The following is a 115,343-nucleotide window of genomic DNA, read 5'->3' as shown; positions in this document are numbered from 1 at the left end:
CTCCTGCACGCGAGGCAGACCACCGGTGATGTCCTCACCGACGCCGCCCTGGTGGAACGTGCGCATGGTCAGCTGCGTACCGGGCTCGCCGATGGACTGCGCGGCGACGATACCGACGGCCTCGCCGATGTCGACGAGCTTGCCCGTCGCCATCGAACGGCCGTAGCACATCGCACACACGCCGGTGCCCGTGGCGCAGGTCAGCACGGAGCGGACCTTCACCTCGGTGATGCCGGCGGCCAGCAGCGCCTCGATCGCCGGGTCGCCCAGGTCGTGGCCGCGCTCGACGACGACGTTGCCGTCCTTGTCGACCGCGTCCTGCGCCAGCGTCCGCGCGTAGGCCGACGTCTCGATGTGCTGATCGCGCACCAAGGAGTCGCCCTGCAGTTCGGCCAGCGTGACGTTGATGCCGCGCTCGGTCTCGCAGTCGGTCTCGCGAACGATGACGTCCTGCGACACGTCGACCAGACGACGGGTCAGGTAACCCGAGTCGGCGGTACGAAGAGCGGTGTCCGCCAGACCCTTTCGGGCGCCGTGGGTGTTGATGAAGTATTCCAGCACCGTCAGGCCCTCGCGGAACGAAGACTTGATCGGACGCGGGATGAACTCACCCTTCGGGTTGGTCACCAGACCCTTCATGCCGGCCAGGGTCCTGGTCTGCGTGAAGTTACCCGTGGCACCCGAGTCGACGATCGTGATGATCGGGTTGTCCTTCGGGTAGTGCGCCCGCAGGGCCTCGCCGACCTCTTCGGTGGCGTCCTGCCAGATCTTGACCAGGGCGTCGTTGCGCTCGTCGTGGTTGAGAGCACCGCGCTGGTATTTCTTCTCGATCTGGTCCGCTTCCTTCTCGTAGCGGTCCAGGATCTCCTGCTTCTGCGGCGGCACCAGCACGTCGGCCATCGACACGGTGACACCCGAGCGGGTGGCCCAGTAGAAGCCGGCGTCCTTGAGCTTGTCCACGGTCTGCGCAACCACGATCATCGGGAAGCGCTCGGCGAGATCGTTGACGATCCGCGCCTGGACCTTTTTGTGCATCTGCTCGTTGACGAACGGATATCCGTGCGGCAGAAGCTCGTTGAACATGACCCGGCCCAGCGTGGTCTCCGCGGTCCAGGCGTCGCCCAGCTTCCAGCCGTCCGGGAACAGCTCGGCCTCGATGTCGGCCGGCGGGCGCAACTGCGTCAGCCGCACGCGGATCTTGGCGCGCACGCTCAGCGCACCGCGGTCCATCGCCATGATCGCCTCGGCGGGCGAGCTGTACACACCGCTCTCCGGCTGATCCTTGGCGGCAGGGGCGAATTCGCCCTTGTCGCCCTCGACCATCGTCGTCAGGTAGTACAGGCCGGTCACCATGTCCAGACGCGGCATGGCCAACGGACGACCCGACGCCGGCGACAGGATGTTGTTCGACGACAGCATCAGGATGCGAGCCTCGGCCTGCGCCTCCGCCGACAGCGGAAGGTGCACGGCCATCTGGTCACCGTCGAAGTCGGCGTTGAACGCCTCGCAGACCAGCGGGTGCAGCTGAATGGCCTTACCCTCCACCAGCTGCGGCTCGAAGGCCTGGATGCCGAGGCGGTGCAGCGTCGGTGCGCGGTTCAGCAGCACCGGGTGCTCGGCGATGACCTCTTCGAGGACGTCCCACACCTGCGGGCGCTGACGCTCGACCATCCGCTTGGCGCTCTTGATGTTCTGCGCATGGTTGAGATCCACCAGACGCTTCATCACGAACGGCTTGAACAGCTCGAGGGCCATCAGCTTCGGCAGACCGCACTGGTGCAGCTTGAGCTGCGGGCCGACCACAATGACCGAACGGCCGGAGTAGTCGACGCGCTTGCCGAGCAGGTTCTGGCGGAACCGACCCTGCTTGCCCTTCAACAGATCCGACAACGACTTGAGCGGGCGGTTGCCCGGTCCGGTGACCGGGCGGCCGCGGCGGCCGTTGTCGAACAGCGCGTCCACCGACTCCTGAAGCATGCGCTTCTCGTTGTTGACGATGATCTCGGGCGCGCCGAGGTCGATCAGCCTCTTGAGCCGGTTGTTGCGGTTGATGACGCGGCGGTACAGGTCGTTGAGGTCCGACGTGGCGAACCGGCCACCGTCGAGCTGCACCATCGGGCGCAGCTCCGGCGGGATCACCGGAACCGCGTCGAGCACCATGCCCATCGGGGAGTTGCTCGACTGCTGGAACGCGGCGACCACCTTGAGCCGCTTCAGCGCGCGGAGCTTCTTCTGCCCCTTGCCGTTTCGGATGACCTCACGCAGCTCTTCGGCCTCGGCCTCGATGTCGAAGTTCTCGATGAGCTTCTTGATGGCCTCGGCACCCATCGCACCGGTGAAGTACTCGCCGTAGCGGTCCTGCAGTTCCCGGTAGAGCACCTCGTCGACGATGAGCTGCTTGGGCGCCAGCTTGGTGAAGGTGTTCCAGATCTCCTCGAGCCGGTCCAGCTCGCGCTGGGCCCGGTCGCGGATCTGGCGCATCTCGCGCTCACCGCCGTCGCGCACCTTGCGGCGCACGTCGCTCTTGGCGCCTTCCTTCTCCAGCTCGGCCAGGTCAGCCTCGAGCTTCTGCGACCGCTCGGCCAGATCGAGATCGCGCTGATCCTCAACGGCCTTGCGCTCCACGGCCATCTCGGCCTCGAGCGTCGACAGCTCGTTGTGACGCATCTCGTCGTCGACTGCGGTGATGACGTAGGCGGCGAAGTAGATGATCTTCTCGAGATCCTTCGGCGCCAGATCTAGCAGATAGCCCAGACGCGAGGGCACACCCTTGAAGTACCAGATGTGCGTGACGGGCGCGGCCAGCTCGATGTGGCCCATCCGCTCACGGCGCACCTTGGCGCGGGTCACCTCGACGCCGCAGCGCTCACAGATGATGCCCTTGAAGCGGACGCGCTTGTACTTGCCGCAGTAGCACTCCCAGTCGCGAGTCGGTCCGAAGATCTTCTCGCAGAACAGGCCGTCCTTCTCCGGCTTCAGCGTGCGGTAGTTGATGGTCTCCGGCTTCTTGACCTCGCCGTAGGACCACTGACGGATGTCGTCGGCGGTGGCGAGACCGATTCGGAGCTCATCGAAGAAGTTGACGTCTAGCACGTAACTCCCTTTCCCCTTTCGGGATTAGACAATTCCCAATGTTTCTTCGCGCAAGCGCTCATCACAAAAGCCCTCTTTAGGCCAAATCCTCAACAGAAGCAGATTCGTTGCGCGACAAGTTGATTCCCAAGTTCGCCGCGGCGCGTTCCAGGTCTTCGTCGTCGCCGTCGCGCATCTCGATCGCGGCGCCGTCCGAAGACAGCACCTCGACGTTGAGGCACAGCGACTGGAGTTCCTTGAGCAACACCTTGAACGACTCCGGAATACCCGGCTCGGGGATGTTCTCGCCCTTGACGATCGCCTCGTACACCTTGACCCGGCCGACGGTGTCGTCGGACTTGATGGTCAACAGCTCCTGCAGCGTGTACGCCGCGCCGTAGGCCTGCATGGCCCAACATTCCATCTCGCCGAACCGCTGGCCACCGAACTGCGCCTTACCGCCCAGCGGCTGCTGGGTGATCATCGAGTACGGCCCGGTGGAGCGAGCGTGGATCTTGTCGTCCACCAGGTGGTGCAGCTTCAGGATGTACATGTAGCCCACCGTCACCGGATACGGGAACGGCTCACCACTGCGACCGTCGAACAGCATCGCCTTGCCGTCCTCGTCGACGAGCGTCTCGCCGTCGCGGTTGGGCAGCGTGGACGAGAGCAGACCCTGCAGCTCCGCTTCGCGGGCACCGTCGAACACCGGTGTCGAGACGATGCTTCCCGCCTCGGCCTCGAGCAGCTCCTTGGGCAACGCGCTCGCCCAGTCGGGCGACCCGTTGATCTTCCAGCCGCTCTTGGCCACCCACCCGAGGTGGGTCTCCAGGATCTGGCCGATGTTCATACGACGCGGCACACCGTGGGTGTTCAGGATGATGTCCACCGGGGTGCCGTCGGGCAGGAAGGGCATGTCCTCGACGGGCAGGATCTTGCCGATGACGCCCTTGTTGCCGTGGCGTCCGGCCAGCTTGTCGCCGTCGGAGATCTTGCGCTTCTGCGCGACGTAGACGCGGACCAACTCGTTGACGCCGGCGGGCAGCTCGTCGTCATCCTCGCGGCTGAACACGCGGATGCCGATGACCTTGCCGGACTCACCGTGCGGCACCTTGAGCGACGTGTCGCGGACCTCGCGCGCCTTCTCGCCGAAGATCGCGCGGAGCAGCCGCTCCTCCGGGGTCAGCTCGGTCTCGCCCTTCGGGGTGACCTTGCCGACCAGGATGTCGCCGTCGCGGACCTCGGCGCCGATGCGGACGATGCCGCGCTCGTCGAGGTCGGCCAGCACCTCATCGGAGACGTTCGGGATGTCCCGGGTGATCTCCTCGGCGCCCAGCTTGGTGTCGCGGGCGTCGATCTCGTGCTCCTCGATGTGAATCGAGGTGAGCACGTCCTCTTCCACCAGGCGGTTGGAGAGGATGATCGCGTCCTCGTAGTTGTGACCCTCCCACGGCATGATCGCCACGAGCAGGTTCTTGCCCAGCGCCATCTCACCGTTCTCGGTGCACGGCCCGTCGGCGATGACCTGGCCCGCCTCGACACGCTGGCCGGCGTCGACGATCGGACGCTGGTTGGCGCAGGTGCCGTGGTTGGAACGCGCGAACTTGCGCATCCGGTAGGTGTGCCGGGTGCCGTCGTCGGCCATCACGGTGATGTAGTCGGCGGAGACCTCCTCGACCACACCGGCCTTGTCGGAGACGACGACGTCGCCGGCGTCGATCGCGGCGCGCAGCTCCATGCCGGTACCGACCAACGGGGCCTCGCTGCGCACCAGCGGAACCGCCTGGCGCTGCATGTTGGCACCCATCAGGGCACGGTTGGCGTCGTCGTGCTCGAGGAACGGGATCATGGCCGTCGCCACCGACACCATCTGGCGCGGCGAGACGTCCATGTAGTCGACGTCATTCGACGACACGAACTCGACCTCGCCGCCCTTGCGTCGAACCAGCACGCGGTCCTCGACGAAGCGGCCGTTCTCGTCGATCGGCGAGTTGGCCTGCGCCACGACGTGGCGGTCCTCCTCGTCGGCGGTCAGGTACTCGATGTCGTCGGTGACAACACCGTCCTTGACCTTGCGGTACGGCGTCTCGATGAAGCCGAACGGGTTGACCCGCGCGTACACCGACAGCGAGCCGATGAGGCCGATGTTCGGGCCCTCCGGCGTCTCGATCGGGCACATGCGGCCGTAGTGGCTGGCGTGCACGTCACGGACCTCGAGGCCGGCGCGCTCACGGGACAGACCGCCGGGGCCCAGCGCCGACAGGCGGCGCTTGTGGGTCAGGCCCGACAACGGGTTGTTCTGGTCCATGAACTGCGACAGCTGGCTGGTGCCGAAGAACTCCTTGATCGCCGCCACGACGGGACGGATGTTGATCAGGGTCTGCGGCGTGATCGCCTCGACGTCCTGGGTGGTCATGCGCTCACGCACGACGCGCTCCATGCGGGACAGGCCGACCCGGATCTGGTTCTGGATCAGCTCGCCGACGGTGCGCAGGCGACGGTTGCCGAAGTGGTCGATGTCATCAACCTCGACCGGCACCTCGACGCCACCGGGGACCGTCATCGTCTTGTCGCCCTGATGCAGGCGCACCAGGTACTCGATGGTGGCGACGACGTCCTCTTCGGTCAGCGTGGTCGACGTGGTCTGAGCCGGGTTCTCGGTGATGCCCAGCTTCTTGTTGACCTTGTAGCGACCGACGCGGGCCAGGTCGTAGCGCTTCTCCTTGAAGAACAGGTTCTCCAGCAGGGTCTGCGCGGACTCCTTGGTCGGCGGCTCGCCCGGACGCAACTTGCGGTAGATGTCGAGCAGCGCCTCGTCGGTGCCTGCGGTGTTGTCCTTCTCCAGCGTCGACATCATGATCTCGGAGAAGCCGAAGCGCTCCGTGATCTGCTCGTTGGTCCAACCGAGCGCCTTGAGCAGCACGGTGACCGGCTGACGGCGCTTGCGGTCGATGCGCACACCGACGGTGTCACGCTTGTCGACGTCGAACTCCAGCCACGCACCGCGGCCCGGGATCACCTTGACGCTGTGCAGCGTCTTCTCGGTCGACTTGTCGATGTTCTCGTCGAAGTAGACACCCGGCGAGCGGACCAGCTGGCTCACCACGACACGCTCGGTGCCGTTGATGATGAACGTGCCCTTCTCGGTCATCATCGGGAAGTCGCCCATGAAGACCGTCTGGCTCTTGATCTCACCGGTGTTGTTGTTGATGAACTCGGCCGTGACGAACAGCGGGGCCGCGTACGTCATGTCCTTGTCTTTGCACTCGTCGACCGGGGCCTTGACCTCGTCGAAGCGCGGATCGGAGAAGGACAGCGACATCGAGCCGGAGAAGTCCTCGATCGGGCTCAGCTCGGAGAGCACCTCTTCGAGACCGCCGACGGGGTTCTCCTCGCCGCGCTCCTTGGCCTTGGCACGCCAGGCGTCGGAGCCGATCAGCCATTCAAAGGACTCGGTTTGAACATCTAGAAGCCCGGGAACCTCGAGGGGCTCACGGAGCTTTGCAAAAGAAATTCGGTTTGGTGCTCCTGGGACGGAGTTTTTAGTAGCTTCTGCTGTCTTGCTTGGGCGGGACCCTGCCAAGATGCATCCTTCCAGCACCTCATGCGACTATCGTGCCGGTGAACACCGGTCCGCTCGTCGCGATATCTGCGTCGGTTCGGCTGGCCACTCACGACCACAAACTTCCCGAACGCACGGCACGCGACTAGATCACTGAGCTGGGCTCAGGCTAGGACTTCGGTGTCAGGTGCGGGTTTAGGTGGGCAGGATGCAGCCAGCGCAACGTCCAACAGTACCGCAGGACGGCGTATTCCTCAACATCCACAACCCAACCGCATGTATGGAACGCATCGAGGCGCTGGCTGGCGACTCAACCCTTCTCACCCGTCCATACATTGCTGCCCAACAGATTGACCCCTCGGCGGCCGTCCGTCAAGAGATAACACGGGTTGTTGTGGACTTTTACGTTCACGCGGCGATCGTGTCGCTGCAGTGTCCGACCCCGGCCGATCCGACGGACTGGCGGACGCAGACCGGATCGAGGCTGAAGAGCCCGTTGGCGAGCGACATGAACGGGCGCAGGAAGTTCAACAGGTACGGCTTGGTCAAGGTGTTGGGCAGGGCGACGACGGTTGCCTTCCCTGCCGGGGTGTCGAAGCTGTACCGCTCACCACGCTCCAGGTAAAGCCCCTCGGAGCTCGTCGGGTCGAACATGTCGTTGACCCAGCCCACCATCAGCATCTGCGCGGCCGCGGCGTTCTCGGGCCGCGTGAACCCGGCGACCAGCTCCTGGGCGAACTGGATGAGGGGATTGCCGCCGCGCATGGAGTCGACATGCGAGCCGTTGACCAATGTCACGCCGATGAACCCGGTGGGGCGCGCCGCGGCCAGCGCGTCGAGGCCGGCGCCGAAGTTGTTCCACATGTAGACCGGGGCGGCGAGTTGGTAGATCGGGATGTCGAGCGGAACCTTCTTCAGCGACGCCGTCATCTGCGCAGGATCTCCGAGGGCGACGCCGTCGAGCAGCACAACCCCCGCAAGCCGGTCGACGCGGGCGTCGCCGGCCATGTGGCCCGCCATACCGGAGACCGCGCCACCGCCGAGCGAGTGGCCCATCAGCACGACACGATCGGGGATCGGCCCGTCGTAGCCCGCCGCGTGTGCGCTGTCGGCCAACGCCTCGTTCCCCTCGCTGAACAGGCCCGCCATCGCCTCGTGCATCGGCGCGCCTCCGAGCCAGCATCCGTCGAGGGCGAAGAAGTTCGAGGTGATCGTCGGGGCGACGACGATGCTGTTCGTGCGTTCGGCGAGCGCCGCCGCGGTGTGGCTGTACCAGGGGCCGCTGGCGAGGAAGCCGTGCTGGAGGTAGATCAGCCGGTCCGGCGGCGCGTCCTCGGCGGTCTTGGGGATGTACCAGTCGGCGGGCACCTCCTTCCCCGCCCCCTCGGCGCAAGCGCAGTCGATCCGCAGCGTCGAGGAGCGCACGGTGACCGTGCTGTTCGCCGGGAGGATCGGCGGGCCGCCGAGGATCCGGGTGGCCAACCCATAGAGGTCGAACACGATCGTTCCGATCACCCGGATGAGGGTGGGAATCTGAGGCGCGGTCGCCGTCGTCGCGGTCAGCGGAGCCGCGTAGGCCACCTGCTGGACGGCGAACTCCTGCTCGACGAGGTTCTCCTCCGGCTGCTCGAGGACGGCCGCCGTGCGCTCTTCGGTGGATTGGGCGCCGGTGCCGACCGTCGTGTCGACGACGGTCGTCGTAGCGGCCTTGCCGGCTTCGGTTCGGACGACGGTGTGCTCGTCCGCCGCGATGCGGGTGACGTTGCGCGAGAGCGCGGTGGTCGTCTGGTCGGCGCTGTGGTCACGGTCCGAGCGGGAGTCGGCGACGATCTCTTCGATGGTCTGCTCGGGGGCCTGCTCTTCGGCGATTGCGGCGCCGGTTTCCGTCTCCTGGCCGGTGTCGACGTCGGTTTCGGCGCCGTCGCTGGCGGGGCCTTCGTTGGCGGTGTTGTCGGCGGGGGTGCTGTCGTTTGCCTGCGCTGTAGTGGTGGCGGCATTCTTGCGGGTCGCACCGGGGCGCTTCCGGTCGGGCTTGCGGTCCGTCGCATCGGTGGCGTCGGACTTCTTCGCGGCGTCTGCCGCATCGTCCGCGCGTCGAGCGCCGACCCGGGTGCGCGGCGGGCCACCGGTCGTGCGGGTGGCGTTCGACCCGGGCGTTTGCGTACCGGCCGCGGCGGCGGCCGGGGAATCGGTCGAATCCTTCGGACTGTCAGCCGAATTCGATGACTCGGAACTGCTCGTCCCACCGGCGTTCGACGACGAGCCGTCGTCGGCGATCGCCACACCTGCACCGGCCACCATGGCCGCCGACATTCCCGCGGTGACGACACCCGCGCTCAACCACATCAGAAACCGGTCGACCATGACCTCTCCCGCTTGACGACGGGAGAAAGATAACGGGTTTGCTGGCCGCGAATCGGCCTTATGCGGAAGTTTGCGCGCGCTCGGGCTGCGCGGCCGCGCGCTCGACGCGCACCGGCACGCCGGTCAGCCGGGCCATCCCGGCCAGGCTCTCGATGTCGGCGGGATCGCTGGATATCAACCGGTTGACGTTGGCACCGCCGGCGCCGTTGGCCACACGCCATCCGGCGGTGCCCTTGTGGCCCCATCCGTGCGGCACCGCGACCACCCCGGCGACGATGTCCTTGGTCACGAGGACCGGCAGCTCGATCTCGCCGTGCGGCGACGAGATGCGCACGGTGTCGCCGTCGACGATGCCGAGGGTGGCCGCGTCGTCGACGTGCATGCGCGCCCGATGTGTGCGCTCGCCGCGCATCAGCAGCGGCGAGTTGTGCATCCACGAGTTCTCCGACGGCGCCTCCCGCATGCCGATCAGCCGCATCGGATAACCATCGGCCACGCTGCGGCGCGTCAGCTTGTCGACCTCGGCGGCGATCTCGTCGTGGCGCAGCCGCACCCGACGACCGCGGTAGACGACGGTGTCGCGGAGCACCCCGGCGCGCAGACGGTCGGCGAGGACGAGGCCGTGCGGATGATCGGCCGTGAGCTTGGAGAAGCTCAACCCGCGCCGTCGACCGAACCGATCGCCGCCCTCGGCCAGCCGGATCACCGCGTCGACGAGCATCCGGGGATTGAAGCGAACCCCGAACATGGACAACGCTTTTCGGACGACGGCGAGCATGGTCAGGCCCGGCGTGGACCGCCACATCCTGGCGGTCAGGTCGTCGATGATCTCCCACTCCGCGCGGGCCTGCCCCACCGGCGCGATGACGGCCTCGGTGGCCTGTCGGAACGGCGTGGGCTGCAGCGTCTGGAACGGCAGCGGAAAGTCGTCACGCTCATACATCGACGTCGCGGGCAGCACGTAATCGCAGTGCGCGAGCGTCTCGTTGACGTAGAGGTCGATCCCGACCATCAGCTCCAGAGACCGCAGAGCGGTCTCCAGTTCGTCGCCGTTGGGCACCGACAGCACCGGGTTGCCCGCGCCGACAAACAGCGCCCTGACCTGTCCGCGTCCCGGCGTCGTGATCTCCTTGGCCATCACTCCCGCGGGCTCGGACCCGAGGACGGAGGGAAAGTCGCCGATGCGCGAGCGCTTGCGCCGGTAGACGGTGCGCAGCAGGGCCCCGCCGGCCATGTTGAGCCACCGCTCCCCCGGCAGTCCGAGCCGGCCGAACATGCTGCCGCCGGGGACATCGAGATTGCCCGCGACCAGGTTGACCGCGTCCAAGAGATACGTCGTCAATGTTCCGTTCTCACCGATGCTGGTACCGACGCGGCCGTACACCGCCGCTCGCTGGGTGCGGACGAGGTCACGGGCCAGGCCGCGCACTGTCCAGGGATCGATGCCGGTGTGCACCTCGGTGACTTCGGGGCTGAACGGCGCGGCCAACCGCTCGAGCCACCGCGCACCGTCGGCCAGCCGCTCCAGTCGAGCCCGATCGACGAGCCCTTCACCGAACATCACGTGCAGCAGCGACAGCAGCAGGTAGGCGTCGCCGTCCGGGACGATGCCCAGCCATTCGAACTGGGCCGCGGTCTCGGTCCGTCGGGGGTCGATCACCAGCACCCGGCCGCCGCGTTTGACGATGTCGTGCATGTGATCGCGGATCCGCGGCACGGTCAGCACGCTGCCGTGCGAGATGACCGGGTTGGCGCCCATGACCACGAGAAGATCCGTGCGCAACACGTCGGGCACGGGCAGCGCGAGCGGCGACCCGTAGAGCAGTTGGCTGGCGACGAAGCGGTTGTTGACGTCCTGCGAACCGGCGGTGAAGACGTGCAGACCCCGACCGCGACCGAAGAGACCGAGCCCGAATCCGGCCATCAGCATGTTGAGCGCCAGGGTGTAGGAGTAGCTGAACGCTCCCGGGTTGCCGAAGTACCAACCGATCGCGCCGGCGCCGTGCCTGCGGTGGATGTCGCCGAGCCGGGCGGCGATGTCGGTCATCGCCTCGTCCCAGCTCACCGGGTCGAAGCCGCCGTCGGATGTGGGGGCACCTCCCGCTTGCGGGGGATCGTTCGCGCGAAGACCGTCAGCGCGAGCGCGTCTGCGCAGCGGGGTGGTGACGCGGTCGGGGTCGTTGACCACCTCCGCGAACGCGATGCCCTTCTGGCACGCGAATCCCGCCGAGAGCGGATGGTCCTTATCGGGACGCAGCTCGGTCAACCGGCCGTCTTCGACGGTCGCGATCATGCCGCAGAGCGGCTCGCAGATCCGGCAGAACGTCGCTTTTTGAAGGCCGGCCTTCTGAGTGCGGGCTTTCGGAACGCGAGCCGCGGGCTCGGCGTCCACGGTCGCGGCTTACTGCTGCGCGCGCGGGATGGCGCCCGTCGGCGCCTCGTCGTCGACCGTGCGGTGCCGGGTCGTCGGAGCGTCGCCGAACTGATTCGACGAAGACTGGCTACTGCCCTCGAGGTCTTCGCGAATGGCTTCCTGCGCGGCGGGCGGCAGGGTGTGCATGATCTCGCGCACCCGGGCCTGCCGGCGGTAGACGGCCTGGCGCTCGGGCATACCGGGCGTCGCCTGGATCTGCGGCGGCACACCCTCGATCTCCTCGACGCCACCGTCGTGGTGGCCGGCGTCGATCATGGCCTGCTCTTCGGCCATCGTCGACTCGTCCTTCTCCTCGGACATGCCGATCGGGCCGATACGACGACCGTTGAGGAACTGCCGGACGACGGGCTCGTCGCTGGTCAACAGCACTTCACGCGGCCCGAACATCACCAGGTGCTTGCGGAACAGCATGCCCATGTTGTCGGGCACGGTGCGGGCGATGTTGATGTTGTGGGTCACGATGAGGATCGTGCAGTCGATCTGCGCGTTGATGTCGATGAGCAGCTGGCTCAGGTAAGCGGTACGAACCGGGTCCAGGCCCGAGTCGGGCTCGTCGCAGAGGATGATCTGCGGGTCGAGCACCAGCGAGCGGGCCAGGCCGGCACGCTTGCGCATACCACCGGAGATCTCGCCGGGGAACTTGTTCTCGTCGCCGGCCAGACCGACCAGCTCGAGCTTCTCCATGACGATCTGGCGGATCTCGCTTTCCTTCTTCTTGGTGTGCTCACGCAAGGGGAAAGCGGTGTTGTCGTAGAGGCTCATCGAGCCGAAGAGCGCGCCGTCCTGGAACATCACGCCGAACAGCGTGCGGATCTCGTAGAGCTCCTTGGCGGTGCACTGGATCACGTCGGTGCCGTCGACGATGATCTTGCCGCGCTCGGGGCGCAGCAGCCCGATGAGGGACTTCAAGAACACGGATTTACCGGTACCCGAGGGGCCGAGCAGAACGCTGACCTCACCCGGCGGCAAGTCGAAGGTGACGTCCTCCCAGATTCGCTGGGGGCCGAAGGACTTGGTCAGTCCCTCAATCTGGATACCAATGCCCACGCGAGATCCTTCCGCCAATCATCGTCACGCCACAGGTCTTCCCGCTTGTGGCTTGAGTCACTGTAGCCTACCTCCGCAGGCCACCACACGTGTCTGGGGTCAGATTGTGACCCATCGGGAAAACGACTGTGGGGCCGACCCATTTGCTGGATCGACCCCACAGTTGTGGTATCGCCGGACTGGCCGGCGAGGTGTTACTTGACGGTGACCGTCGCGCCCGCGGCCTCGAGCTTGGCCTTGGCATCGTCGGCGGCAGCCTTGTCGACCTTCTCGAGAAGCGGCTTGGGAGCGCCGTCGACGAGGTCCTTGGCCTCCTTGAGGCCCAGCCCGGAAACGATCTCGCGGACGACCTTGATGACGCCGATCTTCTTGTCGCCGGCACCCTCGAGGATGACGTCGAACTCGGACTGCTCCTCGGCGGCCTCGGCGGGGGCACCACCGGCGGCGGGGCCGGCAGCCGCGACGGCGACCGGGGCAGCGGCGGTGACCTCGAAGGTCTCCTCGAACTTCTTGACGAACTCGGAGAGCTCCAGCAGCGTCAGTTCCTTGAACGCGTCGAGCAGCTCGTCGGTGGACAGCTTGGCCATTTTTGGTCCTTTCCTTACTACTTACATCTGGTTGCGATCTGTGCGCGACAAATCGCAGGTCGGGGCGGGTTAAGCGGCTTCTTCGCCGGCCTTCTTCTCTTGCAGAGCGGCGGCCAGCCGGGCGACCTGCGACGCCGGAGCGTTGAACAGACCGGCGGCCTTGGACAGGTTCGCCTTCATCGCGCCGGCCATCTTGGCCAGCAGCACCTCGCGCGACTCCAGGTCGGCGATGCGCTCGACCTCGGACACGCTCAGCGGGCGGCCGTCCATATAGCCGCCCTTGATGACGAGGGCCTTGTTGTCCTTGGCGAACTTCTTGATCGCCTTGGCGGCGTCGACGGCCTCGCCCTTGACGAACGCGATCGCGGTGGGACCGACGAACAACTCGTCGAGCCCCTCGATGCCCGCCTCCGCCGCGGCACGCTTGACCAGCGTGTTCTTGGCGACCGTGTAGGTGGCGGAATCACCGAGCGAACGGCGCAGGTCCTTGAGGTTGGCCACCGTCAGCCCGCGGTACTCGGTGACGAGCGTCGCCGAAGCCTCCTTGAACTGCTCGGCGATGTCGGCAACCGCGGTGGCCTTGTCAGCCTTGGCCATGCATGCCTCCTCGTGGATGGGTGACCATCGGCCGGAGTGCAGGGCTTTCGGGCCGGAAACGACGAACGCCCCGACGCAGACAGGTCGGGGCGCAGCAATGGCGTTGGCCTCGTCCTCCTGCGTGGGCCGCCGGGGTTATCTGATGAGCCGCTTGCGCGAAGAACAACAGATTCGTCCGGACCTTCAACCGATTGCTCGGTGACCGACGGTCTTCGGTGGAACGCCGTTCAGAATAGCCTGCCGCCCGCCCAACAGCCAAAACGCCGCGACACCTCCCGGCGAGGGCCCACACGCCAGTAGGGGACAGACGCATAACTGCCCAAAAACCCGCGAAAAGGGGCAGGTTTACGTCTGCTCGCGCAATAACGCCGCCGCACCGACCAGGCCCGCGTCACCCCCGAGCTCGGCCGGCACCACCTGCACCCCACGAATGAAGTCCAGCCCGGCATAGGACGCGAGAGCTTCCCGGACGGGGTCGAACAGCAGCGCCCCGGACTTGGCCACGCCGCCGCCGATCACGACGCGGTCGAAGTCGCAGACCGCGCCGACCGCCGCGATCATCGCGCCGACGGCCACCGCGCCGCGACGGAAGGCCCGAAGGGCGACGGCGTCTCCGGCGTTGGCGGCGTCGGCCAATTCCTTGGCGTCGGCTTCGGCGGGCGCATCCCACCCGTGCTCGCGCGCCCACTGCGCCATCCGCGGGCCCGCGGCGATGGTCTCCACGCAGCCGCGCCCGCCGCAGGTGCACGGCGCGCCATCCGGATCCACGACGACGTGTCCGACGTGCCCGGCGTTGCCGGTCCGACCGTCGTAGGGCGCGCCGTCGAGCACCAACCCACCGCCGACGCCGGTCGAGACCACCATTCCGAGCAGGAAGTCGGCGTCGCGGCCCGCGCCGCGCCAGTGCTCTCCCATCGCCATGCACAGGCCGTCACCGGCGAGGCGCACCGGGGCGCCGACGGCCGTCGACACCCGTTCGACGATCGGAAACCGTTGCCACGCGGTGATGTTGATCGGACTCACGGTGCCCGCCGTCAGGTCGATAGGCCCGGCCGAGGCGATCCCCGCGCCGCGGACCCGCCCACCCGCGGTGGCCAGTGCCTCGGTGATGAGCGAATCCGCCACCGCCCAAATCGTTTCCGCGTCACCACGCGGTGTCGACAACTTCGCCTGGTGCACCAGCGTGCCCGTGTCGTCGACGAGGCCGACGGCGATCTTTGTTCCGCCGACATCGAGCGCGAGGGTGAGATCGGCCATCAGTGCCGGTGGGTGTTGTCGGGTTGTCGAGGGTCACCGGGGTGTTCGTACCCGGGCGCCAGACGCACGTCCGCCGCGCACCGCGCATCCAGCCAGAGCCGGAAAGCTCGACGGCGCGCCGCGGCGCGCAGATGCTCGACGATCTCGCCTGTGGTATTGAAGCGCAACGGGTTTCGTTGCCGGTACGACGCCACCTGGTCATCACTGACGTCAACAGAGGCCGTCAACTCCGCGAACACCGCACGGGCCACCGGATCGGCAAGCACCGACGCCGCCACGCTGCCAATCTCCATCCGCACGGTCATATCCGGCAGTACCTCCGCCTCGGTGGGCGCGCCGTCGGCGTGCAATCCCCGCGCCGCGGCCTCGGCGGCCACGACGCGTTCGGCGACCAGGAGCTGAGTCAGCCAGCGCCGCAGCTGCCGGCCTTCGCTGGTGCCGGGCCGCGGCAGCGCGGAGGCGATCCGCGAACCACGCAGCGACGCTTCGCGCGCGTCGACCTCCTCCAGCGACACCGGCACTCCGTCCACCGTCGCCGCGATGCCGGCCCACGGCTGGCTCACCGGACCGTCATCTTCACTGCAGGCGAGTACACCAGCTGTCCGGCAGCGGCCAACCGGACCAGCGCCCACCATTCACCCGGCTCCGCCCAAACCGGCGGCGCGATGTCGAACTCGATCTCGGTGGTGCCGCGCGCGGCCAGTTCGACGCCGGATACCGCGGGGCCTAACCACTCCCACGTACCCCATGGGCTGATCAGATGCGCTTCGACGGCGATGTCGGCGTAGGCGTCGGTGGCGACGGTGACCGTCAGCCGTCCCGACTGACCGGCCACCACGTCGACGGGCTCGGGTCCGCTGACGAGCCGCAGCAGGCTGTCGTCCGGCGGTGCACCGACCGCGATGACGCAGACGTCCTCGACCACCTGTCGCCACGAAGGCGGGATCGAGACGTGCGCGCCCGTCAACGCGAGTTCGGCCCGTATCGGATACAACCCCGGTGACACCCCTTCCGGCGGTGTCACGCTCACGCCGGTGTCCAGGTGTTCGCCGGGCGGCAGCATGAACGGCAGCACCGCAGGCTCCCCTGTCCATCCGTCCGGACACAGCAACCGCACCCGCCCGTGCAGAACCTCGTCGCAGCAGTCGCTGACCACGGTGAGTCGAAGCGGCACAGGGGAATCCGACATCTCCACGTGTTGGGGATGAAGATGGGCCACCGCGGGCAGCCCGCCGAGCGGCGCCGGACCGCGGTTGTGCAGCCAGTACCGGGCGTAGAGCGGCTGGGCCTCCTCGGCATCCGGCGCCAGCACCGCATGGTCGGCCTGCAGCACCCGTGGCAGGTTGAACCGCGCGAGCACGGTGGCGATCTCGAAGCCGTGCAACGACAACCCGTCCGGGGTGACCTCCTGCACCCGCGGGCGCTCGAGCAGGTCCACCCGAACCGCGGCGGACACGCGGCGCAGCCCGGAGGTGACGGTGACTTCGGTTGTCGTTCCGTTGGTTTCGACCAGTCGCATCGCGACACCGTCCGACGGGTGAACGGGTCGTGCGCTTCCGCCGGCCAACGGATTGCCTGCGGCCTTGAGTGCTCCCAGGCGCACCGAGCCCGCCGGCTCGATCTCCAGCAGCGAACCCGACGAGGGAAGGGCGCCCGCCTCTCCCGTGTGGCCCGTCACCGCCAGCGGAGGGGCCGAGAACTCGGCGCTGCGAGCGGGTATTCCGGCGCGACGCCAGTCCCCGTCCCCGGAGACCACCGCATAGTCGAATACGTGTGTCCAGTGCTGCAATTGGAAGTTGGACCCGTCGGGTGCGGTGCGTCGCGGCGGATCGATCCAGGTGCCCGACGGCCATCCCGTACACGATCGCATCAGGGACAGGTTCAGCGTCCCATCCGCTTCGACCGCGAACCCCGGCAGCCCGCGATTGAGTACCGCGACCGTCCGGTTCTCGAACGGCTGCAGGTCGGCCGGCGCGGTCTGCTCGACGACGATCTCCCAGTCCGCCAGGTCGTCGACCACGCCTGCCACGACGTCGTCGAGCGCGAGCCCCGCCAGCACCAGCACCGGCAGCGCCCGCACATCGCGCAGATCCGCGCTCGGCACCCAGGTCGTCGTCAGCGATGCGGCGGCCGGGACCCAGACCCTGGCCGCGCCGGTAGCGTCGAGCTGCCGCTTCACCTCTTCGGCGTAGTCAGCGTCCACAGCTTCGAGAAGGTCTGCGGTGAAGCGGTTTTGGTCGGGACCGCCGAGTGCGATCCGCGCGTCGGGAAGGTTCGAGTCGACGGTGAGGTCGCCGTAGCGCGGCTTGTCGGCACCGCTGCACGTGGCGGTGACCCCGGCGCGCGCGAGCGCGACCATCAGCGGCCGCGCCGCCGCGGACGCGTCTTCGGTCGGCGTGACCACCTCGGCGACCGACATCGCGCGACATCCGGCGCCGATTCGCACCCTCACCGCCGACGACAATCCGAACCAGCCGTACGCCGGGTTGTCGAGCGTCCACGGATGCGTCGCGGCGTCCACCGCATCACCTCCGCGTTCGTGCAGCAGCGCGAAAACGCGTCCGATCACCGCATCGCCGACCTCGCTGACCGGCATCGCGCCGGGTATCGGGCACGGCCAGCGCAGCCGCAGCAGCTTGTCAGCGCCCGCGAACTCGTCGATCGTCGTCCGGCAATCGATGCGTGCGACGCCGTGCCACAGCGTGAGAACCTGTGTGTAGCGCAACATGTCGCCGATGGCGCCGCGGATCACCAGGCGCTCGCCTAGCGCTCCGCGATAGGCCTGCACGGTGGCCGCCGCCGCCGAGGAACACACCACCGGCCCCTTGGGCAGCAGGTGCCACGGCCCCTCCCCCGCCTGCGGGTGGGCCGGGTATTCGTCGTACACCGCGAGCTCGTTGCCGACGGCACCGTCAGCGATCAGCGATCGGCCGGAAGCGGATTCGATGAGCGACTCGACGGCACCGCCCCGCGCCGGGTCCACCCGCAGCCGGTAATGGTCGTTGCCGATTTCGTTACCGCTTACCGCTTCCCACGCGTTCGGCGTATCCGTGTCCTCGAGCCGATACGACCGCCAGCCCAGCGATGGCACATCACGGGCGATCCACGTGACCGTGCGACCGCCATGTTCGACGTGAGCCGGCACCTCGTCGCCCGCACAGTCGACCACCCGCACCGTCCCGATCGATTCCGGAATGCGGGCGGTGACGACGTCGGTGCGCTTGTGCGCGACCGGATTCCACACGACGACCGACTCCTCGACCGCCCCCGAGAGCACGGCCAGCGCGCTGTCTCGGGCCGCCCTGCCCAACTCCCACGCATCGCGCCAGCCGGTCAGCAGGTCGAGATACACCTGATCGGACTCCGAACCGGTGATCGCGTCGTGGTGCGCACCATAGGCCAGCTGCACCCAGGCCTTGGCCAACGCCGCCTGGGGGTACGTCGCGCCACCGAGCAGTCCGGCGAACACCGCGAACTTCTCGGCGTCAAGTACGACGTCCTCGGCCGCCCGGTTGGCCTGCTTGGTGTCGATGTAGGAGACGTCCTTGCCGGTGTAGATCGGGTTCATGTCCCGCGTCTGCGGCGACGCATCGACATCCCGCTCGTTGAGTTCGTCGCGCACCGCGGCGAAGAACTCCCTGGGCAGCGCGCACACGAACCGGGGCCAGGTGTAGCGGGCGTTCCAGTCGCGGTGAATCTCGGTGACCCACTTGTTCGGTGGCGTGTAATCCGTGCCGACCGGCAGCAGCACGTTGCGGGTCAGCGCCACCTTCTTCAGCGACGCGAACAGTCGATACGTCTCGTCTTCGGCGGCCTGCAGCGTCGGCGCCGAGTCCATCCACCAACCTGCGGCGTAATGGGCCGGCATGTAATGCGTCAGCAGCCCGCGTCCCGACGGGGCAAGCCATTCGAATTCGCTGCTGAACTGCATGCGCTCGGGGTCGCCGCCGTCGGCCATCGGACCCCACTGATGGTGCGGGCCGCGGGCCCACGAACTCGACGTCAGCCCGGCGTCTACGGCCATGCCCGGAAACTGCGGGTCATGGCCGAATGCGTCGAGCTGCCAGGCGGTCGCCGGGTCGGCTCCGAGCACGTCGCGCTGAAAGCCGATGCCGTGCACGAAGTTTCGGATGGTGGTTTCGGGACCGGTGAGGTTGGTGTTCGGTTCGTTGTAGGTTCCGCCCATGATTTCGACACGGTCCTCGGCGAGGAAGCGGCGCAGGTCGTCGCGGTCTTCGGGGTGGGTGTCCCAGAACGGCTTGAGGTAGTCGACCTCGGCCAGGACGAACTTGTATTCGGGCTCCCGGCGGGCCATTTCGAGATGGGCGCTGACCAGATCGAAACCGTTGGTCTGCCGGCACCTGCCCGGCGGGTCCTCGCTCCACAGGCTGGTATACGCGGCCTGGGTGTTCCACCACACCGGGTCGTAGTGGAAGTGGCTGATCATGTACATCGTCCAGCCGGGCTCGGCGACGGTGAACACGAACGGCGTTATGCCATCACCCGTCGCGACCCGCGCGGGTCGCTGCTCACCTGGCCGCGGATCGGTCACCGCGACCGCCACCTCGACGCTGCCGTCAGCGGCGGAGGTACGGGCGTGACCCGTCAGGCCGTTACCGTCGACGCGCACCTCGCCCGCGCCGTCGGCGTAGGTCACCCGCACAATCTGCAGCGGCGCGTCCGCGGGCCCGACGAACAGATCCGTCGACTCCGCCGAGATGACCCGCACAACCAAACCCTACGTGCGGTCGACGCGGCGGTGATCGAAACCGCGGTGTCGAAACAGGTCAGTCCCGGGCGATGTCGACGACGAGGGCGCGGTGATCGGAGATCGGCAGTTCCGGGGCGCAGCACCGCTCCACCCGCAGGCCGCGGTCGTCGGTGACGATGTGGTCGAGTTGGCGGTCGGGCTCGTCGGACGGGAACGTGATCGCCTCGGCGAGCGGGTGTAGACGCGTCCACCGCCGGACCGACCGCGGCACCATGTTCAGATCGCCCATCAGCACGCGCGGCGACGGAAAGCCGCGCATGTCACGCAGCAGCCGCCGCAACTGCATCCGGTTCCACCCCGGCACGAACGACAGATGCGTGTTGGCGACGGTCAACGGGCCCAGCGGCGTGTTCAGCTGGCCGACCACCGCCGCTCGCGGCTCCTCGTTGACGACCTTCACCCGATTCGGTCCGGGCAGATACATCGGAAACCGCACCGGGATTCGCGGCAGCCGCAACACCTGCCACGACTCCGCGGGAAATCGCGACAACAGCGCGATGCCGTAGGCCGCGGTTCCGGGCTGCTCGTCACCGGTGGCCGCCATCCAGGTGGCGCCCGGCGTGCCCGAGATCGCGGCGACGAAGCGGTGGCTCACCGCGCCCATCGCCTCGGCGGCGACCGCGGTCAGGTCGGCCATCCCCGATCGCGGCTGGTCGAGGTCGACTTCCTGCAAAGCCAGGACGTCGGCATCGAGCTCCCGGACGGCCCGAACGAGGCGATCCCGGTGAACCAGCCCGTCGTGCACACTGCGCCCGTGCAGGATGTTGAAGGTGGCCATCCGCATCTGCATGGGTACTAGCTACCCACAATGGCTGCCAGCCCATCAGTCGGCCCCAGGAGAGTAGTGCCACAGAGAAACGATGATCTTCGCGACGCGCTCAAGCGCGCGGCGTCGGCGTTGCGCGCCTCGGGCCCGGACTTCGCCCTGGGCGGTAGTTACGCGCTGTGGGTGTTCGGCGGTCCGGAACCCGTTCACGACGTCGATTTCGTGGTCGCCGAGCCCGATACCGAGAAAGCGGCGGCGACGTTGGAGGAAGCCGGTTTCCGCGTCGAGCGCACCCCGGAGGACTGGCTGTTCAAGGCCTGCGTCGAGGACGACTTCGTCATCGACGTGCTGCACCGGCTCAACGGTGTTCCGGTCGACAAGGAGAGCATCCTGGCCGCCGAGGAGTACGACGTGCTCGCGGTGCGGATGCGCGTGCTCGCCCCCACCGAGGTCATGCGCGAGAAACTGAACTCCCTCAACGAACACCACTGCGACTTCGCCGGACTGCTGCCCGCGGTGCGCGCGGTTCGCGAACAACTGGACTGGGAGCAATTACGCGTCGACACCGCCGACAACCCGTTCGCGTCGGCGTTCCTGATGCTCGCCGACCGTTTGGAGCTCACCGGCTGACGCTGCGCCCCAGCCGGTCCGAGACCACCTCGGCCGCCCGCACCACCTCCGGCGGCGAGAGCACCTCGAAATCACATCCCACCATTGCGAAGAAGAGCACCATGCGTTCGGGATCGTCGGCGCCGGCGGTGACGATGCACCTGTCGGGGCCGTCGGGCTCGATCGTCACCGATGCCGCCGAGAAGTGCTGTGCGACAACGCTTTGCGGCGCTTCGAAGCGGACACGCGCGACATATCGATACGGCGAGCTGCTGATCGACCACTGCACGTAGGCCGCCGCATCGGGCGCCTCGCGGGGCGCGAAGGTGCTGCCCTGCGCGCGCACGTCGTTCATCCGGTCCAGCCGCAGACTGCGCCAGTCCTGCTTGTCGCGGTCGTAGGCCAGCAGGTACCAGCGCCGCCCGGTCGTGACCAACTGATAGGGCTCGAGCCGCCGCTGGGTGGCATTGCCGCGGATGTCGACGTAGCCGGCCGAGACGTGCTCGTGGTCGCGGGATGCTCGCGCCAACGTCATCAACACGTCGGGTGCCACGGGTGCATCCGAGGACGGCGACATCAGGGTGACGGTCGAGTCGTGCACCGCGGCCACCTGCGAGCGCAGCTTCGACGGCATCACCTGATCGAGCTTGCTCAGCGCGCGCAACGCCGATTCGCCCACGCCCGCTACCGTCCCGCCCGCGGCCAGGCGCAGGCAGACCGCCATCGCGACGGCCTCGTCGGGGTCCAGCAGCAGCGGCGGCAGCGCCGCACCGGCGCCGAGCTGATAACCGCCGCCGTGGCCCTTGCTGGCGTGGACCGGATACCCGAGGTCGCGCAGCCGCTCGACGTCGCGGCGCACACTGCGCGTGGTCACGCCCAGGCGCCCGGCGAGCTCCTCGCTCGTCCACACCCGGCGCGACTGCAGCAAACCCAACAGCTGCAGCACCCGGCTCGTCGTCTCCGACATGAACCCAGCCTGCCTCACTCATAGGACCGAAACTGTCCTATAACCCTGTCAGAGTGATCGTATGCCCACGACGATCACCCACGAGCTGGCCGAACAGGCAGACTTCCACTGGACCAACTTCCTGCGCCCCCGGTTCCAGGGGCTCACCGACGACGAGTACTTCTGGCAGCCCGTCGCGGACTGCTGGACGGTCCACCCCGACGGCAGGATCGACTTCGCGTATCCCGAACCGACGCCACCGCCGTTCACGACGATCGCCTGGCGACTGGCCCACCTCATCGTCGGCGTCTTCGCGATGCGCAACCACAGCCATTTCGGCGCGCCGGCCGCCGACTACCAGTCGTGGCACTACGCCACCGACGCATCGACCGCGCTGCGACAACTCGACGAGCAGTACAGCACCTGGATCGAGGGTGTACGGGGGTTGTCCGAAGACGGCCTGAGCCAGCCGTGCGGACCCGCCGAAGGCCCCTACGCGGACTATCCGCTCATCACGCTCGTCCTGCACATCAACCGCGAGCTCATCCACCACGGCGCCGAAATCGCGTGCATCCGAGACCTTTACGCCCACACCAACCCGAAAGGAAACTGAGTATGCCCGCTATGCCCCCACCCGTCGCCGACGAGCGCGAGGGCCTGCGCGAATACCTGGCCGCGCAGCAGTACGCCTTCCACGCCGTGGCGTTCGGCTTGTCCGACGAACAGGCGCGGTCGACACCGTCGGTCAGCGCGCTGTCGATTGGCGGTTTGATCAAGCACGTCACCAACTGTCAACGCGGGTGGGTGGCGCGCGTGGCCGCAGCGCCCGAGATGACCGAGAGCGACCGCCGTCCGATGGCGGATCAGCAGGCCGACTATCAGAGCGAGTTCGTCATGGGCGAGGACGAGACCCTCGCCGACATCCTCGCCAGGTTCGACGAGCAGAACGCCGAGACCATCCGGTTGATCGAAACCGCCGACCTGGGTGCGGCCGTGCCGATCCCGCCGCACGTGCCGTGGTTTCCCAAGGATGTTCCGGCGTGGTCGGTGCGATGGGTGTTCCTACACATGATCGAGGAGCTGGCCCGGCACGCCGGACAGGCCGACATCATCCGCGAAACCATCGACGGCGCAACGCTGTACGAGCTGCTGGCGGGCCTCGAAGACTGGGAGCCGACACCGTGGTTGACGCCGTGGGGCAAGCAACCGGTCGGCGGTCAGGTGTAGAAAGCACAGCATGCAGGTTCGAAGCGGCACCGCGGTCTGCGGGGACGTCGGGATCTTCTACGAGGACCTCGGCGACCCCGCCGACCCGCCGGTGCTGCTGATCATGGGCGTCGGCGCCCAGTTGCCGATGTGGCCCGACGGGTTCTGCGCCCGGCTGATCGAACAGGGGTACCGGGTGATCCGGTTCGATCATCGCGACACCGGGTTGTCCACGAAGCTCGACGGGCAGCGCGCCGACGGTTCGGTGTATCCGCGGGTGCTGCGGTATCTGCTGGGCCGCGGCAGCCCGGTGCCGTACACGCTCGTCGACCTCGCCGAAGACGTGCGCGGCCTGCTCGACCATCTCGGCATCGAATGCGCGCACATCGTCGGCGCTTCGATGGGCGGAATGATCGCGCAGGTGCTGGCGGGCCGCCACCCCGGCCGGGTGGCATCGCTGGGGCTGGTGATGACGAGCGCGGGCACGCCGCTTTCGTCGTTGCCTGCGCTGCGGGTGATCCGTCTGGCATTCGGCGCGCCGCCACGTGACGCCCCGTTAGAGCAGCGGCTGGCCCACGAGGTCCGCAACGTCGCAATCATCAACGGGCCCAACTTCTTACCGCCGACCGAACAGTTGCAGCGCCGGGTGCGGGAATTGCGCGAGCGCAGCGACTACCCGCAGGGCATGCTGCGTCAGTTCGACGCCATCCTCGGCACCGGCAGCCTGCTGCGCTACACCCGGAGCATCACCGCGCCCACGGTCGTCGTCCACGGATCGAAGGACCCTATGGTGCGACCGCGCAACGGCCGCACGGTCGCGCGGGCCGTCGATGGCGCGCGCTACGTCGTCGTCGACGGTATGGGCCACGACCTTCCCGAGCCGGTGTGGGCCCCGGTGGTCGGTGCGTTGACGGAGAACTTCGCTACCGCAACACCTGGGTGACGGCGTGTTCGACCACCGCGTCCAGATCGGTCCCCAGCCGGCCCGCCAGCCATTGCTGCGCCAGCTCGGCCATCGCGCCCGTGTACATGGCGGCGCCGACCAGTGCGGCCACCGAGTCGGTGTCGGGCTGCAGCCGCCAGCCCTCGGTGAGCACGCCCTCACGCAACAGGTCCTGGGTCGCCGCGCGGCGCGCCGCCAGCACCGGGTTCGACCGCGCATCGGTGAACAGCACCCGACCGCGGCGGGGATCCTCGGAGCTGAACCCGAGCACGGCGGCGATGCCCGCCCGGGTCCTGGCCCGTAGCGAATCGCCGGCCTGCGACATGGCCGCCTCGACCGCTTCGGCCAGTTGGGCGCTCACCTGGTCGTAGACGGCGCCGAGGAGGTCGTCGGTGTCGGCGAAGCTCTCGTAGAAGTAGCGCGTGTTCAGCCCGCATTCACGACAGACGGAACGCACCGACACGGCGGACTCGCCACCGTCGCCGAACAACCGGAAGGCGGCGTCGATCAGCTGTGCACGGCGTTCGGCGCGGCGGTCCGTCAGCGGTACGCCGGCCCATCGCGTGGGACTGGTCACGGCCTCAGCGTAGGCCGACGCGCGCCAACTCTGGTCACGTACGTGACCAAACTGTATTCTGGCTACAGCCGTGACCAGAATCGGGAACTCGAGGAGCCGACGTGATCCTGCTGCCGCACCAGTTCATCGGTGAATTCCTCAACCAGCGCTTCGACAAGGACGTGCGCCGCAACTACTTCCGGGGGATGGAGTTCGCCGCGCCGGTCGGAGATCCAGGCTGGTTCGGGCCCGGCAGCGCGGTGTGGCACGTGCATTCGCACATGCAGGCCCTCATCTTCGGCCTACAGTGCGCGGCGTTCATGGAACGTCTTGACCCGTCGATCTACTGGATGGGCATGCACCACTCACGGCTGGTCAAACGTGACGAGAACGGTGTCGGCCGACCGGAGATCGACCCGAAGGGGGCCGCGGTACGTCTCGGCCATTCCATCGCGTTCTTCATCGGCACCGCCTACGGCTCGACCGAGACCGCCGAGCGCCTGGCGAAGGCGGTGCGCTCGATGCACCACACGATCAAGGGCACCCGCCCCGACGGCGCCCGCTACGACGCCGACGACCCGGACTGGCTGCGCTGGAACTACGCCACCGTGGTGTGGGGGCTGGCCACCGCACACGAGCTCTACCATCCAAACCCGTTGCGCGGCAGAAAGATCGATCGCTACTACCGCGAGTTCGTGCGGGTCGGCCACGCGTTGGGCGGCACCGACCTGCCCGAGACCAAGGCCGAGGTCGCCGAGTGCCTGGAGTCCTACCTGCCGCGGCTGGCCGTCACGCACGGCACGGCGGTCGCGACCGGACCGGGCCTGCCACTGGCGCAGAGCGCGATCAACTGGGCCATCCGCGACACCATGCCGCGCTGGGCCAAGCAGCTGATTCAGCACAAGGATCCCAACATCGTCGAGCAGACCACCAGGCGCGCGACAGTCTGGTCGGTCATCAACGGGCTGCACGTCGTGCAAGGCCCGATCCCGGAGTTCCGGCAGGCCCAGGCCAGGGTCGCCTCGGGCACCGATCTGTCGCACACGCTGCCGTCGTACCGATTGGGCGACGACGAGGTCCTCAGCCGCGAAGAGGTCGAACGCAGCTTCGCCGAGGCCTGACCACTGTGAGCCCGTCCACACATTTTTACGGGCCACCGCGGATTTTGAGACACTGGCCCCTATGAGTGCCACGCGAAAGCCGCAGCACCGCGACGGAGCCAAGCTGGACAAGGTCCCGCTGCCGATCGAGGCTGCCCGCATCGGCGCGACCGGTTGGCAGGTCACCCGCACCGGCGCCCGGGTGGTGTCGAAGATCGCCGGCCGCGGTTCGTTGCAACAGAAGATCATCAAGCAGATCCCGCAGACGTTCGCCGATCTGGGCCCCACCTACGTCAAGTTCGGTCAGATCATCGCGTCGAGTCCGGGCGCGTTCGGCGAGCCGCTGTCCAAGGAGTTCCGCAGCCTGCTGGACCGGGTCCCGCCCGCGGATGCCAAAGAGGTGCACAAGCTGTTCGTCGAGGACCTCGGCGACGAACCTTCGAACCTCTTCAAGAGCTTCGACGAGAAGCCGTTCGCGTCCGCGTCGATCGCGCAGGTGCACTACGCGACGCTGCACAGCGGTGAAGAGGTCGTCGTCAAGATCCAGCGACCGGGCATCCGCAGGCGGGTCGCAGCGGATCTGCAGATCCTCAAGCGGGGCGCGCGCCTGGTCGAGTTCGCCAAGCTGGGTCAGCGCCTGAGCGCACAGGACGTCGTCGCCGACTTCGCCGACAACCTAGCCGAGGAACTCGACTTCCGGCTCGAGGCGCAGTCGATGGACGCGTGGGTGTCGCACATGCACGCCTCACCGCTGGGCAAGAACATCCGTGTGCCGCAGGTATATTGGGACCTCACCAGCGAGCGGGTGCTGACGATGGAACGCATCCAGGGCACGCGCATCGACGACGTCAAGACCATCCGTCAGAAGGGTTTCGACGGCACCGAACTGGTGAAGGCGCTGCTGTTTTCCGTCTTCGAAGGCGGCCTGCGGCACGGCCTGTTCCACGGTGACCTGCACGCGGGCAACCTCTACGTCGACGACGACGGCAAGATCGTGTTCTTCGACTTCGGCATCATGGGCCGCATCGATCCGCGCACCCGATGGCTGCTGCGCGAGCTGGTGTACGCGCTGCTGGTGAAGAAGGACCACGCCGCCGCGGGCAAGATCGTCGTGCTGATGGGCGCCGTCGGCACCATGAAGCCCGAGGCGCAGGCGGCCAAGGACCTCGAGAAGTTCGCGACGCCCCTGACGATGTCGACGCTGGGCGACATGAGTTACGCCGAGATCGGCAAGCAACTGTCGACGCTCGCCGAGGCCTACGACGTCAAGCTGCCGCGCGAACTGGTGCTGATCGGCAAGCAGTTCCTCTACGTCGAGCGCTACATGAAACTGCTCGCGCCGAGTTGGCAGATGATGTCGGATCCGCAGCTGACCGGCTACTTCGCCAACTTCATGGTCGAGGTCAGCAGGGAGCATGACGAGGAACTCGACAGCGAGGTCCGGGGCTGAATGCAGGTCCGAACCGGGGTCGCCAAGTCGGGAGTTCTCGACATCCACTACGAGGACATGGGCGACGCGGGAGATCCGGCGGTGCTGCTCATCATGGGCCTCGGCGCGCAACTTCTGATGTGGCGCAAGGACTTCTGTGAGCGGCTGACCAACCAGGGGTTGCGGGTCATCCGGTACGACAACCGCGATGTCGGGCTGTCGTCGAAGCTGCACGGGGTGCGCACCGACACCCCGCTGGTGCCGCGGATGCTGCGCTCGTTCCTCGGAATGCGCAGCCCCGCCGGCTACACGCTGGAAGACATGGCCGATGACGCGGCCGCGCTGCTCGACCATCTCGGCATCGACCGCGCCCACATCGTCGGGGCGTCGATGGGCGGCATGATCGCCCAGGTGTTCGCCGCGCGACACAAGCCGCGCACCCAGACGCTCGCGATCATCTTCTCCAGCAACAACCAGGCGCTGCTGCCTCCGCCGGGTCCGCGCCAGCTGCTCGCGATCCTGCAGCGTCCGAAAAACTCCACCCGCGAGGCGATCATCGACAACGCGGTCAGGGTCAGCAAGATCATCGGCAGCCCCGGGTTCCCCGCGTCCGAGGAGCGGCTGCGTGCCGACGCGATCGAGGGCTACGACCGGTCCTACTACCCAGCGGGAATCGGCCGGCATTTCGCGGCGATCCTGGGCAGCGGCAGCCTCCTGCCCTACGACCGCGAGATCACCGCGCCCACCGTGGTTCTGCACGGCAAAGCGGACAAACTGATGCGGCCCTCCGGCGGGCAGGCGATCGCCAAGGCCATCGAGAACGCCAGGCTGGTTCTGTTCGACGGTATGGGGCACGAACTTCCCGAGCCGCTGTGGGATGACATCATCGGCGAGCTGAAAACCACTTTCGCGGCAACTATTTGACGCCTCCGCAAACATTCGCTCGACTGGTCAGCGGCAACGGCGGCGCGTACATTCGTTGCGAGTGCTTCGGGCTTGACACGTCACAGGCGACGCGAGCTTTGATTCCGCCCAGAAAGGCACACGATGGCCGCAACACGAAACCTGACGCCGCATTTCGCCGACGTCCAGGCGCACTACGACCTGTCGGACGAGTTCTTCCGGCTCTGGTTGGACCCGTCGCAGACCTACAGCTGCGCCTACTTCGAGCGTCACGGCATGACGCTCGAGGAGGCCCAGCGCGCCAAGGTCGACCTCGCGTTGGGCAAACTGCGTCTCGAGCCCGGCATGACGCTGCTCGACGTCGGCTGCGGCTGGGGCTCGACGATGCTGCGGGCAGTCGAGAAGTACGACGTCAACGTCGTCGGCCTCACCCTGAGCGAGAACCAGCACGCCCATGTCGAGAAGGTCTTCGCCGAATCGGACAGCCCCCGCTCCAAGCGGGTGCTTCTGCAGGGCTGGGAGCAGTTCGACGAGCCCGTCGACCGGATCGTGTCGATCGGCGCGTTCGAGCACTTCGGCCGGGACCGCTGGGACGACTACTTCGCCATGGCTCACCGCGTGCTGCCCGACGACGGGGTGATGCTGTTGCACACCATCACCGCGCTCACGCTGCCGCAGATGGCCGAACAGGGGATGCCGCTGACCTTCTCGGTCGCCCGGTTCGTCAAGTTCATCCTGACCGAGATCTTCCCCGGTGGTTACCTGCCGACGATCGAGCTGGTCGGCGAGCACGCCGGGAAGGCCGGCTTCGAGCTGACCCGCCGTCAGAGCCTGCAGCCGCACTACGCCCGCACCCTGGACTGCTGGGCAGCGGCGCTGGAGACCCACAAGGACGAGGCGATCGCCATCCAGTCCCAAGAGGTCTATGACCGCTACATGCACTACCTCACCGGCTGCGCGCACGGTTTCCGCGTCGGATACATCGACGTCAACCAGTTCACGCTGCAGAAGTAAATCGGCCGCGCGAATCGCCGCCGGAGTGGCGGCCTGCCGAATTAGGGTCTGGCTCGCACCGACCGATAGTGTGTATGACCAGATCATCACGTGACGACGTGCGAGTTCGCGTCACGCATTGGGAAAGGCCAAGCAGGGGAAATATGTCTGACAATTCAACCGGCACGAAGGATATGCGGCCTCATTTCGAGGACATCCAGGCGCATTACGACCTGTCGGACGACTTCTTTGGCGTCTTTCAGGATCCGACGCGCAAGTACAGCTGCGCATACTTCACCGGCCCGAATGCCACGCTGTCGGAGGCGCAGGTCGCCAACGTCGACCAGCACCTGGACAAGCTCGACCTCAAGCCAGGTATGACACTGCTGGAGGTCGGCTGCGGGTGGGGTCTGACCCTGCAGCGCGCGATGGAGAAGTACGACGTCAACGTGATCGGGCTGACCCTGTCGAAGAATCAGCAGGCCTATTGCAATCAGCTGCTGAGCAAGGTCGATACGCAGCGCACCTACGACGTCCGGCTGGAGGGCTGGGAGCAGTTCCACTCCCCCGTCGATCGCATCGTCTCGATCGAGGCGTTCGAGCACTTCGGTTTCGAGCGTTACGACGACTTCTTCAAGACGTGTTTCGACATCCTGCCCGACGACGGCCGGATGACGATCCAGAGCAGCGTCGGCTACCACCCATATGACCTGGCCGCCCGCGGTAAGAAGCTGACCTTCGAGATGGCCCGCTTCATCAAGTTCATGATCACCGAGATCTTCCCCGGTGGCCGCCTGCCGACCACGCAGATGATGATCGAGCACGGCGAGAAGGCCGGCTTCCAGGTGCCCGAGGCGATCTCGCTGCGCAACCACTACATCAAGACGCTGGGCATCTGGGCCGATCGCCTCGAACGGAACAAGGACGCCGCGATCGCGGCCGCCGGCGAGGAGAACTACGACCGCTACATGAAGTACCTCAAGGGCTGCCAGTGGTACTTCATCGACGAAGGCATCGACGTCAGCCTCGTGACGTACCTGAAGCCCGGCGTCGCCGCCTAAGGGACAAGACGTAGGGAAATCCCCGATTCGCTCGACGGGATGAGTCGCTACCGTTCGACAGATGAGCGGGAGTGGGGAGTCCGCGTGCTACCTGGCGGAATGGTATCTACCGGAGCTCAGTGAGCAGTCCGTCGAAGATCTGGTGTCGCGCCTCGACGCCGCGGCGGCCCTCGCCACTGACGAGGGCACACCCATCGAATTGCTGATCACGCTGGCCGTTCCCAGTGACGAGGTGCTCTACGGCGTCTTCGGCGCCGGCTCGCGCGAGCTCGTGTCCCGGACCTGCCTCGCCGCGGGCGTACCGCATCAGCGGTTGACCGCTCAGGTCGGCACTCGGATCCGGCATCGTCGCTCTGACGTTGCCGAACATCCATCCCCGGCCGGACCTGCCGGTTAAGCACTCCTCTTAGCTGCGTATCCCTGGGCCTGAGACTGCGGCGCCCGGTGCCGGCGGGCTATCCTCGGATTTGCTGTCGATGAGGGGTGTGGTCATTGGTGTCCGGCGTAATCGAGCGTCCGGCGGAATTTCGGGCGGTGAGCGATTTCCTGCAATCCGTCGACAGCGGACCCTCTGCCCTGGTCCTCGAGGGCGAGGCCGGAGCCGGGAAGACCACCCTGTGGTTGGCCGGGATATCGGCGGCACGTGATCGCGGCTTCCGGATTCTGACGGCGCGGGCCGGGCAGGCCGAGACGACCCTCGCGTATGCGGCGGTCGCCGACCTCTTCGGCGACCTCCCCTCCGAGGTCTTCGTCGGCCTGCCGGACGTGCAGCGCCTCGCGGTGGACCGTGTGCTGCTGCGGGCCGACGGCGACGGCCCACCGACGGACCAGGGCGCGGTGGCCGCGGCCTTCACCGCCGCCGTCGAGCGGCTCCGTGCCGACGGTCCTGTCCTGGTCGCTCTCGACGATGTGCAGTGGCTCGACCCGTCCAGTCAGGCCGTAGTGGCCTTCGCCGCGAGACGCTTCAGCGGTCACGTGGGCGTGCTGGTCACAGAACGCGCCGAACACGAGGGTCCGGGTGCGGCGGGCTGGCTGCAGGTGGGCGACTCGTCCGATGTGCGCCGGGTGAACGTCGGCCCGCTGAGCCTCGGCGGCCTGCACGCGTTGATCTCGACGCGGCTCGGCCGGTCGTTCCCCCGACCGACGATGGTCCGGATTGCCGAGATCTCGGGCGGCAACCCGTTCTACGCACTCGAGCTGGCCCGAGCGATCGACGCGGGTGGCTCGCAGTCGGTGTTGCCCGCCACGCTGGCGGAGTTGATGCGCAGACGGATCGGCCGCCTCGAGCCCGAGACGCAGGTCCTGCTGCTGGCCGCCGCATGCGAGGCCGCCCCCACCGTCGACCTGCTGGCGCGCGTCACGGACAGCACCGTCGAGCGCACCGCGGAACTGCTCACGGAGGCCGCGAACAAGGGCATCGTGACGATCAACGGCGACGCCGTCGCGTTCTCGCATCCGCTGCTGGCGCGCAGCGTCTACACCGACGCCAAACCCGGTGAACGACGCGCGATGCACCGGTCGATGGCGGAATCCGTGGTGCTCGCCGAGTCGCGGGCCAGGCATATGGCGCTGGCCGCGGCTCGTGCGGATCCGGTGACGTTGGCGGCGTTGGACACCGCGGCAGAGTCTGCCAGTGCGCGCGGTGCCCCCGCCGCGGCAGCCGAAATGCTCGAGCTGGCAATCGGTCTCGGCGGTGACACACCACCGCGGCGCATTCGCGCCGCCGACCACTATCTGCACGCGGGCGACTTGGAGCGTGCCCGTTCGCTGCTCGACGGTGTGACCGAGCGGGTACCAAGTGGCGTGCACCGGGCCATGGCGCTGAATCTGTTGGCCAGCATGCGGATTCAACACAACAGCTTCACCGATGCGGTCGGCCTTCTCGAGCAGGCGCTCGAACACGACGAGGGTGACCGCGAGGTGCGCGTGCGGACGCTGCTGTTGTTGGCTTATGCGCGTCTCAACGCCGGCGAGTTCGGCGCAGCGCTGCAGAGCGCGGAACGGGCAGCGGCGTACGCCGAAGATGTCGGGCTGGCGGATCTCACCAGCCAGGTTCTGGCGGTGCGCACCAATATCGCATGCATGTGCGGCCGAGGGGTCGACTGGGCGGGCATCCGGCGGGCGCTGGCGCTGCAGGACCACAGCAGCGAGGCGCCGATCGCGTTCCGCGCCAGGGCAAATTACGCTCTGCTGCTGGCGTTCGTCGGGCGGTTGGACGAGGCGATGCAACAAATGGCCTTCGTCCATCAGCGTTGCCTCGAACGGGGTGCCGAAACCGACCTGATTTTCGTCGCGGTGTTCAGCGCGCTGATCGAGATCTGGCGGGGACGCTATGACGACGCGACCCGTATCGCGGAGGAAACCGTCGAGCGGGCACAACAACTCGGCGGCGAGCACATGCGCGTGGTCGCCAAGACCATCCAGTCGGCGGTCGCGGCATACGCGGGCAGACAGGACGAGACCCGCGACGTCGCACGAAGGGCGATCGAACTCGCCGTGCGTTGCGGTTCTCCGCGTCTGGCGGACTGGGCGTCGATCAGCCTGGCGTTCCTGGAGGTCTCGCTACGCAACTATGAAGAGGCGCTACAGATCTTGCAGCCGATGGTCGACCGGTTCCCTTTTCTACCGGGCACCGAAATGATCACGGTGGGCTTCGTCCCGGACGCGGTGGAGGCGATGGTCGCGCTCGGCCGCGCCGCCGAAACCGAGCCGATGATCGATGCGCTGGAGGCCAATGGACGCCTGTTGGACAGGCCGTGGATGCTGGCGATGGGCGCGCGGTGCCGCAGTCTGTGGCTGGCCGCGCGGGGCGACGTCGACGAGGCGTCGGACATGGCGAGGGTGGCGTTGACGCACCACGAGCGCCTGCCGATGCCGTTCGAGCGGGCCCGAACGTTGTTGCTGCTCGGTCAGTTACAGCGTCGCCAGCGCCAGAAGGAGGCGTCGCGCACGACGATGACCGAGGCTTTGGGCGTGTTCGAAGAGTTGGGCACGCCGCTGTGGGCGCGGCGGGCGCGCGCCGAGATCGCGCGGGCCGGCGCGTCGAGCAACGGCAGCATGGGCCTGACCCCGTCGGAGCTCCGCGTCGCCGAGCTCGCCGCGTCGGGAATGACGACCAAGGACGTGGCCACCGCGCTGTTCATCAGCCCGAAGACGGTCGAGACCAACCTGGCTCGGATATACCGGAAGCTCGGGATCCGGTCGCGGGCCGAGCTCGGTCGCGTCTTCGGCGAGAACCGTTGAGCTCTAGCGAGTTCCGGTGAAGCGTTGGATGTAGTTGACAAGAGACTCGTCCGCGTCGGCCGGCTCGAAACCGATCGACTGGATCTTGGCGAGGTCGAGGACGCTGTTGGCCGGCCGGGGTGCCACGGGCTTCGAGGCGTCGGCGAAGTACTGCTCCGTGGTCACATCGGTGACTCGGCTCGGGTCATGACCGGCGAGTTCGAATGTCCGTCTGGCTACATCGGCCCACGACGTCACCGATCCCGAACCGGTGACGTTGTACGTACCGTAGGGTGCCCGACTGTCCAACAGGTGGCGGATCGCCCTGGCGATGTCGGATGTGAAGGTCAGCCTGCCCCGTTGGTCGCTGACGACGGATGGGTTCACCCCACGCTCGGCCAGCGACAGCATCGTGCGCACGAAGTTGTGGCCCTCTCCGATCACCCAGGAAGTGCGCACGATGTAGTGCCGATCCACCGTCGCCACGGCAAGGTCGCCGGCGGCCTTGGTCTGGCCGTATACCCCGAGCGGTGACACCGGATCGTCCTCCCGGTGAGGGTCGGGGGCGCTGCCGTCGAAGACGTAGTCGCTGGAGATGTGCACCAGGGTGATGTTGTTGTCGGACGCGGTACGCGCCAGCGCCGCCACGCCCGCGACGTTGGTTGCCCACGCCGCCGCACGGCCCTCGGGAGTCTCGGCAGCGTCGACCCCCGTATAGGCCGCGGCGTTGATGATGGTCTCGTATTCGCGCCAGCGGCGTGCGGATTCGATACCGGCGACGGTGAGGTCGATGTCGGCGCGTTCGGTGAATTCGACCTCGGACGCCCCGGTGAATTCGTCGCGCAGTGCCCTGCCCAGCTGGCCACCGGCGCCGAGCACCAGTGTTTTTCGCGGAGTAATCGGTTTGACGTCCGCCAGGCGCGGATGCTGGCGGTCCTTCTGCGACAGCTCCGCGTGTTCCAACGGAATCGGCCAGTCGATGGCGACGGTCTCATCTGCGAGGTTGAGCGATGTGTACTGCCCGTCGGGTGAGTAGTGATCGTTCACAAGGTAGACGTAGGCCGTGTTCGGCTCCAGGTTCTGGAACGCGTTGCCGACGCCGCGAGGAACGTAAACCGCTCTGGACGGGTCGATTTCGGTCGTGAACGTGGTGCCGAATGTGGGACCCTCCCGCAGGTCGACCCACGCTCCGAAGATCCGGCCGGTCGCGACCGAGATGAACTTGTCCCACGGTTCGGCGTGAATCCCGCGTGTGGTGCCCGCATTCTCGTTGAGCGACACGTTGTTCTGGACGGGCTTGAAGTCCGGCAGCCCGAGCGCGACCATTTTCTCGCGCTGCCAGTTCTCCTTGAACCACCCTCGGTTGTCGCCGTGCACCGCAAGCTCCCACACGACCAGACCCGGTATAGGAGTTGTGACGGCGCGCAGGGGTTTACCGAATTCAGTCACTCGCAAGCCTTCTTCACTGACCCAGCCGGGCGTAGAAGCTCTCGGTGGCATCCTTGGCCGGCGCCCACCAGTCTTCGTGGTCGCGGTACCACTGGATCGTTGCGGCAAGACCCTTTTCGAAGTCCTGGTATTGCGGTTGCCAGCCGAGTTCCTCGCGCAGCTTGGTGGAGTCGATGGCGTATCGCAGGTCGTGACCCGCTCGGTCGGTCACATGGTCATAGGCGTCGGTGGGCTGATCCATGTGCCTGAGGATCAACTCGATGACGGTCTTGTTGTCCTTTTCACCGTCGGCGCCGATCAGATACGTCTCGCCGATACGGCCCTTGTCGAGGACGGTCAAAACCGCAGAGGAGTGGTCGTCGGCGTGGATCCAGTCCCGCACGTTGCGGCCCTCGCCGTAGAGCTTGGGCCGAATCCCGCGCAGCACGTTGGTGATCTGTCGCGGAATGAACTTCTCGACGTGCTGATAGGGCCCGTAGTTGTTCGAGCAGTTCGAAATCGTTGCAGCGACACCGAACGATCGAACCCAGGCCCGTACCAGCAGATCGCTGCCGGCCTTTGTCGACGAATACGGAGACGACGGGTTGTACGGCGTTTGTTCGGTGAATCTGCGGGGGTCGTCGAGTTCGAGGTCACCGTAGACCTCGTCGGTCGAGATGTGGTGAAAACGAGTGCCGTGTCTGCGCGCCGCCTCCAGCAGGGTGAAGGTGCCGGCGAGGTTGGTGTGCAGGAACGGCTCGGGGTTGTCGAGCGAGTTGTCGTTGTGCGACTCGGCCGCGTAGTGCACAACGGCGTCGACGTCGGCGAACAACTCGTCCACGAGAGGCGCGTCCGCGATGTCACCGTGCACGAAAGTCATTCGGTCGTCCGGTAATCCGGCAAGCGAGGCGCGGTTACCCGCGTACGTGAGTTTGTCGAGCACCGTCACGTGATGGTCGGTGTGGTCGATGACGTACCGCACAAAGTTCGAGCCGATGAATCCCGCTCCACCGGTGACGAGGAGTCGCGACATCAGCGACCCCTATCCAGAATGTCCAGCAGATACCGGCCGTAGCCCGACTTCACCAGCGGCTCAGCGCGTTCCCGAAGTTCTTCGTCGGTGATCCATCCCTGCAACCACGCGATCTCCTCGGGCGCCCCGATCTTCAAGCCGGTGCGTCGCTCCATGGTGCGCACATACTCGGCGGCGTCTGTCATCTGGTCAAAAGTGCCGGTGTCCAGCCATGCGGTGCCGCGGGGCAGCACGTGCACCTGTAGCCGCTCCCGCTCGAGATAGCAGCGGTTGACGTCCGTGATCTCGTACTCGCCGCGCGCACTCGGCTTCAGGTCCTTGGCGATCTCGACGACGTCGTTGTCGTAGAAGTAAAGGCCGGGTACGACGTAGTTGCTCTTGGGCCTGTCGGGCTTCTCTTCGAGAGAGATGGCCAGGCCGTTGTCGTCGAACTCGATCACGCCGTAGGCGGCCGGATCCGCCACCCAGTAAGCGAAGATCGCGCCGCCGTCGATGGTTGTGAAGCGCTTGAGCTGGCTCCCCAGCCCGGGCCCGTACAGCAGGTTGTCGCCGAGTACGAGCGAGACGTTGTCGGTGCCGATGAAGGTCTCGCCGATCGTGAACGCCTGCGCCAGGCCGTCGGGAGACGGCTGCTTGGCATAGGTGATCGACACGCCGAAGCGCGAACCGTCACCGAGCAGGCGTTCGAAGCCGTCCGCGTCATGGGGTGTCGTGATCACCAGGATGTCGCGGATGCCCGCCAGCATCAGCGTCGAGAGCGGGTAGTAGACCATCGGCTTGTCGTAGACGGGCACCAACTGCTTCGACACACCCAGCGTTATCGGGTGCAGACGCGTGCCGCTCCCGCCGGCCAAGATAATGCCCCTCACGCGCCCAATCGTGACATACAGCGACTTTGCTCTCGCAGGGACGCTGGTCCGGAAGCTTGCCGGTGTCGCTCAGGCCGCGGCTGGTGCAGAGTCGTTCGCGTCCTGCGCGTCGTTTCCATCCGTCGGGTCCTTGGCGGGGCCGGTCGGATTCGGCTTCGTCGTGACGCCCTCTTCCGGACCCGCCGGAGCGATGCGCTGAACGTTGCCCGTACCGGCATCCTTCTGCGCTTCGCCCGGCTGGTTTGGCGAGGCATTCAACGACACGCTGCGCCCGTTCGCGTCGAGCCTGTTCTGCGCAACGTTCGACTTGAGGTCGGGGTCCTTCTTGACGTCCGGATCTTTCTTGACGTCCGGATCCTTCTTGACGTCCGGATCCTTCACTGCAACCACGACGTCGCCGTCGGCCGGGTCCGTAGTCTTCTCATCCACCACCCCGCTCGGGTTGGGGTCGATGACCGTCTCCTGCGGTTCCGGGGTTTCGATGATCTGGCCGTCGGTCGGATCCGTGATCACACCGCCTTCAGCTGGATCCGTGATCACATCGCCTTCCGCCGGATTCGCGATGACCGGACCCTCCGCGCCTTCAGTCAGCGTGAGTTCTCCCTCGCTGTTGACGGCAAGCACCATCGCGTCAGCGTCTCCCCGCGCGGCCATTTGGCGCAGATTGTCTCCCTGGATGTCGTTCGCGTCCAGGTTGTCGGTGCCATTCTCCAGCGGATCGTCCTGCTCGCCCCCCTGACCGGGAGGAGCAGTCGGGGTGACCGGTTCAGGAGTGATCTCAATCGGCTTCGGCGCCAGTGCCGGGATGAAATTGCCCAGGAAGTTGATCGCGCCCTGGAAGACAGCTGGAATCAGCTTGAGGACGAGCGTGATCGGGTTGAAGATCGGGATGAGACCGAACGGCGAGTATTGACCGAAGGGGATGTTGCGGTTGTAACCGGTCTCTTCGATGATGACTTCGAGTATGGGCTCCCAGAAGTCTGCTATCGGCTTGCCGATCAACGGGATGCTGTGCAGGGGACGGACCAACGGCAGTACCTTCGGCCTGATCGTGTAGTACGTCGTGTCCCCGTACGTCTCAATCTGAACGAGGTCCGGGTGTTTCTCGGGGTATGTGGTGAGCTCTTTCCACTCAGCAACGGTGTACCCGGCGGGCGTTTCGCCCGGATCACTGTCCTCGTTGATCGCGAGGTAGGTGCCGTGGTCGTAGTAGAAGCCCAAGATCGAGTTGGCGACAGACAGCGGATTGAGCAGATACTGCGAGAAGTCCGCGATGCCTTCCCAGCGGATAGCCCAGTCTTTCGTCTTGAACGGCGTGTTGGTCGGCGTGGGCTGGCCGGTCGTCACGTCGAGAATCGGGATGTGGCCCAGGATGCCCAAGCGCGACAGAAGACCGCCGTTCGGCCGATTCGGGTTACCGATGTAGACGAACTCGACCTTCCCTCCCGCCGCGGTTATCTGATCGACTAACCCCTTCCAGTCGCCATTGGCGAACTGCATTTTCGAAATGGTGGCGACGCGAGCGCCCTGCGAGTACCCGGCGATCACGAGATCGCCGTTGTATCCGAGATTCTTCAATGATGTAAGTGCGTCGTTCAGATGCGTGACGCCGTCGGCCACCGATACGTCGAACTTCTCGCACCGACCGGGGTCACACCACCCGGGCAGCGGTATCGGCCAGAACGACGCGAAGTAGTCGATACCGTCCAAGTCACAACTGTTGCCGGCGGTGCACTGCGTTGTCTTCATGTAGTAGTCGCGGAAGTTCGGCATGTACTTATCGACGTCGTTCGCGTTCGGGGTTCCCGTGCCCGGCACGATGAGAGCGGTGCTGGCGGCCAGGCTGATCGCCGCCACGAACGCGGTAGCGGCGCTCAGCACAGCTGCGCTCAGAAGCCCCAGCAAAGAGAGATAGACGACCCGAATGCACTTACGCATGGGTCAACTTTCACATACGTCTACCGCCAGCGACGATGAAACAGGCGAACTCGCCGATGAATTTTTCTTTGCCAGATGTCCACTGGCGCAACACCGCCGTCACAAACATCCAGAAGACGGCCCGCGCCCAACCTTCAGCGGCTCGACGATTTCTCGACGAGCCGTGAAACGAAAACGAAGTCGCACCGGAAGCTGTGGCGCAACCACGCCACAGCCCGGCTACTGACTCAGTTCTCGGTGAAGTTACGCGTCACCGCGGGATCGACGGGGATCCCCGGTCCGGTGGTCGTCGAGATGACGACCTTCTTCAGGTAGCGGCCCTTCGAGGACGACGGCTTGGCCCGGAGGATCTCGTCGATCGCGGCGCCGTAGTTCTCCGCCAGCGCCTTCTCGTCGAACGACGCCTTGCCGATCACGAAGTGCAGGTTGGCCTGCTTGTCGACGCGGAAGTTGATCTTGCCGCCCTTGATGTCGGACACGGCCTTGGCGACGTCCGGCGTCACGGTGCCGGTCTTCGGGTTCGGCATCAGGCCACGCGGGCCCAGGATGCGGGCGATGCGACCGACCTTCGCCATCTGGTCGGGCGTCGCGATCGCCGCGTCGAAGTCCAGCCAGCCGCCCTGAATCCGCTCGATCAGGTCGTCGCTACCGACGGCGTCGGCACCCGCGGCCTCGGCGGCCTCGGCCTTGTCCCCGACCGCGAACACCACAACGCGGGCGGTCTTGCCGGTGCCGTTCGGCAGGTTGACGGTGCCGCGCACCATCTGGTCGGCCTTACGCGGGTCGACGCCCAGCCGGATCGCCACCTCGACGGTCGCGTCCTGCTTCTTCGACCCGGTCTCCTTGGCCAGTTTCGCGGCCTCCAGCGGCGTGTACAGCCGACTGCGGTCCACCTTCTCGGCGGCTTCGCGGTATGCCTTGCTCGTCTTGCTCATTCGTATCTCCTAGTTGCTGAGTTGTGGTCTGTGATGAACGCTCTTCGCGCGAGCGCTCATCGCCGAGCCGATGCCAGCTCTCCCACGGGATCCGGTCGAACTATTCGACCGTGATGCCCATCGACCGGGCGGTGCCGGCGATGATCTTGGCGGCCTGATCGATGTCGTTCGCGTTCAGGTCTTCCTTCTTGGTCTCGGCGATCTCGCGCACCTGATCCCAGGACACCTTGGCGACCTTGGTCTTGTGCGGCTCGCCCGAGCCCTTCTGCACACCGGCGGCCTTCAGCAGCAGCTTGGCCGCGGGCGGCGTCTTGAGGTTGAAGGTGAAGCTGCGGTCCTCGTAGACGGTGATCTCCACGGGGATGACGTTGCCGCGCTGGTTCTCCGTCGCGGCGTTGTACGCCTTGCAGAACTCCATGATGTTGACGCCGTGCTGGCCGAGCGCCGGACCGACGGGCGGGGCGGGGTTGGCCTGCCCGGCCTGGATCTGCAGCTTGATCAGCCCGACGACTTTCTTCTTCGGGGCCATGGGTGTGGTGTTTCCTCTCTCGTTTCTCTGCGATTTGTGCACATCTCGTTGCGCTGGGCGCCCCTAGGCGTGCACGAATCGCCGGGCTTAGATCTTGGCGACCTGGTTGAAGGTCAGTTCGACAGGTGTTTCGCGGCCGAAGATGGACACCAGCACCTTGAGCTTCTGCTGTTCGGCGTTGACCTCGCTGATCGACGCCGGCAGCGTTGCGAACGGCCCGTCCATGACGGTGACCGACTCGCCGACCTCGAAGTCGACCTCGATCGGCGCGCGCTCGATGCCCCCGGTCTCAGCGGCGGCCGCACCGGCTGCAGCGGCGGCCTTGCCCGGCTTCTTCGCCGCGGCGGGCGGCAGCAGGAACTTCACGACGTCGTCGAGCGACAGCGGCGACGGCCGCGACGTCGCCCCAACGAAGCCCGTCACGCCCGGGGTGTTGCGGACCGCGCCCCACGACTCGTCGTTGAGCTCCATGCGGACCAGGATGTAGCCGGGCAGCACCTTGCGGTTGACCTGCTTGCGCTGACCGTTCTTGATCTCGGTGACCTCTTCGGTCGGCACCTCGACCTGGAAGATGTAGTCGCCGACGTCGAGGTTCTGCACGCGGGTCTCGAGGTTGGCCTTCACCTTGTTCTCGTAACCGGCGTAGGAGTGGATGACGTACCAGTCGCCGGGCTTGGTGCGCAGCTCCTTCTTCAGCGCGACCGCCGGATCCTCTTCCTCGGGCTCGGCCTCCGCCTCGTCGGCGGGCGCCTCACCGGCGGCGTCCTCGGTGGTGGCAGCCTCGTCGCTGACGGCGTCACCGGCGACGTCGGCATCCTCGGTCGCGGGATCGGTGGTCGCGTCGGTCGTCGCCCCAGTCGTCTCGTCGATCAGGTCAACGCTCTCGGCCGAAGGCGTATCGCCCTCGAAGCTAGTCACTTGTCAGTCCTCTCAGAATTCTCATCCGTCGCGCGTACTCGTCAGCCGAACACCAGGGAAACCAGCTTGGCCAAACCGAAGTCGACGCCGCCGATCATCGCCACCATGAAGGCCAGGAACAGCAGCACCACGCCGGTATAGCTGGCCATCTGCTTGCGGTTCGGCCAGATCACCTTGCGCAGCTCGGCGACGACCTGCTTCAGGAAGTTCCAGACGAACAGGAAGGGGTTCCGCGAGGGACCATCACCGCGCTTCTTGGCGGTCTTCTTGCGGCCGCCCGAGCCGTTCTTCGTGGGTGCAGCCGCGGTGCCGGTCGACAGGTCGACAGCCTCGCCGGCGTCCTCACCGACCGCTGCCCTCCGGGTTCGCTTCCCCGACGGGCGGGCGGGCCGAGTCACGACAGCGCCGCGGCCGTTGTCGGTGTCGGAGCCCGCACCGTCGCGCTCGTCGCTCACCGCATGCTCCCTCGTCTGGTCATCTGGTTTGTGGGTCACCTTCCAGTGTCCACACTTGTCGAGTATTCAGTTTGAGCAGGGGCGACAGGACTTGAACCTGCAACCTGCGGTTTTGGAGACCGCTGCTCTGCCAGTTGAGCTACGCCCCTTCAGGGTGGCACTGCGACAGTCCACCCGTTCGGGGCTCACACAATTCGCGCGCTCCCCGATCGGCAGATCTTCAAACCGATGGACAGCGCGCTGGACTGGGAAAACCCCGAGGTCCGAGTGTAGCGCGCCACGGTCCGAGTTACTAATCCACCGACGCTGCGACCGCTGACTAAGCGGACGCCTCGCCGTTCACCTCACCGCCGTCGGGATCCTCCGCGGGATCGTGGACGACGGGCTTGCGCACGACCTGCCCCGTCTCCGGGTCCCAGCCGGCCGAAATCGAGTTGTCGCCCTCGTGGCCCATCAGCGTGGTGAACGACTCCATCACCAGCTCGCCGTGCTGGTCGACCAGCGTGTTGCGGGTGGTCACGATGTCGGCGCCGAAGCGTTCGTCTACCGACTGGATGTACAGCGTGCCGGTTAGCGCATCGCCGGCCTTGATCGGCCTGTGAAACTTGAACTTCTGGTCGACCTGCACGATCTGCATCGTCTCGAAGCCCACATCGTTGTGCTGGAAAAAGTGGCGCTGGATCATCACCGCGAAAATCGACATGAAGGTCGGCGGCGCGATCAGCGCTTCGTGACCCGACGCCCTGGCCGCTTCCAGGCTGTGGCTCTGCGGGTCCTCGGCCTTCACTGCATTGGCGTACTGGCGGATTTGTTCGTGACCCACCACGAATGGCTCCGGATACTTCCAGACCATTCCCTTGATATCGATCTTGAGTGCCACAGTTACGCCAACTTCGCGACGGCCACCGCGCGGCCGAAGATCTTCTTGCCACCGGTGGTGGCCGATAGCGCAATGGTCACCGATTTCGTTTCGGGCTCAACGGATTTCACGCGCCCGTTGAAGACGATCTCCGCGCCGATACCGTCATTGGGCACCGGCACGACGGCGGTGAAACGCACGTTGTATTCGGTGACCGCGGCCGGGTCGCCGACCCATTCGGTGACATAGCCGCCACCCAGACCCATGGTCAGCATGCCGTGCGCGATGGCGGTGTCGAGGCCGACCTGCTTGGCGATGTCGTCGTCCCAGTGAATCGGGTTGAGGTCACCGGACACCCCGGCGTAGTTGACGAGATCCTGCCGGGTCAGCGGAATCACCTTCTCGGGAAGCTCGTCGCCCTTCTTCACTGAGGCGAACTCACGCAGTGGCATCTGAAAAACCCTCTTCTCCGTCACCCGACCGACCCGCCAGGGTCGTGAATGTCTCCTGTACGACGTCACCGGCTTCGTTGGTGACGATGTTCTTGAGCACGACGAGGTCGGTGCCGTGGGCTTGCCGCACGGCGTCGACATGCACGTCGCAGTAGAGCTTGTCGCCGGCGAAGATCGGTTTGGCGTACTTGACCACCTGGTCGACCTGCACGATCTTCGCGTCTTTGATCGCGACGCCTGCGTACTCGAAGAACGACACCTGCGCCATGTACCCGAGCACGCTGGTGAACGTCAGCGGCGCGGGCAGCCTCTCGTGACCGAGCTCGGCGGCGGCGTCCTCGTCGAAGAACGCGCGATCGTCGTTCTTCACCGCCACCGCGAACTCGCGGATCTTCTCGCGGCCAACGACGTAGTGGTCGGGGTAGCGATAACGCATCCCGACGATCCGCTCGGACAACGACACAGTTAGTGAACCTACCTAGTCAACCCGGGCGACGCCCACGGGGTGACTCGTCTTAGCGCGATTCCTTGTGGGGCTGGTGCTTGCCGCAGTTCGGGCAGAACTTCTTGATCTCGAGCCGGTCCGGGTCGTTGCGGCGGTTCTTCTTGGTGATGTAGTTGCGGTGCTTGCACACCTCGCAAGCCAAAGTGATCTTCGGCCGTACGTCGGTACTGGAGGCCACGTTCTTCGTCCTTCGTCTACGCGTTCGATGTTGCCTGTAGCGGTGGGGGGGCTCGATCCCCCGACCTCACGATTATGAGTCGTGCGCTCTAACCAGCTGAGCTACACCGCCCCGGGATCCGGGCGGATGTCCGCCCGCTCACCGAGCCCCCTAACGGAATCGAACCGTTGACCTTTTCCTTACCATGGAAACGCTCTGCCGACTGAGCTAAGGGGGCCTGCCTGCTTCGAGGTCCGCGCACCATGGCGCGAGCCTTAAAGAGGGTACAGTCTCGCCGATTCCCGCGCCAAACCGCTGATCACCTCAACCGCTACCGCCCGACTCTAGCCCCCGAGTGATAGGACGGAACAGTGACCGAACCCGGCGCGACCCGCGTGGCGGTGTACCTCGATTTCGACAACATCGTGATCTCGCGCTACGACCAGATCCACGGTCGCAACTCGTTTCAACGCGACAAGGCCGCCGGCTTCCACAAGCACCCGGGCAGGCTGACGCAGGCGGTCGTGGACGTCGGCGCGATCATCGACTTCGCGTCGTCGTTCGGCACGCTGGTGCTGACCAAGGCCTATGCCGACTGGTCGACCGACGTCAACGCCGACTACCGCGATCAGCTGGTCGGCCGCGCCGTCGACCTCGTGCAGCTCTTTCCGGCCGCCGCGTACAGCAAGAACGGCGCCGACATCCGGCTTGCGGTCGACGCCGTCGAGGACATGTTCCGGCTGCCCGACCTGACCCACGTCGTGATCGTGGCCGGCGACTCCGACTACATCCCGCTCGCGCAGCGGTGCAAGCGCCTCGGCCGCTACGTGGTCGGGATCGGCATCACCGGATCGATCAGCCGGTCACTCACCGCCGCGTGCGACGAGTACGTCTCCTACGACGCTCTGCCCGGCGTTCCCGCGGTGCAGTCGGACGCGCCGAAGCGACGCCGGACCAAGGCCGACGCCGAGCAGGAGCCCGAGGCTCCCGACCCCAAGGCCGCGGCCACCGCGCTGCTCGAGCGGGCGCTGCGCATCGCGCACGGCAAGGACGACTCCGACTGGTTGCACAACTCGGCGGTCAAGGCGCAGATGAAGCGGATGGACCCGTCGTTTTCGGAGAAGTCGCTCGGGTTCCGCTCGTTCAGCGACTTCCTCCGCTCGCACACCGATCTCGTCGAGCTCGACGAGAGCAGCACCATCCGCATGGTGCGGCTGCGCAGCCAGGACTGAGCCGCCGATACGCTGACGGCATGGCTTCGGATCGGCTCTACTTCCGTCAGTTGTTGTCGGGTCGCGACTTCGCAACCGGCGACATGATCGCCCAGCAGATGCGCAACTTCGCCTACCTGATCGGCGACCGCGAGACCGGCGACACCGTGATCGTCGACCCCGCCTACGCCGCAGGCGATCTCGTCGATGCGCTCGAGGCCGACGGCATGCGTCTGTCCGGCGTGCTCGTCACCCACCACCACCCCGACCACGTCGGCGGCTCGATGATGGGCTTCGAGCTCAAGGGGCTGGCGGAACTGCTGGAGCGCACGAGCGTGCCGGTACACGTCAACCAGCTTGAGGCGGACTGGGTTTCGAAGGTCACCGGAATCGCCCGCAGCGAGCTGACCGCGCATCAGCACGGCGACGTCGTCAAGGTCGGCGACATCGACATCGAACTACTGCACACGCCCGGCCACACCCCGGGCAGCCAATGCTTCCTGCTTGACGGGCGACTCGTCGCCGGCGACACCCTGTTCCTGGAGGGGTGTGGTCGCACTGACTTCCCCGGCGGCAACGCCGACGACATGTTCCGCAGCTTGCAGGCCCTGGCGAAGCTGTCCGGCGACCCCACGGTGTTCCCCGGCCACTGGTACTCCGCCGAACCCAGCGCGTCCCTGTCGGAGGTGCGCCAGACCAACTACGTCTACCGGGCGAGCAACCTCGACCAGTGGCGCATGCTGATGGGCGGCTGACCTTCACCCGCACCGGGTCCGGTTGACGAAAAGGCGCCGGTCCGAGCGTTGCTGCGCTATCCTCCCGACTGCTGGGCGCCCCGGCGGCGCGTACCGGGAGGACCGCTTGCGATGACGACGCCACCCACTCCCGCCGGCTGGTATCCCGACCCCAACGGCACTGGCGGCCAACGGTATTGGGACGGCTCGACATGGACCGAGCAGCGCTCGCCGGATCTGGGGTCGCAGCCCGCCCCGCCGCCGTCGGCCCCCGACAACCGCAGGCTGTTGACCGGCTACCTCGCCGCCTGCGGTGCGCTGCTGCTCGTCTTGATCGCCGCGGTGGTCTACGGGGTGTACCTCAACGACGCCGACGACACCGCCGACACTGCCGCGAGCACTTCATCAACAGAGACCACCACAGCAGCGACCACGACCGCCGCCGACCAGGCGGAAGCGGCCGAAGTCCCCACCCCCGACGTCCTGCCGCCGGCCGGAGCGGCGACCGTCGACGGAGCGCTGGCGTTCACGCTGGTCGATGTCGAGACCGGAACGACGGTGTCGTCGACCGAGGCTCCCGTCGAGAAGACCGCGACCGGCGAGTACGTCGTCGTGCGCCTGTCGGTGGTCAACAACAGCGACGCCACCGCGCAGTTCCTCGGCACCCTGCAGAAGCTGCACGCCGCCGACACCGTCTACAACATCGACGACGAGGCGACGTTCTACGTCGGCGGCGGTTTCGTCGAGATTCCGTCCGGCGCCGAGGCGCAGGTCGGTCTCGCGTACGACGTGCCACCGGGAACGGTGCCGGACTTCGTCGAGGTGCACGCCGACCCGCTCAGCGCGGGTGTTCAGGTCCCGCTGTCGTAGCTTTCCGACAGACTGGCGGGCGTGGCAGACACGCTCTATGCCGACGTGTCCGAATGGCAGGTCGGCGTCGACGACAGCTATCCGTATCCGGTGTTGTGCATCCGTTCCAACGACGGGACGTATCGAGATCACCGCTGGCACAACAACTATGACTGGTGTCGCCGCAACGCAGACACCGGGCGCCTGACGTTTTTCATCGTGTACTTCGTCTGGCGGCCGAACTGGCGCGAAACCGTTGACGCTTTCCGCGATCAGGTCGGCACCCCCCACCCGAAGATGGCGGTCATGCTCGACGTCGAGTCGTGGGGCGGTCAGATCCGCGGCGACCATTCGGCAGAGCTGAACGCGACCCACCGCGAGGTCGGGAAGTTCGTCGGCAGCGCCGCGAAGGTGATCGGTTACGGCAACGTCGGCGACCTGAACACCCTCTGGTCCCACAGACCGCCGGGTTTGCGCCTCGTCGTCGCGGCCTACGGCCACAACCCGCGCTACCGGGGCAAGGTGGCCCATCAGTACACCGACGGCGCCGGACACGGTGGCGGCCTACCGGAGGGCGCACCGCCCTTCGGCAACTGTGACATGAACTCGGCCGGCGGTCTGCGCCCGGATGTTTTCGCAGCTGCATGCGGCATATCGGATCGAGATCTGGATTTTCTGGACAAGAAGGCCACATGGGGGCAAACTTGTAGACCCTAGCGACAATTATTCGGGCCGGGGGGCCAAAATGAAGAAGCTAGTGCTGTCCTTCGACCGCAATCGTGGACATTCCAAACCCAAAATCGCCACGAACGCGCTTCGACTCTTCCAATCGCTCGACGACGGCCCCGATCAAGTCGCCTGGTATCACCCGGGACCCTCAACAGATCACGGCTCACCGCTGCACCCCTTCAAGGACGCGGCCGAGGACGCTCGCGGAGCCATCGCCGAGGCTTACCGCTTTCTGGTCGACCGCTGGGAGCCCGGGGACTCGATCTACCTCTTCGGCGTCGGTCGCGGCGGTTCCTGCGCCCAGTCGCTGACCCGGCTGCTCGCGACCGTCGGCATCCTGCCCGAGCTGGCCGACTTCGTGCTGGACGCGTACGCACTGCCGCGGACGGGTCGAACCGAACAGGACTGGACACGCGTCACCCAGATCGCTGCACAACTTGCCCCCGAACGCGAAATCCCCGTCGCGGTGCGCTTTTTGGGTCTCTGGGACGCGGTGCGCATACCCGGCTTCACACGCCGGGCGGCTCCCGCGCCGATGCCGAACGTCGAATCCGGCAGGCACGCCGTCGCGATCGACGGGCGGCCCGTCGAACCGTTGATGACCTCGGCATCGGAACGCGTCGAGGAAGTCTGGTTCCGCGGCGCCCACTGTGACGTCGCCGGCGGACCGGGAGCCTGCAGGCAGTTGGCCGAGATCAGTTTCGACTGGGTGCTCGACGGAGCGATCGGGGCGGGTCTGGCGATGTCCGACGAGCCCTTCGACGGGTTGCCCGCCCCCGGGCAGCACGACGCGCTCGCAGAGACCGCCCACACGATTTCCATCCGCAGACTGCCCGAGGACGCCGCCGTGCACGCCAGCGTCGAGCTGTACCTGCGTGAGCATCCCCAGTACTGGAAGCGCTTGCCGGCCCGCGTGACGTGGTCCGACCTCGACTGGGCGGCGCGCGGTGAGCGCCTGGTCCACGTCGCGCATACGCCGCCAATCGTCGCCGATGCGTCACTCGAGGCCTCGTTCGGCGAACTGGTCAGCAATATCGGAGAGTTGAGCCCGGCGACCCGGGTGTGACCTATGTCCGCCGGTCACGATCGTTCCCGGCCAGCCGTCTAATCGACGCCCACGGCAATTAGCAAATGGTGTGGGATCCCCTGCTGCGTGATATACAGCGGTGCGTGGATTCGGATGGGGTTCTCGGCCTGTCGGCCGGTATGTGGACGGCGCTGGCCGCCTGGCTCGCCGTCGCGGTGGGCATAGCCGCGCTGGCATACGCGTGGCGGCAGCATCAGCGGGTTCGGCGCCAAAGCGAAGAGCTGATGCAGCCCAACGTGGCGATGTTCATGGAACCGGCGGCCAACGACTGGCACCTCATCGAGCTCGTGGTCAAGAACTTCGGTCGCACACCGGCCTACAACATCCGGTTCGACTTCGCGCATCCTCCGACAGTGGCCAAGTACGAGAACGTCTACGACGACCGCTACGTCGACATCGCCCCGCTGAACCTGCCTGCCGAAATCCCTTATCTGGCACCGGGACAGGAATGGCGCATCGTCTGGGATTCGGCGCTGGACCGTCGCGAGCTCGGGGAGGCCATCGCGTCCCGGTTCGACGGCGCGATCACCTACTACGACCGGCACGGGCAGGCCAAGAAGAAGGATTCCCGCCACCGCTACCGCTCCACAGCGGTGCTGGACTGGTCGACGCTGCACCCGGTCGAGCGACTCGAGCTGTTGACCACCCACGACCTGGCCCGCCAGGAGAAGCAGAAGCTCGAATTGCTGCGCCACCTGCTGACCTACTACCAGTACGCGGCCGGCGAGAGCCGCGAAGACGTGCTGCGCCAGGAGATCAATCGCGTGCGGTCCGCGGTCGACGAACTGCGTGACCGGTACCGCACGGAATCCGAAGGTCCACAACGGAAGCCGCCCAACGGAGTCGCGCCCGGTCGACCGGTCGACGTCGACACGGAGTTCGAGGATGCGCATACGCAGATCCTCAAGACCAATACGGCGCGGCACCGCATCGCCTGACACGCTGTGCGGTGGAGCCCGGCAACCCCTCGCTGCCGGGCTTTCTCGACGGTAGAAAACTGGTGCCCAGACGTCGCGCGTAGAGAGCTACCCCAGTCTCTTCTTGGCATTCGTAGCAAGGTTTCGTAACATCGATACGATTAGCCGCCGCATTCAAAGGAGAAGCGATGAGCAACCTCGTTGGCTATCAACTCACCGACTCCGTCGCCACGATCACCCTGGACGACGGCAAGGTCAACGTCCTCGGCCCAGCCATGCAGACCGCGATCAACGAGGCGCTCGACCGCGCCGAGAAGGACGCCGCCAAGACGGTCGTGATCGCGGGTAACGGGCGTGTGTTCAGCGGCGGGTTCGACCTGACCGTGTTTCAGTCCGGCGATGCGCAGGCCGCCCACGGCATGCTCGCGGGAGGATTCGAGCTCGCGGTGCGGTGCCTGACGTTCCCGGTCCCGGTGGTCATGGCCGCGACGGGTCCGGCCATCGCGATGGGGTCGTTTCTGCTGCTGTCCGGCGACCACCGGGTGGGCCAGCCGAAGACCCGCTGCCAGGCGATCGAGGTGGCGATCGGCATGACGATTCCGATCGCCGCGCTGGAGATCATGCGGTTCCGATTGACGCCCGCGGTCTATCAGCGTGGCGCGGCGCTCGCGTCGACATTCGTCGGCGACGAGGCCGTCAACGGCGGCTGGCTCGACGAGATCGTCGAGGCCGATCGTGTGCTTCCGCGGGCGCAGGAGGTCGCAACGGAGCTCGCGAACACGGTGCACGCCGGCGCGCACGTCGGGACCAAGCTGAAGGCCCGGGAATCCGCGCTGCAGGCCATCCGCGCCGGAATCGACGGGTTGGCAACCGAATTCAGCCTCGGCTAGGTCGGTCCGATGCCGAGGGCGAAGCAACGCACGCCCGAACTGAGGGACCACCTGTTGGACGTGGCGGTCGCGACCCTGTCCGAGGAAGGGATCTCCGGCTTCACCACGCGACGGGTCGCCGAGCGGGCGGGCACGTCGGTCCCCGCGGTGTACGAGCTGTTCTCCGACAAGGCCGGGCTGCTGCGGGCGATGGTGTTCGAGGGGTTCCGGCTGCTGGGCGCCGAGCTGGAGACGGTGCCGCTGACCGACGATCCGCTCGCCGACCTGGAACGACTGGTGCCGGTGTTCCGGTCGTTCTGCCGGTCGTATCCGCGGCTCGCCCAGCTGATGTTCGCGCGGCCGTTCGCCGAACTCGAGCCAGGACCCCACGAAGCGGCGGCCGGTGCCTCGGTGCGTGAGGCTTTCACGGGCCGCATCCAGCGCTGCGTCGACGCGGGGCTGCTGGCCGGCGACGTCGCCGACATCGCCCATGTGCTGCTGGCGCTCGCGCAGGGCCTTGCGGTCCAGGAACTCGGGCGGTGGCTGGGGTCGTCGGCACCCTCGATCGAACAGCGGTGGCGCCTCGGCGTGCGCTCGCTGCTGGTGGGCCTGCGCCCCGTCCCCTAGCGATTTGTGCGTGATTTCGTTCGCTCAGCGATCGTTTTCACGCACAAATCGCCCAGGTTTTGGGGCGTTTGCCCCATGTGAGCGGTCGGCCGGGTGCCACACGATGACGACCATGACCAAAACACCCCAGGCCTTCGCGGCCGCCACCAAGACCATGCCTCTGCCCGACGGGGACGAGGAGCGCGTCGTCGGCTTCGGCGTCATGGGACTGCCCTTCGCCGACGGCCACTACCTCGCCTACCGCGACTTCCCCGAGACGTCATTCTCGCCTGCCTACAAATCGGTGTGGCACCGCACACCGGCCGGCGTGTGGACCTTCTACGCCACCACACCCGGCCCGCAGAGCTGCTCGCGGTACTTCAGCTCAGCGACACCGGTCGATCCGGTCGTATGCGCCATCGACGCCGAGTGGCTGACACCCTGGTCGCTCGCGATTTCCATTGCCGGAGTGCTCGATTGGCGTGTCGACATCGGCACGACCCCGGGCACGCGGCTGATGAGCGCCATCGGGTCACACATACCTGCCGCCGCCGCCCGCAACCGTCGGATCCTGCGGGTGATGAGCCACATCGTCGGACCGGTGCTCGGCATCGGCAGGATACGGCTGAACGGCAACCTGCCCAACGGTCAGGAGTTCCGCATCGCGCCACGGCGGGTATGGGCGGTCGTCGATTCGTCGGCCGTCGTGCAGGGCGTCGACCTCGGCCCGGTCGGTCCACATCCGGTGCAGGGCAACCTGGCCGACTTCCAACTCCCGCAGCGCGGCATCTGCGTGGTGGCCCAGGGCCGGTTCGAGGCGTTCGACGTCGCACGCCACCGCGATGCCGACCGTCTTGACCTAACGGGCTGATCCGGCCATGCCCACGGTGCAGAATCGGGCTGTGGCCGGCCCTCGCACCCCGCAGGAGCTTCCGACCCGGGCGGAAGTGCTCGCGGCGCTGTCGGTCGCCGTCGACCTCGGGCTGGGACAGCCGGCCGAACACATGCTGCGATCCGCGTTGATCGCGACACGGCTGGCTGACCGCCTGAGTCTGACTGCACAGCAGCGTGATTGCATCTACTACACGACGCTGATCATGTGGATCGGCTGTCACGCCGACTCACATGAGTACGCCCGGTGGTTCGGCGATGACATCGCGGTGCGACGTAGCTCGTACCTCGTCGACTGGTCCGGACTGCCTTACCACCGCTTCCTGCTGACCAACCTCGGCCGCGGTGAGTCGCTGCTCACCCGACTGAAGACGGCGGCGACGCTGTATGTCAATGCGCGTGGGCACATCTCGCAGCTGATCCACTCGCATTGCACGTCGGCCGGGCTGCTGGCCGAACGCATCGGCCTCGGTGCCGACGTACAGCACGCGCTGCGCCACACCTTCGAACGCTACGACGGCGGCGGGCTGCCGACCGGCGCCTCCGGCGACGGGATACCGATCGAGATGCGGGTGGCTCAGGTCGCCGACATGGTCGAGGTGCACCAACGCGAGTACGGCGTCGACGGTGCCGTGGCGATGGCACGCAGCAGGCGCGGCGGACAGTTCGACCCTGTGGTCGTCGACGCGTTCGTCGCCGATCCGTACGACATCCTTTCGGTGCCGTCCACCGGAGACGCGTGGGCGACCGCGCTGCGGTGTGCCCCCGATCGCGGGACACATCTCGACAGCGACGCGCTCGACACGCTGCTGATGGCGCTGGGTGAGTTCGTCGATCTCAAATGCCCGTTCACGCTCGGGCATTCACGTACGGTCGCCGATTTGGCCGCATCCGCCGCCGAGGTGCTCGGGCTCGATCCGGAAGCGGTCGCGACGACGCGGCGCGCGGGGTACGTGCACGACCTCGGCCGGATCGGTGTCTCGAACCAGGTCTGGTCCAAACCGGCCACGCTCAGCATGGCGGAGTTCGAGCGGATGCGGCTGCACCCGTATCTGACCGAGCGGATTCTCTCGCAGGTGCCGGCACTGAAGGAGATCGCGGCCGTCGCGGCCAACCACCACGAATGTCTCGACGGCTCAGGGTATCCGCGGGGCCTGGCCGCGCGACAGCTCGCGATGCCTGATCGGCTGCTGGCGTGCGCGGTGAGCTATCAGAGCGCGCTGGAACCGCGACCCTATCGGGAGGCGCTGGGTCCGGCCGGCGCGGCCCGACGACTGCGGGAGCGGGTGTCGAAAGGGCAGTTGGACTCCGCCGCCGCCGACGCGGTGCTGCAGGCATCCGGGCACGCGTCGGGCAGGCGTGCGCCGCGGCCCGACGGGCTGACCGCCCGCGAGGTCGAGGTGTTGCGTCTGGTCGCACAGGGGGCGAGCAACAAGGACATCGCGGCCAAGCTGGTGCTCAGCGAGAAGACCGTGCGCAACCACGTCGAGCATGTGTACGCCAAGATCGGCGTCTCGAACCGGATCGGCGCGAGCATGTACGCGCTCGAACACGGGCTCGCGTCAGCCTGAACCGGTGAGCAGTTCCCCCGCGCGGCGGTGATCGTCGTCGGCGTCGAGGGTGAGCACTCCAACGACGTCGCCGCCCGACTCGTACCAGACCGTGAATCCGGTGTGGTGATCGACGAACCGGGCACTGTCGTAGCCGACGCCCCACCCGCGGTACTTGAGCACGGAAGTGCCGATGGTGCAGGAGAACCCGGGCACGGTGTCCCACGCCGCGGGGAAGCCCGCGGCAGTCAGGCCGGCGACGTGGCCCTGATGCGCGGCGTCACGCCAGTGTTCGGCCGGGATCCGACGGCCGGCGGTCACGTTGTGCGCCAGGGCCACATCGCCCGCGGCGTACACGTTGCGCGCCGAGGTGTGCATGTGCTCGTCGACGACGATGCGCCCGTCGTGAGCCTGCAGGCCGGCGTTCTCGGCAAGGCGGATGTCGGGGCGGACCCCGGTCGCGCACACCACGAGGTCGGCGTCGACGGCCTCGCCGCTGCCCAGCACCACGCGGGTGTCCTCGATCGCGGCCACTGTCGTCTCGCCGGCGAACCGAACCCCGTTGTCCGACAGCAGCTTCGCGACGCGTTCCCCGGCCTCGAGGCCGAACCTGCGCTGCAGCGGGACGTGTTCGCCGGCGACGACCATCGTGGCCACCCCGCGCGCGGCGAGGCAGGACGCGGCCTCGCAGCCGATCAGTCCGGCGCCGATCACCACGGCGCAGTCGGAGTACCGGGCGGCCATCTTCAGCGCGACCGCGTCGGCGAACGAGCGCAGCGTCAACGTGGACTCCATACCGGGGATCGGCGGCCGCACCGGGACGGAGCCGGAGGCGAGCACGAGATGCCAGTAGGGGTAACGCTGACCGCCCGCCGTCACCACCTCCTGGCGGTCGACGTCGATCCGGTCGACGGTGATTCCCCGGATCAGGTCGACGGCGTTGCGTTCGAACCACCGCTCGCTGTGCAGCGAGAGGTTGGTGTCGCGACCGCAGAGAAAGTCCTTGCTCAGCGGCGGCTTCGCGTACGGCAGGGCCGGGTCGGTGGTCAGGATGCGCACCGGGATGTCGGGGTGTTTGCTCCGGAACGTTTCCGCAGCGCTCACCCCGGCCGGACCGCTGCCGACGGCTACAAACCCTGGAGCCACCACGGGTCTTGAGTACCAACTTCGGCGCTCCGATAACCTCGCGCCCGCGATTTGCCGCCGGGGCTAGTCGGTGATGCCCCAGACGAGGCAGAACGTGTGCCCCGCCGGATCGCGGAACACCCGGAACTTCGAATCCTCCTCGGCGTCGGCCACCCGCGTGGCGCCGAGGTCGAGCACCTCGTGTTCGGCCGCGTCCGGGTCGTCGACCTGGATGTCGAGGTGGAACTGCTGCGAACCGTGCGGATCGGGGAAGCGTGGCGGCTCGTGCTCCGGTGAGTATTGGAACGCCAGTCGTCGGCCCTGCGGATCGGTGAGCACCACCCAAGTGTCGTCTTCCTTAACGATTTCGCCGCCGAGGACGCCCGCGTAGAAGGTGGCGAGCCGCATCGGATCCTTGCAGTCGACGACGGTTGATCGCAGCTTTCCGAGCATGGGTGCCGGGTTGCCGGTATCCAGGCGGCGCAAACGACGTTATGGCACCATCTGCGCATGAACCCCGAGGACGACCCGGAGGCGCGTATCCGGCAGCTGGAGCAACCGCTGGCCGATCACGGCGCCGTCGAATTGGGCACATCGCAGCGGAGCGCCGACGACTACCAGGCGTCAGCGCTGCCCCCGCCGGTGTACGGACCGCCGCACCAGCCTTACCCCCCGCAGTCGCCGTACAGCGCGCCTCCGTTCGGCGTGTCCTTTCCGCCCGGGCCGACGAAGAGCGGCGCACCACTCGGGTTGATCTTCGGACTGGTCGCCGCGGTGGCGGTGTTCATCGTCGCCGGCATCGGCGCGCTGGTGTGGACGCTGAACTCGAAGACGGAGGAGATCACCGGTCGCCCCGGCATTTCCATCGCGACCGGGGACGATCCCCGCGGCGGCAGCGTGACGATCGGCCCCTCGCGCGGGGCGCCGACCGTCGTCCTGCCCACTCAATTGCCCAGCGACGAACCGAAGGTCGCCGTCGCGCCCGCCGGCGGGAACTACAGCGTCTCCGGGGTCCAGCGGAACGAAACCGTCGAATGCAATGGCAGCAACATCACCGTCAGCGGCGTCAACAACACGGTGACCCTGCTCGGTCACTGCCTGACTGTGACGGTGTCGGGCGTCGAGAATCAGGTGAGCATCGACAGCGCCGACGAGATCGGCGCGTCAGGGTTCGACAACCAGGTGATCTACCACTCCGGCGACCCCGAGGTGAACGTGTCGTCGAGGAACACCGTCACCCGAGGCTAGGTGCGCCACTGCAGGATTCGCTCGGCCAGCTCGGGGCCGCAGTCCTCCTGCACGAAGTGGCTGCCGTTGATGCGGGCATGGGGTTGGCCGGACGCGCCCGGGACGTGCTCGATCAGCGGCCGGTCGGCGCGGCCGAGAATGGGATCCTTCGCGCCGAAGATGCACAGGAAGGGTTTCTTCCAGCGCCCCAGCGCATCCCACGCCGCGCGGTTGGCCGGTAACGCGGGATCGTCTGGTTCCGTCGGCACCAAGGCGGGGAACGCGCGGGCCCCGGCCTGAAAGCGCTTGTGTGGGAACGGCGCATCGTATCCGGCGCGGATGCGTGCCGGGACGTCGGTCACCGTGCCCATCGCGACGATGCGTCCGGCAGGAAACACCGGCGTGTACCGCGCGAATGCGCGCCAGATCCGGAACGGAAGGTTCGCGCTGTTCTGTCCGGCGGGCAGGAAGCCGTTGGCGACGACGACGCGCGCGATGCGCTCGCCCTGCTCCGCGGCGATGCGCAGCCCGATCAACGATCCCCAGTCCTGCACGAAGATCGTGGTGTCGCGCAGTTCGAGCGCGGTGAACCAGGATGTCATCCACTCGACGTGGCGTAGATACGTGTAATCCTCTGCGCGAGAGGGCTTGTCGGAACGGCCGAATCCGATGAGGTCGGGCGCCAGCACCCGCAAGCCGCCGGCGGCCAGAGGCGGAATCATGGTGCGGTACAGATAACTCCACGTCGGTTCACCGTGCAGCAGGACAACGGGCGGGCCGTCGGCAGGGCCTTCGTCGACGTAATGCATCCGCAGCGGCTCGGTGTCGGACGCGGTGACGTCGACGTAGTGCGGCGCGAACGGGTAACCGGCGAGGTTCGCGAAGCGGTCGTCGGGTGTGCGCAGAACGTCCATATGTGCTCCTCTCCGCCTCCTGCAGCTTAGGACGTATCCCCCGATCGGTGGACACGCAATTCGTCCGGTTCACCCTCCGGTCGGTCGACATACACAAGCCCCGCGGTCCAGCACTCTTGAGTCATCGCCGGAACACCGGCAGAGAAAACGAAACGAGCTCAACGAGGAGATCGAAATGAACACCAACACCACCCGCCGCATCGCCCAGTTCTTCGCCCTGCCGGTCGTCGCAGCCGGAATCCTGGCCGGGGCCCTCGGCTTCGCCGGAGCCGCCAACGCCGGAACCTACACGCAGGACACCAGCCCGCGGCCCGGCCTCGTGGCCACCCCGAACGTCAAGGCCCACCCGGCCACCGGGGCCCGCCACAACCACGGCATCAACCACCTGCAGCGGGTCCAGCCGGACTACCGCCGCTGAACCAGGCACCACCTCACAGAGGCCCTCCCGCGCGGGGTATCCGGGAGGGCCTCGTCATCTGTGGGGTCATGGGCGGGGCTAGTCGGATCCGCGCGCCACCGGGCGCGAGGGGTCCGAACTCCATTCGGACCACGAACCGGGAAACAGCGCGGCGTCCATTCCCGCCGCGGCCAGGCCGGCGATCGTCACCGCCGCCGTCACCCCCGACCCGCAGTACACCGCGACGTCATCATCCGCATCCTCGAACACCCGGGCCAGGTCGGCGTCGGAAAGCAGCGTGCCGTCGTCGGTCAGCAGGCGGGTGCTCGGGACGTTGACCGCTCCGGGGATGTGCCCGGCGACCGGGTCGACCGGTTCGACCTCGCCGCGAAACCGTTCGGGCGCCCGCGCGTCGAGCACCACCTTGCCCGGTTCCAGCAGCGCGTCGGCTGCGACGGTGCGACGAGCACCGGCGTACAGGTCGTCGTGGGCGACGGTCACGTCGCCGGGTTCGGGTTGGATCGGTCCGGTCTGCAATGCACCGCCCGCGCTCGTCCACGCCGCCAGGCCGCCGTCGAGGATGCGGACGTCATCGATGCCGGCCGCGGTCAGCACCCACCAGGCGCGTGCGGATCCGGCGCGGTTCCAGTCGTCGTAGACCACGACCGGCACCCCGGTCCGCACGCCCCAACGACGGGCGGCCGCCTGGAGCGCGGTCCCGGACGGCAGCGGGTGCCGCCCGCGGCCTTCGACGGTGTGATCGCTCAGCTCGTCCTCGAGCGAGACGTACACCGCCTCGGGCAGATGTCCTCGCTCGTAAGCGGCGCGGCCGTCGGGCTCGGCAAGCTGCCAACGCACGTCCAACAGCGTCAGCGGTTCACCCGCATCGAGTCGCCGCGCCACCTCGGCGGCCGAGATCCACACCGTGTCGCGTGCGCTCATACCTCAGACGGTAGCGGCGATCGGGGGGCCGATCTCCTCGGCCAGCGTCTCGATGACGCGGGACAGTTCGTCGACCAGCCAACTGTCGCTGCGCCGCCGGTAGACCTCGAGCAGCGAGCGGTAGTACCACAGATGCTCGTGCGGGTCATCGGTGTTGAAGCGCTGCCACACCTTCGGGCCGAAGCGGCGCAGGTCGCGCAGGATCGCCCTAGCGTTGTCGAGCTTGTCGGCCATCGACACGCGAATCGTGCTGTCCGAGGCCGTGTTCAAGTGTTCGATGTAGTTCTGCTTGCGCTCGCGCCACGGCGGCTTCGGCGTCACGACCGTATCGCTGCACTCTTCGACGATGCCGGCAACCTCTGGGCCGAAGCGCTCCTCGATCGTCGCAAGCGTCGCGTCACCGCCCTGATCCTCGGCGGCGTCGTGCAGCAGAGCGGCGATCGCCTCGGTCTCGGTGCCGTCGGCCTCGATCACCAGCCCGGCGACCGACAGAAGATGGCCGACGTACGGAACCTCGGAGGCCTTGCGGGTCTGGGTGCGGTGCAGTTCGGCGGCGAACCCCAGCGCCTCATGGAATTTCGGGCCCAGGCGCGGTGACGTCGTTTCGCTCACCTCATGCTCCTTCCTCAAGCCGTCGGTGGCGGCGGGTCGAGCATCACGGCCCGGTCGCCGTTCCAGCGATACCGCGCGCTGTGAATCGCCGCGGGCGCACAGGCGTTGCACTCGCCGGGCACCTTGTAATTGAGCACGACCATGTCGTCGCTGCTGGCCGCGGAGTCCAGTGAGGTGAAGCCGTACGCCTTGGACGTCCCCGTTCCCACGTACTCGCCGCGATGGAACAGCAGGGCCTGCACGGGCGAGCTTCCGGTGCCGCCCTCGGTCGTCACGAGGATGGTGGAGAGTTCCGAACACGGGTCGTAGTTGCTGTCGACCGGTGTGCTGTCCCATGGGGCTCCGGTGAGTGGTTCGAACGGCAGTTGGGCGAACGCGAGGCGTATCGCGTCGTCCTGGTCGGGGCCACACGTCGGCTGGGCTGCCGCCACCGGTGTCGCGACCATCGGAATACAGGCGGCTGCGCTGGCGGCCAGCGTCATCATCGCGGCCATCGAACGATTCATCGAACCTTGGCTTTCCCTCGCTCGGTCGCTTGCAAACGTCCACCGCCACGGTAAACCCCCGTCCGCGTCGGACCCACGACCTATCGTGGGCGGCGATGGCGCTTCACATCCACCGGGCCGAACGCACCGATCTTCTCGCCGACGGGCTAGGCGCCCTGCTCTGTCATCCGCTGTCGGACCCGTTCGCCGAGGAACTGGTCATCGTGCCGGCCAAGGGGGTCGAGCGCTGGCTGAGCCAGCGGCTGAGCCATGTGCTGGGACGCGGCTCCGGCGCCGACGGCGTCTGCGCCGGTATCGCGTTCCGCAATCCGCGCTCGCTGATCGCCGAGTTGACCGGAACCGAGCGTGACGACCCGTGGTCCCCCGACGCGATGGTCTGGCCGCTGATGGAGGTCATCGACGCCGCCTGCCCCGAGGACTGGTGTAAACCGCTGGCCACGCACCTCGGCCACTTCGAGGCCGGCGAGGAACGGGAATTACGCCAGGGCCGGCGCTACGCCGTCGCTCGCAGGCTCGCGGGGCTGTTCGCCTCCTACGCCCGCCAACGTCCACAGCTGCTGATCGACTGGGAGAACGGCGCCGACGGCGACATCCCGGCCGACCTCGCCTGGCAGCCGCCGCTGTGGCGCGCGCTCATCGAACGCGTCGGCGCCGACACCCCACACGTACGGCACGCGAAAACCGTTGCGCGGCTGTGTGAATCACAGACCGACCTGCCCGAGCGACTGTCGCTGTTCGGGCACACCCGGCTACCCAGCACCGAGATCGAACTGCTCGACGCGCTTTCCACTCACCACGACCTGCACCTGTGGCTGCCGCACCCGAGCGACGATCTGTGGCGGCAACTCAAGGCGTCGCACGGCCAGATCCCCCGTCGCAAGGACGACAGCCACCGCCGGGTCGGCCATCCCCTGCTCGCCACGCTCGGCCGCGACCTTCGCGAACTGCAGCGCGCGCTGCCGGGTGATCCGCGGACCGACGAATACCTCGGCGGCGGGCAGCGTCCGGACACCCTCCTCGGGTGGCTGCAGTCCGACATCACGGCCAATGCGATCCGGCCGCAAGGCCGGGCGCACAACGCCACCGACCTCTCGGTACAGGTGCACAGCTGCCACGGACCGGCCCGCCAGATCGACGTGCTCCGCGAGGTGCTGCTCGGTCTGCTGGCCGACGACAAGACCCTCGAACCGCGCGACATCCTCGTCATGTGCCCGGACATCGAGACCTACGCGCCCCTGATCGTGGCGGGCTTCGGCCTCGGCGACATGATCACGGGGGTGCATCCGGCGCACCAGCTGCGCGTCCGCCTCGCCGATCGGTCGCTCGTGCAGACCAATCCACTGCTCGGCGTGGCCTCCCAGCTGCTCGCGTTGGCGGGTGGCCGCGCCACCTCGAGCGAGGTGCTCAACCTCGCGCAGGCCGCGCCGGTGCGGACCCGCTTCGGCTTCACCGACGACAACCTCGAAGACATCACCCGCTGGGTGCGGCAAGCCAACATCCGCTGGGGCTTCGACACCGAGCACCGCAGACCCTACGGTGTCGACTTCGTCCAGAACACATGGCGTTTCGGCATCGACCGGGTGCTGGCGGGGGTGGCCATGTCCGACGACTCGCACGCCTGGATCGACACCACGCTGCCCCTCGACGACGTGAGCAGCAACCGGGTCGACCTGGCGGGCCAGCTGGCCGAGTACATCGACCGGCTGCGGTGTGCCGTTCAATCCCTGACCGGCACACGGCCGCTCGCTCAGTGGCTGCAGGCGCTGACCGACAGCATCGGCCTGTTGACCCGCGTTGGTGACGACGACGTCTGGCAGACCGCCCAACTCGAACGCGAATTCGCCGACGTGCTCGCCACGGCGGGTACCCGCGCCCACACCGCGATGCGGCTCTCCGACGTGCGCGCACTGCTCGACCGCCACCTCGCCGGCCGGCCCACCCGCGCCAACTTCCGCACCGGCACCCTGACCGTCTGCACCATGGTCCCGATGCGATCCGTTCCGCACCGCGTTGTGTGCCTGGTCGGCCTCGACGACGGCGTGTTCCCGCGGCTGGGGATCGTCGACGGCGACGACGCGCTCGCCCGCGAACCGATGACCGGGGAACGCGACATCCGTTCCGAGGACAGGCAATTGCTACTCGACGCCATCGGCGCGGCCACCGAGACACTGGTGATCACCTACACCGGAGCGAACGAGTACTCCGGTCAGGAACGCCCGCCGGCTGTCCCGCTCGCAGAGCTCCTCGACACCCTCGACCGCACCACCGAGCACCCGGTCCGCGATGCGATCAGGGTGAAGCATCCGCTGCAACCGTTCGACACCCGCAATGTCATTCCCGGAGAATTGATTCCGGGTGTGCCGTTCACGTTCGACTCCACGGTCAAGCGCGCGGCGCTCACCCGAGCCGCCGAACGTGGCGAGCGGCCGAAGTTCGTCTCCGGCCCGCTGCCCGCTCCCCCGCCCGACGACGTCGTGCTCGCCGACCTGGTCGCGTTTTTCCGCGATCCCGTGAAGGGGTTCTTCCGCGCCCTGGACTACACCTTGCCGTGGGAGGTCGACGGCGTCGAGGACGCGATGCCCGTCGACATCGATGCGCTCGAGGAGTGGACGGTCGGCGACCGCATGCTGCGAGACATGTTGAGCGGCATGGAACCCGATCAGGCCCGCCAGGCCGAGTGGCGACGCGGCACCCTGCCGCCCGGCCACCTCGGCTGGCGCCGCGCGAACGAGATCTGCGACCAGGCGTCGCTGATCGCCGACGCCGCACGGCCCTACCGCGGCGCCGACCCGACCGCGGTCGACATCGACGTCGAGATCGGCGCCGGGCGTCGGGTCACCGGCACCGTCACACCCGTCTACGGTGAGCGGCTGGTCTCGGTCACCTATTCCAAGCTCGACGGGCGCCATCTGCTGCAGCCGTGGATTCCGCTGCTGGCGTTGTTCGCTCACGACCCCGGCCGCTCGTGGAAGGCGATCAGCATCGGCCGGGCCCGCCGCGGCACCACGCCGCGGATCGAGTCGATGGGCAGGCCATCGGAGCATCCGCGCGAGTTGCTCGCCGATCTGGTGGCGATGTACGACCAGGGCCGGCGCGAACCGCTTCCGCTGCCGGTGAAAACGTCCTACGCCTGGGCCGAAGCCGTGCACGGCCACGGCGATCCGGAACAGCGCGCAGGTTTCAAGTGGCGGTCCGGCATGTACCCCGGCGAGGAGGACGAACCCGCATACCAGCTGGCGTTCGGCAAAGGCACGTGGTTGAAGCACCTCGTGGAGCGAGGGCTGGATTCGCACTCGGCTCGGCTGTGGCTGCCGATGCTGCGGGCGATGGAGACGTGATGGAACCCTTCGATCTGCTGGGCGAGCTGCCCGCCGAACGTTCGACCACGGTGCTGGAGGCCAGCGCAGGGACCGGGAAGACGTTCGCGCTGGCCGGGCTCGTCACGCGTTACCTCGCTGAGGGCGTCGCCACGCTCGACCAGATGCTGTTGATCACGTTCAGCCGCGCGGCCAGTCAGGAACTGCGCGATCGGGTGAGGCGCCAGATCGTCGACGCGGTGCAGGCTTTCATCGATCCGTCGAGCGTCGAGGTCAACGAGATCGTCGAGCACCTGCTCGACGGCACCGCCGAGCAGGTCGCCGAGCGCGAACGCCGTCTGCGGGATGCGCTGGCCGCGTTCGACGCCGCCACGATCGCCACCACCCACCAGTTCTGCCAGCTGGTGCTCAAATCGCTGGGTGTGGCGGGTGACAGCGACTCGCGGGTCACGCTCGTCGAGAGCCTCGAGGAACTCGTCACCGAGATCGTCGACGATCTCTACCTGCACCACTTCGGCCGTGAGCGCGACAACCCGCTGCTGACCTATCCCGATGCGCTGCGCCTGGCCAAGCAGGTCGTCGAGCATCCCGCGGCCGAGCTGCGGCCGAAGGACCCCGCACCGGATACCCGGGCCGCCGTGTGCATACGGTTCGCGAAAGACGTTCTCGACGAACTGGACAAGCGCAAGCGGCAGCGAGGCATCCTCGGCTATGACGACCTGCTGAGCCGGTTGGCCGACGCGCTGGACGCCGACGACTCTGCGGCGCAGCTGCGCATGCACCAGCGCTGGCCGATCGTGATGGTCGACGAGTTCCAGGACACCGATCCCGTGCAGTGGCGGGTGATCGACCGCGCGTTCACCAAACGGTCGACGCTGATCCTCATCGGCGATCCAAAGCAGGCGATCTATGCGTTCCGCGGCGGTGACATCGTCACCTATCTGAGCGCGGCCTCCCAGGCCGACGTTCAGAAGACGTTGGCCACCAACTGGCGCAGCGACGAGGCGCTGGTGACGCGATTGCAGGCCGTGCTGCGTGGTGCCCAACTGGGCCACGAGAAGATCGTCGTACACGACGTCGCCGCCAGACACACGGGCTCGCGGCTGACCGGAGCGCCGTGCAACGATCCGTTCCGGCTGCGCGTCGTCTCCCGGAACACGCTGGGCCGCAGCGGAACCGGCGTCATTCCGATCGACCAGCTGCGCACCCACATCCCCAAGGACCTGGCGGCCGACATCGGCGCGCTGATCGATGCGGGTGCGACGTTCGACGGTCGCCGCCTCGGGGCGGGCGACATCGCGGTCATCGTGGAGAACCACCGCGACGCCCGGGTCTGCTACCGGGCGCTGTGCGACGCGGGCATTCCCGCGGTGTACACCGGCGACTCCGACATCTTCAACTCCGACGCCGCCGAGGACTGGCTGGCGCTGCTCGAGGCGTTCGACCAGCCGCACCGGCCCGGCGTCGTGCGTGCGGCGGCCGCGACCATGTTCTTCGGGGAGACCGCCGAATCGCTCGTCGCGGGCGGCGACCCGCTGACCGATCGCATCGCAGAGACGTTGCGGGAGTGGGCGGGTCACGCCCGCGAGCGCGGGGTGGCGGCGATCTTCGAGGCCGCGCAACTCGCCGGCATGGGCGATCGCGTGTTGTCCTGGCGCAACGGTGAGCGCCAGATGACCGACCTGGCCCACATGACGCAGCTGCTGCAGGAGGCCGCGCACCGCGAGCACTTCACGTTGCCGGCGCTGCGGGACTGGCTGCGGGGCCAGCGCGAGGAGCGCAGCGGCGCGGCGGAAAGGTTCCGCCGCCTCGACAACGACGCCGCGGCGGTTCAAGTGATGACGGTGTTCGTCGCGAAGGGCCTGCAGTTTCCGGTCGTCTATCTGCCGTTCGCGTTCAACCGCCATGTGTGGGAGCCCGACATCGTGCTCTACCACGAGGGTGACACCAGATGCCTGCACATCGGCGGCAACGACAGCCCCGACTTCCACGCGGTGTCGAAGGTCGGGCGCGAAGAGGATGCCAGCGACGACAGCCGCCTGATGTACGTGGCGATGACGCGTGCGCAGTCGCAGCTGGTCGCCTGGTGGGCGCCGTCGCGCGATGAACCCAACGGCGGGCTGTCGCGGCTGCTGCGCGGCCGGCGCCCGGGTGAGCCGATGGTGCCGGATGTCGTTGTGCCCGGCAAGGTTTCCGACGCTGACGCGATGGCGCGGTTCAAGGAGTGGGAGGCCGTCGGCGGTCCCGTGATCGAGGGTTCGGCGCCGCGCCCCCGGCGTGCACCCCAAGAGCCCGCCGCTCCCGCGGAGGTCGCTGCCCGGCACTTCCACCGCCCCATCGACACGGCGTGGCGCCGGACGTCCTACAGCGGGTTGATCCGCGCGGTCGAGGCCACACCGGTCAGCAGCGAGCCGGAGATGGTCGAACTCGACGACGAGGTCGCCGAGATTCCGCTGACCACCGAGGCGGTCGGGGAGGACGTGCCGTCGCCGATGGCCGGGCTGCCGACCGGCGCGAAGTTCGGCTCGCTGGTGCACGCCGTGCTCGAGACGGCCGACCCGTTCGCGGCCGACCTCGCCGCGGAACTGGAGGCCCGGGTCCGTGAGCATTCGGTGTGGTGGCCCATCGACGTCGAGGCCGCCGAGCTGGCGGCGGCAATGGTGCCGATGCACGACACGCCTCTGGGACCGCTGGCCGGGGATACGACGCTGCGTCAGATCGGATTGCACGACCGGATGCGGGAGATGGACTTCGAATTCCCGTTGGCGGGCGGGGATCTGCGCGCGTCGGGGCCCGACATCCGGCTGAGCCACGTGGGTGAGCTGCTGCGTGCGCACCTGCCCGCGGACGATCCGTTGGCGTCGTACGCGGAACGGTTGACGGGGGCGGGCCTGGGACCGCAGCCGCTGAAGGGATACCTGTCGGGCTCGGTGGACGCGGTGCTGCGGGTCGACGGTCGTTATCTCGTCGTCGACTACAAGACCAACTGGCTCGGCGATCCGAACCGGCCATTGACCGCGGCGGATTATTCGCGGCCGCGGCTGGCGGAGGCCATGCTGCACTCCGACTACCCGCTGCAGGCCCTGCTGTACAGCGTTGTGCTGCACCGCTTCCTGCGGTGGCGGCAGCCGGACTACGCGCCCGAACGACATCTCGGCGGCGTGTTGTATCTGTTCCTGCGCGGAATGTGCGGGCCGGACACGCCGACCGAGGACGGGCATCCCGCCGGTGTGTTCAGCTGGCAACCTCCCACGGCGTTGATCGCCGCGCTGTCGGATCTGCTCGACTCCGGGAGGGCGGCAGCGTGACCAGCGTGGAATGGCGGCGGGCCGTCAGCGCCACCGGACTGTTGCGCACCTTCACCGACGCGGAGGTCCTCGATGCGTCGGATGTGCATGTCGCGCAACGGCTCTGCGAGCTTGTCAAGGCGCCCGACGACCGGGTCGAGCTCGCGCTCGCGCTCGCGGTGCGCGCGCTGCGCAACGGGTCGGTGTGCCTGGACCTGCGGACCGTCGAACAGCAGGTCGGCCTCGATGGGCTGCCGTGGCCCGCGATCGGCGACTGGTTCGCCGCCATCGCCGGGCACGCGCTGACGGGGCAACCGCCGGTGCTGCACGTCGACGGTGACCTGTTGTACCTCGACCGGTACTGGCTCGAAGAACAGCAAGTGTGTGACGACATCTTGCGGATGACCGCCGCCCGGCCGGCCCAGCCGATGCCCGATCTCGACAGGTTGTTCCCGCCGGGCTTCGAGGAGCAGCGCGCCGCCGCGGAACTCGCGCTGTCGCAGGGGCTGACGGTGCTCACCGGCGGTCCGGGCACGGGTAAGACCACGACGGTCGCGCGCCTGCTGGCGTTGCTCGCAAGCGGTACGCGGCTGCGGATCGCGCTGGCGGCGCCGACGGGGAAAGCGGCGGCGCGACTGCAGGAGGCGGTGCAACTGGAGGTCGACAAGCTCGACGCGTCCGACCGCGAGGCGCTGTCCGGCCTGCACGCGACGACGTTGCACCGGCTGCTCGGCAGCCGCCCCGACACGTCGGCGCGGTTCCGCCACAACCGTGCCAACCGGTTGCCGCACGACGTGATCGTCGTCGACGAGACGTCGATGGTGTCCCTGACGATGATGGCGCGACTGCTCGAGGCGGTGCGGCCGGAAGCGCGGCTCATCCTGGTCGGCGACCCGGACCAGCTGGCCTCGGTCGAGGCGGGTGCGGTACTGGCGGACCTGGTCGACGGTCTCGGCACCGGTCGCATCGCGGAACTGAAGACGTCGCACCGGTTCGGCGAGTCGATCGGCCGGCTGGCCACGGCGATCCGCACGGGCGACGCCGACGCCGTCGTCGACGTGTTGCGCGCCGGCGATGAGCACATCGAGTGGGTCGACACCGAGGAGCCGTCCGAACACCTTCGTAAGGTGTTGGTGCCGAACGCGATCGCGCTGCGCACGGCGGCGATTCTCGGCGACGCCGACGCGGCGCTGGCCATCTTGACCGAACACCGGCTGCTGTGCGCGCATCGCCGTGGCCCGTTCGGGGTGCGGTACTGGAACCACCAGGTCGAGCGGTGGCTGTCGGAGTTGACCGGCGAACCAATCTGGTCGACGTGGTACGCCGGGCGGCCAGTCCTGGTGACGGCGAACGACTACGGGCTCAACCTCTACAACGGCGACACCGGCGTCACGGTGCTGCGCGACGGCGTGCTGCGCGCGGTCATCGCCGGCACCGAACGGCTGGAGTTCGCGACCAGCCGGCTCGCCGACGTCGAAACCATGCATGCCATGACAATCCACAAATCGCAGGGCAGCCAGGCCGACGAGATCACCGTGTTGTTGCCGCCGGAGGATTCGCGGCTGCTCAGTCGCGAGCTGTTCTACACCGCTGTCACCAGGGCCAAGAAGAAGATCCGCGTCGTCGGACCGGCGGCCTCGGTGCGCGCCGCCGTCGAGCGCAGAGCGGTACGCGCCTCGGGTCTGGCGCGCCGCCTCCGCAACTCCTAATTGGCCGCGAGCGCTCATCCTTGTACAAATTTCGAGCGCCAAACCGTACCTAGCTGTGCGCTCACCCCAGGGTGCGGCCGCCCCGGCCGCTTCGCTCGATGTTTAGCGTCGCCTGAGTCCAGGGCACTCCTCCCAGCGACTGTGGTGTAGCGCACACGCCACCCGGGTGGACGGAGCCTGTGATGACTGCGGAGAACCAGGTCACGCCGACCGACGTCGACAAGGCTCTACTCGGCAGCGCGACGTACCGAAGCCTGGGCGAACAGCGACTCTCGCCGCGAGAGGAACGCTTCGAGAAGGGCCGCCGCACGATCGGCCTGTTCCTCGCCCCGCTGCTGACCGTCGTCTTCCTCGTCCTGCCGCTCGACATCCCGCGGGAACAGCAGGTGCTCGGCGCCGTCCTGCTCGGCGTGATCGCGCTGTGGATCAGCGAGGCGGTGCCGATCCCGATCGGCGGCCTGCTCGGCGTCGCGGTGGCGGTGTTCCTCGGAGTCGCACCGGTCGACGACGTGCTCGGCCCGTTCGGGTCGTCGACGATCTTCACGTTCATCGGCGCCTTCATCCTCGCCCAGGCGATGCTCAAACACGGTGTGGCGCGGCGATTCGCGTTCCGCATCCTGGCCCTGCCACGGGCGGGCCGCTCGACCACCGGCGTCATCATCGCGTTCGGCGCGATCACATGCCTGCTGTCGGCGTTCGTCTCGAACACCGCGACGGTGGCCATGCTGCTGCCGACCGCGATCGGCATCCTGTCGGTCATCGCCAAACTGCTGCAGCAGCGCGGCGACGTCGACGCCGACTTCGATCCGCAACGGCTACGGGTCGGCGCCGCGCTCATGCTGATGCTCGCCTACGGCGCCAGCGTGGGCGGGTTGCTCACGCCGGTCGGCAGCCCGCCGAACCTGATCGGGCGCGGGCTCATCGAAGAGGCCACCGGCGAGCGGATCAGCTTCGGCCAGTGGATGGTGATGGCGATCCCCATCTGCCTGGTGATGTTCCTGCTGCTGGCACTGATCATGTTGCGGCTCAACAAACCCGAGATCAAACGCATCGACGGGGTGGCCGAGTATGTGGCCAGCGAACGCGAGAAGCTGGGCTCGCTGTCGCGGGCGGAGAAGAACACACTGATCGCGTTCGCCGTGACGGTGACGCTGTGGATCCTGCCCGGCGTGGTCGCGTTGATCACCGGCACCGAGTCCAACACGTACGAGTTCGTCAGCGACCGCCTCGACGAGGGTGTCGTCGCGGTGTTCGGCGCGTCGCTGCTGTTCCTGCTGCCGACCGACTGGCAGAGCCGCGAATTCACGCTGCGCTGGAAGGACGCCGCCGAAATCGACTGGGGCACAATCATCCTGTTCGGCACCGGCATCATCTTCGGCTCGCTGATCTCCTCGACCGGGCTGGCCGAGACCATCGGCACCTCCGTCAACGACGCGCTCGGCCTGACCAGCAGCGTCGCGATCACCATCTTCGCCGTCGTGCTGGCGATCATCGTCTCCGAAACCACCAGCAACACCGCATCCGCGGCGGTGGTCGTCCCGATCGTGATCCCCGTGGCGGTGGCCGCGGGCGTCAACCCGTTCGTGCCCGCACTGGCGGCGACGTTCGCGGCGTCGTTCGGCTTCATGCTGCCGGTGTCCACGCCGCAGAACGCGATCGTCTACGGCTCGGGCGTCGTGCCGATCACGAAGATGATCCGCTCCGGCGTCACCTTCGACATCGCGGGCGCTATCCTGATCATCATTCTGTTGCCGTTGATGATCAGCCTTCTGGGATTGGGTACATGACCGAGCCTGATGCTCTTCGCGCAAGCGGCTCATCGTCAATCGCCGTCATCCCCGGCGACGGGATCGGCACCGAGGTGATCGCGTCGGCGCGGGCGGTGCTCGACGCCGTGACGCGCAAGCACGCGATCTCGTTGTCCTACACCGAGTTCGACTGGTCGTGTCAGCGCTATGCCGAAGAGGGCGCGATGATGCCGGACGACGGCATCGACACGCTGAGCAAGTTCGACGCCATCTTCCTCGGCGCGGTCGGATGGCCGGGCGTGCCCGACCATGTCTCGCTGTGGGGCCTGCTCATCCCGATCCGCCGCGCGTTCCGCCAATACGTGAACATGCGGCCGATCCGCGTTTTCGACGGCGTCGCAAGCCCGCTGCGCACGGCGAACGACGTCGACTTTGTCGTGGTCCGCGAGAACGTCGAGGGCGAGTACAGCGAGATCGGCGGACGGCTGAACCGCGGCTTCCCCGACGAAATGGCGGTCCAGGAATCGGTTTTCACCCGCAACGGCGTCGGCCGCATCGCCGACTTCGCGTTCGAACTCGCCCGCACCCGCCGCAAGTACGTGACGTCGGCGACCAAATCCAACGGCATCGTGCACACCTTGCCGTTCTGGGACGAGGTGGTCGCAGAAAGGGCGTCGCACTACCCCGACGTCAAGCTCGACAGCGAGCACATCGACGCGCTGGCCGCGAAATTCGTCCTGCAGCCCCAGCGATTCGACGTCGTCGTCGGCTCCAACCTGTTCGGCGACATCCTCAGCGACCTCGCCGCCGCCGTGGCGGGCTCGATCGGCATCGCCCCGTCTGCCAACCTCGACCCCACCAAGCAGTACCCGTCGATGTTCGAACCCGTGCACGGGTCGGCGCCCGACATCGCCGGGCAGGGCATCGCCAACCCGATCGGCGCGGTGTGGTCGGCGGCGCTGATGCTCGAGCATCTGGGGCACACCCAAGCCGCCGATGACGTGATGGCCGCCGTCGAGGCGACGCTGGCCGACCCGCAGACCCGAACCGGAGACCTCGGCGGTCAGGCCTCGACGTCGGAGGTCACCGACGCGCTCGTCGCTCGGTTGAGCTAGCAAACTCGCTCAAAGGCCCGCGCACTGCCCCCGGGCCGCCGAAATTAGTGCATCAGGGGGTGTCGCAGCGATGGTAGGGTTGGCCAGCAAACACTTGGACCGCCGGCGAGCGTTTGGAAAGGTGTATGAGCGAAGAACTGCGGGTCGACCCGCTCGAGGTACGGATGGCCGCCGACCACGTCAACGCGGCCGCCGACGGCCTGAGGTCCGCGCACGGCACGGCCCACGAGCGCATGGGCGCCGCCCAGACCGGCTGGATCGGCACCAGCGCCGCGGGGCTCTCAGCAACCATCGCGAAGTGGGAACAGGAATCCGCCGCGCATTACAGCGGGCTGGTCAAACACGCCGAAGACCTCAGCTCGGCGGCGGCGAAATACGTCCGCACCGATGACAATGCCGCCACCGAAATCGACTCTGCGGGATCAAATCTGGGCACCATGGGGCTCTGACCCGTGGGGATGACGTTGGCCGACGTCCAGCGTTGGCAGCCCGAGCAGATCGACGAAGTCTCCAAGGCGGCGGCCCACCGCGCCCGCACCAGCGGGGAGACGGCCGAGGCGCTGCGCAACCTTTCGGTGTTCGGCACGTGGAAAGGCCAGGCGGCAGAGACCGCGCAGCAGGCCATCGCGCAGTCGGCCACCAAGCTCGACATCACGCAGAAAGAGGCCATCCTCGTGTCGCTGGGCGCTCAGCGCGCCGCCGCGGACGCCCGCTCGGTCAAGAACGACCTGAACGGCCTCATCGACTACGCGGCCGCGGCGCCGGCGGTGCAGCTCGACCTGAACACCGGCACAGTCACTCCACCCGACACGACCGGCTGGACGGATCAGGAGATCGCGCAGCTCGAGAAGAAGATGGCCGAGGTGGAGAACCGCGCGGTTGCGGTGCTGGCCGCCGCCGAGGAGGTCGACGGCGACCTCGCCCGGGTGTTGTCCGCGGCCACCGGCGGCGATCCCGACACCCCCGCCGAGCAGGGCAGCGCCGACGGGGAGTCGCTGCAGGACGGGGAGCTCAGCCCCGAGGAGCTCGCGCGCCTGGAGAAGAACACCACGCTGACCCCGCAGGAGCAGGAGGCGTTGGCACGTGGCGAGCTGGTGCTGCCGGCCAGCCAGATGGACTACCTGAACCAACTGTCGCGGTCGCTGGATGGCAAGAGCCCGGCCGAGATTCGCGCGATGATCGACAAGCTCGGCCCGAACGGCGGACGCGTCGCCGACGCGCTGCAGCTGGTGTCCAACGAGAACATCACCGTCGCCGGCGCCGATCCCGACGCCAAACCCGGCGACGCCGGATTCGTCCCCACCCGCGGCGGCATGCAGAACCTGCCGTCGGGCATTCGAGAAGCGTTCGAGGCGCCGTTGCGGGGGCCGACGGCGCCCACCGCCGGGACCAACGAGGAGGGCAACCCGACCCTCGAGTGGCCCGATTGGTACAAGCCGTTCCCGCATCTCGACGAATACCGCGATGTGGCCGCGATCGTGTCCGCCGGCGACGCCAAACTGCAGCAGGGCACCGCGCTGGACAATGCGCTGCTGGACAAGTCCGAGCAGATCCTGCAGAACATGCACGACGCCCCCGATATCGCCTGGAAGGAAAACATCGACCTGGGGCAACGTCTCATCGACCCGGCCGTGCAGGACATGCTCGGCTCGGCCGGACGCGACCCGATGGCCGTGCACGACGCGCTGGCGGGGGCGGACGGCAACACCGCCAACGACGGTTTCATCGAGGACCTGTTCACCCACCAGTGGGCCGACAACGGCGCGGCGGCAGGCAATCTGCTCCACGGCACCGGTGCGGTCCCGACCGACCTGACCGACCCCACCCAGCTGTTCCAGGCCGAGCAGAACGGGCAGACGATGCACGCGGTGGACCAGTGGGCGGGAGGAAACTCGCCACGGTTGCTCGACATCCCGGGCACCGACGGCCAGTCGCTCGGACAGGTCAACCCCGAGCTCACCCGTGCCCTCGCCGAGGCGAACAAGCCCTACATCGACGACATGCTGGGCAACCCGCTCGACAACAGCCGCGGATTCGAGCCGCTCGAGAGCCTCAAGAATCCCGAAATGCCGCTCACCCGTGACTTATTCGCGGTCATCGACACCGATCCCCAAGCCGCCGCGACCCTCAACAGCCAGGCCTACCTCAACGGCCTGCAGTACCAGGAGAACTTCCAGCAGTCCATCATCGACGGCGGCACGGTCGACACCGCGGATCTGCAATCGGCGGGCACCCTGCGCGGGCTCATCGACTCCGGAGCCAACGTCGCCGACAACGACGCGATCAAGTACGGCAACCTGCAAGACGTCAAAGCGTATGAGAGCCGCGGTCAGTGGTTCGACCTCGCCAAGTCGCTCGGCGGCGAAATCCCCGGTGTCAAAGCACTTCTCGACTTCAACGGCAAGATGCCGGTCGACCCCTTGCAGCAGATCTTCGTCGGAGACGCCCCGGTGCCCAACGATCCGACCTACATCGCGCAGGAGAGTTCCGAAGCGCTGCAGTACGCCGTCGCGCAGCGATTGCTCGAGAACAACCTCGGCGATCCGCGCTTCTTCACCGAGGCAGGCCTGATCGATCCGGACACCGGCCGGCTCAACCCGCTCGAAGACAACTTCACCGACTTCCGGACCGCCCTCAGCAACTACTTCGGCGGGCTCGATCCGTTGGTCAAGTCCGGCATCGAGGATTACGAGGATGCATACCGCGACGCGCTGCCGCGGCCCCCGGCGCATACGGGGTAGCCCCCCGGCGTCGAGCGTCGCAAAGATGATGCAATCAGCGCGATTTCCGTCATCTTCACGACTTTCGGCACTCCGGCACCGGGGTGACCAACCGGCCCGTCTTCAAGAAGCTGTCCAGGTTGCGCAACGTCAACGCCGCCATCGCCGCGCGGGTCTGCACCGTTGCGCTGCCGACGTGCGGTAGCACCACGACGTTGTCGAGCCCGAGCAGCGGCTCGGGGACGTGCGGCTCGTCGGCGTAGACGTCCAGACCCGCCCCGCCCAGCCGTCCGGACGTCAAGGCCTCGACCATCGCCTGCTCGTCGACCACGCTGCCGCGGGCGATGTTGATCAGGTACCCGTCGGGGCCCAACGCGTCGAGCACGGCCCGGTCGACCAGGTTCGCGGTATCGCCGCCGCCGGCGGTCGCCACGATCAGGACGTCGACGCCGCGCGCCAGCTCCTCGGCCGACGCGGCGTAACGGTGCGGCGAATCGGCGACCGGACGGCGGTTGTGATACGAGATTTCACAGCCAAACGCGTTGAGCCGTTTGGCGATCGCGCTCCCGATCCGGCCCAGCCCGAGGATGCCGACACGGGAGTTGCTCACCTCGCGGGTCAGCGGGTACATCCCGTGAGGCCAGCGGCCCGCCCGCACGAACCGGTCCGCGGCCGAGAACTGCCGCAGCGTGTCGATCATCAGACCGACGGCGGTGTCGGCGACGGCGTCGGTCAGCACGTCAGGGGTGTTGCTGACCACGATCCCGCGCCGGACGGCGGCGTCGATGTCGACGGAGTCGTACCCCACGCCGAAGTTCACGATCACCGCGAGGTTCGGCAGCGCGGCGATCAGGTCCGCGTCCGCCCCACCGACCACCGACGTCACCACGGCGGTGATCTCGTCGCCGTGCTTGTTCAGGAACGCCTCGCGCTCTCCCGGGTCGCTGGGCAGCACGACCGCGCCGTAGTCGTCGCGCAGGCTCTGCGCCAGCGTCGGCATCATCGGCCCGACCTGCAGGATGTTGCTCATGGCGTCCGACGGTAAGGACGTGCGACGGGCGCGTCTACAGGAAAGCGCGCTCTTTCCGGCTAGCGGGTACGACATTGTGCGACCAACGCGACCACGGTGGCTGAGAGTTCGGTTCCCGCACCGGAATCCGCGACGACGCGGGATTGCCTGACGGCGTCGCCAATTTCACGTACGGTGGGGGCCGTGGCCGAACTCGACCGCAGCCGCGTCATCGCGGCGAGCCCGACGCAGATCTGGGATGTGCTCGCCGATTTCGGCGCCATCGCCTCGTGGCTCGACGTCGACCACTCCTGCATCCTGGTGCACGGGCCCGACGGCGCGCTGATCGGCACGGCACGACGGGTGCAGATCGGGCGCAACACGTTGGTCGAGACCGTCACCGAATGCGATCCGCAGTACGTCCTCGCGTACGAGATCGAGGGTCTGCCCAACGTCCTTGGCACGATCAGCAACCGCTGGACCCTGGAGCCGACGAGCGGCGGCGAGACGATCGTGACGATCACCACCACCGTTCGCAAGGGCAGGGGCAAAACGCAGCAGCTCGTCGAACGCCTGACCTCTCAGGCGTTGGCCCGCGGATCCGACACCATGCTCGCCGCGTTGGCGAAGCGATTGGAGAACACCCGATGACGAACCGACCCGACATCATCATCGTGATGACCGACGAGGAGCGCGCGGTGCCGCCGTATGAGGCGCCCGAGATCCTCGCCTGGCGCCGGGACACGCTGACCGGCCGCAAGTGGTTCGAGGAGCACGGCGTGAGCTTTGCGCGGCACTACACGGGGTCGCTGGCCTGCGTGCCGAGCCGCCCCACGATCTTCACCGGCCAGTACCCCGACCTGCACGGTGTCACCCAGACCGACGGGATCGGCAAGACCGCCGACGACTCCCGCATGCGCTGGCTGCGACCCAACGAGGTGCCGACGCTGGGCAACTGGTTCCGCGCGGCCGGTTACGACACCCATTACGACGGCAAATGGCACATCTCGCACGCCGACCTGACCGACCCCGCCACCGGTGAGCCGCTGGCCACCAACGACGACGACGGCGTCGTCGACCCGAAGGCGGTACAGCGCTATCTCGACGCCGATCCACTTGCACCGTACGGCTTTTCGGGCTGGGTCGGCCCGGAGCCGCACGGCGCCCCGTTGGCGAACGCGGGGATTCGGCGCGACCCGCTGATCGCCGACCGGGTGGTGGCCTGGCTGCGGGACCGCTACGACCGGCGCCGCGCGGGCGACGTCGACGCGATGCGGCCGTTCCTGCTGGTGGCCAGCTTCGTCAACCCGCACGACATCGTGCTGTTCCCGGCGTGGCAGCGGCGCAGCCCGGTGCACCCGTCGCCGCTTGACCCGCCGAAGGTGCCGCCGGCGCCGACCGCCGACGAGGATCTGTCCACCAAACCCGCCGCCCAGATCGCGTTCCGCGAGGCCTATTACTCGGGCTACGGCCCCGCGCCGGCGATCGACCGCACCTACACGCGTCAGGCGCAGCGCTACCGGGACCTGTACTACCGACTGCACGCCGAGGTCGACAACCCGATCGACCGTGTGCGGCGCGCGGTCACCGAGGGCGGGTCGGAGAACGCGGTGCTGGTCCGCACGTCGGACCACGGCGATCTGCTCGGCGCGCACGGCGGCCTGCACCAGAAGTGGTTCAACCTGTACGACGAGGCGACGCGGGTGCCGTTCGTGGTGGCCCGGATCGGCGAGCAGGCGACCGAACCGCGGACGGTGACGGCGCCGACGTCGCACGTGGACATCGTGCCGACGCTGCTGGGCGCCGCGGGTGTCGACGTCGAAGCCGCGGCGGCAAAGCTGGCCGAGTCCTTCTCCGAGGTGCACGACCTGCCGGGCCGCAACCTGATGCCCGTCGTAGACGGTGCGCAGGCCGACGACGCGCGAGCGGTGTACCTGATGACCCGCGACAACGTGCTCGAAGGTGACACCGGCGCGTCGGGTCTGGCGCGCAAGATCAAGCGAGGGACGAATCCGCCTGCACCACTGCGTATTCGGATACCGGCACACGTCGCGTCGAACTTCGAGGGTCTCGTGGTTCGCGTCGACGAGGCCGGCGGTCAGGGCCATCTGTGGAAGCTGGTCCGGACGTTCGACGATCCGGCGACGTGGACTGAGCCCGGGGTCCGCCACCTCGCGGCCAACGGCATCGGCGGCGAGGCCTACCGGACGTCACCGCTCGACGACCAGTGGGAGTTGTACGACCTGACCGACGACCCGGCCGAGGCCCACAACCGGTGGACCGACCCGGAATTGCACGACCTGCGACAGCACCTGCGCAGACAGCTCAAGCAGGCGCGGGCAGAGTCGGTGCCCGAACGCAACAACCCATGGCCCTACTCGCCGCGCAGGCCGACGACCGCGCGGACCGGCCTACTCCGGCGGGTCCTCGGCCGAAGTTGACGTTTGCTGTGAGATCTTTGCTGTACACCCGGCGAAGGCTGTAGGGTTTCTCGGGTTGATATCCCAGCCTCGCGGAATCGTCACGGCGGCGATCTGATTTCCCCGCCGACAGTGGCCGAGCCACGACTTCGACCGTAATCGGCGCGCTGCCACCACCAGCGCTCTCGAGATGAGTACAGTCGGGATGCCTGACAAGCTCCGCACCTCGCTTCGACCGAAGCGACGGATCACCTAGGTAGACGAAATCGTCCGGGCAGCCGCTGCCGGGCTACCGCAACACCTATATACGGCGTCGTCACGCCGGGGGCTGAAGGAATTCCATTGAGTCAATTCACCGAGACGATGTACCGGAACGCCCGGTGGAGCACCAGGGGGATGGTCACCGGTGAGCCGGTCGCTCCCGTGCGGCACACCTGGGCAGAGGTCAATGAGCAAGCCGGTCGGATTTCGGGCGGGCTGGCCGCGGCGGGCATCGGGCACGGCGACGCGATCGCCGTGCTGGCCGGCGCCCCCGTCGATATCGCGCCGACCGCACAGGGCACCTGGATGCGCGGCGCCAGCCTGACCATGCTCCATCAGCCGACACCCCGCACCGATTTGCTGCGCTGGGCCGACGAAACCACCGCCGTGATCAAGATGATCTCCGCGAAGGCCGTCGTCATCAGCCAACCGTTCATGGCCGCCGCGCCAGTGCTCGAGAGCCTCGGCATGACGGTGCTGACCGTCGATTCGCTGTTGACAGGCCCTTTCATCGACCCGGTCGCGACGACCGACGACGACGTCGCGCTGATGCAGCTGACGTCGGGATCGACGGGCTCCCCCAAAGCCGTTCAAATCTCACACGCCAACATCGTCGCCAACGCAGACGCCATGACGGTCGGTTGCGATTTCGACATCGACAACGACGTTATCGTCAGTTGGCTGCCCTGTTTTCACGATATGGGGATGACGGGCTATCTGACCGTGCCGATGTACTTCGGCGCCGAGCTGGTCAAGGTCACTCCCGTCGACTTCTTGAACGATACCTTGTTGTGGGCCAAGCTGATTCATAAGTACAAGGGCACCATGACGGCCGCTCCGAACTTCGCGTACACACTCTTCGCCAAGCGGCTTCGACGGCAGGCCACGCCGGGTGAGTATGACTTGTCATCGCTGCGGTGGGCGTTGTCGGGCGCCGAACAGGTGGACCCGGAGGACGTCGAGGAACTCTGCGAGGCCGGCGCACCGTTCGGGCTGCGGCCGGAGGCGATCGTGCCGGCCTATGGGATGGCCGAGACGACGGTGGCCGTGTCGTTCTCCGAATGCGGGCGCGGGATGGCTGTCGACGAGGTCGACGCCGACCTGTTGTCGGTGTTGCACCGCGCGGTCCCGGCAAACAAGGGCCACACCCGGCGGCTGGTCAAGCTCGGCAGGCCGTTGGACGGTCTGGAGGTGCGCGTCATCGACGAGGACGGCGCGACCCTGCCGCCGCGCGGCGTCGGCGTCCTCGAGGTTCGCGGCGACCCGGTGAGCAGGGGTTACACGACAGCGGCGGGGTTCATTCCGGCGCAGGACGAGCGCGGTTGGTACGACACCGGCGACCTGGGTTACCTCACCGAAGAGGGCGAGATTGTGGTGTGTGGACGCCTCAAGGACGTCATCATCATGGCCGGCCGCAACATCTACCCGACCGACATCGAACGTGCGGCCGGTCGCGTCGGCGGGGTACGGCCCGGCTGCGCAGTGGCGGTGCGACTCGACGCCGGACTATCGCGAGAATCGTTCGCGGTGGCCGTCGAATGCAAGAACTTCGAGGATTCCGACGAGGTGCGCCGCGTCGAGCGGCAGGTCACGCACGAGGTGTTCGCCGAGGTGGACGTGCGGCCCCGCAATGTTGTCGTGCTCGCGCCGGGCTTGATCCCGAAGACACCGTCGGGCAAGTTGCGGCGTGCGCACGCTTTGTCGCTCGTGGACTGAAAATTGCCGCACGGCGGCGAGTAGATTCTGGACGCAGAATGGCTGACTACGACGCCCAGACGGGCAGGGAATCGGCCCGGGGAGCCGAACTGTCGGCCGCGCAACGCGACGCCGACGAGGCCGACCTCTACGCCGGCTGGCGGGGGTGGCCGGGCTCGTCGCGGATGCGCGCGCGATGACCGATCTACTCGCGGACGTGGCGGGGTTCGCCGCTCGGGCGATACCCGGCGTCGACGGTGCCGGCATCGCGCTCAAGCAACGGGGCGGTACCGCCGGTATCACGACGTGCGTCGCCACGGCCGACTTCGTCACCACAATCGACAGCGTCCAGTACGACCAGCTTCACGAGGGGCCGTGCCTGACGGCCATGGAGTCGGGGCGGCCCACCGTCAGTGGGTCACTGGGCTGCGATAGCAGGTGGCCCCATTTCGGTGGTCGGGTCGCGCGAATGGCGGTGCATTCGGCGCTGTCGCTACCGCTGATGGTGGATCATCGAGCGATCGGCGCGATCAACGCCTACGCCCGTGCACGCGATGCCTTCGGTGAGCATGCGGTGCAGTTGGGTACGCAATTCTCCGGTCCCGCAGCGGTTTCGGTGTACAACGGCCAACTGCTCGCCGATGCGCGGGAGCGGACGATGCGGCTGCAACGCGCGTTGGGCAGTCGTGCAGTCATCGATCAGGCGATCGGAATCATCCGCAGCCGAAGCGGTGCGAGTGCGGAGGAGGCCTTCGACCGGTTGACGCGGCTGAGCCAGGCGGAGAACGTCAAGTTGCACATATTGGCCGAGCGCCTGGTGGCGGAGGCGGTGCGCCGCGCACGAGCTCGGAACCGCTCCTAACCCGTTGAGCGCTGGGCAAATTCGGAGATCTCGGAAACGAGAACCGACCGGGTGTGCCGATCGCCCATCAGCCGACGGGCCACGTCGGTGAGATGCTTACCGTTGGCGCGCGCATAAGAGCGCATCAGGGTGAAGGCGTCTTCGACGGACACGTCGAGCAGCTCGCGCAGGAGCCCTTTGGCCTGCTCGACGACCACCCGGCTGGCGAGTGCGGCGCGCAGTTGCGGCAGCACCGTCGTCGGGGTGGGCGCATTCTCCTGCAGCAGCGCGACACACGCGATGTGGGCCAATGTCTGGGCGGCAAGGAGATCGGCGTCGTCGAGGGCTCCCGCGCGGTCGCCGAACAGACCGAGCGCACCCAACACGAGCCCGGCCGCGCGCATCGGAACGGCGTGGACGGAGGCGAATCCAGCATCCAGCGCGGCGGGGACGAATCGCGGCCAGCGATTGGTGGCGGAGCGAAGATCGGCGACCGAGACGGGCTGGGCGCTGGCGTAACAGTCGACGCATGGGCCCTCATCGGCCTGGAGTTGAAACAGTTCGAGTTCGCGGGCTTGCTCTGTCGTCGCCGCAAGCAGGCGCAGTTGATCGAACGGGTCGGCCAGCAGGAAACCCGCCGCAGCGACGTCGAGCAGATCGGCACATCGTTCGGTGAGCTCGGTCAGCAGGTCGACCACGTCGAAGTCCTCGAGAAGAGTGTCGACGAGGGAAACCACCGCTTCCAGCATGCGGGTTTCACGAGGGGTGTCGGTCACGTTGCCCTCCTTGTGGTGTCGTGGTCATCGGTCTGCTTCCAGCCGCAACCGGCGGTCGAGGATGTCGCGGGCGACGTCGGTGGCGCTGCGTCCGGCCGAGTAGGCGTGGGCGCGCAGCCGGACCAGGGCTTCGGCCGGTTCGACGCCGAGCTGGGCGACCAACATGCCCGTGGCCTGGCTGACCTCGGCGCGCGCCAGCGCGTGCAGTTCGGCCCATGCGTTGCTGCCGGGTTCGGTGACGGCGGCTCGGAGGTCGGTATCGAGTAGATCGAGCAGCGGGACGCCGGCCATCTCGGCGGCGATGACGGCGCCTGCGAGGTGGTTGCGGGCGAGGGGACCAGGCCGGACCCGGAAAAGGTCAAGGGCGCCAACGTACTCCCCAGCGATGACGACGGGCATCGCGAAGACGCCGCGGATCTCGAGGTCAACCATGGCGGGTCCGTAGACGGGCCAGCGTCGCTCGGCCGGATCGTCGAGGTCGTGCACGAGAACCGGCCCGCGACCGGTGACGGAGTCCAGGCAGGGGCCCTCACCGAGGATGAACTGCAGTTCGTCGTATCGGCGGGCAGGGTCGCCACTGGACCCCAGCGTCCCGCTGTTGACTCCGTCGAACACCAGCGAGATGGCCACCGCATCGACGCCCAGCAACAGAACGCACGCCTCACAGAGTCGGTCGGCGGCGGCTACTCCGCGTCGACCGTCGACCGCGGCGAGCAATCGGTCGTGCATCGGCACCTCAGCCGGGTCGGCCACGGCTCCGCGGGACGGTCATACCCGTATCGGTTCGGGGGCCACGATACTTTGGGCCAAACGCACGTAAGCACCTGCCACGGTCTGCCATGCCATCTCCGGGGCCATGTGCCGCGCTTCGGCGGCCATCGCGCCCGCGAGTCGTGGCTGGGTGATGATCTGGCGGAGCGTTGCCGCCAAACCAGCTGAATCGTCGTGTTCGACCACCGCGCCGGCGCCTCCGTTGAGGAGTTCGTTGGCGTGCGGGAAAGCGGTGGCGATGACGGGTCTTCCGTGTGCGATCGACTCGACGAGCACGCGAGACGCCACCTGCTGAGTGGAGTCGTAGGGCAATACGACCACCGACGACTGCTGGAACAGCGTGGCCAGCATGGCTCCGTCGTAGGAGCCGGGGTCGAACGACACCGAGTCCGCGACACCGCAGCTGTTCGCCTGGTCGATCCTGGCTTCCCGGTACTCCTCGCCCTCCACTGCCAAGGTGTGCGGATGTGTCGGGCCGGCGACGAGATACCGCGGTCGACCGGGAACGTCCTTGAGTGAGGCCATCACGTCGATGACGCGCTCGACGCCGTCTCCGGGCGCCAACCAGCCCCAGGTCAAGATCGTGGGCCGGCTGGGCCGCTTCATGCGGACCGTGGCGGGAACCGTCGAACCGTGCGGGATTGCGCGGACTTTACGGTGGTCGACGTCATGGTTTCGGCACAACCGTTGACGTGCGGACTGAGACATCACGACGATTTGGGTCGCGGCCGCGGCAACCGCTTCGATATCCGAACACTGTTGTGCGGTAGCGTATTTCGGAATATCACCGATGATGACGATCGACGGGATCGATAACCTGTCGACGATGTCGACCACGTTCTCCGTGGCGGCGCGAAAATCCTGGTGGACGATCGCGACATCGGCCTCGTCGAGCGGTTGATCGCTCGAATGTGGACTCGCGCGATCCCCCACGACGCTGACGTCGACGCCCTTCCCGCTCAGCGCACGCGACAGACCAGCGGTGAACCGTGCCAGCGCGCAGGATTCCGGTGCAGGTGTGCCGAGGATGCTGATACGTGTGCGACATGATTTATGTTGATGCTGCACGGGATTCGAGCCGAAGACAGACGTGGGCGATGCGTTCAAGGCGGTCCCAACTGAAGGATTGGTACCGGCGTGTCCGGCATGAGCGGGTTGCTCGACGCGATCAGCGGAAGTCGGCTGACACGTTCCGGAATGGCTGGGCTCCCAACTCCTTGAGGCTACACCCGGCGAGTCGATCGGCTCCGCCGGGTACAGCACTTCGATCGACACGTGGAGTAGTGTCATGGGATCGGGACCATCCAGGCCCCCGCGAACAAGGGGCCAGCGATGTCTGACAAGTCTCCTCGGCAGTCGATGACCAAGAAGTCCGGCAAGTCTCTGAAGGAAAAACGGGCCGAGAAGCACGCCAAGGCCGCGGCGAAATCGGCTTCCGCCGATGCGGTCGGCGATCTCAGGAAGCGCTGAGGCAGTCCCTAACCCCAGAACCGCCGCTTCTTCCAGCGGCTTTCGTCGCCTTCGACATCGGTCCACTCCCCGGCCACGTATCTGTGCGATTGCGTGGCGCCCCCGCGAACAACGTCGAGCGTGCCGTCCCTGTGTTTGATGTAAGCGTCGCCGAACCGCATGTACTTGTCTGTGGTCCCGTTGGGGAGTGTGACGGTGACGGTCATATTCGCTAGATCCTTTTCAACCGGGCATCTCGGCTTGCGGAGCAAGCTGCCCGATGTCCTCCACAGTACGCCGGTCATGCGAATTTCAGTTCCGAAGCCGTTTCAGGGGCGTCATCGCTCGTTGCCGTGGGGAACCGATCGGGCAGGGCCAGCTTGTGGATCGTTCGCAACGTCTGAAGATATTGGCGCACAAGCGAACCACTGGTGTAAGGCAGGTCGTACTTCTCGCATACTGCCCGTATCCGCACCGCGATCTCCGCCAAGCGGTTGCTGGGAAGGTCGGGGAACAGGTGGTGTTCGATCTGATAGCACAGGTTGCCGGTCGAGAACGCCAGCAACGGGCCTGCGTCGATGTTGGCGGCCCCCAACATTTGCCGCAGGTACCAGTCGGCACGGCTCTCCTCCTCGATGGCGTCTGCGGTGAACTTCTCGGCCCCATCGGGGAAGTGGCCGCAGAAGATCACCACGTACGTCCAGAGGTTGCGGATCAGATTGGCCATCGCGTTTGCGCACAGGGCCCGGCGCCAGCGTCGTCCGCTCAGCGCGGGGAAGAGCACATAGTCCTTGACACCCTGCCGGGCGATTTTGCGGACCAGTTTCTTTCTCTCCCGGGTCACCCGCTCGGTGTCACCCTCAGCGCGGTCGCGTTCGGAGTGCACACCGTGTAGCGCAATACCCCACTCGAAGATCGCTGCCAGCAACATATTTCGTAGCGGCTGCAATAGATGGACGGGCTGCCACGGTACGTCGCGGGTGATTCGCATGATGCCGAATCCAAGGTCGTCGTCCACACCCAACACGTTGCTGAACACGTGATGGCGGTAGTTGTGCGAATACCTCCATTGCGCCGAGACAGCGACCATGTCCCATTCCCATGTACTCGAATGGATTTCCGGATCGTTCATCCAGTCCCACTGTCCGTGGGACACGTTGTGCCCGATCTCCATGTTCTCGACGCACTTGGCGAATGCCAGCGACGCCGTCCCGAGGACCCAGCCCGCACGGGAGCGGCCGACGCCGATGAGCAGCCGCCCTGCCACTTCGAGCGCCCTCTGGAACTTGATGGTGCGCCGGATATAGGCCGCGTCGCGTTCGCCTAGCGACTCTTCGATATCACTGCGGATGGTGTCCAGTTCGACGCCAAGGGCCTCGATGTCCGCTGCGGTCAGATGGGTGTACGCACCGATGTCGGTGATTGCCAAAATTTGTCCTGTGTTCGTGCGGGCGGGAGCGGGCTCGTGTTCGAACCATCGTGGTTGCGGACCACCGGCCGGAATCGAGGAGAGACAACGGCAGCACGTCGGCGTTGCCACCAGTCTAGAGAAAGATCCCGTGGGGCCGACGTCGCCGGTGCTCCTCAGCCGATCGATACCAGTTGATCGATCGAATCGTTGGGCAGCTCGCCGTCGACAATCGCCGTCACCAGCAGCTTGTCCAGAGTGATGGCGCCTTTGTGGTTGGTGAGGAAGGCGATGTCAGCGGCATCACGCCCGGTGGCGATACGCACCAGCGATTGACGGGGCGCCAGCAGCGTCGCGTCGACCACGCGCCAGCCGCCCTCGACGAAAGCTTCCGCGACGGCATGGAAGTCCATCGGGTAGAGCCCGGGCGCATACACCGATACCACCCGGGCGGGGACGTTCACCGCCCGCAGCAGGGCCACGACCAGGTGCGCGAAGTCGCGGCACACCCCCTCGCCGGCCAGCAGGGTGTCTGCCGCCCCGTCGATCGGGTCGCTGGAGCCGGTGACGTACTTCAGGCGGGTTCCGACCCAGGAGGACACCTTCTCGAGCAGAGTCGTCGAGTCCAGGTAGCTACCGAACTCCGTCGCGGCGAAACCGTAGAACTTGTCGGCCTCGGCGTAGCGACTGGGACGTAGGTACATCAACCGGTCGTAGGAGGTTACCGGCGCTGGATCGGTTCGGCCGACGATCGTCGCGGCGTACTCCACCGTCAACGTGCCCGTCGTCGCGGACAGTGTGTGCATCCGGTTACCGTGCGCGCCGCTGATTTCCACCGCTCCAACGGGCTTTCCGTCCAGCAGGAACGAAAGCTGTTCGTGCACTCCAGCGTTGGGATGTGGCGCGACCGCGATCTGAAACTCCAACTCGGTTGGATCGGTGATCTCGACCTGAAGTTGGACGCCCACGTGTCGCTTCATGAGCGCATCGGTTCTGCTTGTCGAGAACGGTGCGACGACAATTCGGTAACCACGGACCTCCCCTCACCGCGCGGTGAGTCTTCGGCAGCGGCAAGTAGCACGCCAACCGCCTCGGCGACACCGCCGGCGATGTCATCGACGCACCGCACGTTGTCGGGGCAGGCGGAAACGCACACGCTCATCACCTCGCCGTGTGTAATGATGCCAATGTTCAGTCCGCAGCGCTCGACAAGCGGCTCGGCTGAATACATCGCGACCACCCTGGCGCCGGCGCAGTACCTGCGGTCGGGACGCTCCAGTGAGAATGAAACCGTCGCTTGAGCGCTTGACACGCACCGCGTCAGCCCGCTGAACATCTGCAGGCCGGCACGGGCAATCCATGGTGGGAACAACGATGCCACGGCCGCGGGATCTACTTGGGGCGTTGCCAATTCGTCACGTGCGCGATGCGCGATGCTCAACCTCTCGGTCGCGGTGTGAAGATCGGTCAGTATCTGCACCGGGTCATCGAGTTGAACCGGGAGCCGCACATGTCCGACGCCCAGCGAGTGCACGTCCTCCGCGGCGTCACCGGTCGGTCTCGATAGGGGGACGGCCACCAGGAGCGGCTCGTCAGGTACCGCTTCGTGGCGCCGCATCCATGACCTCAGTGATATCGCGCATGCCGCCAGCACGACATTCGCGGTGGACCCGCCGAAAGCGTCGCTGATAGCCCGCACGTCGGCCAACGGAATCGACGCCAGTCCCAGCGACCGCCGCTTCGTCAGTACCGCATTGAACGCCGTGTCCGGCACGGCGCCGCGCATCGCTGAAACGGTCTCGGGATCCACCCGCGCGTCGACGGCATTGCGCAGTCGACGACGCATCGCCAGCAGCCCGCTGGTCACGGCCCCGGCGGCCATCCAGACTCCGGTCAGTTGACCCTCGATGACCTCGGCCAGCCAGTCGGTCAGCAACTCGCCCGTGGACGGCGTGGGGCCCGGGCCTGTCTCTGTCGACGAACGGAGGTCACCGTTCGGCTCGGCGGTCGTCAGGCGCTGCCACATCGATGCGAGCCCATGCCCTCCGTCGGCGAGCACCGGCGACATCTTCACCGCCAATGCCCAACGGCCAGAGGCCAAACCGTCGATGCTCCAGGCCTCCCACAGCGGTCGACGTGAGGTCTGCGGCTCGGCGGTCAGCTCCGCCAGGAGATCGGCCAACTCGCGGCGGCCGCCGGGTGCCGGCACCGTCGCGGTGCCGATTTGCGGTGTGGGGTCGTAGTCGGCGATCTCGGCCCAGACGGGCTGTCCCATCCGCATCGGCTTGCTCACAAGCTCGCTTCGGAAGCGTGCCATCTGTGGCAAGGCCGACGAAACCAGCTTGTGGAGGCGCTCGTGGCTCAGTCGATCCGACGCCTCGATGACGAGCACTGCCACGGAGTGCCCGGGGGTCGTCGACGTTTGCGTATGTAGCGCAAAGGCATCGTTAACCGATAGGCGGGTGCCCATCAGCGCTGTTTCCATGCCTGTCGAGGCTTGAGCGAGGTCACGCGCCGGTGCTGAGAAGAGAGTCCACCGTGGACACGTTGCCGGGCGTAGCGGCCGCCATCGCGATCGTGTGCGCGAAGTCGGCTTCGGTATTCGCGGGAACGACCAGCAAGACGATCCGGTTCCCGCCGCCGTCCAACACCGCGATCGTGTTCGACGGCTGGCGGTGATATCCATCGAGGCGGACAACGCGGCCTTCCACAACCGCTTTTCGCGGCGCTTGCGCCCACTCGGCGAGGTGGTACATCACCCGTGTCACGGACCCGAGGCGCACAGACAGAACGTTGAGCAAATCAGGAAGCTCTTGCTGGAGGTCGTCGCTGTGCGGCCACCATGCCCCGTCGACGTAGCCACTCACCGGTGCCTTGCGCTTCAAACGCAGCCGCGGGGTGTTTTCGGGCCCGTCGTGTCGTCGGCCTGGAACTGGAGGTGCTTCTTGTACTGCCATGGGGTGGTCCCGTCCGAGCCGTTGAACGGCTCCCTTACTTGCATCGCCGACGACGCGATCTCAAACGGTCGCGTGCGGAATATCGCCGATATGACCCCAGCCTACGCTAGCCAGCTCTCCGCCGAGACCGCGCAGGTCGAACACCTTGTGCAAGAACAGGACTCGGTCGAGGACCCAGAAACGAAACGTGGGCTGGCGGGATTCCCACCAGCCCACAGTCGATCGTGCAAGCTTAGACGGCGCTTACGCCGACTGCCTGAGGTCCTTTGGCGCCCTGTTCGATGCTGAACTCGACGCGTTGGTTCTCCTCGAGCGACCGGAATCCATTGCCCTGGATCTCCGAGAAATGAACGAAAACGTCCTTCTCGCCGCCGTCAGGAGCGATGAAGCCGAAGCCCTTATCGCTGTTGAACCACTTCACAGTTCCCTGTGCCATACTTTTCAACTTCTCTCATTCTGAACGGATGTAGATAAACATCCGCGTAGAGGCTATCACGCCGCAGGTCATCCAATTTCCACGCGACCTCCCCGCCTTGTCTGCGCGAGCGCGCGTGTCTGCACACGACACGCCGCGAAATGTCGACGCTCGGCGCACGCTCGCCGCCGCCGAGCGTCCCCCGAGCGGTGGTTCTGATCGCGCTGAACCTAAACCGTGACGACGTCGCCGCGGCCGGGCAGCATTTCGGGGTGACTCGTGTGATCCGCTTCAACGCCTTCGACATGAACTGCGTCGCCCACCAGTCCCCCGGGCTGTGGAAGCACCCCGACGACCAGTCGTGGCGCTACAAGGACCTGGAGTACTGGACCGAGCTCGCCAAGCTGCTCGAGCGCGGACGCTTCGACGGCTTGTTCATCGCCGACGTGCTCGGCACCTATGACGTCTACGGCGCCAGCGACGAGGCCGCCATCCGGCAGGCCGCCCAGATTCCGGTCAACGACCCGATGCTGCTGGTATCGGCCATGGCGTTGGTGACCGAGCACCTCGGCTTCGGCATCACGACCGGAACCGGCTTCGAGCATCCCTATCCGTTCGCCCGCCGCATGTCGACGCTCGACCACCTCACCAAGGGCCGGATCGGCTGGAATGTCGTCACCGGGTACCTGCCCGCCGCTGCCCGCAACATGGGCCAGACCGACCAGCCCGCGCACGACGCCCGCTACGACCACGCAGACGAGTACCTCGAGGTGCTCTACAAGCTGTGGGAAGGGTCGTGGGAGGACGACGCGGTGGTCCGCGACGCCGCCCGCGGGGTCTTCACCGAACCGGACAAGGTGCACCACATCGGCCATCAGGGAACGCATTTCAGCGTCCCGGGCGTCCACCTGTCCGAACCGTCCCCGCAGCGCACTCCGGTGATCTACCAGGCCGGGTCGTCGCCGCGCGGTGTCCGGTTCGCCGCGGAGAACGCCGAGGCGATCTTCACCGCGTCCCCGACGAAAGAGATTCTGCGCCAAACGGTCAGCACCATCCGCCAGGAACTCGAGATCGCCGGCCGCGACCCGTACAGCGTGAAGATCTTCAACCTGTCGACGATCGTCACCGCCGCCACCGACGAGGAAGCACACGCCCGCCACGCCGAATACCTGTCCTACGGCGACCCCGAGGGCGCGCTGACGTTCATGTCCGGATGGATGGGCGTCGACCTGTCGCGCTACGGGCTCGACGAACCGGTCGGCAACGTCGACTCCAATGCGATCCTGTCGGCGGTCGCGGCGTTCCAGTCCGCCGACCCCGACGGCCGCGAGTGGGCCGTCCGCGACATCGCTGAGTGGGGCAAGATCGGCGGCATGGGCCCGCGCTTCGTGGGTTCTGGTGTACGCGTGGCGGATACGTTGCAGGAGTGGGTCGAAGAGACCGACGTCGACGGGTTCAACCTCGCCTACGCGATCACGCCCGGCTCGTTCGCGGAGTTCGTCGACCACGTCGTTCCGGTCCTCACCGAGCGCGGCGCGTACCAGACGTCCTACACGCCAGGTACGTTGCGCCGCAAGCTCCTCGGCAACGGCGACCGGCTGCCCGAGGACCATCGCGGTTCCCGCTATCGTGTCGGCGGGCCGCGCTCGACCATCATCGACCGGCCGTCCACGGTGCCGTCTTCCTCGGCATCGGTGGCGTCCCAGCCGACCCGCGGCCGTTAAGGAGTTATCGCGTGACCATCCAATTGCATTGGTTCCTACCCACTTACGGCGACAGTCGGCTGATCGTCGGCGGCGGCCACGGCATGCCCGCCGGTGCGGCACACGGTGATCGTGACGCCTCGATCGACTATCTGGGTTCGATCGTGCGGGCCGCCGAGTCATTCGGTTTCACCGGCGCTCTGATCCCGACGGGCGCGTGGTGCGAGGACGCGTTCATCACCGCGTCACTGCTTGCCCGCGAGACGACGTCGTTGGCGTTCCTGGTCGCGTTCCGGCCGGGTCTGGTCAGCCCGACACTGTCGGCGCAGATGGCCGCGACGTTCGCGCGCCACGCACCCGGCCGCATTCTGCTCAACGTGGTGGTGGGCGGCGAAGCTCACGAACAGCGTTCGTTCGGCGACTATCTCGACAAGGACGGCCGCTACCGGCGCTGCGACGAGTTCCTCGAGGTGGTGCGCAGACTGTGGGCCGGCGAGACGGTCTCGCTGGAGGGTGAGCACATCCGCGTCGAGGAGGCCGCGCTGCCTACGCTGCCGAATCCGGTGCCGCCGTTGTACTTCGGCGGAAGCTCCGCAGCCGCGGGACCCGTTGCGGCCCGCCACGCCGACGTCTATCTGACGTGGGGCGAGCCGCCGTCGGCGGTGCGCGAGAAGATCGACTGGATCCGCGGCCTGGCGGCCAAGGAGGACCGGCAGGTCCGGTTCGGCATCCGGTTGCACACGATCTCGCGGGACAACTCCGGCGAGGCGTGGGCGCAGGCGGACCGGCTCGTCTCGGCGCTGGACGAGGAGACGGTGCGCAGCGCGCAGAAGGGCTTGCACCGCAGTCAATCCGAGGGTCAGAAGCGGATGCTGGCGCTGCACGAGGAGCATCGGCGCAACGGCAATTGGCACGACGCCCGCTCGCTCGAGATCGCGCCGAACCTGTGGGCCGGTGTGGGCCTGGTCCGCGGCGGTGCGGGCACCGCGCTGGTCGGCAGCCACGCCGAGGTCGCCGAGCGCATCGCCGAATACGCCGACATCGGCATCGACGAGTTCATCTTCTCCGGCTATCCCCATCTGGAGGAGCTGTACTGGTTCGGCGAGGGCGTCGTGCCGATCCTGCGCGAGCGCGGGCTGTACAAGGGTGTGGCGACGACGGCCGCCCCGGCATCGATCCCGTTCATCGGCGCCACGCGATGACCCTCATCGCGTCGGGAGACGAGGCGCTTGACGTTGCGGCGAAACTGGCTGCCGAGTTCGAGGCCGAGGCCTCCGCGCGCGATGCCGAGCGCCGGTTGCCGCACGACCAGGTGCAGGCGCTCAAGGAGTCGGGACTGTTGGCGTTGACGGTGCCCACCGACTACGGCGGCATCAGAGCGCCCGCGACGGTGCTCGCCGAGGTGTTCCGGCGCATCGCGCACGCCGACCCGTCGCTGGCGCAGATTCCACATTCGCACTTCGTGTTTCTGGAGGCGCTGCGACTGCAGGGCACGTATGCGCAGAAGTCGTACTTCTACGACCGGGTGCGCAACGGCGCGTTGTTGGCCAATGCGCAGTCCGAGCGGGGTCCGCACACCATCGACGTGGACACGACGACGTTGGTGCGGCAGCCGTCGGGCGACTACCTGCTGTCGGGGCGCAAGTTCTATTCGACGGGCGCGTTGTTCGCCGACTGGGTGCTGGTTCGGGCGTCGCTGGCCGACGGCGGTGAGGTGCCGACGGCGCAGACGCCGAAGGCGGTCGCGTTAGTCGCGCGCGACGCCGAGGGGTTGTCGGTGGTCGACGACTGGGACGGTATGGGCCAGCGGACGACGGCTTCGGGCACGGTCACGCTCGACGACGTGGCGGTACCCGTCGAGCATGTGGTGCCGTTCTCGCCGATCTTCGCTGGGCCGTCGGTCTACGGCGCGCGAGCGCAGTTGTTACACAGCGCAATCGATCTCGGCATCGCGACAGGAGCGCTCGCGGCCGGTGTGCGTCAGGCCGAGCGGGCGCGGCCGCATTTCGAGGCGAATGTGGCCGCAGCGGTCGACGACCCGACGCTGATCACGGTCGCCGGCGAGCTGGCGGTGACGGTGCGCGGCGCGCAGGCGCTACTGGTCGAGGCGGCGCGAGCGGTCGACCATGCGGAGGCCAACCTGAGCGACGAGACCGCGGCGGAGGCGTCGATCGCGGTCGCGGCGGCAAAGGTCGCCGCGGTGCGGGCGTCGCTCGACGCGTCGAATGTCTTGTTCGAATTGGGCGGTACCCGAAGCGCTTCGGCTTCGGGCAACCTGTCGCGGTACTGGCGCGACGCCCGCACGCACACGCTGCACGACCCGACGCGCTGGAAGGTGCAGCACATCGGCCGCTACACCCTGACGGGCACACCCCCGCCGCGCCACGGCCAGATCTAGATTGGCGCGCTGCCCCCTGCGCCGCGAGCGTGCGTGTCTGCACATGACACGCCGCGCGTTGTCAGCACTTTGCGCACGCTCGCGGCCGGCTGAGCGTGCACGACGACAGATGCAGATGCCAGCTCATCGACTTCTGCGGCAGGGCTGCGATCGATCGGCAATCACGACCATCCCGCAGAAGTCGCAGTACCTAGCGGGGCCAATGCGGAAGAACGCACGCCCGACCGACCGCGAAGGTGCGCAAAGTGTCGAGAATCAGCGGTGTGTTGTGTACAAACACGCACGCTCGCGGTACCCGAGCGCTACTCCGTCGAGTAGTCGAAGCTCAGCCACCTCTTCGGGCGCATCCGGATGACGACCGACGTCGGCGTGAGGTTCTGGTCGGCGAACGCATTGCCGTCGTCCTCGCCGAGGTAGCGGATCGCGATCTCCCGGCCAATCGCGTCCTCGGCCCGATCGATACCGACGACGTCGCCCTCCGCCGTCACATACCGATACGGCGGCGCCTCGTCTTGCGCGGTGATCGAGAACCGGCCGGCGGCCTTGATGAGCCGGTGCTTGAGCGACGACTCCTCGGTCCACAGCAGCACCTCACCGCCGGGTTTGTAGCCGTACCAGATCGGCACGCTGAACGGTGCCCGGTCGGGTCGCTCGACGGCGATGACACCCACGTGGACGTCGGCCAGAAACTTCTCACGCTGATCGGTCGTCATCTTGCCCATGCCTCAGCCAACCGCTGCGACGCCGATCACATTCCCGCCGCGCGTCGACCTGCCGCTTCGGTCGGGCACCCGCGCCAGCCCGAGATGGCCCCGCAGCGTGGTGTGCCGGTACTCGCGTCGGAACAGCCCCCGCTCGCGCAGGATCGGCACGACGTGGTCGACGAACAACTCCAGCCCGGAGGGGAACACGTCGGGCATCAGGTTGAACCCGTCGACCGCCCCCGCGGCGAACCACTCCTCGATCGCGTCGGCGATCTGCTCCGGCCCGCCGATCACCAGCCGATGCCAGGTGATCACCCGGTTGAGCAGCTCCCGCACCGTCAGGTTCTCCCGACGCGCCAGGTTCACGACGATGTCGCGGGCGCCCTGCGATCCGTGATCGGTCACCGCCCCGTCGAGCAGATACTGCGGCAGCGGTTTGTCCCACGCCAGCTCCGACGGGTCGACCGACAGCTGCGACGCCAGATGCGCCAGCCGACGCTCCCCTGCCAGCTCGTTCAGCTCTTCGTTGCGCCGTCGCGCCTCCTCGAACGTGCTGCCCAGCACGAACGACAACCCTGGCATGATCCGGATCGCATCGCGTGGCCGCCCGTACGCCGCACTGCGCGAACGTAATTCAGCTGCGTTGCGTAAGGCATCCTGCAACGACGCCTGCGCCGCAAACACCCCGTCGGCGTATTTCGCCGCCAGATCCAGCCCGCCCGTCGACCCGCCGGCTTGGAACAACACCGGATGCCCCTGCGGCGACCGCGGCAGCGTCAGCGGCCCGTCGACGCTGAAGAACTCCCCGCGGTGGTCGATCGTGTGGATCGCGCCGACCCTGCTGAACGCCCCCGACGACTTGTCGGCGAGTACCGCGTTGTCGTCCCACGAATCCCACAGCGCCCGAACCACATCGATGAATTCCGCGGCCTGCCGGTAGCGGTCGCGCCGGTCCGGCTGACCGGAGACCCCGTCGCCGTGCCCGAAGTTGTTCCACGCATATGGGTCACTACTGGTGACGACGTTCCACGCGACCCGCCCGCGGCTCAGGTGATCCAGCGTCGCGAACCGGCGCGCAATGTTGTACGGCTCTTCGAACGATGTCGATACCGTGCCGATCAGCCCGAGATGGGTGGTGACCGACGCCAGCGTCGACAACAAGACGATCGGGTCCAACGCCAGCGGCGGCGCGGTCAGCGGCGTGTCCGGTGGCTGGAACAGCGACGGGCTGTCGGCCAGAAACAACGCATCCAGCGTGCCGCGCTCGGCGATTCGCGCGACCTCGATCCAATACGCCGGATCGGCGAACCAGTTCGGGTCCGCGCTGGGATGCTGCCACGCCGCTGGGTGCATCCCGTCGGACAGCACGTTGACGCCGAGGTGCAGCTGCCGCTCGGTCATGCCGGATCACCCGGCAGCGCCAGCTTTTTCACCTCGGGGTCGTTGGCGATGTAGGTCTGCACCCGCGGGTCCTCGAACGCCTTGATGAGGTTCTGGATGTTCTCGGTGTCGACGTAATCGCTGCCGACGGTCAACACCGAGGCGAACTCGTCGGGCGACGTCGGAGCGAAGATCAGCTTGTCCTCCGGGACGCCCGCCGCCAGGAACGACTCCGCGTATCCGACGATCGCGTCGAGGTCGCGCAACGCGCGGGGCTGGGCGCCGAGATCGAGCATTGTGAACTTCAGGTTCTTCGGGTTGTCGACGATGTCCTTCTGCGTCAGCGCGGTGATATCGGCGTCGGGCCGCACCGTGACCAGGCCGGCCTGCGCGAGATACCAGATCGCCTGCGCGTTGTTGGCCGGGTCGGCAGGCAGCGACACGCTGGCGCCGTCCGGAAGATCCTGCGGCGTCTTGTATTTGTCCGACCAGATGCCGAACACCCAGTGAAAGAATGGACCCGTCGCGGCCTCTTCGCGGAAACCGGGGTTGGCGTCGAGGACCTGCTGCAGCCAGTGCCGGTGCTGGAAGATCGTTCCGGCGTAGCGGCCGTCGCTGATTGCCTGGTTGATCTGCGTACTGTCGCCGAGCCCGACAGCGCCGACCTTCACGTCGTAGTCCGGCGCGATGTTCTCGGCGATGTACTCGATGATCAGCTTCTCGGCCGGATTCGAGTCGAGGTAGACGACATCAAGCGTGGCGCCGGCGGTCTCATTGGGTGACGCGGTGCCGCTCGTGCGCGCGATGATGAACACGGCGACGACGGCTGCCACAAACACTGCTCCGATCAACAGGAACGGCCACCGGCGTCGCTTCGCGATGGTGAACCCATGTGGCTGTGACTCGGTGACCGAGACAGACTCGTCAATGCTCATGTGTCCGAGAGTCTGGGCGGCAGGCCGCGCAAAGCCCATGGTTTCGATCAGGCTGAGCGTCATTGGCATCGATTCACCGTGAGCGCAAAGGTTTCGGTCCGCACAACGCATTTGGCAGCGTGACCCCGATGGCGATGACGCCTGCGCATCTTCCCCTCCACTAGGACCTTCATGATCGAGCTGACCGACCTGACCAAGATCTACGGAACCGGCGAGCACCGAACAGTCGTGCTCGACCGCATCAACTTCCGCGTCGAGGCCGGCGAGATCCTCGCCGTCGTCGGCCCGAGCGGCGCGGGCAAAAGCACGCTCGCACAATGCATCAACTTACTGACACTGCCGACGTCGGGCTCAGTCGTCGTCAACGGTGAGGACCTCACCACACTTTCGTCGCAGAAACTGCGCGTCGCGCGCCGACGGATCGGCACGGTTTTCCAGTCGTCGGGGCTGTTCGAACGCCGCACCGCGGCCGAGAATGTCGCGCTGCCGCTGGAGTACCTCGGGGTCACGGCCGCCGAAACGCGCAAGCGCGTCGGCGAACTGCTCGACCGCGTGGGCCTCACATCACGCGCGAACCACTACCCGTTCCAGCTGTCAGGGGGTCAGCGACAGCGAGTCGGCATTGCGCGGGCGTTGGCGCTGCGGCCCTCGGTGCTGCTGTCCGACGAGGCGACGGCCGGTTTGGACCCGACGACCACCGCGTCGGTCGTCGACCTGCTCCGCGAACTGCGCGACGACCTGAACCTGTCCATCGTGTTCATCACCCACGAGATGGACACCGTGCTGAAGATCGCCGACTCGGTGGCGCGCCTCGATCAGGGCAGCATCGTCGAGTCGGGCCGGCTGGTCGATCTGCTCACGGACCCGAACTCCGCCCTGGGAGCGGAACTGCGTCCGCAAGGCGTCGCCGCCGGCGCGGCAACAGGGCAGCGGGTGTGGCAGGTCGTGTACGACACGCCGGATGTGCCGTCGGACTGGATCGCCCGCGCGTCGGCGGATCTCGGTGCGCCGTTGTCGGTGTTGGGCGCATCGGTGCAGGAGGTCGGTGGGGTGACCGTCGGCAGCGCGACGCTGGGCATCGCGGACGGTCTCAGCGCGCGGGTACCGGAAGTGCTGGGGCGCTACGGCTTGGCGACGACGGGCGATGTCCGCGTTGGCGAACTGGAGGGTGTGGCGTGACCGAGACCATCCTGGCCAACGCCAAGGTCCCGTTCAACGAGCTGCCCGCGCTGCTGTTTCCCGCCCTGCTCGACACTCTCATCATGGTCGGCATCGTGATGACGATCGTGGTGCTGGTCGGCGTGCCGCTGGGCGCGCTGGTGCACAACCTGGCGCCGGGTGGACTGTTCGAAAACCCGACCCTGCACTCGGTTTTGAGCTGGGTCATCAGCGTCGGCCGCTCCTTGCCGTTCCTGATTCTGATGGCGGCGATCATGCCGTTCACCCGGTTCGTCACCGGCACGAACATCGGTATCGCCGCCGCGGTGGTGCCGATGTCGTTGGCCGGCATCGCGTTCTTCACCAGGATCGTCGAGAACTCGCTGCGCTCGGTCCCGCCGTCGGTGGTGCAGGTGGCGCGCGCGTCGGGCGGGTCTCGGCTGCAGATCATCCGCACCGCACAGATCAACGAGGCGGTGCCGTCGATCCTCGGCGGCCTGACCATCAACGTCATCGCGATGATCGAGTACTCCGCGATCGCGGGGACCATCGGCGCGGGCGGAATCGGCTATGTCGCGGTCACTTACGGCTACCAGCGATTCGATCAGGGCGTCATGTTCGCGACGATCGTCATCCTGGTCATCACCGTCGCCGCCGTTCAGTTGGTCGGCGATGCGCTTGTCCGCTTCACCACACCGCACGCGCGCGTCCGCGCGGCGACCGTCTGAGAGGAAGTCATGGCAACGACAACCACCCCGGTCGACGGGGCTCACGGGTTCGAGCTCAAGCGCAGACCGAAGTGGCTGTGGATCGCATTGAGCCTCGTCGTGGTCGTGGCGCTCGTCATCGCGGCGCGGTTTGTGTTCTTCGGCAAAGCGCAGTCCCCGAACGAGATTGCGGGCGCGACGCTCGTTGTCGCCACCAACGAGGGCAACGCCGCCGAGCAGGCGCTCATCGAGTACATCGCCCGAGAGGTCGCGCCCAGGCACGGGATTACGGTGGCGTTCCGCGGGCTGGCGGACAGCAACACGATCAACCGTGCGGTCAGCGACGGTGAGGTGGCCGGCACCATTTACCAGCACAAGCTGTGGCTCGGCCAGGTACTCGAGGCCAACCCCGACTTCCGCGAGGAGGCGGCGACGCCGGTGTTCCGGTGGGGCTTCGGCATCTGGTCCGACAAGTACACCGACGCCGCACAGCTGCCGGACGGGGCGAATGTGTCGCTGTACTCCGACCCGGCGAACGAGGCGCAGGGGCTGTGGCTGCTGGAGCGGGCGGGGCTCATCACGCTTGACCCCGCGGTCAACAAGTGGACCGCGACGCAGAAGGACATCGTCGCCAACCCGAAGGACCTGAAGTTCACATTGCTCGACTTCGCGGCGCAGTCGCGCTCGCTGCCGGACCTCGATGCGGCCGTTGGCTATACGGAGTACTACCTGGCGGCGAAAGTGCCGTTGCAGTACCAGATCTTCGCGCCGCCCGCACCCGACGAGTTCGCCGGCCAACTGACGATCGGAAGCCGGTGGGCGGACACCGACAACATCAAGAAGCTGGTCGAGACATTCAAAGACCCTGCGGTGCAGCAGTTCCTGGCCACCGATCCGAGCGTCAAGAACATCCTGCTGCCGCTGTAGGGGCCGGCTCGCATACCTCGCGAAAGCTACACCAGGGCTATGGTCCGGTCGCAAACCACGACCCTGGTGTACGTCTCGCGAAAGCCCAGCGGCTAGGCGAGCTCGAACACCGGGATGACGCGGTCGGTGCGCTGCTGGTACTCGCCGAAACCGGGCGCGCGCTCGACGACCACGCGGTAGATGCGGTCGCGCTCGTCGCGCGGGAGCTCGCGTGCGGTGACCTGCCGGGGCGGGTCGGTGCCGATCTCGACGGCGGCGGTCGGGTTGGCGCGCAGGTTGAACACCCAGCCCGGGCTGGCCTCGCGCCCGGCGGCGGAGCCGACGATGTAGATGCGGCCGTCGATGTCGAAGTATGCGACCGGGTTGACGCGCTGTGCTCCGCTCTTGGCGCCGGTCGAGGTGAGCAGCAGCAGCGGAAACCCCTCGAACTGGCCGCCGACTTTGCCGCCGTTGCGGCGAAATTCCTCGATGTTGCGTTCGTTGAAGTCGCGCTCGGCGGCCATGTCGTCGCTCATTGCCTCATCGTGGCACGTGAACGGGCCTTCGCGTCACGAGATCGTTCGCTGCGCCTAGCCTGATGGGGTGCTGACCGAGCTGATCGAGTTGCCCGCGGGCACCTTCCGGATGGGATCGGTCGACTTCTATCCGGAGGAGGCGCCCGTCCACGAGGTGACGGTCGAGGCGTTCTCGATCGAGCGCCATCCGGTCACCAACGCGCAGTTCGCGGAGTTCGTCGCCGATACCGGTTACGTCACCCTCGCCGAACAGGAGCTCGACCCCGCCGCCTATCCGGGCGCCTCACCCGACGACCTCGTTCCCGGTGCGCTCGTCTTCCGCCCCACCAGCGGCCCGGTCGACCTGCGCGACTGGCGGCAGTGGTGGACCTGGATGCCGGGCGCCAGCTGGCGCCATCCGTTCGGGCCCGGATCGTCGATCGACGACCGCCCTGATCACCCGGTCGTGCAGGTGGCCTACCCGGACGCCGCGGCCTACGCCGCCTGGGCGGGCCGCCGCCTGCCCACCGAAGCGCAGTGGGAGTACGCGGCCCGGGCAGGGTCTGCGTCCCGCTACGCGTGGGGCGACGACGCGCGGCCCGAGGGACGCCTGATGGCCAACACCTGGCAAGGCAGTTTCCCGTACCGCAACGACGGCGCGCTGGGTTGGGCCGGCACGTCACCGGTGGGCACGTTTCCGCCCAACGGATTTGGTCTGGTCGACATGATCGGCAACGTCTGGGAGTGGACGACGACGCCGTACTCGCCGCGGCATCGGCCCCAGAAGTCGGGCTGTTGTGCGCCGCCGACCGGTGACCCGTCGAAGTTCCAGACGCTCAAGGGCGGCTCGCACCTGTGCGCACCCGAGTACTGCCACCGCTACCGGCCCGCCGCCCGGTCGTCGCAGTCGCAGGACAGCGCCACCACGCACATCGGATTCCGCTGCGCCGCCTGACAGATCGACTTGTCAGACCCCGCACATACAGTGCGGACATGACTACTTCGGTCGCCGTCGCCTTGGCCCGTCCCCGCGGATCCGCGATCCGCTACTCGGCCTGCTCGGACGAACACCGCTGGACCGGCAGCGTGCGCGCCGATTCGGTCGAGACGGCGATCCTCGACGTCATTCGCCGGGTCCGCGAAGAGTCGGCGACCGAGCGGCTCCGGTTCCTGGTACAGGCGCCTCCGCGGAGCATGTTGTGGGCGCTGCGCGACGAAATCGCGCTGCTGATTCCGGGTGCACATCTGGATCGACCGCGGTTCACCGACGAACAGCTGGTGCGCTCGGCCTACGAAGGACTACGCGTCGTGCCATTAGCCCGGAAACCGGTGGGCAACAACATCGTTGACGCAGTCTGAATCACGCGCCCGCCGATGCCCGGTTTCCCCACAGCCGCGAAACCTTTGCCGACGCAACGGTTTATTGACAGGGCCGATAATCAGGCGTTGAGTCTAGGTGCCTTCGCGTCCGCCTGAGGGCGCGCCGAGGCTTGCACCCGGCCGTCCGGCCCCGCGCAAATCGATCAAAGGGGCTGCTCATGGCGGACGTGGACTTCTGCGTCGTGGGTGCCGGGTTCGCCGGCCTGACCGCGGCACTGCGCCTGAAGCAGGCGGGTCACTCGGTGGCGCTACTGGAGGCCCGCGACCGCGTGGGTGGCCGCACCTTCACCGAGGTGCGCGACGACGGTTCGTGGATCGACCGCGGCGGCGCATGGATCGGCCCCGGACAGGACGCGATCTACGGGCTGATGAAGGAGTTCGGGGTTCCGAGCTACAAGCAGTACACCGAGGGCGACGCGATGATGTTCGTCGACGGAAAGAAATATCGCTACACCGGGACGATCCCGTTGTCGATGAGCCCGTGGGCCGTCGCCAACATCGGCACGGTCTTCCTCGAGCTGACGCAGATGTGCAAGGCGATTCCTGTAGAGGCACCGTGGACCGCGCGCAAGGCGCAGAAGTGGGACCAAACCACCTGGGCGGCGTGGCTGGACAGGAACACGCTGTCCAAGCCGGCCCGCGAACTGCTGGAAAGCGCCGTAGCCGGGCTGTATACGTCCGCGGCGTCGGAGGTTTCGCTGCTGTTCGTGCTGTACCAGATGGCGTCGGCCGGCGGCCCGAGCTTCGTGCTCGGTGTCAAGGACGCGGCCGAGGATGCGCGGCCGGTCGGTGGTATGGGCGCGATTCACCGTGCGGTCGCGGCGGAGCTGGACGATGTCGTCCGTCTGTCGCAGCCGGTGCGCAGCATCGAGCAGAACGCCGACGGGGTGATCGTGCGCTCCGAGGACATGGTGGTCAACGCGCGCCGCGCGATCGTCACGGTACCGATTTCGATAGCGAGCCAGATCACCTACGAGCCAATGCTTCCCGCGGACCGGTCGTTCCTGCACCAGCGCATGCCGAGTGGGGCGGTCTACAAGATCGCGTTGGTATTCGACGAGCCGTTCTGGCGCGCCGACGGTTTGTCGGGGCAGTCCTTCGGTCCGGGGTCGCCGGCGAACCTGACGATCGACTCGTGCACCGACACCGGGACCCCGGGCGTGCTGACGGTCATCACCGAAGGGCCGGAGGCGCGCCGGCTGACCAGCCTCAGCGACGCCGAGCGCCGCAGTGCCGTGCTCACCGCCGTTGCGGAAAGGTTTGGCAACAAGGCGCTTTCGCCGGTCGACTACGTCGAGCAGAACTGGACCGTCGAGCGGTATTCCGGCGGCGGGATGATCGCCCACGCCCCGCCGGGCGTACTGACCGAGTTCGGCCCGGCGCTCCGCGAGCCGTGCGGGCGCATCCACTGGGCTGGCACCGAGACCTCGGCGGTGATGTACGGGTTCATCGACGGGGCCGTGCGCTCCGGCGAGCGGGCGGCAGCGGAGGTCATCGAGCGCGAAGCGATGGCGATGGCCTGAACGGACGCTCGTCGGACGGACCCGGCCTACGATCTATCAGCGTGCGTCGGATATCAGGACGGCTACATCGCGATGCAGATTCCCCAGGCCGACATCGAGGGTCGCCAATTGCGCGCCACGACTTCTCGCGAGTTGAGCCAGGTAGGCGTCCGTCACTTGACGGTGGCCGATTATGCCCGTGGCGTCGACCTCCCCGTAGGAGACGGTATCTGGCCAGAACTCATGGCGGTCCGCTGCCGCCAGTGCCCTGATGACATCGCGCGCGGACGCCGCCGACTGACCAGCGCGGACCAGAAATCTCATCAGGCTGCCTTCGGTGACCGGACAGGTCGCGAAGGGCGTCTTTGATCCGGCCAGCCAGTCGGCGCACACGTCGTGGTGGACATGGTCGGAGACGACGAGCGCCACGAGCACGTTCGCATCGAGCAGCGTCGTCACTCCTCGTCCTCCAACGAGCGCACGTCTTCGGACGTCACCACCGTTCCCACGCTGACAACCGGCAGACCCGTCCGGGGGTCCATGCGGATCGATGCCGCGCCGTGCGTTGCCAGACCCCGCCTCATCAGATCTGCGACTGCCTGACTGAAGGTCCGACCGGTGTCGCGGGCGATCGCCATTGCCTGTTTATGCAGCTCATCAGGGAGATCGACGGTCGTACGCATGCCGCAGTTTAGCATCACTGCATCATGATGCAGCGATGCCGCTTCGTGTTCAGGCCGACCGCGCATGAGGTTCCCTCCGGTGTGAGCAGGCAGCCAGGGCCTTGGGCATCGAGAAATTGGGAGCTGTGGATAGCCTTCGCGTCTGTCGACGATCCGCGGGTACTGTGCGACCCGTGAGCGGGGATCTGATCCTCACCGACGAGTTCCGCAAGGCGTTGGCGCTCCTGGCCGGAGGCCGGCATCTGTTCCTGACGGGTAAGGCGGGGACCGGTAAGTCGACGTTGATCCGTCAGTTCATGGCGGAGACCGGCCGCAACGTGGTGGTGGTCGCGCCGACCGGGATTGCGGCGCTCAATGTCGACGGTTACACCATCCACCGATTGTTTGGGTTCCGCACGACGACGACGCTGGCCGACGTCATCGGCGGCGACTATCGGCCCGGCCGGTTCGCCAAGACGCTGGCATCGCTGCAGACGCTGATCATCGACGAGGCGTCGATGGTTCGCGCCGACGTCTTCGACATGGTGGCCACGGCGCTCGAGCGGTTCGGGCCCGTGCCGGGAGAACCGTTCGGCGGGGTGCAGATCGTCCTCGTCGGCGACCTGTATCAGCTGCCGCCGGTCGTTGGCGACGGCGAAGAGAGCTACTTCTCGACGGTCTACGAAACCCCGTACTTCTTCTCCGCACGCAAGTTCGCCCGCAAGGAGTTCCACACCGTCTCGTTGACCACGGTGTTTCGCCAGCTCGGCGATAACCGAATGACCGCCATACTCAACGAGATTCGTGAGGGCGTTCTGCTCGGGCACGCCCAGGAGCAGCTCAATGACCGAGCCGACAAGGACTTCGTACCGCCCGACGACGAGTTCTGGCTCACGTTGGCTCCCACCAATCGGCTGGTGACGGCGCGCAACCGTCAGCACCTGGAGCGCCTCCCCGGCGACGAGATGATGCACCACGCTCGGGAATCCGGCGACCTATCGCTGTTCGACAAACCGATCGAGGACGAGCTGCGATTCAAGGTCGGCGCCCAGGTGATGATGCTCAACAACGATCAGGGCGACCGCTGGGTCAACGGTTCGATCGGGCGGGTGGTGGGTGTGGGTTATGACCGCTACGGCGTCGTCGTGGAGGTCGAGTTCGCCGACGGCTCGTGCGCGGAGGTCACGCCGTTCACCTGGGAGGCGACGCGCCCGGTGGTCGACGGCGGCGCGCTGCGGCGAGAGGTGATCGGGACGTTCACCCAGCTGCCGTTCAAGCTTGCGTGGGCGATCACGATTCACAAAAGTCAAGGGCAGACGTTGGAGCGGGTGGTTGTGGACCTGACCGGCGGCATGTTCTCCACCGGACAGTTGTATGTCGCGTTGAGCCGCTGTACGTCGTTGGCCGGCCTGGTGCTCAAACGCCCTGTGCTGCCGAAAGATCTGAAGACGGACCGGCGGATTGCGCGCTTCCTGCGTACGTCGGTCAGCGGTGCCACGGCACGCACGTACTGCGCTATCGGATTGCTGACCGTCGGCGACGAAGGTCGCATGTCGCGTCCGCGGCCGGTGGAGCTGGCGGTGGCGTTCGACGACGGCACCGCGGTCTCGACGCTGGTCAACCCGCAGCGCGATCTGGCCGACGCGCGAAACGCCTACGGCATCAGTGTTTCCGATGTTCTACTGGCGCCGACCCTGCGCGAAGCCTGGGCGGTGATCGCGCCGATGCTGGCGGGGTGTACACCGGTCGGACCAAGCGTGGACGAGACGCTGGGGCTCATCGACTTCGAGCTCAAACGCCTGGGTCACGTCACGCCCATGCCGCTGGGCGTCGAATTGCGCGGAGCCCGCATATCGGGACGGACGGCTTTAGAGCAGGCTAGCTCGGCGTTGAAGGCCAATGCGTCGGCGGACGTCCAAGCCGGCTCGACAGCGTTCGAGGAATCCGAACCGGGAGAATTGGTTTCGGGTCTACTGGTCAGCCGCGACCCGGACGTGCCGACCCCGAAGGCCGAGCATCTGCCGGGCTTGTCCGCACTGTTACGGATCAGCCGTGACGTGGGAGCGGTGCTGCTGGGTGCGACGGTGCAGCGAGACCTCGACTCATCATGGGACGCGGCGGCACGGTCGGTGGTGGCCGATCAGCTGCGCGTGGCTGCTTCCCGCACGCCGCTTCCCGAGGAGGTGATCGCACGGCTGCGTGCGGTATCGGCGCTGCTGGGAGTCGACGTGGTGAGCGACGCGGAGTTGGTGGGCCGCCATGACATCGAAGAAGCGCTCGTGCCGGGCGCGCGGATCTGTTTCACCGGAACGACTTTGGACCTCACCGGCCGGGTGGTAGAGCGTGACGAGATCGAGCGGATGGCCGCGAGGGCCGGTCTGACGCCGGTGCGGTCGGTGACCAAGACGCGGTGCGAGGTGCTGGTGACGGCCGAGGCCGGCACGCAGTCGGGCAAGGCGCGTAAAGCGCAGGAGTACGGCAAGGCGGTGTTCACCGCCGAGGAGTTCTTCGCGTGGTTGGCCGGTCGTTGATTTCGAGTTTCAGGCGCACCATGTCCGCAACCGCGTCGCGATCTCGTGTACATCGTCGATCACACCGGAAGCGATGGCGCGGGGCATGATGGTGTCAGCCCCGGGAAGTAACGTCGGCTCATGGTGAACGTGAAGACGCGCGTCGCCCGGGCGGCAGATGCGGTGCTGGCCGAGCGCGGCGCAGTCCGCCCGGTTGATGTCCTCGTGGGTCTAGGCTGGCTCGCGCAACCCAACATCGAGCGGTGGGTTCGGGGCCGTGTTCCGTCGCTCGACCGATCTGTCCAAGTCAGCCAGGGCAAGGTCATCGAAGCCGCGGAAGCGTTGCGGCAGTGGGCCGAAGAGCGTGGCCTCGAACGACGTGAGGGCCACTACGGCGACCTGATGTTCACGGCCGAGGGTGAACCCGACATCGAAGATTTGTACCGCACACATTGGGCGACACCGGGCCATGTCGAGCCGGAGCCCCCGCAGCTGCGCCGTTTCCGGGACATCAGTGTGATCTCGGCCGACCACGCATGGGAGTGCACATCGTGTGGCGAAGGCGGCGACTTCTTCCTCAAGGGCAGCAAGGGTGCGCTGTGCCTGGACTGTGCGGACCTCGGCCACCTCGAGTTCCTGCCTTCGGGCGATGCCGCGCTGTCCCGCCGCGCGAAGAAGGCCAGTCGGCTCTCCGCCGTCGTCGTGCGGTGGAATCGACGCCGATATCGCTATGAGCGACAGGGCATTCTGGCTGAGCCGGCGGCGATCGAACAGGCCGCGCGCGAGTGCCTGTCGGACGCCGACATCCGTGCTCGTCGTAAGGATCGCGACCGGCTTCGTCGCGCCGATGAAGACGTGCGCTTTCAAGGCGAGTTCGCCGCCGCCATCCGCAAGCAGTTTCCCGGGTGTCCTCCCGACCGTGCGGAGGCGATCGCCCTGCACGCCGCGGCCCGCGGCAGCCGCAGGGTAGGGAGAAGCGCCGCAGCGCGGAATCTGGATCCCGACGCCGTCCGCCTCGCGGTCGTCGCGTCCGTCCGCCACCTCGATACCGACTATGACGACCTGCTGATGGCGGGTGTCGATCGCGAGTCGGCGCGTGCCGAAGTGTTCGACCGCGTCGAGGCCGTCCTCAACGCATGGCGTGACGGTGTCACCATGCTCGACAGATAGCGGACCGCTATACCGATTCGTCCTGCCGGTGCAAGTGCCGCCACAGTCGCGCCCCTCCGGAGATCGCGACCAGTACACCGATGCCACCGATCACGATGCCGGTGAACAACGACAGGAACATCGGATCTACCGACTCCCCAACCATCCCCGCACCGAACATCCCGCCAACAAGGAAACCGAACAGCGGCGCCAGCACCGCGACCGCCGTGCCCAGCAAGGTCCGCCAAAGACCCGGAGGGGTCGGCTCGAGGACGACGGGGCGACCGTCGTCGGCGACACCGCCGGGCTCACCGACCGCAGCCGGGTCGGATACGCTGTCACTCATCGGATTTCACCCTCCTGATGTGGGGAACCGTGTCGCTGGGACCGCTGGCCGGATTGGACCGCGAGCCTTCGAGGAACGGGCGCACGATGTCCATCGGGATCGGGAAGACGACGGTGGAGTTCTGGTCGGCGCCGAGTTCGAGCAACGTTTGCAGATAGCGCAGCTGCAGCGAGGCCGGGCTCTCGCTGAGGGTGATCGCGGCATCGCGCAGTTCCGCCGACGCCTGCAACTCGCCGTGTGCGCTGATCACCTTGGCGCGGCGCTCCCGCTCCGCCTCGGCCTCGCGCGCCATGGCCCGCTGCATCATCTCGGGGATCTCGACGTCCTTGATCTCGACGACCTCGACCCTGATCCCCCACGGCTCGGTCTGCGTCGCGATCGAGGCAGCGAGGTCCTCGTTGAGGTCGGCGCGGTGCGCGAGCAGTGTGTCGAGGTCCGCACGCCCGACCACCGAGCGCAGTGTCGTCTGCGCGATCTGTGACGTGGCGACCGCGAAATTCTCAACGGCCATCACCGATTTCGTCGGATCCGTGACCCGGAACAGCACGACGGCGTTGACGCGGGCGGTCACATTGTCGCGGGTGATCACCTCCTGCGGCGGAATGGTCAGCGTCACTGTCCGCAGATCGACCCGCACGAGCTTGTCGATGCCGGGCAACACGACCACGATGCCGGGACCGAGCGGTCCGCGCAGCCGCCCGAGCCGAAACGCGACACCGCGTTCGTACTCCTTGACGATGCGGATCGACGCGACCGCCAGCCCGACCAGCACGATCGCGAAGAAGATGACAACCACCGACCACGCGTTCATCAGCGCACCTCCCGCGGCTCACTGCGCCGGTCGGATGCGTACGAGCTGCGACGACGAATCTCCGCTTCGGCCAGCCGCTTTCGTTCCTCGAGATTCTCGTCGAGACTGTGGAACACGACTCCGTCCGGCACAGCACGGGTGCGGCGCAGGTGCGACCACAGCGGCAACGTCAACACACCGGCGGCGGCGGCGGACCCCAGTAGCAGCAGCGCCTCCGGCGCGGTATCGGCCGTCAACGCCGTCGCGAGCGGCAGAATGAGCGCGATGACACCGACGGCGCACGCGATTCCGCGGTGGAACCGCGCCGCCTCCGACGCCGGCCAACTGTCGATCGCCCGGCTCACCTCGCGCCCGTCGTGCGACGACGTGCACGTGTGCTTGACCGGGCAGGCGTTGCACACCGTCGGGGTGCCCCGGTAGCGCATCACCCGGTTGTCGGGATCAAACGAGGTGGGCCACAACCACTGATCCTGCGGACACCGCCACGCGTCGTGGTCCTCGTGGTAGACGAACCCACCCGTCCGGTATCCCTCGACCTTGGCCGCCGCGCGCCGCGCAAACGTATCGATGCCGTAGGCGACGAGCACCAGCGCGGCGGCGTATCCGATCGTCAGCCACGCGTCGATCCCGATGCCGGCGATCACGGTCCGTCACCGCCCTCATCGGGAGCCACCCGGCGGTCGGAGGCGTAGCGGCTACGGCCCGGAACCGCCAACCCGGTCCGGTCCTCCTCCGCATGGGCGTGCTCTTCGACGAACAACGTCTCGGCGGGCAGTGTGTGCGTCGTCGCCTTGATCCCGTAACGCACGCCCAGCCAGGCGATCCAGAGGAACGGCAACACGCCGCCGAGGATGAACAGGAAGTCCCCTGGCATGCGCAACCACTCCAGGACCACGTTGCCCGACTGGGTGATGTAGCCCAAAGTCCTTGCTTCGTAATAGCCGTCGTTCACCGAGTGCCACAGCTGCAGGACGCCGAGCGGCAGCAGCGTGGCGAACACCATCCACGCCAACCCGATGTTCAGCGACCAGAACGACAGCTTGGCCAGCTTGTCCGGCCAGCGTTGCGGCGGGATGATGTAGCGCAGCGCGAACAGCGCCAACCCGACGGCGAGCATGCCGTAGACGCCCATCATCGCGCCGTGCGCGTGGTTCGCGGTCAGCGCGGTGCCGATCTGGTAGTAGGACACGATCGGCAGGTTGATCAAGAAGCCGAAAATGCCTGCGCCGACGAAGTTCCAGAAGCCGACCGCGACCAGGAACATCACCGCCCACCGGTGCGGGAACGGCGCGCTGCTGCGCGACTGCTGCCGCGAACCCAACTGCAGGAACGTCCACGCCTCGACGGTCAGGAACGTCAGCGGGATCACCTCCAGCGCGGAGAAGAACGCGCCGAGGGCCATGTGCTCCACCGGTGTTCCGGAGAAGTACAGGTGGTGCATCGTCCCGATCACGCCGCCCACCGAGTAGAGGATGACGTCGAGGAAGATCAGCTGGATGGCGATCTTGCGTCGCACGACGCCCAGCATCACGAAGATGTAGGCGACCATGACCGTGGTGAACAGTTCGAGGAAGTCCTCGACCCACAGGTGCACCACCCAGAACCGCCAGAACTCGGCGACGGTCAGATGCGTCTCCGTGCCGGCGAGCATGCCGACCGCGTAGAACGCGGGGATGGCCAAGCCTGCGTAGAAGAACAGCCACGGCATGTTCAGCTTGCTCTCGGTTTTCAGCCGCGACCGGATCGCGCGGAAGATGATCGCCATCCACAGGAACAGGCCGACGACGAGCAGGATCTGCCAGAACCGCGGCAGGTCAAGGTATTCCCACTGCTGGTCGAAGAAGATCGAGCCCTTCGCCCAGTCCACACCGAAGGTGCTCAGCGCGGTGCCGGTCAGGGTGCCGGCGACGACGACGAACAACGCGCCGAGCAGCCCGTAGGTCAGCCACGACTGCCGGCGTGGTTCACGGCCGGAGATGATCGGCGCCAGGAAGATGCCCGCGGCGAGGAACGACGCGGCCGTCCACAGCAGCGACAGTTGCACATGCCAGGTTCGCGCCAGGTTGAACGGCAGGATCTGGGCGAGATCGAAGCCGAAGAAGTTGCTCAGTTCCGCGCGGTAATGCTCGATCGCACCGCCCAGTATCGCCTGGGCGAGGAAGAGCACCGCGACGACAAGGAAGAACCATGCGGTCGCCTTCTGCGACGGCGTGATCGCCACCTCGCCCGGCTGACGGAATGCGAGTGACGGCGTTTCGGTTGCGTGCCAACCGATCTTGCGACTCCACCGGCCGTAGAGCGCGAACAGCGCACCGAGCCCGGCCAACAGCGCGATCAGGGACATCGCCGACCAGACCAGGATGTCGGCCGTGGGTGTGTTGTCAACTCGCTTTTCGGGGGGCCAGTTGTTGGTGTAGGAGTAGGAGTGACCCGCGCGCTCGGCCGCGCTGGCCCATGCGGTCCAGCTGAAGAAGGCCGTGAGGTCACCGATTTCCTGCGGATCCGTGATGACCTGCGGAATCAATCCGTGCTCGGTCGAGTCGGTGCCGAAATAGTCGGCGTAGTAGGCGCGGATCTTCTCGAACGCGCTCACCTGCTCGGCGGTGAACTGCAGTGTGCCGGTTTCCTCGTCGTAGCGGTTGGTCCGCATCATCTCGACGACGGCCGCCGTCGGGTCCTGTGCACCGGAGTCGCGCAGTTGCTGGCCGACGTGGTCGGCGGAGAGCCGCAGGTATTCGGCGGTGTAATCGGGACCGAGGTAGCCGCCATGACCCATCACCGAGCCGTACTGCTGCAGTCCGCGGCGCAGGAAGATCTGCTGACCGGCGGTGATCTGCTGCTCGGTGAAGAGTGTCTGGCCGTCCGGGCCGACGACGCGCTGTGGCAGCGGCATCGAGTCCGAGTAGGTTCTGGCCGCCAGCATTCCCATGATCAGGAAGCCGAAGACCATGACCAGCGCGACGCCCTGGACCCAGCCTTTCGAGATGGCGAGTTCGGCCTTGCTCGGCGCGGGCTCCAAGAACTGCTCTGTCATTGCCACACCCCCGGGGAGACGGATCCACATTGGCAGCGTCGTGGCCAACGTAACGAAATGCGTCGCGAGATTGGTGAAGGTTTCGAAACTTCGCGTCGGTGTGCGCAATTAAGTAAAGGCTCGCCGAAGTCCGCGTGACACAGCGGTGCAGGTCGGCGCAACGCCGGGCGTAGGGTGCGACTGTGCACGTCGACGTGATGACAACCCCGCAACCGCTGCTCGAAATCGGCGATCTGGCCCGACGGACGCAGGATGCAGGATTCTCCGGATTGCTGTTCACTGAGACCGGGCGCACGCCGTATATGAACGCCGCAGTGGCGGCGGAGGCGGCGCCGGGGTTGGAGCTGTCGACGGGGGTCGCAGTGGCGTTTCCGCGCAGCCCGTTCGTGACGGCGGCGACGGCGTGGGAGTTGCAGGAGGCGTCGGGCGGACGGTTTCGCCTGGGGTTGGGCACGCAGGTGCGCACTCATGTGGTGCGGCGGTACGGCATGGAGTTCGAGCGCCCGGGTCCGCGGTTGCGCGATTACGTGCTGGCGGTGAAGGCGTGCTTCCACGCGTTCCGGACGGGCAAGCTGGAGCACCGGGGCGACTTCTACAGCCTGGACTTCATCACGCCGCAGTGGAGTGCGGGGCCGATCGATGCGCCGGACCCGAAGGTCGATGTGGCGGCGGTGAACCCGTGGATGCTGAGGATGGCCGGTGAGGTCGCCGACGGGATTCACGTGCACCCGCTCGGCGAACCGGGGTACATCGAAAGGCATGTGATGCCGAATCTAGCCGAGGGAGCGGAGAAGTCGGGCTGCTCGGTCGACGACATCGCGGTGATCGTGCCGGTGATGACGATCGTCGGTGACACCGACGAGGAGCGCCATCGAGAGAAGGAGCTGGTGCGCACGAGCATGAGCTTCTACGGCAGCACACCGAACTATGCCTTCATCTGGGACGAGGCGGGATTCGAGGGCACGACGGCGCGGATCCGGGAGAAGCAGAAGGGCGGCGATTACAAGGGCATGGCCGAGCAGATCACCGACGACCACATCGCGAGGTTCGCGACGGAGTCGACGTGGGATGGCTTGGCGGACGCGCTGTTCGAGAAGTACGGCCCGGTGGCCTCACGCGTGGTGTTGTACAACGCGCTGGCGGATCCGGAGCGGTTCGAACGTTACGGCGAGGTGGCGCAGCAGATTTCGCAGCGCTGATTCACCACAGCACCGCGATTCCTGCGGCGGCGAAGGACAGGACGCCGATCGTCCAGAACATCACGCGCGGTATCGGATTGCCGGTGCGTTTCTGACGGGCGCTGCCCATGCCGAGGAGTCCACCGAGGATCACGAGGATGACGAGCTTGATGCCGATCTTCGGATAGTTGAGCTCGATGCCGGCGGGCCACGGCGCGGCGAGGGCGAGGCCGGTGAGAAGTGAGAGCAGAAGGCCGTAGTCCATGGCGCGGGTGGTGCGGAAGCGCCGGGCCAGGGCTTCGGCGGCCCAGCCGCCGAACGTGATCGCGAAGCCGACGATGTGCAGCAGTACAACTACGTTGCGTAGTAGCTCCATGGGGAGAGCTTAGCGCGTGGCAGGAGAGTCCTGAACAAAAATTTGCTGCGTTGGGGTCCGCCCGGGCGGTGTTAGTGTTCGGCTAACGATACAAAGGGGGCTTAGTGTCTGACTCGAACGACCCGCTGAAGGTCGATCCGACCGAGCTGCGGATGGCCGCAAACCGGCTCGACGACCAGGCGAGCGGGTTTCGGTCAGCGCATCAATCCGCGCATTCACGGGCGGGAAGTGCGGCACTCGGATCGGGGTCCGCTGCTGCCGCGTTGCCGAAGATGTTGGCTGCTTGGGAGGCCGACGGGGCACGGTTCGCCAAGGACTTCGCCAAGCACGCGCGGGGACACCGCGAGGCGGCGGACAGTTATGTGCGCACCGACGCCGGTGGCGCTGAGGCGGTAGAGGACGCCGGCTCTGCGATGTGAGGTACGGGCATGACGCTGAACCTCGGGGAGCTCAAGGAGTGGCCTCCCGAGATCGCCGATCTAGCCAAGGCAGCACAACAGGCCGCCGACAATCACACCGGCTCGGCTGAGTTCTACCGTTCGCTGATCACAGTGTCGACCTGGGAGGGCCAGGGCGCGCAGGCGGCCAAATCGGCGATGGCGGCGACAGCGGCCGACCACGAAGCGGTGGCCGACCATCTCGGTGTGGCGGTGAGCAGGATGCAACGCGTCCAGCACGACGCCGAGGCGCTCGCGGAGACGATCAAGCGCATCCTCGACGATGCGGCGGCGCAACCGGCGGTGGGCATCGACGAGTCCACCAATCAGGTGATTCCGCCAGATACGAGTCATATGACGGAGGAGTACGCCGCGCAGGTGGCGGCTAAGGTCGCCGACCTCCGAGGGCGCATCGCCGACGCACTCGCCGACGGTGAACGAATCGACACCGAACTGGCCGGTGCGATCACCACGGCCAGCGGTGAACGAGTGGTGAAAACGGCTGGCTCGCTGGAGGAAATGCTGCTGCCGTCGGCTGGCGAGCCGCAGGACGGAACGAAGCCCGAAGACGCATCTCCGACACCGCGCAATCTCGATGAAGCACTGGATCGGATTGCCGAGCCCGGTCAACCGGCGGCGCCGGTGCCGTTGGACCCGGTGAAGGTCGAGGAGTTCAAGGCGCTCGCGCGCGAGACGATGCTGCGCGACGGGGTCCCGCCTGAGCAGATCGAGCAGCGGCTCGACGCGATGGTCGCCGCAGCGCAGAAACCACTACCCGTCGGCAAGACGCCCGAAGCCAAACCGATGCCCAAACCGAGCTTCGAAGACGGTTTCGCCGACGGTTGGTTCGGCACCGAAGAGAGCATCAAGGACCTCATCGGGGCGAACGGGTGGGACGACCTGAAAGAGTCGTGGACCGACTTGGCCAAGGGCACCTGGCAACGGGTGACGCACCCCATCGACTCGATGAAGGAGGACCTCGAGCACCTGACGAAATACCCCGGGCACTACCTGGGCGAGGTCGCTGGCAGTACTGCTTTGACCGCACCAGGCGCGGTGTTCGGCGGCGGCGAAGCCGCTCTCGCGGCCCGCGCTGCCATACCCGACGATGTCATCGACATGCCAAGTCACACACACGGAGTCGAGCACCCGACTCCGCTCGCCGAGGTGCCGAGTCACCCCGGCACGCACGCACCAATCAATTCGCCGCCACCTCCGCTGCCGCCAGATTCACCGTTGTTTGACGGCTACGATCCGATCCCCCCAGGGCCGCACTTCACCAATCCTGATGGTGGATTGATCTACCCTGACGACAGCTTGGACAGTAAGCCCTATGCCATTCCCGGCACGATTATCGATAACGCTGAATTGTCGAAAGGCACCGTCCTCGACCGGTTCGGCCATCCCGGCGGGACTTACCTCTCGCCGGAGGGCGTGCCGTTCGCTGAGCGCGCACTCCCGCCCGATAGCGCCTTCAAGCCCTACTATCAGTACGTCGTCGATGACCCGTCGAAACTCCCGCCAGGATGGCGCATCGAACAATCACAGGCAGCGCCGTGGTTCAACCAACCAGGCGGCGGGACGCAATATCGGATCGTCGCACCACCGGGCATGGATCCTTCTGTTGAGGCTCTACGTCGAGCGGGCTACCTAAAGAGATTGGGTGAATAACGTGCCAGACTTCTCACGCCTATCACGTCGTTGGATTGATTGGTCGAACCTGATGCGAATGGCGGACGTCGCGGTGTCGCCAACCGAGGACAACACTGAAATCGGTTTCGTTTCAACCGACCAACGTTTCTATCTCCGAGAGGAAGACGGCTGGTGGACAGTCGACGTGGTGAACGATCGCGGCGCGCGGTATAACGACATCGCTAGATTCTCCACGTTCGGACTCGCCGAAAAGTTTCTCATCTGGCGATGGGGTTCCACGTTGCGCGATGTACTCGGCGTGAAGATGTTCGACCCAGAGTTATATGCGTTGGGCCGTAACGCGGACGTTGTTGTGCTGCCTGCGGATAAGGAGTGGTATTTCGAGCTCCAATCCGGCGAAGGCCAAGCTCGTCTTGCCGAGCCAGACGCGACAATCTTCAGTCACTTGATGACGAAATCCGTCGATGAGATTGAGCAATTGGTGAGGGAAGGCCTTGGGTAACGGGTCCTTAAGCGCGGCTATCAAACGACTTTGGCGCAATCCACAAATGGTAGACTTCTCGCGGTTGTCTGAGGGCTGGATCGAATGGACAAGCTTGGCTCGAATGACGCGAGTCTCGATCGCCTCAGAGTGCGGCGACTGCGACATCGCCTTCTTGTCCGACGATCAATCCTTCCACCTGCGGCACGTTCGTGAGTGGTGGTCGATTGACGACGTCGACGACCGCGGGCACCGCTACAACTCAACGGCCAACTTCTCCACGTATGAGCTCGCGGAAAAATACCTCATCTGGAAGTGGGCGTCGGTTTCTCGAAGCGCTGTCGGTGCAAAGCAACTCGGAGCCTACCTTCACTCCCTCGGACCAGCACCGGGCGTAGAGATTGTTCAGACAGACCGCGAACACGTTGTCGAGCTTCGGGGGCGGACCGGCCGGGCTATCCTCCCGATGTCACAGGCAACGGTTTTCAGTCATGTCATGCCGAAGTCAGCTGATGAGATTGAGCGGATGGTTAGACAAGGAATCAAGTAGCTCTCCTGCAGGCCATTTCGTCTCGTTGCTACCGGCGCTAAAACCGACTCCGTTCCCCGACTTCGCCGCTAGTGCTGATTCACTCACGAGGGCAAATGGCCAGCGGCCCGGAGGGCGGCATTCGCCTCCTGCCTCAGCGATCCTTCACCCGCGCCACGTACGCGCGCAGCGCGCGTCGCTACTAGGGGATTGTCGGGACGATATAAGCTGCGCTGCAAGAGCAAGACCGTCCCATCGCGTGAATTCGCGAACGCTCGCTATATGCAGGGTCTGGGGGTTGACCATGGGGTGTTCGAACGTGATTCGCCGGGGTTAGGTTCGAACTGCTAGTCCGTCGATTGAGTGCGATCTCGGACGAGGATTTATGACAGCGACGACAGAAACCTAGCGGGTATGGAGCGGGTGCTGTAAAGATCGAGTGGGGCGTTGAGAAGTCGGCAAGCGAAGGTGCTTGGCTGCAGGAGGGGCTCGTGAACCTGTTCAAAAAGAAGGCGAAGAACCAGCAGGCGCCCGCGGTGACTTCATCCGCCGACGGGACGGTCTACTATTCCACCCCGTTCGGCGACACAAACGACGGCGAGCAGAGGCTGTTCTTACTGGCACGCGACGGCGTTCGGTACATGCCTGTCTTCCGTAGCGTGGATTCGATGAAAGAGTTCTACGGTCGGATGAACCGCGCCGCGTACATGGTCCTCGAGGGCGACGTAAAGACCGTGATGAATTCCAATCGCTCGATTGAGCTGCTGAGGGACGTGGGTGTTGTAATCGAACCTCTGAGCGCCAGCCTGGTCGTGATCAAGCCCCAAGAGTGACGGACGTTGAACCGAACACTTCGCCGTGGAGACGTAAACCGCCGGCACCAGTGTCACACGGTTGCGAAACCGACGCGCACGACTGAGTCAGACGGTGAAGCCGCCGTCGACGTTCAGGTTCGCACCCGTGATGAATCCCGACTCGGGACCGGCCAGGAACGCGACTAATGAAGCGACGTCGGTGGTGTGTCCGTAACGTCCCTGCGTCGTAACGGCTTTCAGACTCTCGGCGAAATCGCCGTGATCAGGGTTTGCGTCGGTGTTGATCGGCCCCGGTGACGGCGCTCATCGAAAATCTCCGGCTGTGCTCGCCGAAATTCCTCACCTGTGAGCAGCGGTCAGTGTAGTTGTTGGCGAGTGCCGGTGGTGGTTCGGCGCAGGGTTTCCGCGGCGGCTTGGTGGTCACGGAGGCGGTAGGACTCGCCGTCGAGGTTGATCACGACGGAGCGGTGCAGCAGGCGGTCGAGCATGGCGGCTGCGACGGTGGTGTCGCCGAGGATTTCACCCCAGGCTCCCACCCCGCGGTTGGTGGTGATCACGATCGAGGTTTTCAAATACCGTTGGGAGACAACCTGAAACAACGCTGACGCGGCTTCGGCGGGCAGCGGTAAGTACCCCAGTTCGTCGATCACCAGCAGCGTGGGGCCCGCGTAGAAGCGCATGGTGGTGGCCCAGCGCCCTTCGATGGCTGCGCGGTGGCATCGGGCTGCCAGGTCGGCGGCGGTGGTGAAGTACGTCCGGTAGCCGGCGTGCGCTGCGGCCCTGGCGAGTCCGACACTGAGGTGGGTTTTGCCGGTGCCGGGCGGCCCGATGAGCAGGATGTTGGTCGCTGATTCGAGGTAGCGGCAGGTGCCCAGTTCGTCGATGAGCTTTCGGTCGATCCCGGCGGCGGCATCGACGTCGAAGTCGGCCAGGGTGGCCGGGGTGGGCAGGCAGGCGAACCGCAATCGACCGGCCAACCGTCGGGCGGTGCTGGCCTCGACTTCCACGGCCAGCAGCCGCTCCAACGCCACGGTCAGCGACAGGCCCTCAGCGGTGGCCTGGTCAAGGACGGCGGGTAGGGCTTCGGCGGCCGCGGCCAGTTTGAGTTCGGCCAGATGCGAGCGCAGCTGCTGATAGCGGCTCGCGGCCGCCGACGGCGACTTTTCGGTGGTGGTCTTGGGGGTGCGTAGGGTGGGGGTCACTGGATGGTCCTGTTCTGGGCGGCCCGCTCGTAAGCGGACAGGTCGATGACGGTGGAATTGGTTGACGGAGTTGATGTTTCAACCGCGGTGATGGATGGCTGCTTGAGTTGAAGCAGTTGCGCGGCAGCGGCTTTGGCGGCCGAGCCCGGTGGGATGCGTTCCTTGCGGCGGTGCGGACGTCCGGTGGCCGCGGTGGCCATCGCGGCGGTGTCCAGGGCGATGACATGCCCGCTGTCGCGCACCATCACCCCGAGCCCGTCAGCAGCCATCCGGTGCCGGGCGATCACGATCCCGCTCATGGTGGC

Annotated in this window: 103 protein-coding genes, 3 tRNA genes and 3 pseudogenes (1 of these 109 running past the window's edge); 51 read left to right on the top strand and 58 right to left on the bottom strand. The window is 66.9% G+C overall.

Annotated elements, in window-relative coordinates:
- The 11 genes from A5752_RS23490 to A5752_RS23440 all read right to left on the bottom strand — a co-directional run.
- Window positions 1–3,093 carry the 5' portion of a DNA-directed RNA polymerase subunit beta' gene (locus A5752_RS23490; RefSeq protein WP_067090905.1) on the bottom strand. 852 nt of this gene lie to the left of the window's left edge, so 3,093 of the gene's 3,945 nt are visible here — the first part of the coding sequence; its start codon is at window positions 3,091–3,093; its stop codon lies off the left edge, out of view.
- A 76-nt stretch (window positions 3,094–3,169) separates the two neighbouring features.
- Window positions 3,170–6,655 carry a DNA-directed RNA polymerase subunit beta gene (gene rpoB / locus A5752_RS23485; protein ID WP_082964051.1) on the bottom strand — a complete coding sequence of 1,162 codons (3,486 nt, stop codon included), beginning with the start codon at window positions 6,653–6,655 and terminating at the stop codon, window positions 3,170–3,172.
- A gap of 387 nt (window positions 6,656–7,042) precedes the next feature.
- Window positions 7,043–8,998, bottom strand: a complete 1,956-nt coding sequence (locus tag A5752_RS23480; protein ID WP_067090901.1) for an alpha/beta hydrolase — start codon at window positions 8,996–8,998, stop codon at window positions 7,043–7,045.
- Window positions 8,999–9,056: 58 nt separating this feature from the next.
- On the bottom strand, window positions 9,057–11,390 hold the full coding sequence (locus tag A5752_RS23475) for a molybdopterin-containing oxidoreductase family protein (protein ID WP_082964034.1): 2,334 nt from the start codon (window positions 11,388–11,390) through the stop codon (window positions 9,057–9,059).
- Between the two features lie 9 nt (window positions 11,391–11,399).
- Entirely contained in the window at window positions 11,400–12,479 is a 1,080-nt protein-coding gene (locus A5752_RS23470; RefSeq protein WP_067090896.1) for an ABC transporter ATP-binding protein, read from the bottom strand.
- 194 nt (window positions 12,480–12,673) lie between these two features.
- The gene (gene rplL, locus A5752_RS23465) at window positions 12,674–13,066 is read right to left on the bottom strand and encodes a 50S ribosomal protein L7/L12 (RefSeq protein WP_064345556.1); all 393 of its coding nucleotides are present in this window, start codon (window positions 13,064–13,066) and stop codon (window positions 12,674–12,676) included.
- Between the two features lie 69 nt (window positions 13,067–13,135).
- The gene (rplJ, locus tag A5752_RS23460; protein WP_059101516.1) at window positions 13,136–13,663 is read right to left on the bottom strand and encodes a 50S ribosomal protein L10; all 528 of its coding nucleotides are present in this window, start codon (window positions 13,661–13,663) and stop codon (window positions 13,136–13,138) included.
- 345 nt (window positions 13,664–14,008) lie between these two features.
- The gene (locus tag A5752_RS23455; RefSeq protein WP_067090893.1) at window positions 14,009–14,920 is read right to left on the bottom strand and encodes an ROK family protein; all 912 of its coding nucleotides are present in this window, start codon (window positions 14,918–14,920) and stop codon (window positions 14,009–14,011) included.
- Window positions 14,920–15,483, bottom strand: coding sequence for a DUF7158 domain-containing protein (locus A5752_RS23450; RefSeq protein WP_067090889.1), 564 nt, complete (start codon window positions 15,481–15,483; stop codon window positions 14,920–14,922). The genes A5752_RS23455 and A5752_RS23450 overlap by 1 nt, the downstream gene beginning before the upstream one ends.
- Window positions 15,480–19,649 carry a glycoside hydrolase family 38 N-terminal domain-containing protein gene (locus tag A5752_RS23445; protein WP_067090886.1) on the bottom strand — a complete coding sequence of 1,390 codons (4,170 nt, stop codon included), beginning with the start codon at window positions 19,647–19,649 and terminating at the stop codon, window positions 15,480–15,482. Before A5752_RS23445 ends, A5752_RS23450 begins: the two co-directional genes overlap by 4 nt.
- A 58-nt stretch (window positions 19,650–19,707) precedes the next feature.
- Window positions 19,708–20,475, bottom strand: coding sequence for an endonuclease/exonuclease/phosphatase family protein (locus A5752_RS23440; RefSeq protein ID WP_067091493.1), 768 nt, complete (start codon window positions 20,473–20,475; stop codon window positions 19,708–19,710).
- Between the two features lie 60 nt (window positions 20,476–20,535).
- Between A5752_RS23440 and A5752_RS23435 the strand changes: the two genes are divergently transcribed.
- Window positions 20,536–21,087 carry a hypothetical protein gene (locus tag A5752_RS23435; RefSeq protein WP_156614132.1) on the top strand — a complete coding sequence of 184 codons (552 nt, stop codon included), beginning with the start codon at window positions 20,536–20,538 and terminating at the stop codon, window positions 21,085–21,087.
- Here A5752_RS23435 and A5752_RS23430 read toward each other — a convergent pair.
- Complete coding sequence (locus tag A5752_RS23430) at window positions 21,077–22,033, bottom strand: helix-turn-helix transcriptional regulator (RefSeq protein ID WP_067090881.1); 957 nt, start codon at window positions 22,031–22,033, stop codon at window positions 21,077–21,079. The two genes, A5752_RS23435 and A5752_RS23430, sit on opposite strands and share 11 nt — an antisense overlap.
- A 61-nt stretch (window positions 22,034–22,094) precedes the next feature.
- Here A5752_RS23430 and A5752_RS23425 point away from each other — a divergent pair, with 61 nt between their 5' ends.
- Genes A5752_RS23425 through A5752_RS23415 form a run of 3 tightly spaced genes read left to right on the top strand, consistent with a single transcriptional unit; the run spans window position 22,095 to window position 24,161 of the window.
- Complete coding sequence (locus tag A5752_RS23425) at window positions 22,095–22,625, top strand: DinB family protein (RefSeq protein ID WP_067090878.1); 531 nt, start codon at window positions 22,095–22,097, stop codon at window positions 22,623–22,625.
- A 2-nt stretch (window positions 22,626–22,627) separates the two neighbouring features.
- Window positions 22,628–23,239, top strand: coding sequence for a DinB family protein (locus A5752_RS23420; protein ID WP_067090876.1), 612 nt, complete (start codon window positions 22,628–22,630; stop codon window positions 23,237–23,239).
- 10 nt (window positions 23,240–23,249) lie between these two features.
- Window positions 23,250–24,161 (top strand): alpha/beta fold hydrolase, encoded by a 912-nt coding sequence (locus tag A5752_RS23415; protein ID WP_067090873.1) that lies wholly within the window; start codon window positions 23,250–23,252, stop codon window positions 24,159–24,161.
- On the opposite strand, the gene A5752_RS23410 is transcribed toward A5752_RS23415, so the two are convergent.
- Window positions 24,142–24,738, bottom strand: coding sequence for a TetR/AcrR family transcriptional regulator (locus A5752_RS23410; protein ID WP_067090870.1), 597 nt, complete (start codon window positions 24,736–24,738; stop codon window positions 24,142–24,144). The genes A5752_RS23415 and A5752_RS23410 overlap by 20 nt on opposite strands.
- Window positions 24,739–24,842: 104 nt before the next feature.
- Between A5752_RS23410 and A5752_RS23405 the strand changes: the two genes are divergently transcribed.
- From A5752_RS23405 to A5752_RS23375, 7 genes are all read left to right on the top strand, one after another.
- Complete coding sequence (locus tag A5752_RS23405; protein ID WP_067091492.1) at window positions 24,843–25,838, top strand: oxygenase MpaB family protein; 996 nt, start codon at window positions 24,843–24,845, stop codon at window positions 25,836–25,838.
- Between the two features lie 61 nt (window positions 25,839–25,899).
- Window positions 25,900–27,267: an ABC1 kinase family protein gene (locus A5752_RS23400; RefSeq protein ID WP_067090867.1), complete on the top strand. Its 1,368-nt coding sequence runs from the start codon at window positions 25,900–25,902 to the stop codon at window positions 27,265–27,267.
- Window positions 27,268–28,170 carry an alpha/beta fold hydrolase gene (locus A5752_RS23395; protein WP_067090865.1) on the top strand — a complete coding sequence of 301 codons (903 nt, stop codon included), beginning with the start codon at window positions 27,268–27,270 and terminating at the stop codon, window positions 28,168–28,170.
- A 123-nt stretch (window positions 28,171–28,293) separates the two neighbouring features.
- Window positions 28,294–29,163 carry a cyclopropane mycolic acid synthase family methyltransferase gene (locus A5752_RS23390; RefSeq protein ID WP_067090862.1) on the top strand — a complete coding sequence of 290 codons (870 nt, stop codon included), beginning with the start codon at window positions 28,294–28,296 and terminating at the stop codon, window positions 29,161–29,163.
- Window positions 29,164–29,306: 143 nt separating this feature from the next.
- A complete protein-coding gene (locus A5752_RS23385) occupies window positions 29,307–30,203 on the top strand; it encodes a cyclopropane mycolic acid synthase family methyltransferase (RefSeq protein ID WP_067090860.1) in 897 nt (298 codons plus the stop codon).
- A 61-nt stretch (window positions 30,204–30,264) separates the two neighbouring features.
- Window positions 30,265–30,600, top strand: coding sequence for a hypothetical protein (locus A5752_RS23380; RefSeq protein WP_067090858.1), 336 nt, complete (start codon window positions 30,265–30,267; stop codon window positions 30,598–30,600).
- An 86-nt stretch (window positions 30,601–30,686) separates the two neighbouring features.
- The gene (locus tag A5752_RS23375) at window positions 30,687–33,446 is read left to right on the top strand and encodes a helix-turn-helix transcriptional regulator (RefSeq protein WP_353612409.1); all 2,760 of its coding nucleotides are present in this window, start codon (window positions 30,687–30,689) and stop codon (window positions 33,444–33,446) included.
- 3 nt (window positions 33,447–33,449) lie between these two features.
- On the opposite strand, the gene A5752_RS23370 is transcribed toward A5752_RS23375, so the two are convergent.
- The 15 genes from A5752_RS23370 to A5752_RS23300 form a co-directional block, all read right to left on the bottom strand.
- Entirely contained in the window at window positions 33,450–34,874 is a 1,425-nt protein-coding gene (locus A5752_RS23370) for a sugar nucleotide-binding protein (RefSeq protein ID WP_231983493.1), read from the bottom strand.
- 13 nt (window positions 34,875–34,887) lie between these two features.
- A complete protein-coding gene (gene rfbB, locus A5752_RS23365) occupies window positions 34,888–35,886 on the bottom strand; it encodes a dTDP-glucose 4,6-dehydratase (RefSeq protein ID WP_067090848.1) in 999 nt (332 codons plus the stop codon).
- Window positions 35,886–36,755, bottom strand: coding sequence for a glucose-1-phosphate thymidylyltransferase RfbA (gene rfbA, locus A5752_RS23360; RefSeq protein WP_067090845.1), 870 nt, complete (start codon window positions 36,753–36,755; stop codon window positions 35,886–35,888). Before rfbA ends, rfbB begins: the two co-directional genes overlap by 1 nt.
- A 69-nt stretch (window positions 36,756–36,824) precedes the next feature.
- A complete protein-coding gene (locus tag A5752_RS23355) occupies window positions 36,825–38,693 on the bottom strand; it encodes a PE-PPE domain-containing protein (RefSeq protein ID WP_067090841.1) in 1,869 nt (622 codons plus the stop codon).
- 227 nt (window positions 38,694–38,920) lie between these two features.
- On the bottom strand, window positions 38,921–39,628 hold the full coding sequence (rplA, locus tag A5752_RS23350; RefSeq protein WP_067090838.1) for a 50S ribosomal protein L1: 708 nt from the start codon (window positions 39,626–39,628) through the stop codon (window positions 38,921–38,923).
- A 100-nt stretch (window positions 39,629–39,728) separates the two neighbouring features.
- Window positions 39,729–40,157, bottom strand: a complete 429-nt coding sequence (gene rplK, locus A5752_RS23345) for a 50S ribosomal protein L11 (protein ID WP_059101294.1) — start codon at window positions 40,155–40,157, stop codon at window positions 39,729–39,731.
- An 87-nt stretch (window positions 40,158–40,244) separates the two neighbouring features.
- Entirely contained in the window at window positions 40,245–41,075 is an 831-nt protein-coding gene (gene nusG, locus A5752_RS23340) for a transcription termination/antitermination protein NusG (protein ID WP_067090835.1), read from the bottom strand.
- 41 nt (window positions 41,076–41,116) lie between these two features.
- The gene (secE, locus tag A5752_RS23335) at window positions 41,117–41,530 is read right to left on the bottom strand and encodes a preprotein translocase subunit SecE (RefSeq protein ID WP_067090833.1); all 414 of its coding nucleotides are present in this window, start codon (window positions 41,528–41,530) and stop codon (window positions 41,117–41,119) included.
- Between the two features lie 76 nt (window positions 41,531–41,606).
- Window positions 41,607–41,679, bottom strand: a tRNA-Trp gene (locus A5752_RS23330).
- Between the two features lie 170 nt (window positions 41,680–41,849).
- Window positions 41,850–42,410, bottom strand: coding sequence for a (3R)-hydroxyacyl-ACP dehydratase subunit HadC (gene hadC / locus A5752_RS23325; RefSeq protein ID WP_082964032.1), 561 nt, complete (start codon window positions 42,408–42,410; stop codon window positions 41,850–41,852).
- A 2-nt stretch (window positions 42,411–42,412) separates the two neighbouring features.
- Window positions 42,413–42,841, bottom strand: coding sequence for a (3R)-hydroxyacyl-ACP dehydratase subunit HadB (hadB, locus tag A5752_RS23320; protein ID WP_064345531.1), 429 nt, complete (start codon window positions 42,839–42,841; stop codon window positions 42,413–42,415).
- The gene (gene hadA / locus A5752_RS23315) at window positions 42,828–43,304 is read right to left on the bottom strand and encodes a (3R)-hydroxyacyl-ACP dehydratase subunit HadA (RefSeq protein ID WP_067090830.1); all 477 of its coding nucleotides are present in this window, start codon (window positions 43,302–43,304) and stop codon (window positions 42,828–42,830) included. The genes hadB and hadA overlap by 14 nt, the downstream gene beginning before the upstream one ends.
- Before the next feature lie 52 nt (window positions 43,305–43,356).
- Complete coding sequence (gene rpmG / locus A5752_RS23310) at window positions 43,357–43,524, bottom strand: 50S ribosomal protein L33 (RefSeq protein WP_059101288.1); 168 nt, start codon at window positions 43,522–43,524, stop codon at window positions 43,357–43,359.
- A gap of 37 nt (window positions 43,525–43,561) precedes the next feature.
- Window positions 43,562–43,635: transfer RNA gene (locus A5752_RS23305), tRNA-Met, on the bottom strand.
- Between the two features lie 33 nt (window positions 43,636–43,668).
- A tRNA-Thr gene (locus A5752_RS23300) sits at window positions 43,669–43,741 on the bottom strand.
- A gap of 133 nt (window positions 43,742–43,874) precedes the next feature.
- On the opposite strand from A5752_RS23300, the gene A5752_RS23295 reads away from it, so the two are divergent.
- The 10 genes from A5752_RS23295 (at window position 43,875) to A5752_RS23250 (ending at window position 52,967) form a co-directional block, all read left to right on the top strand.
- Window positions 43,875–44,735, top strand: a complete 861-nt coding sequence (locus A5752_RS23295) for an NYN domain-containing protein (RefSeq protein WP_067090827.1) — start codon at window positions 43,875–43,877, stop codon at window positions 44,733–44,735.
- Between the two features lie 20 nt (window positions 44,736–44,755).
- Window positions 44,756–45,469, top strand: a complete 714-nt coding sequence (locus A5752_RS23290; protein WP_067090824.1) for an MBL fold metallo-hydrolase — start codon at window positions 44,756–44,758, stop codon at window positions 45,467–45,469.
- A 111-nt stretch (window positions 45,470–45,580) separates the two neighbouring features.
- The gene (locus A5752_RS23285; protein ID WP_067090821.1) at window positions 45,581–46,318 is read left to right on the top strand and encodes a DUF2510 domain-containing protein; all 738 of its coding nucleotides are present in this window, start codon (window positions 45,581–45,583) and stop codon (window positions 46,316–46,318) included.
- A 21-nt stretch (window positions 46,319–46,339) separates the two neighbouring features.
- Complete coding sequence (locus A5752_RS23280) at window positions 46,340–47,014, top strand: glycoside hydrolase family 25 domain-containing protein (protein ID WP_067090819.1); 675 nt, start codon at window positions 46,340–46,342, stop codon at window positions 47,012–47,014.
- Window positions 47,015–47,042: 28 nt separating this feature from the next.
- A complete protein-coding gene (locus A5752_RS23275; protein WP_067090816.1) occupies window positions 47,043–48,092 on the top strand; it encodes a phospholipase effector Tle1 domain-containing protein in 1,050 nt (349 codons plus the stop codon).
- Between the two features lie 140 nt (window positions 48,093–48,232).
- Window positions 48,233–49,051, top strand: coding sequence for a DUF8453 domain-containing protein (locus A5752_RS23270; RefSeq protein ID WP_156614139.1), 819 nt, complete (start codon window positions 48,233–48,235; stop codon window positions 49,049–49,051).
- 167 nt (window positions 49,052–49,218) lie between these two features.
- Entirely contained in the window at window positions 49,219–49,920 is a 702-nt protein-coding gene (locus A5752_RS23265) for a crotonase/enoyl-CoA hydratase family protein (protein ID WP_067090814.1), read from the top strand.
- 9 nt (window positions 49,921–49,929) lie between these two features.
- Window positions 49,930–50,526: a TetR/AcrR family transcriptional regulator gene (locus tag A5752_RS23260; RefSeq protein ID WP_067090811.1), complete on the top strand. Its 597-nt coding sequence runs from the start codon at window positions 49,930–49,932 to the stop codon at window positions 50,524–50,526.
- Window positions 50,527–50,638: 112 nt separating this feature from the next.
- The gene (locus A5752_RS23255) at window positions 50,639–51,376 is read left to right on the top strand and encodes a hypothetical protein (protein WP_502686781.1); all 738 of its coding nucleotides are present in this window, start codon (window positions 50,639–50,641) and stop codon (window positions 51,374–51,376) included.
- Between the two features lie 31 nt (window positions 51,377–51,407).
- Window positions 51,408–52,967, top strand: a complete 1,560-nt coding sequence (locus tag A5752_RS23250; protein ID WP_231983492.1) for an HD domain-containing phosphohydrolase — start codon at window positions 51,408–51,410, stop codon at window positions 52,965–52,967.
- On the opposite strand, the gene A5752_RS23245 is transcribed toward A5752_RS23250, so the two are convergent.
- Entirely contained in the window at window positions 52,959–54,095 is a 1,137-nt protein-coding gene (locus tag A5752_RS23245; RefSeq protein ID WP_067090801.1) for an NAD(P)/FAD-dependent oxidoreductase, read from the bottom strand. The two genes, A5752_RS23250 and A5752_RS23245, sit on opposite strands and share 9 nt — an antisense overlap.
- Window positions 54,096–54,155: 60 nt before the next feature.
- The gene (locus A5752_RS23240) at window positions 54,156–54,524 is read right to left on the bottom strand and encodes a VOC family protein (RefSeq protein ID WP_067090798.1); all 369 of its coding nucleotides are present in this window, start codon (window positions 54,522–54,524) and stop codon (window positions 54,156–54,158) included.
- A gap of 57 nt (window positions 54,525–54,581) precedes the next feature.
- Here A5752_RS23240 and A5752_RS23235 point away from each other — a divergent pair, with 57 nt between their 5' ends.
- Window positions 54,582–55,319 carry a DUF3060 domain-containing protein gene (locus A5752_RS23235; protein WP_067090796.1) on the top strand — a complete coding sequence of 246 codons (738 nt, stop codon included), beginning with the start codon at window positions 54,582–54,584 and terminating at the stop codon, window positions 55,317–55,319.
- Here A5752_RS23235 and A5752_RS23230 read toward each other — a convergent pair.
- Window positions 55,316–56,212 (bottom strand): haloalkane dehalogenase, encoded by an 897-nt coding sequence (locus tag A5752_RS23230; RefSeq protein WP_067090791.1) that lies wholly within the window; start codon window positions 56,210–56,212, stop codon window positions 55,316–55,318. The two genes, A5752_RS23235 and A5752_RS23230, sit on opposite strands and share 4 nt — an antisense overlap.
- A gap of 175 nt (window positions 56,213–56,387) precedes the next feature.
- Here A5752_RS23230 and A5752_RS23225 point away from each other — a divergent pair, with 175 nt between their 5' ends.
- Complete coding sequence (locus A5752_RS23225; RefSeq protein WP_067090789.1) at window positions 56,388–56,630, top strand: hypothetical protein; 243 nt, start codon at window positions 56,388–56,390, stop codon at window positions 56,628–56,630.
- Window positions 56,631–56,708: 78 nt separating this feature from the next.
- Here A5752_RS23225 and A5752_RS23220 read toward each other — a convergent pair whose 3' ends face one another.
- From A5752_RS23220 to A5752_RS23210, 3 genes are read right to left on the bottom strand one after another with little or no spacing between them, the layout of a single operon-like run.
- A complete protein-coding gene (locus A5752_RS23220) occupies window positions 56,709–57,551 on the bottom strand; it encodes a sulfurtransferase (RefSeq protein ID WP_067090787.1) in 843 nt (280 codons plus the stop codon).
- Window positions 57,552–57,554: 3 nt separating this feature from the next.
- Entirely contained in the window at window positions 57,555–58,163 is a 609-nt protein-coding gene (locus tag A5752_RS23215) for an HD domain-containing protein (RefSeq protein ID WP_067090784.1), read from the bottom strand.
- 14 nt (window positions 58,164–58,177) lie between these two features.
- Window positions 58,178–58,669 carry an LppP/LprE family lipoprotein gene (locus A5752_RS23210; RefSeq protein ID WP_156614130.1) on the bottom strand — a complete coding sequence of 164 codons (492 nt, stop codon included), beginning with the start codon at window positions 58,667–58,669 and terminating at the stop codon, window positions 58,178–58,180.
- Between the two features lie 95 nt (window positions 58,670–58,764).
- Between A5752_RS23210 and recC the strand changes: the two genes are divergently transcribed.
- From recC to A5752_RS23175, 7 genes are all read left to right on the top strand, one after another.
- Window positions 58,765–62,007: an exodeoxyribonuclease V subunit gamma gene (gene recC, locus A5752_RS23205; RefSeq protein ID WP_067090779.1), complete on the top strand. Its 3,243-nt coding sequence runs from the start codon at window positions 58,765–58,767 to the stop codon at window positions 62,005–62,007.
- Window positions 62,007–65,294 carry an exodeoxyribonuclease V subunit beta gene (gene recB / locus A5752_RS23200; RefSeq protein ID WP_067090777.1) on the top strand — a complete coding sequence of 1,096 codons (3,288 nt, stop codon included), beginning with the start codon at window positions 62,007–62,009 and terminating at the stop codon, window positions 65,292–65,294. The genes recC and recB overlap by 1 nt, the downstream gene beginning before the upstream one ends.
- 5 nt (window positions 65,295–65,299) lie before the next feature.
- Window positions 65,300–66,982, top strand: a complete 1,683-nt coding sequence (recD, locus tag A5752_RS23195; RefSeq protein WP_231983504.1) for an exodeoxyribonuclease V subunit alpha — start codon at window positions 65,300–65,302, stop codon at window positions 66,980–66,982.
- A gap of 182 nt (window positions 66,983–67,164) precedes the next feature.
- Window positions 67,165–68,769, top strand: coding sequence for an SLC13 family permease (locus tag A5752_RS23190; RefSeq protein WP_067090774.1), 1,605 nt, complete (start codon window positions 67,165–67,167; stop codon window positions 68,767–68,769).
- Window positions 68,766–69,845 (top strand): tartrate dehydrogenase, encoded by a 1,080-nt coding sequence (locus A5752_RS23185; protein ID WP_067090771.1) that lies wholly within the window; start codon window positions 68,766–68,768, stop codon window positions 69,843–69,845. The genes A5752_RS23190 and A5752_RS23185 overlap by 4 nt, the downstream gene beginning before the upstream one ends.
- A gap of 125 nt (window positions 69,846–69,970) precedes the next feature.
- Entirely contained in the window at window positions 69,971–70,294 is a 324-nt protein-coding gene (locus A5752_RS23180) for a WXG100 family type VII secretion target (RefSeq protein WP_067090768.1), read from the top strand.
- 9 nt (window positions 70,295–70,303) lie between these two features.
- Window positions 70,304–72,586 (top strand): TPR repeat domain-containing protein, encoded by a 2,283-nt coding sequence (locus A5752_RS23175; protein WP_067090765.1) that lies wholly within the window; start codon window positions 70,304–70,306, stop codon window positions 72,584–72,586.
- Between the two features lie 55 nt (window positions 72,587–72,641).
- Here the strand turns inward: A5752_RS23175 and A5752_RS23170 are convergent, their stop codons facing one another.
- A complete protein-coding gene (locus A5752_RS23170; protein ID WP_067090763.1) occupies window positions 72,642–73,595 on the bottom strand; it encodes a 2-hydroxyacid dehydrogenase in 954 nt (317 codons plus the stop codon).
- A 183-nt stretch (window positions 73,596–73,778) separates the two neighbouring features.
- Between A5752_RS23170 and A5752_RS23165 the strand changes: the two genes are divergently transcribed.
- The 4 genes and pseudogenes from A5752_RS23165 to A5752_RS23150 all read left to right on the top strand — a co-directional run bounded on the left by A5752_RS23165 (window position 73,779) and on the right by A5752_RS23150 (window position 78,812).
- Entirely contained in the window at window positions 73,779–74,225 is a 447-nt protein-coding gene (locus A5752_RS23165; RefSeq protein WP_067091482.1) for an SRPBCC family protein, read from the top strand.
- Window positions 74,222–76,015: a sulfatase family protein gene (locus A5752_RS23160; RefSeq protein ID WP_067090761.1), complete on the top strand. Its 1,794-nt coding sequence runs from the start codon at window positions 74,222–74,224 to the stop codon at window positions 76,013–76,015. Before A5752_RS23165 ends, A5752_RS23160 begins: the two co-directional genes overlap by 4 nt.
- A 321-nt stretch (window positions 76,016–76,336) precedes the next feature.
- The gene (locus A5752_RS23155) at window positions 76,337–77,971 is read left to right on the top strand and encodes a fatty acyl-AMP ligase (RefSeq protein ID WP_067090759.1); all 1,635 of its coding nucleotides are present in this window, start codon (window positions 76,337–76,339) and stop codon (window positions 77,969–77,971) included.
- 38 nt (window positions 77,972–78,009) lie between these two features.
- Window positions 78,010–78,812 (top strand): annotated as a pseudogene (locus A5752_RS23150) (GAF and ANTAR domain-containing protein).
- Here A5752_RS23150 and A5752_RS23145 read toward each other — a convergent pair.
- The 9 genes from A5752_RS23145 to A5752_RS23105 all read right to left on the bottom strand — a co-directional run bounded on the left by A5752_RS23145 (window position 78,809) and on the right by A5752_RS23105 (window position 86,588).
- Window positions 78,809–79,567, bottom strand: coding sequence for a GAF and ANTAR domain-containing protein (locus A5752_RS23145; RefSeq protein WP_067090756.1), 759 nt, complete (start codon window positions 79,565–79,567; stop codon window positions 78,809–78,811). The pseudogene A5752_RS23150 and the gene A5752_RS23145 sit on opposite strands and share 4 nt — an antisense overlap.
- A gap of 24 nt (window positions 79,568–79,591) precedes the next feature.
- The gene (locus A5752_RS23140) at window positions 79,592–80,296 is read right to left on the bottom strand and encodes a GAF and ANTAR domain-containing protein (protein WP_082964048.1); all 705 of its coding nucleotides are present in this window, start codon (window positions 80,294–80,296) and stop codon (window positions 79,592–79,594) included.
- 39 nt (window positions 80,297–80,335) lie between these two features.
- Complete coding sequence (locus A5752_RS23135; RefSeq protein ID WP_231983491.1) at window positions 80,336–81,406, bottom strand: glycosyltransferase; 1,071 nt, start codon at window positions 81,404–81,406, stop codon at window positions 80,336–80,338.
- 410 nt (window positions 81,407–81,816) lie between these two features.
- On the bottom strand, window positions 81,817–82,014 hold the full coding sequence (locus A5752_RS23130; protein ID WP_067090753.1) for a hypothetical protein: 198 nt from the start codon (window positions 82,012–82,014) through the stop codon (window positions 81,817–81,819).
- Between the two features lie 74 nt (window positions 82,015–82,088).
- Window positions 82,089–83,216 (bottom strand): fatty acid desaturase family protein, encoded by a 1,128-nt coding sequence (locus tag A5752_RS23125; protein ID WP_067090749.1) that lies wholly within the window; start codon window positions 83,214–83,216, stop codon window positions 82,089–82,091.
- 155 nt (window positions 83,217–83,371) lie between these two features.
- The gene (locus A5752_RS23120) at window positions 83,372–84,175 is read right to left on the bottom strand and encodes a transglutaminase-like domain-containing protein (RefSeq protein ID WP_067090747.1); all 804 of its coding nucleotides are present in this window, start codon (window positions 84,173–84,175) and stop codon (window positions 83,372–83,374) included.
- Complete coding sequence (locus A5752_RS23115; protein WP_067091473.1) at window positions 84,172–85,665, bottom strand: wax ester/triacylglycerol synthase domain-containing protein; 1,494 nt, start codon at window positions 85,663–85,665, stop codon at window positions 84,172–84,174. Before A5752_RS23115 ends, A5752_RS23120 begins: the two co-directional genes overlap by 4 nt.
- A gap of 37 nt (window positions 85,666–85,702) precedes the next feature.
- Window positions 85,703–86,152 carry a DUF5994 family protein gene (locus tag A5752_RS23110; RefSeq protein ID WP_067090745.1) on the bottom strand — a complete coding sequence of 150 codons (450 nt, stop codon included), beginning with the start codon at window positions 86,150–86,152 and terminating at the stop codon, window positions 85,703–85,705.
- Between the two features lie 232 nt (window positions 86,153–86,384).
- A complete protein-coding gene (locus A5752_RS23105) occupies window positions 86,385–86,588 on the bottom strand; it encodes a cold-shock protein (protein ID WP_067090742.1) in 204 nt (67 codons plus the stop codon).
- Window positions 86,589–86,839: 251 nt separating this feature from the next.
- Between A5752_RS23105 and A5752_RS23100 the strand changes: the two genes are divergently transcribed.
- Genes A5752_RS23100 through A5752_RS23090 form a run of 3 tightly spaced genes read left to right on the top strand, consistent with a single transcriptional unit; the run spans window position 86,840 to window position 90,668 of the window.
- Window positions 86,840–88,291, top strand: a complete 1,452-nt coding sequence (locus tag A5752_RS23100) for an LLM class flavin-dependent oxidoreductase (protein WP_067091470.1) — start codon at window positions 86,840–86,842, stop codon at window positions 88,289–88,291.
- Between the two features lie 11 nt (window positions 88,292–88,302).
- A complete protein-coding gene (locus tag A5752_RS23095; RefSeq protein ID WP_067090739.1) occupies window positions 88,303–89,472 on the top strand; it encodes an LLM class flavin-dependent oxidoreductase in 1,170 nt (389 codons plus the stop codon).
- The gene (locus tag A5752_RS23090) at window positions 89,469–90,668 is read left to right on the top strand and encodes an SfnB family sulfur acquisition oxidoreductase (protein WP_067090736.1); all 1,200 of its coding nucleotides are present in this window, start codon (window positions 89,469–89,471) and stop codon (window positions 90,666–90,668) included. The genes A5752_RS23095 and A5752_RS23090 overlap by 4 nt, the downstream gene beginning before the upstream one ends.
- Before the next feature lie 302 nt (window positions 90,669–90,970).
- Here the strand turns inward: A5752_RS23090 and A5752_RS23085 are convergent, their stop codons facing one another.
- Genes A5752_RS23085 through A5752_RS23075 form a run of 3 tightly spaced genes read right to left on the bottom strand, consistent with a single transcriptional unit; the run spans window position 90,971 to window position 93,687 of the window.
- On the bottom strand, window positions 90,971–91,390 hold the full coding sequence (locus A5752_RS23085; protein ID WP_197500708.1) for a pyridoxamine 5'-phosphate oxidase family protein: 420 nt from the start codon (window positions 91,388–91,390) through the stop codon (window positions 90,971–90,973).
- Between the two features lie 3 nt (window positions 91,391–91,393).
- Window positions 91,394–92,773, bottom strand: coding sequence for an LLM class flavin-dependent oxidoreductase (locus A5752_RS23080; protein WP_067090734.1), 1,380 nt, complete (start codon window positions 92,771–92,773; stop codon window positions 91,394–91,396).
- A complete protein-coding gene (locus A5752_RS23075; RefSeq protein ID WP_067091465.1) occupies window positions 92,770–93,687 on the bottom strand; it encodes a MetQ/NlpA family ABC transporter substrate-binding protein in 918 nt (305 codons plus the stop codon). Before A5752_RS23075 ends, A5752_RS23080 begins: the two co-directional genes overlap by 4 nt.
- A 171-nt stretch (window positions 93,688–93,858) precedes the next feature.
- Between A5752_RS23075 and A5752_RS23070 the strand changes: the two genes are divergently transcribed.
- The 3 genes from A5752_RS23070 to A5752_RS23060 are packed head-to-tail and all read left to right on the top strand — an operon-like array spanning window position 93,859 to window position 96,479.
- Window positions 93,859–94,866, top strand: coding sequence for a methionine ABC transporter ATP-binding protein (locus A5752_RS23070; RefSeq protein WP_067090731.1), 1,008 nt, complete (start codon window positions 93,859–93,861; stop codon window positions 94,864–94,866).
- The gene (locus A5752_RS23065; protein WP_067090729.1) at window positions 94,863–95,573 is read left to right on the top strand and encodes a methionine ABC transporter permease; all 711 of its coding nucleotides are present in this window, start codon (window positions 94,863–94,865) and stop codon (window positions 95,571–95,573) included. The genes A5752_RS23070 and A5752_RS23065 overlap by 4 nt, the downstream gene beginning before the upstream one ends.
- Window positions 95,574–95,582: 9 nt before the next feature.
- Complete coding sequence (locus A5752_RS23060; RefSeq protein WP_067090725.1) at window positions 95,583–96,479, top strand: MetQ/NlpA family ABC transporter substrate-binding protein; 897 nt, start codon at window positions 95,583–95,585, stop codon at window positions 96,477–96,479.
- A gap of 92 nt (window positions 96,480–96,571) precedes the next feature.
- On the opposite strand, the gene A5752_RS23055 is transcribed toward A5752_RS23060, so the two are convergent.
- Complete coding sequence (locus A5752_RS23055) at window positions 96,572–96,994, bottom strand: nitroreductase family deazaflavin-dependent oxidoreductase (protein WP_067090722.1); 423 nt, start codon at window positions 96,992–96,994, stop codon at window positions 96,572–96,574.
- A 67-nt stretch (window positions 96,995–97,061) separates the two neighbouring features.
- Here A5752_RS23055 and A5752_RS23050 point away from each other — a divergent pair, with 67 nt between their 5' ends.
- The 3 genes from A5752_RS23050 to A5752_RS23040 all read left to right on the top strand — a co-directional run bounded on the left by A5752_RS23050 (window position 97,062) and on the right by A5752_RS23040 (window position 99,876).
- Window positions 97,062–97,928, top strand: a complete 867-nt coding sequence (locus A5752_RS23050; protein WP_067090720.1) for an SUMF1/EgtB/PvdO family nonheme iron enzyme — start codon at window positions 97,062–97,064, stop codon at window positions 97,926–97,928.
- A gap of 38 nt (window positions 97,929–97,966) precedes the next feature.
- Window positions 97,967–98,332, top strand: a complete 366-nt coding sequence (locus A5752_RS23045; RefSeq protein WP_067090717.1) for a hypothetical protein — start codon at window positions 97,967–97,969, stop codon at window positions 98,330–98,332.
- Window positions 98,333–98,511: 179 nt separating this feature from the next.
- Window positions 98,512–99,876 carry a flavin monoamine oxidase family protein gene (locus tag A5752_RS23040; protein WP_067090714.1) on the top strand — a complete coding sequence of 455 codons (1,365 nt, stop codon included), beginning with the start codon at window positions 98,512–98,514 and terminating at the stop codon, window positions 99,874–99,876.
- 36 nt (window positions 99,877–99,912) lie between these two features.
- Here the strand turns inward: A5752_RS23040 and A5752_RS23035 are convergent, their stop codons facing one another.
- The gene (locus tag A5752_RS23035) at window positions 99,913–100,314 is read right to left on the bottom strand and encodes a TA system VapC family ribonuclease toxin (RefSeq protein WP_067090712.1); all 402 of its coding nucleotides are present in this window, start codon (window positions 100,312–100,314) and stop codon (window positions 99,913–99,915) included.
- Window positions 100,311–100,538 carry an antitoxin gene (locus A5752_RS23030; RefSeq protein WP_067091462.1) on the bottom strand — a complete coding sequence of 76 codons (228 nt, stop codon included), beginning with the start codon at window positions 100,536–100,538 and terminating at the stop codon, window positions 100,311–100,313. Before A5752_RS23030 ends, A5752_RS23035 begins: the two co-directional genes overlap by 4 nt.
- A 173-nt stretch (window positions 100,539–100,711) precedes the next feature.
- Between A5752_RS23030 and A5752_RS23025 the strand changes: the two genes are divergently transcribed.
- Together A5752_RS23025 and A5752_RS23020 are read left to right on the top strand one after the other, a co-directional pair.
- Window positions 100,712–103,048: an AAA family ATPase gene (locus A5752_RS23025; RefSeq protein WP_082964029.1), complete on the top strand. Its 2,337-nt coding sequence runs from the start codon at window positions 100,712–100,714 to the stop codon at window positions 103,046–103,048.
- Between the two features lie 120 nt (window positions 103,049–103,168).
- The gene (locus tag A5752_RS23020; protein WP_067090709.1) at window positions 103,169–104,197 is read left to right on the top strand and encodes a DUF2293 domain-containing protein; all 1,029 of its coding nucleotides are present in this window, start codon (window positions 103,169–103,171) and stop codon (window positions 104,195–104,197) included.
- A gap of 7 nt (window positions 104,198–104,204) precedes the next feature.
- Here A5752_RS23020 and A5752_RS23015 read toward each other — a convergent pair whose 3' ends face one another.
- Genes A5752_RS23015 through A5752_RS23000 form a run of 4 tightly spaced genes read right to left on the bottom strand, consistent with a single transcriptional unit; the run spans window position 104,205 to window position 108,367 of the window.
- Complete coding sequence (locus tag A5752_RS23015; protein WP_067090706.1) at window positions 104,205–104,522, bottom strand: hypothetical protein; 318 nt, start codon at window positions 104,520–104,522, stop codon at window positions 104,205–104,207.
- Window positions 104,515–105,333, bottom strand: a complete 819-nt coding sequence (locus A5752_RS23010; protein WP_067090704.1) for a slipin family protein — start codon at window positions 105,331–105,333, stop codon at window positions 104,515–104,517. Before A5752_RS23010 ends, A5752_RS23015 begins: the two co-directional genes overlap by 8 nt.
- Window positions 105,333–105,977, bottom strand: a complete 645-nt coding sequence (locus A5752_RS23005; protein ID WP_082964028.1) for a hypothetical protein — start codon at window positions 105,975–105,977, stop codon at window positions 105,333–105,335. Before A5752_RS23005 ends, A5752_RS23010 begins: the two co-directional genes overlap by 1 nt.
- Window positions 105,974–108,367: a nitric-oxide reductase large subunit gene (locus A5752_RS23000; RefSeq protein ID WP_067090701.1), complete on the bottom strand. Its 2,394-nt coding sequence runs from the start codon at window positions 108,365–108,367 to the stop codon at window positions 105,974–105,976. Before A5752_RS23000 ends, A5752_RS23005 begins: the two co-directional genes overlap by 4 nt.
- A gap of 182 nt (window positions 108,368–108,549) precedes the next feature.
- Between A5752_RS23000 and A5752_RS22995 the strand changes: the two genes are divergently transcribed.
- Window positions 108,550–109,566, top strand: coding sequence for a TIGR03617 family F420-dependent LLM class oxidoreductase (locus A5752_RS22995; RefSeq protein WP_067090698.1), 1,017 nt, complete (start codon window positions 108,550–108,552; stop codon window positions 109,564–109,566).
- 1 nt (window position 109,567) lies between these two features.
- Here the strand turns inward: A5752_RS22995 and A5752_RS22990 are convergent, their stop codons facing one another.
- Window positions 109,568–109,921: a Fe-S protein gene (locus A5752_RS22990; protein ID WP_067090695.1), complete on the bottom strand. Its 354-nt coding sequence runs from the start codon at window positions 109,919–109,921 to the stop codon at window positions 109,568–109,570.
- Between the two features lie 104 nt (window positions 109,922–110,025).
- On the opposite strand from A5752_RS22990, the gene A5752_RS22985 reads away from it, so the two are divergent.
- From A5752_RS22985 to A5752_RS22965, 5 genes are all read left to right on the top strand, one after another.
- Window positions 110,026–110,340: a type VII secretion target gene (locus A5752_RS22985; RefSeq protein ID WP_067090692.1), complete on the top strand. Its 315-nt coding sequence runs from the start codon at window positions 110,026–110,028 to the stop codon at window positions 110,338–110,340.
- 9 nt (window positions 110,341–110,349) lie between these two features.
- On the top strand, window positions 110,350–112,029 hold the full coding sequence (locus A5752_RS22980; RefSeq protein WP_067090690.1) for a TNT domain-containing protein: 1,680 nt from the start codon (window positions 110,350–110,352) through the stop codon (window positions 112,027–112,029).
- A 58-nt stretch (window positions 112,030–112,087) separates the two neighbouring features.
- Entirely contained in the window at window positions 112,088–112,513 is a 426-nt protein-coding gene (locus tag A5752_RS22975) for an Imm61 family immunity protein (RefSeq protein WP_082964027.1), read from the top strand.
- 103 nt (window positions 112,514–112,616) lie between these two features.
- Window positions 112,617–113,042, top strand: coding sequence for an Imm61 family immunity protein (locus A5752_RS27275; RefSeq protein WP_082964026.1), 426 nt, complete (start codon window positions 112,617–112,619; stop codon window positions 113,040–113,042).
- 470 nt (window positions 113,043–113,512) lie between these two features.
- Window positions 113,513–113,854 carry a hypothetical protein gene (locus tag A5752_RS22965; protein WP_067090688.1) on the top strand — a complete coding sequence of 114 codons (342 nt, stop codon included), beginning with the start codon at window positions 113,513–113,515 and terminating at the stop codon, window positions 113,852–113,854.
- Window positions 113,855–113,941: 87 nt separating this feature from the next.
- Here the strand turns inward: A5752_RS22965 and A5752_RS27270 are convergent.
- The 3 genes and pseudogenes from A5752_RS27270 to A5752_RS22955 all read right to left on the bottom strand — a co-directional run.
- Window positions 113,942–114,130, bottom strand: a pseudogene (locus A5752_RS27270) (SDR family oxidoreductase); the annotation flags it as partial.
- A 62-nt stretch (window positions 114,131–114,192) separates the two neighbouring features.
- A complete protein-coding gene (gene istB / locus A5752_RS22960; protein ID WP_067090686.1) occupies window positions 114,193–115,038 on the bottom strand; it encodes an IS21-like element helper ATPase IstB in 846 nt (281 codons plus the stop codon).
- Window positions 115,035–115,343, bottom strand: a pseudogene (locus A5752_RS22955) (IS21 family transposase); the annotation flags it as partial. The gene istB and the pseudogene A5752_RS22955, both read right to left, overlap by 4 nt.

Source organism: Mycobacterium sp. 852002-51961_SCH5331710 (assembly GCF_001665535.1).
GTDB lineage: Bacteria > Actinomycetota > Actinomycetes > Mycobacteriales > Mycobacteriaceae > Mycobacterium.
Note: the sequence above shows the minus strand (reverse complement) of the source record. Positions and strands in the feature narration are given on the sequence as shown.

What these genes read in the sequence shown, in the direction of transcription:
- A5752_RS23480 (WP_067090901.1), bottom strand. Translation starts at nt 8,998, where the DNA reads ATGGTCGACCGGTTTCTGATGTGGTTGAGCGCGGGTGTCGTCACCGCG.
- rplL (WP_064345556.1), bottom strand. Translation starts at nt 13,066, where the DNA reads ATGGCCAAGCTGTCCACCGACGAGCTGCTCGACGCGTTCAAGGAACTG.
- rplJ (WP_059101516.1), bottom strand. Translation starts at nt 13,663, where the DNA reads ATGGCCAAGGCTGACAAGGCCACCGCGGTTGCCGACATCGCCGAGCAG.
- A5752_RS23455 (WP_067090893.1), bottom strand. Translation starts at nt 14,920, where the DNA reads ATGGCCGATCTCACCCTCGCGCTCGATGTCGGCGGAACAAAGATCGCC.
- A5752_RS23440 (WP_067091493.1), bottom strand. Translation starts at nt 20,475, where the DNA reads ATGCGGATGGCCACCTTCAACATCCTGCACGGGCGCAGTGTGCACGAC.
- A5752_RS23430 (WP_067090881.1), bottom strand. Translation starts at nt 22,033, where the DNA reads ATGTCGGAGACGACGAGCCGGGTGCTGCAGCTGTTGGGTTTGCTGCAG.
- A5752_RS23425 (WP_067090878.1), top strand. Translation starts at nt 22,095, where the DNA reads ATGCCCACGACGATCACCCACGAGCTGGCCGAACAGGCAGACTTCCAC.
- A5752_RS23420 (WP_067090876.1), top strand. Translation starts at nt 22,628, where the DNA reads ATGCCCGCTATGCCCCCACCCGTCGCCGACGAGCGCGAGGGCCTGCGC.
- A5752_RS23415 (WP_067090873.1), top strand. Translation starts at nt 23,250, where the DNA reads ATGCAGGTTCGAAGCGGCACCGCGGTCTGCGGGGACGTCGGGATCTTC.
- A5752_RS23400 (WP_067090867.1), top strand. Translation starts at nt 25,900, where the DNA reads ATGAGTGCCACGCGAAAGCCGCAGCACCGCGACGGAGCCAAGCTGGAC.
- A5752_RS23395 (WP_067090865.1), top strand. Translation starts at nt 27,268, where the DNA reads ATGCAGGTCCGAACCGGGGTCGCCAAGTCGGGAGTTCTCGACATCCAC.
- A5752_RS23390 (WP_067090862.1), top strand. Translation starts at nt 28,294, where the DNA reads ATGGCCGCAACACGAAACCTGACGCCGCATTTCGCCGACGTCCAGGCG.
- A5752_RS23385 (WP_067090860.1), top strand. Translation starts at nt 29,307, where the DNA reads ATGTCTGACAATTCAACCGGCACGAAGGATATGCGGCCTCATTTCGAG.
- A5752_RS23380 (WP_067090858.1), top strand. Translation starts at nt 30,265, where the DNA reads ATGAGCGGGAGTGGGGAGTCCGCGTGCTACCTGGCGGAATGGTATCTA.
- rfbB (WP_067090848.1), bottom strand. Translation starts at nt 35,886, where the DNA reads ATGTCGCGACTCCTCGTCACCGGTGGAGCGGGATTCATCGGCTCGAAC.
- A5752_RS23355 (WP_067090841.1), bottom strand. Translation starts at nt 38,693, where the DNA reads ATGCGTAAGTGCATTCGGGTCGTCTATCTCTCTTTGCTGGGGCTTCTG.
- rplA (WP_067090838.1), bottom strand. Translation starts at nt 39,628, where the DNA reads ATGAGCAAGACGAGCAAGGCATACCGCGAAGCCGCCGAGAAGGTGGAC.
- rplK (WP_059101294.1), bottom strand. Translation starts at nt 40,157, where the DNA reads ATGGCCCCGAAGAAGAAAGTCGTCGGGCTGATCAAGCTGCAGATCCAG.
- hadB (WP_064345531.1), bottom strand. Translation starts at nt 42,841, where the DNA reads ATGCCACTGCGTGAGTTCGCCTCAGTGAAGAAGGGCGACGAGCTTCCC.
- A5752_RS23290 (WP_067090824.1), top strand. Translation starts at nt 44,756, where the DNA reads ATGGCTTCGGATCGGCTCTACTTCCGTCAGTTGTTGTCGGGTCGCGAC.
- A5752_RS23285 (WP_067090821.1), top strand. Translation starts at nt 45,581, where the DNA reads ATGACGACGCCACCCACTCCCGCCGGCTGGTATCCCGACCCCAACGGC.
- A5752_RS23275 (WP_067090816.1), top strand. Translation starts at nt 47,043, where the DNA reads ATGAAGAAGCTAGTGCTGTCCTTCGACCGCAATCGTGGACATTCCAAA.
- A5752_RS23270 (WP_156614139.1), top strand. Translation starts at nt 48,233, where the DNA reads ATGTGGACGGCGCTGGCCGCCTGGCTCGCCGTCGCGGTGGGCATAGCC.
- A5752_RS23265 (WP_067090814.1), top strand. Translation starts at nt 49,219, where the DNA reads ATGAGCAACCTCGTTGGCTATCAACTCACCGACTCCGTCGCCACGATC.
- A5752_RS23260 (WP_067090811.1), top strand. Translation starts at nt 49,930, where the DNA reads ATGCCGAGGGCGAAGCAACGCACGCCCGAACTGAGGGACCACCTGTTG.
- A5752_RS23255 (WP_502686781.1), top strand. Translation starts at nt 50,639, where the DNA reads ATGACCAAAACACCCCAGGCCTTCGCGGCCGCCACCAAGACCATGCCT.
- A5752_RS23240 (WP_067090798.1), bottom strand. Translation starts at nt 54,524, where the DNA reads ATGCTCGGAAAGCTGCGATCAACCGTCGTCGACTGCAAGGATCCGATG.
- A5752_RS23235 (WP_067090796.1), top strand. Translation starts at nt 54,582, where the DNA reads ATGAACCCCGAGGACGACCCGGAGGCGCGTATCCGGCAGCTGGAGCAA.
- A5752_RS23230 (WP_067090791.1), bottom strand. Translation starts at nt 56,212, where the DNA reads ATGGACGTTCTGCGCACACCCGACGACCGCTTCGCGAACCTCGCCGGT.
- A5752_RS23225 (WP_067090789.1), top strand. Translation starts at nt 56,388, where the DNA reads ATGAACACCAACACCACCCGCCGCATCGCCCAGTTCTTCGCCCTGCCG.
- A5752_RS23220 (WP_067090787.1), bottom strand. Translation starts at nt 57,551, where the DNA reads ATGAGCGCACGCGACACGGTGTGGATCTCGGCCGCCGAGGTGGCGCGG.
- A5752_RS23210 (WP_156614130.1), bottom strand. Translation starts at nt 58,669, where the DNA reads ATGAATCGTTCGATGGCCGCGATGATGACGCTGGCCGCCAGCGCAGCC.
- recC (WP_067090779.1), top strand. Translation starts at nt 58,765, where the DNA reads ATGGCGCTTCACATCCACCGGGCCGAACGCACCGATCTTCTCGCCGAC.
- recB (WP_067090777.1), top strand. Translation starts at nt 62,007, where the DNA reads ATGGAACCCTTCGATCTGCTGGGCGAGCTGCCCGCCGAACGTTCGACC.
- A5752_RS23190 (WP_067090774.1), top strand. Translation starts at nt 67,165, where the DNA reads ATGACTGCGGAGAACCAGGTCACGCCGACCGACGTCGACAAGGCTCTA.
- A5752_RS23185 (WP_067090771.1), top strand. Translation starts at nt 68,766, where the DNA reads ATGACCGAGCCTGATGCTCTTCGCGCAAGCGGCTCATCGTCAATCGCC.
- A5752_RS23180 (WP_067090768.1), top strand. Translation starts at nt 69,971, where the DNA reads ATGAGCGAAGAACTGCGGGTCGACCCGCTCGAGGTACGGATGGCCGCC.
- A5752_RS23175 (WP_067090765.1), top strand. Translation starts at nt 70,304, where the DNA reads ATGACGTTGGCCGACGTCCAGCGTTGGCAGCCCGAGCAGATCGACGAA.
- A5752_RS23170 (WP_067090763.1), bottom strand. Translation starts at nt 73,595, where the DNA reads ATGAGCAACATCCTGCAGGTCGGGCCGATGATGCCGACGCTGGCGCAG.
- A5752_RS23160 (WP_067090761.1), top strand. Translation starts at nt 74,222, where the DNA reads ATGACGAACCGACCCGACATCATCATCGTGATGACCGACGAGGAGCGC.
- A5752_RS23140 (WP_082964048.1), bottom strand. Translation starts at nt 80,296, where the DNA reads ATGCACGACCGATTGCTCGCCGCGGTCGACGGTCGACGCGGAGTAGCC.
- A5752_RS23130 (WP_067090753.1), bottom strand. Translation starts at nt 82,014, where the DNA reads ATGACCGTCACCGTCACACTCCCCAACGGGACCACAGACAAGTACATG.
- A5752_RS23120 (WP_067090747.1), bottom strand. Translation starts at nt 84,175, where the DNA reads ATGAAGCGACACGTGGGCGTCCAACTTCAGGTCGAGATCACCGATCCA.
- A5752_RS23115 (WP_067091473.1), bottom strand. Translation starts at nt 85,665, where the DNA reads ATGGGCACCCGCCTATCGGTTAACGATGCCTTTGCGCTACATACGCAA.
- A5752_RS23110 (WP_067090745.1), bottom strand. Translation starts at nt 86,152, where the DNA reads ATGGCAGTACAAGAAGCACCTCCAGTTCCAGGCCGACGACACGACGGG.
- A5752_RS23105 (WP_067090742.1), bottom strand. Translation starts at nt 86,588, where the DNA reads ATGGCACAGGGAACTGTGAAGTGGTTCAACAGCGATAAGGGCTTCGGC.
- A5752_RS23090 (WP_067090736.1), top strand. Translation starts at nt 89,469, where the DNA reads ATGACCCTCATCGCGTCGGGAGACGAGGCGCTTGACGTTGCGGCGAAA.
- A5752_RS23085 (WP_197500708.1), bottom strand. Translation starts at nt 91,390, where the DNA reads ATGGGCAAGATGACGACCGATCAGCGTGAGAAGTTTCTGGCCGACGTC.
- A5752_RS23080 (WP_067090734.1), bottom strand. Translation starts at nt 92,773, where the DNA reads ATGACCGAGCGGCAGCTGCACCTCGGCGTCAACGTGCTGTCCGACGGG.
- A5752_RS23075 (WP_067091465.1), bottom strand. Translation starts at nt 93,687, where the DNA reads ATGAGCATTGACGAGTCTGTCTCGGTCACCGAGTCACAGCCACATGGG.
- A5752_RS23070 (WP_067090731.1), top strand. Translation starts at nt 93,859, where the DNA reads ATGATCGAGCTGACCGACCTGACCAAGATCTACGGAACCGGCGAGCAC.
- A5752_RS23060 (WP_067090725.1), top strand. Translation starts at nt 95,583, where the DNA reads ATGGCAACGACAACCACCCCGGTCGACGGGGCTCACGGGTTCGAGCTC.
- A5752_RS23055 (WP_067090722.1), bottom strand. Translation starts at nt 96,994, where the DNA reads ATGAGCGACGACATGGCCGCCGAGCGCGACTTCAACGAACGCAACATC.
- A5752_RS23045 (WP_067090717.1), top strand. Translation starts at nt 97,967, where the DNA reads ATGACTACTTCGGTCGCCGTCGCCTTGGCCCGTCCCCGCGGATCCGCG.
- A5752_RS23040 (WP_067090714.1), top strand. Translation starts at nt 98,512, where the DNA reads ATGGCGGACGTGGACTTCTGCGTCGTGGGTGCCGGGTTCGCCGGCCTG.
- A5752_RS23030 (WP_067091462.1), bottom strand. Translation starts at nt 100,538, where the DNA reads ATGCGTACGACCGTCGATCTCCCTGATGAGCTGCATAAACAGGCAATG.
- A5752_RS23020 (WP_067090709.1), top strand. Translation starts at nt 103,169, where the DNA reads ATGGTGAACGTGAAGACGCGCGTCGCCCGGGCGGCAGATGCGGTGCTG.
- A5752_RS23015 (WP_067090706.1), bottom strand. Translation starts at nt 104,522, where the DNA reads ATGAGTGACAGCGTATCCGACCCGGCTGCGGTCGGTGAGCCCGGCGGT.
- A5752_RS23010 (WP_067090704.1), bottom strand. Translation starts at nt 105,333, where the DNA reads ATGAACGCGTGGTCGGTGGTTGTCATCTTCTTCGCGATCGTGCTGGTC.
- A5752_RS23000 (WP_067090701.1), bottom strand. Translation starts at nt 108,367, where the DNA reads ATGACAGAGCAGTTCTTGGAGCCCGCGCCGAGCAAGGCCGAACTCGCC.
- A5752_RS22990 (WP_067090695.1), bottom strand. Translation starts at nt 109,921, where the DNA reads ATGGAGCTACTACGCAACGTAGTTGTACTGCTGCACATCGTCGGCTTC.
- A5752_RS22980 (WP_067090690.1), top strand. Translation starts at nt 110,350, where the DNA reads ATGACGCTGAACCTCGGGGAGCTCAAGGAGTGGCCTCCCGAGATCGCC.
- A5752_RS22975 (WP_082964027.1), top strand. Translation starts at nt 112,088, where the DNA reads ATGGCGGACGTCGCGGTGTCGCCAACCGAGGACAACACTGAAATCGGT.
- A5752_RS27275 (WP_082964026.1), top strand. Translation starts at nt 112,617, where the DNA reads ATGACGCGAGTCTCGATCGCCTCAGAGTGCGGCGACTGCGACATCGCC.